107 protein-coding genes and 1 tRNA gene (2 of these 108 only partly in view) are annotated in these 113572 nt (G+C 67.6%); 28 read left to right on the top strand and 80 right to left on the bottom strand.

Annotated features, from left to right (window positions below; genetic code table 11):
* From mltG to hisS, 8 genes are all read right to left on the bottom strand, one after another.
* On the bottom strand, positions 1-771 hold the 5' portion of the coding sequence (mltG, locus tag M3G03_RS08200; RefSeq protein ID WP_259809192.1) for an endolytic transglycosylase MltG. It extends 348 nt beyond the left edge of the window; the window shows 771 of its 1119 coding nt (coding positions 1-771); its start codon is at positions 769-771; its stop codon lies off the left edge, out of view.
* Positions 768-1193 (bottom strand): Holliday junction resolvase RuvX, encoded by a 426-nt coding sequence (gene ruvX / locus M3G03_RS08195; protein WP_259809218.1) that lies wholly within the window; start codon positions 1191-1193, stop codon positions 768-770. Before ruvX ends, mltG begins: the two co-directional genes overlap by 4 nt.
* 41 nt (positions 1194-1234) lie before the next feature.
* Positions 1235-3913 (bottom strand): alanine--tRNA ligase, encoded by a 2679-nt coding sequence (gene alaS, locus M3G03_RS08190; protein WP_259809191.1) that lies wholly within the window; start codon positions 3911-3913, stop codon positions 1235-1237.
* 13 nt (positions 3914-3926) lie between these two features.
* Positions 3927-4154: a hypothetical protein gene (locus M3G03_RS08185; RefSeq protein ID WP_259809190.1), complete on the bottom strand. Its 228-nt coding sequence runs from the start codon at positions 4152-4154 to the stop codon at positions 3927-3929.
* A 1-nt stretch (position 4155) separates the two neighbouring features.
* On the bottom strand, positions 4156-4554 hold the full coding sequence (locus tag M3G03_RS08180) for a DUF948 domain-containing protein (protein WP_259809188.1): 399 nt from the start codon (positions 4552-4554) through the stop codon (positions 4156-4158).
* Between the two features lie 62 nt (positions 4555-4616).
* Positions 4617-5987: a replication-associated recombination protein A gene (locus M3G03_RS08175; RefSeq protein ID WP_396121922.1), complete on the bottom strand. Its 1371-nt coding sequence runs from the start codon at positions 5985-5987 to the stop codon at positions 4617-4619.
* Positions 5988-5992: 5 nt separating this feature from the next.
* The gene (gene aspS / locus M3G03_RS08170; protein WP_259809187.1) at positions 5993-7816 is read right to left on the bottom strand and encodes an aspartate--tRNA ligase; all 1824 of its coding nucleotides are present in this window, start codon (positions 7814-7816) and stop codon (positions 5993-5995) included.
* Between the two features lie 60 nt (positions 7817-7876).
* Complete coding sequence (gene hisS / locus M3G03_RS08165; protein ID WP_259809186.1) at positions 7877-9211, bottom strand: histidine--tRNA ligase; 1335 nt, start codon at positions 9209-9211, stop codon at positions 7877-7879.
* 117 nt (positions 9212-9328) lie between these two features.
* Here hisS and M3G03_RS08160 point away from each other — a divergent pair, with 117 nt between their 5' ends.
* A complete protein-coding gene (locus M3G03_RS08160; RefSeq protein ID WP_259809184.1) occupies positions 9329-10573 on the top strand; it encodes a DUF349 domain-containing protein in 1245 nt (414 codons plus the stop codon).
* Between the two features lie 18 nt (positions 10574-10591).
* Here M3G03_RS08160 and M3G03_RS08155 read toward each other — a convergent pair whose 3' ends face one another.
* From M3G03_RS08155 to hisI, 30 genes are all read right to left on the bottom strand, one after another.
* Complete coding sequence (locus M3G03_RS08155) at positions 10592-12823, bottom strand: bifunctional (p)ppGpp synthetase/guanosine-3',5'-bis(diphosphate) 3'-pyrophosphohydrolase (RefSeq protein ID WP_311197518.1); 2232 nt, start codon at positions 12821-12823, stop codon at positions 10592-10594.
* A 197-nt stretch (positions 12824-13020) separates the two neighbouring features.
* Positions 13021-14124, bottom strand: coding sequence for a TrkA family potassium uptake protein (locus M3G03_RS08150; protein ID WP_259809183.1), 1104 nt, complete (start codon positions 14122-14124; stop codon positions 13021-13023).
* A gap of 14 nt (positions 14125-14138) precedes the next feature.
* Positions 14139-14669: an adenine phosphoribosyltransferase gene (locus M3G03_RS08145; protein WP_259809182.1), complete on the bottom strand. Its 531-nt coding sequence runs from the start codon at positions 14667-14669 to the stop codon at positions 14139-14141.
* 3 nt (positions 14670-14672) lie between these two features.
* Positions 14673-16079, bottom strand: a complete 1407-nt coding sequence (gene secF / locus M3G03_RS08140) for a protein translocase subunit SecF (protein WP_396121921.1) — start codon at positions 16077-16079, stop codon at positions 14673-14675.
* Position 16080: 1 nt separating this feature from the next.
* Complete coding sequence (gene secD, locus M3G03_RS08135) at positions 16081-17664, bottom strand: protein translocase subunit SecD (RefSeq protein ID WP_259809216.1); 1584 nt, start codon at positions 17662-17664, stop codon at positions 16081-16083.
* An 84-nt stretch (positions 17665-17748) separates the two neighbouring features.
* Positions 17749-18132, bottom strand: a complete 384-nt coding sequence (yajC, locus tag M3G03_RS08130) for a preprotein translocase subunit YajC (RefSeq protein ID WP_259809181.1) — start codon at positions 18130-18132, stop codon at positions 17749-17751.
* A 128-nt stretch (positions 18133-18260) separates the two neighbouring features.
* On the bottom strand, positions 18261-19298 hold the full coding sequence (ruvB, locus tag M3G03_RS08125) for a Holliday junction branch migration DNA helicase RuvB (RefSeq protein ID WP_396121920.1): 1038 nt from the start codon (positions 19296-19298) through the stop codon (positions 18261-18263).
* A gap of 10 nt (positions 19299-19308) precedes the next feature.
* Complete coding sequence (gene ruvA / locus M3G03_RS08120; protein ID WP_259809180.1) at positions 19309-19911, bottom strand: Holliday junction branch migration protein RuvA; 603 nt, start codon at positions 19909-19911, stop codon at positions 19309-19311.
* Entirely contained in the window at positions 19908-20435 is a 528-nt protein-coding gene (gene ruvC, locus M3G03_RS08115; RefSeq protein ID WP_259809214.1) for a crossover junction endodeoxyribonuclease RuvC, read from the bottom strand. The genes ruvA and ruvC overlap by 4 nt, the downstream gene beginning before the upstream one ends.
* Positions 20436-20484: 49 nt before the next feature.
* Entirely contained in the window at positions 20485-21255 is a 771-nt protein-coding gene (locus M3G03_RS08110; protein WP_259809179.1) for a YebC/PmpR family DNA-binding transcriptional regulator, read from the bottom strand.
* A 91-nt stretch (positions 21256-21346) separates the two neighbouring features.
* On the bottom strand, positions 21347-22342 hold the full coding sequence (locus M3G03_RS08105) for a GNAT family N-acetyltransferase (RefSeq protein ID WP_259809178.1): 996 nt from the start codon (positions 22340-22342) through the stop codon (positions 21347-21349).
* 108 nt (positions 22343-22450) lie between these two features.
* Positions 22451-24808: an HAD-IB family hydrolase gene (locus tag M3G03_RS08100; protein WP_259809177.1), complete on the bottom strand. Its 2358-nt coding sequence runs from the start codon at positions 24806-24808 to the stop codon at positions 22451-22453.
* A complete protein-coding gene (gene priA, locus M3G03_RS08095) occupies positions 24805-25545 on the bottom strand; it encodes a bifunctional 1-(5-phosphoribosyl)-5-((5-phosphoribosylamino)methylideneamino)imidazole-4-carboxamide isomerase/phosphoribosylanthranilate isomerase PriA (RefSeq protein WP_259809176.1) in 741 nt (246 codons plus the stop codon). The genes M3G03_RS08100 and priA overlap by 4 nt, the downstream gene beginning before the upstream one ends.
* A 17-nt stretch (positions 25546-25562) precedes the next feature.
* Positions 25563-26192 carry an imidazole glycerol phosphate synthase subunit HisH gene (gene hisH / locus M3G03_RS08090; RefSeq protein ID WP_259809213.1) on the bottom strand — a complete coding sequence of 210 codons (630 nt, stop codon included), beginning with the start codon at positions 26190-26192 and terminating at the stop codon, positions 25563-25565.
* A gap of 7 nt (positions 26193-26199) precedes the next feature.
* Positions 26200-26817 carry an imidazoleglycerol-phosphate dehydratase HisB gene (hisB, locus tag M3G03_RS08085; RefSeq protein ID WP_259809175.1) on the bottom strand — a complete coding sequence of 206 codons (618 nt, stop codon included), beginning with the start codon at positions 26815-26817 and terminating at the stop codon, positions 26200-26202.
* Positions 26814-27977 carry a histidinol-phosphate transaminase gene (locus tag M3G03_RS08080; protein ID WP_396121919.1) on the bottom strand — a complete coding sequence of 388 codons (1164 nt, stop codon included), beginning with the start codon at positions 27975-27977 and terminating at the stop codon, positions 26814-26816. Before M3G03_RS08080 ends, hisB begins: the two co-directional genes overlap by 4 nt.
* The gene (hisD, locus tag M3G03_RS08075; protein WP_259809173.1) at positions 27949-29283 is read right to left on the bottom strand and encodes a histidinol dehydrogenase; all 1335 of its coding nucleotides are present in this window, start codon (positions 29281-29283) and stop codon (positions 27949-27951) included. Before hisD ends, M3G03_RS08080 begins: the two co-directional genes overlap by 29 nt.
* Positions 29284-29388: 105 nt before the next feature.
* Positions 29389-29997, bottom strand: a complete 609-nt coding sequence (locus tag M3G03_RS08070; protein ID WP_259809172.1) for a hypothetical protein — start codon at positions 29995-29997, stop codon at positions 29389-29391.
* A 10-nt stretch (positions 29998-30007) separates the two neighbouring features.
* Complete coding sequence (gene dnaE, locus M3G03_RS08065) at positions 30008-33565, bottom strand: DNA polymerase III subunit alpha (protein ID WP_259809171.1); 3558 nt, start codon at positions 33563-33565, stop codon at positions 30008-30010.
* A gap of 181 nt (positions 33566-33746) precedes the next feature.
* The gene (locus M3G03_RS08060) at positions 33747-35210 is read right to left on the bottom strand and encodes a glutamate synthase subunit beta (protein WP_259809170.1); all 1464 of its coding nucleotides are present in this window, start codon (positions 35208-35210) and stop codon (positions 33747-33749) included.
* A complete protein-coding gene (gltB, locus tag M3G03_RS08055; RefSeq protein WP_259809212.1) occupies positions 35203-39699 on the bottom strand; it encodes a glutamate synthase large subunit in 4497 nt (1498 codons plus the stop codon). The genes M3G03_RS08060 and gltB overlap by 8 nt, the downstream gene beginning before the upstream one ends.
* Before the next feature lie 160 nt (positions 39700-39859).
* A complete protein-coding gene (lgt, locus tag M3G03_RS08050) occupies positions 39860-40825 on the bottom strand; it encodes a prolipoprotein diacylglyceryl transferase (RefSeq protein ID WP_311197517.1) in 966 nt (321 codons plus the stop codon).
* An 11-nt stretch (positions 40826-40836) separates the two neighbouring features.
* Positions 40837-41496: an SCO family protein gene (locus tag M3G03_RS08045; protein ID WP_259809168.1), complete on the bottom strand. Its 660-nt coding sequence runs from the start codon at positions 41494-41496 to the stop codon at positions 40837-40839.
* A complete protein-coding gene (trpA, locus tag M3G03_RS08040) occupies positions 41489-42301 on the bottom strand; it encodes a tryptophan synthase subunit alpha (RefSeq protein WP_259809167.1) in 813 nt (270 codons plus the stop codon). The genes M3G03_RS08045 and trpA overlap by 8 nt, the downstream gene beginning before the upstream one ends.
* Positions 42298-43542: a tryptophan synthase subunit beta gene (gene trpB / locus M3G03_RS08035; RefSeq protein ID WP_259809166.1), complete on the bottom strand. Its 1245-nt coding sequence runs from the start codon at positions 43540-43542 to the stop codon at positions 42298-42300. The genes trpA and trpB overlap by 4 nt, the downstream gene beginning before the upstream one ends.
* Positions 43539-44324: an indole-3-glycerol phosphate synthase TrpC gene (trpC, locus tag M3G03_RS08030; RefSeq protein WP_259809165.1), complete on the bottom strand. Its 786-nt coding sequence runs from the start codon at positions 44322-44324 to the stop codon at positions 43539-43541. Before trpC ends, trpB begins: the two co-directional genes overlap by 4 nt.
* Before the next feature lie 2 nt (positions 44325-44326).
* On the bottom strand, positions 44327-44593 hold the full coding sequence (locus M3G03_RS08025) for an HGxxPAAW family protein (protein ID WP_259809164.1): 267 nt from the start codon (positions 44591-44593) through the stop codon (positions 44327-44329).
* A 33-nt stretch (positions 44594-44626) separates the two neighbouring features.
* Positions 44627-45046, bottom strand: coding sequence for a Trp biosynthesis-associated membrane protein (locus M3G03_RS08020; protein ID WP_259809163.1), 420 nt, complete (start codon positions 45044-45046; stop codon positions 44627-44629).
* On the bottom strand, positions 45043-46572 hold the full coding sequence (locus M3G03_RS08015; protein WP_259809162.1) for an anthranilate synthase component I: 1530 nt from the start codon (positions 46570-46572) through the stop codon (positions 45043-45045). The genes M3G03_RS08020 and M3G03_RS08015 overlap by 4 nt, the downstream gene beginning before the upstream one ends.
* A complete protein-coding gene (gene hisI / locus M3G03_RS08010) occupies positions 46569-46934 on the bottom strand; it encodes a phosphoribosyl-AMP cyclohydrolase (protein WP_259809161.1) in 366 nt (121 codons plus the stop codon). The genes M3G03_RS08015 and hisI overlap by 4 nt, the downstream gene beginning before the upstream one ends.
* 145 nt (positions 46935-47079) lie before the next feature.
* Between hisI and M3G03_RS08005 the strand changes: the two genes are divergently transcribed.
* The gene (locus M3G03_RS08005; protein ID WP_259809160.1) at positions 47080-47724 is read left to right on the top strand and encodes a TIGR03085 family metal-binding protein; all 645 of its coding nucleotides are present in this window, start codon (positions 47080-47082) and stop codon (positions 47722-47724) included.
* Here M3G03_RS08005 and gatB read toward each other — a convergent pair.
* From gatB to gatC, 3 genes are read right to left on the bottom strand one after another with little or no spacing between them, the layout of a single operon-like run.
* On the bottom strand, positions 47717-49204 hold the full coding sequence (gene gatB / locus M3G03_RS08000; RefSeq protein ID WP_259809158.1) for an Asp-tRNA(Asn)/Glu-tRNA(Gln) amidotransferase subunit GatB: 1488 nt from the start codon (positions 49202-49204) through the stop codon (positions 47717-47719). The genes M3G03_RS08005 and gatB overlap by 8 nt on opposite strands.
* Before the next feature lie 3 nt (positions 49205-49207).
* Positions 49208-50707, bottom strand: a complete 1500-nt coding sequence (gene gatA / locus M3G03_RS07995) for an Asp-tRNA(Asn)/Glu-tRNA(Gln) amidotransferase subunit GatA (protein WP_259809156.1) — start codon at positions 50705-50707, stop codon at positions 49208-49210.
* A complete protein-coding gene (gene gatC, locus M3G03_RS07990) occupies positions 50707-50997 on the bottom strand; it encodes an Asp-tRNA(Asn)/Glu-tRNA(Gln) amidotransferase subunit GatC (protein WP_311197516.1) in 291 nt (96 codons plus the stop codon). The genes gatA and gatC overlap by 1 nt, the downstream gene beginning before the upstream one ends.
* A 117-nt stretch (positions 50998-51114) precedes the next feature.
* Between gatC and M3G03_RS07985 the strand changes: the two genes are divergently transcribed.
* Positions 51115-51717 carry an amino acid-binding protein gene (locus M3G03_RS07985; RefSeq protein WP_259809154.1) on the top strand — a complete coding sequence of 201 codons (603 nt, stop codon included), beginning with the start codon at positions 51115-51117 and terminating at the stop codon, positions 51715-51717.
* 25 nt (positions 51718-51742) lie between these two features.
* On the top strand, positions 51743-52243 hold the full coding sequence (locus tag M3G03_RS07980; RefSeq protein WP_259809153.1) for a VTT domain-containing protein: 501 nt from the start codon (positions 51743-51745) through the stop codon (positions 52241-52243).
* A 20-nt stretch (positions 52244-52263) separates the two neighbouring features.
* On the opposite strand, the gene M3G03_RS07975 is transcribed toward M3G03_RS07980, so the two are convergent.
* The 6 genes from M3G03_RS07975 to M3G03_RS07950 all read right to left on the bottom strand — a co-directional run bounded on the left by M3G03_RS07975 (position 52264) and on the right by M3G03_RS07950 (position 57791).
* Positions 52264-52467, bottom strand: coding sequence for a hypothetical protein (locus M3G03_RS07975; RefSeq protein WP_259809152.1), 204 nt, complete (start codon positions 52465-52467; stop codon positions 52264-52266).
* Between the two features lie 26 nt (positions 52468-52493).
* Positions 52494-53339 (bottom strand): hypothetical protein, encoded by an 846-nt coding sequence (locus M3G03_RS07970; RefSeq protein ID WP_396121918.1) that lies wholly within the window; start codon positions 53337-53339, stop codon positions 52494-52496.
* Positions 53340-53766: 427 nt separating this feature from the next.
* Positions 53767-54741 (bottom strand): methionine synthase, encoded by a 975-nt coding sequence (locus tag M3G03_RS07965; protein WP_259809151.1) that lies wholly within the window; start codon positions 54739-54741, stop codon positions 53767-53769.
* A 13-nt stretch (positions 54742-54754) separates the two neighbouring features.
* Positions 54755-55816 carry a tRNA 2-thiouridine(34) synthase MnmA gene (gene mnmA / locus M3G03_RS07960; RefSeq protein ID WP_259809150.1) on the bottom strand — a complete coding sequence of 354 codons (1062 nt, stop codon included), beginning with the start codon at positions 55814-55816 and terminating at the stop codon, positions 54755-54757.
* A 38-nt stretch (positions 55817-55854) separates the two neighbouring features.
* Positions 55855-57003, bottom strand: coding sequence for a cysteine desulfurase family protein (locus M3G03_RS07955; protein ID WP_259809149.1), 1149 nt, complete (start codon positions 57001-57003; stop codon positions 55855-55857).
* Positions 57000-57791, bottom strand: a complete 792-nt coding sequence (locus M3G03_RS07950) for an enoyl-CoA hydratase/isomerase family protein (RefSeq protein WP_259809148.1) — start codon at positions 57789-57791, stop codon at positions 57000-57002. Before M3G03_RS07950 ends, M3G03_RS07955 begins: the two co-directional genes overlap by 4 nt.
* A gap of 189 nt (positions 57792-57980) precedes the next feature.
* Here M3G03_RS07950 and glgX point away from each other — a divergent pair, with 189 nt between their 5' ends.
* The 6 genes from glgX to M3G03_RS07920 all read left to right on the top strand — a co-directional run bounded on the left by glgX (position 57981) and on the right by M3G03_RS07920 (position 67968).
* A complete protein-coding gene (gene glgX, locus M3G03_RS07945) occupies positions 57981-60125 on the top strand; it encodes a glycogen debranching protein GlgX (protein ID WP_259809211.1) in 2145 nt (714 codons plus the stop codon).
* A gap of 76 nt (positions 60126-60201) precedes the next feature.
* Positions 60202-62202 carry an alpha-1,4-glucan--maltose-1-phosphate maltosyltransferase gene (locus M3G03_RS07940; RefSeq protein ID WP_259809210.1) on the top strand — a complete coding sequence of 667 codons (2001 nt, stop codon included), beginning with the start codon at positions 60202-60204 and terminating at the stop codon, positions 62200-62202.
* Positions 62203-62209: 7 nt separating this feature from the next.
* The gene (gene treS, locus M3G03_RS07935; RefSeq protein ID WP_259809147.1) at positions 62210-63925 is read left to right on the top strand and encodes a maltose alpha-D-glucosyltransferase; all 1716 of its coding nucleotides are present in this window, start codon (positions 62210-62212) and stop codon (positions 63923-63925) included.
* Positions 63922-65259: a phosphotransferase gene (locus M3G03_RS07930; protein WP_259809146.1), complete on the top strand. Its 1338-nt coding sequence runs from the start codon at positions 63922-63924 to the stop codon at positions 65257-65259. The genes treS and M3G03_RS07930 overlap by 4 nt, the downstream gene beginning before the upstream one ends.
* Position 65260: 1 nt before the next feature.
* Positions 65261-67177, top strand: coding sequence for a 1,4-alpha-glucan branching protein GlgB (gene glgB / locus M3G03_RS07925; protein ID WP_259809145.1), 1917 nt, complete (start codon positions 65261-65263; stop codon positions 67175-67177).
* Positions 67174-67968, top strand: coding sequence for an NUDIX hydrolase (locus tag M3G03_RS07920; protein WP_259809144.1), 795 nt, complete (start codon positions 67174-67176; stop codon positions 67966-67968). Before glgB ends, M3G03_RS07920 begins: the two co-directional genes overlap by 4 nt.
* Before the next feature lie 40 nt (positions 67969-68008).
* Here the strand turns inward: M3G03_RS07920 and M3G03_RS07915 are convergent, their stop codons facing one another.
* Positions 68009-68986, bottom strand: coding sequence for a co-chaperone YbbN (locus M3G03_RS07915; protein ID WP_259809143.1), 978 nt, complete (start codon positions 68984-68986; stop codon positions 68009-68011).
* 80 nt (positions 68987-69066) lie between these two features.
* Here M3G03_RS07915 and pgm point away from each other — a divergent pair, with 80 nt between their 5' ends.
* Both pgm and M3G03_RS07905 read left to right on the top strand, forming a co-directional pair.
* A complete protein-coding gene (gene pgm / locus M3G03_RS07910; RefSeq protein WP_259809142.1) occupies positions 69067-70695 on the top strand; it encodes a phosphoglucomutase (alpha-D-glucose-1,6-bisphosphate-dependent) in 1629 nt (542 codons plus the stop codon).
* Between the two features lie 172 nt (positions 70696-70867).
* Positions 70868-71599, top strand: coding sequence for a hypothetical protein (locus M3G03_RS07905; RefSeq protein ID WP_259809141.1), 732 nt, complete (start codon positions 70868-70870; stop codon positions 71597-71599).
* Between the two features lie 61 nt (positions 71600-71660).
* Here M3G03_RS07905 and M3G03_RS07900 read toward each other — a convergent pair whose 3' ends face one another.
* From M3G03_RS07900 to M3G03_RS07890, 3 genes are read right to left on the bottom strand one after another with little or no spacing between them, the layout of a single operon-like run.
* Positions 71661-72179 (bottom strand): ferritin, encoded by a 519-nt coding sequence (locus tag M3G03_RS07900; RefSeq protein WP_259809140.1) that lies wholly within the window; start codon positions 72177-72179, stop codon positions 71661-71663.
* Positions 72180-72222: 43 nt separating this feature from the next.
* On the bottom strand, positions 72223-72780 hold the full coding sequence (locus M3G03_RS07895; RefSeq protein WP_259809139.1) for a PH domain-containing protein: 558 nt from the start codon (positions 72778-72780) through the stop codon (positions 72223-72225).
* Positions 72781-72788: 8 nt separating this feature from the next.
* Positions 72789-72935: a hypothetical protein gene (locus M3G03_RS07890; RefSeq protein ID WP_259809138.1), complete on the bottom strand. Its 147-nt coding sequence runs from the start codon at positions 72933-72935 to the stop codon at positions 72789-72791.
* Between the two features lie 112 nt (positions 72936-73047).
* Here M3G03_RS07890 and M3G03_RS07885 point away from each other — a divergent pair, with 112 nt between their 5' ends.
* From M3G03_RS07885 to M3G03_RS07875, 3 genes are all read left to right on the top strand, one after another.
* Positions 73048-74283: an amidohydrolase gene (locus M3G03_RS07885; protein ID WP_259809137.1), complete on the top strand. Its 1236-nt coding sequence runs from the start codon at positions 73048-73050 to the stop codon at positions 74281-74283.
* Positions 74284-74374: 91 nt separating this feature from the next.
* Positions 74375-74818, top strand: a complete 444-nt coding sequence (gene mce, locus M3G03_RS07880) for a methylmalonyl-CoA epimerase (RefSeq protein WP_259809136.1) — start codon at positions 74375-74377, stop codon at positions 74816-74818.
* 156 nt (positions 74819-74974) lie between these two features.
* Positions 74975-76159: a DivIVA domain-containing protein gene (locus M3G03_RS07875; protein WP_259809135.1), complete on the top strand. Its 1185-nt coding sequence runs from the start codon at positions 74975-74977 to the stop codon at positions 76157-76159.
* Positions 76160-76177: 18 nt separating this feature from the next.
* On the opposite strand, the gene nucS is transcribed toward M3G03_RS07875, so the two are convergent.
* Positions 76178-76888, bottom strand: coding sequence for an endonuclease NucS (gene nucS, locus M3G03_RS07870; protein ID WP_259809134.1), 711 nt, complete (start codon positions 76886-76888; stop codon positions 76178-76180).
* 60 nt (positions 76889-76948) lie between these two features.
* Between nucS and M3G03_RS07865 the strand changes: the two genes are divergently transcribed.
* Both M3G03_RS07865 and M3G03_RS07860 read left to right on the top strand, forming a co-directional pair.
* A complete protein-coding gene (locus M3G03_RS07865; RefSeq protein ID WP_259809133.1) occupies positions 76949-77239 on the top strand; it encodes a hypothetical protein in 291 nt (96 codons plus the stop codon).
* A complete protein-coding gene (locus tag M3G03_RS07860) occupies positions 77239-78036 on the top strand; it encodes an alpha/beta fold hydrolase (protein WP_259809132.1) in 798 nt (265 codons plus the stop codon). The genes M3G03_RS07865 and M3G03_RS07860 overlap by 1 nt, the downstream gene beginning before the upstream one ends.
* On the opposite strand, the gene M3G03_RS07855 is transcribed toward M3G03_RS07860, so the two are convergent.
* Positions 78014-78700: a peptidylprolyl isomerase gene (locus tag M3G03_RS07855; protein ID WP_259809131.1), complete on the bottom strand. Its 687-nt coding sequence runs from the start codon at positions 78698-78700 to the stop codon at positions 78014-78016. The genes M3G03_RS07860 and M3G03_RS07855 overlap by 23 nt on opposite strands.
* A gap of 44 nt (positions 78701-78744) precedes the next feature.
* Here M3G03_RS07855 and M3G03_RS07850 point away from each other — a divergent pair, with 44 nt between their 5' ends.
* Positions 78745-79377, top strand: a complete 633-nt coding sequence (locus M3G03_RS07850; protein WP_259809130.1) for a cob(I)yrinic acid a,c-diamide adenosyltransferase — start codon at positions 78745-78747, stop codon at positions 79375-79377.
* Here M3G03_RS07850 and M3G03_RS07845 read toward each other — a convergent pair.
* From M3G03_RS07845 to M3G03_RS07745, 21 genes are all read right to left on the bottom strand, one after another.
* On the bottom strand, positions 79356-79811 hold the full coding sequence (locus M3G03_RS07845) for a DUF2550 domain-containing protein (protein ID WP_259809129.1): 456 nt from the start codon (positions 79809-79811) through the stop codon (positions 79356-79358). The genes M3G03_RS07850 and M3G03_RS07845 overlap by 22 nt on opposite strands.
* A gap of 146 nt (positions 79812-79957) precedes the next feature.
* Positions 79958-80374, bottom strand: a complete 417-nt coding sequence (locus tag M3G03_RS07840; RefSeq protein WP_396121917.1) for a F0F1 ATP synthase subunit epsilon — start codon at positions 80372-80374, stop codon at positions 79958-79960.
* A 2-nt stretch (positions 80375-80376) separates the two neighbouring features.
* Positions 80377-81834 (bottom strand): F0F1 ATP synthase subunit beta, encoded by a 1458-nt coding sequence (gene atpD / locus M3G03_RS07835; protein WP_259809128.1) that lies wholly within the window; start codon positions 81832-81834, stop codon positions 80377-80379.
* Positions 81835-81862: 28 nt separating this feature from the next.
* The gene (locus M3G03_RS07830; RefSeq protein ID WP_259809127.1) at positions 81863-82762 is read right to left on the bottom strand and encodes a F0F1 ATP synthase subunit gamma; all 900 of its coding nucleotides are present in this window, start codon (positions 82760-82762) and stop codon (positions 81863-81865) included.
* Positions 82763-82765: 3 nt separating this feature from the next.
* Positions 82766-84400, bottom strand: a complete 1635-nt coding sequence (gene atpA / locus M3G03_RS07825) for a F0F1 ATP synthase subunit alpha (RefSeq protein WP_259809126.1) — start codon at positions 84398-84400, stop codon at positions 82766-82768.
* Between the two features lie 30 nt (positions 84401-84430).
* Positions 84431-85225 (bottom strand): F0F1 ATP synthase subunit delta, encoded by a 795-nt coding sequence (locus tag M3G03_RS07820; protein WP_259809125.1) that lies wholly within the window; start codon positions 85223-85225, stop codon positions 84431-84433.
* Positions 85226-85228: 3 nt separating this feature from the next.
* Positions 85229-85810, bottom strand: coding sequence for a F0F1 ATP synthase subunit B (locus tag M3G03_RS07815; protein ID WP_259809124.1), 582 nt, complete (start codon positions 85808-85810; stop codon positions 85229-85231).
* Complete coding sequence (atpE, locus tag M3G03_RS07810) at positions 85807-86028, bottom strand: ATP synthase F0 subunit C (protein ID WP_259809123.1); 222 nt, start codon at positions 86026-86028, stop codon at positions 85807-85809. Before atpE ends, M3G03_RS07815 begins: the two co-directional genes overlap by 4 nt.
* Before the next feature lie 71 nt (positions 86029-86099).
* A complete protein-coding gene (gene atpB, locus M3G03_RS07805; RefSeq protein ID WP_396121925.1) occupies positions 86100-86900 on the bottom strand; it encodes a F0F1 ATP synthase subunit A in 801 nt (266 codons plus the stop codon).
* A gap of 11 nt (positions 86901-86911) precedes the next feature.
* Positions 86912-87181 carry a hypothetical protein gene (locus M3G03_RS07800; RefSeq protein WP_259809121.1) on the bottom strand — a complete coding sequence of 90 codons (270 nt, stop codon included), beginning with the start codon at positions 87179-87181 and terminating at the stop codon, positions 86912-86914.
* A 35-nt stretch (positions 87182-87216) separates the two neighbouring features.
* Positions 87217-87705, bottom strand: a complete 489-nt coding sequence (locus M3G03_RS07795) for a hypothetical protein (protein ID WP_259809120.1) — start codon at positions 87703-87705, stop codon at positions 87217-87219.
* Positions 87706-87798: 93 nt separating this feature from the next.
* The gene (locus tag M3G03_RS07790) at positions 87799-88902 is read right to left on the bottom strand and encodes an MraY family glycosyltransferase (protein WP_259809119.1); all 1104 of its coding nucleotides are present in this window, start codon (positions 88900-88902) and stop codon (positions 87799-87801) included.
* A 3-nt stretch (positions 88903-88905) separates the two neighbouring features.
* The gene (locus M3G03_RS07785; RefSeq protein WP_396121916.1) at positions 88906-89823 is read right to left on the bottom strand and encodes an L-threonylcarbamoyladenylate synthase; all 918 of its coding nucleotides are present in this window, start codon (positions 89821-89823) and stop codon (positions 88906-88908) included.
* Positions 89820-90695 carry a peptide chain release factor N(5)-glutamine methyltransferase gene (gene prmC, locus M3G03_RS07780; protein WP_259809118.1) on the bottom strand — a complete coding sequence of 292 codons (876 nt, stop codon included), beginning with the start codon at positions 90693-90695 and terminating at the stop codon, positions 89820-89822. Before prmC ends, M3G03_RS07785 begins: the two co-directional genes overlap by 4 nt.
* Positions 90695-91771 carry a peptide chain release factor 1 gene (prfA, locus tag M3G03_RS07775; protein ID WP_259809117.1) on the bottom strand — a complete coding sequence of 359 codons (1077 nt, stop codon included), beginning with the start codon at positions 91769-91771 and terminating at the stop codon, positions 90695-90697. Before prfA ends, prmC begins: the two co-directional genes overlap by 1 nt.
* Positions 91772-91861: 90 nt before the next feature.
* Positions 91862-92071 (bottom strand): 50S ribosomal protein L31, encoded by a 210-nt coding sequence (gene rpmE, locus M3G03_RS07770; protein ID WP_259809116.1) that lies wholly within the window; start codon positions 92069-92071, stop codon positions 91862-91864.
* Between the two features lie 203 nt (positions 92072-92274).
* Positions 92275-94107 (bottom strand): transcription termination factor Rho, encoded by a 1833-nt coding sequence (gene rho, locus M3G03_RS07765; protein WP_396121924.1) that lies wholly within the window; start codon positions 94105-94107, stop codon positions 92275-92277.
* A 254-nt stretch (positions 94108-94361) separates the two neighbouring features.
* Positions 94362-95279, bottom strand: a complete 918-nt coding sequence (thrB, locus tag M3G03_RS07760; RefSeq protein ID WP_259809114.1) for a homoserine kinase — start codon at positions 95277-95279, stop codon at positions 94362-94364.
* Positions 95276-96622 (bottom strand): homoserine dehydrogenase, encoded by a 1347-nt coding sequence (locus M3G03_RS07755; protein ID WP_259809113.1) that lies wholly within the window; start codon positions 96620-96622, stop codon positions 95276-95278. Before M3G03_RS07755 ends, thrB begins: the two co-directional genes overlap by 4 nt.
* Positions 96623-96631: 9 nt before the next feature.
* Positions 96632-98032 carry a diaminopimelate decarboxylase gene (gene lysA / locus M3G03_RS07750; RefSeq protein ID WP_259809112.1) on the bottom strand — a complete coding sequence of 467 codons (1401 nt, stop codon included), beginning with the start codon at positions 98030-98032 and terminating at the stop codon, positions 96632-96634.
* 73 nt (positions 98033-98105) lie between these two features.
* A complete protein-coding gene (locus M3G03_RS07745; RefSeq protein WP_259809111.1) occupies positions 98106-98624 on the bottom strand; it encodes a hypothetical protein in 519 nt (172 codons plus the stop codon).
* Between the two features lie 76 nt (positions 98625-98700).
* Between M3G03_RS07745 and M3G03_RS07740 the strand changes: the two genes are divergently transcribed.
* The 6 genes from M3G03_RS07740 to galK all read left to right on the top strand — a co-directional run bounded on the left by M3G03_RS07740 (position 98701) and on the right by galK (position 106807).
* A tRNA-Arg gene (locus M3G03_RS07740) sits at positions 98701-98772 on the top strand.
* Between the two features lie 48 nt (positions 98773-98820).
* Complete coding sequence (locus M3G03_RS07735; RefSeq protein ID WP_259809110.1) at positions 98821-100134, top strand: glycosyltransferase family 87 protein; 1314 nt, start codon at positions 98821-98823, stop codon at positions 100132-100134.
* Positions 100131-101534 carry a glycosyltransferase 87 family protein gene (locus M3G03_RS07730; protein WP_259809109.1) on the top strand — a complete coding sequence of 468 codons (1404 nt, stop codon included), beginning with the start codon at positions 100131-100133 and terminating at the stop codon, positions 101532-101534. Before M3G03_RS07735 ends, M3G03_RS07730 begins: the two co-directional genes overlap by 4 nt.
* Before the next feature lie 85 nt (positions 101535-101619).
* Entirely contained in the window at positions 101620-105411 is a 3792-nt protein-coding gene (locus M3G03_RS07725; protein ID WP_259809206.1) for a multifunctional oxoglutarate decarboxylase/oxoglutarate dehydrogenase thiamine pyrophosphate-binding subunit/dihydrolipoyllysine-residue succinyltransferase subunit, read from the top strand.
* An 8-nt stretch (positions 105412-105419) separates the two neighbouring features.
* Positions 105420-105599, top strand: a complete 180-nt coding sequence (locus M3G03_RS07720; protein ID WP_259809107.1) for a DUF6104 family protein — start codon at positions 105420-105422, stop codon at positions 105597-105599.
* Positions 105596-106807: a galactokinase gene (gene galK, locus M3G03_RS07715; protein ID WP_259809106.1), complete on the top strand. Its 1212-nt coding sequence runs from the start codon at positions 105596-105598 to the stop codon at positions 106805-106807. The genes M3G03_RS07720 and galK overlap by 4 nt, the downstream gene beginning before the upstream one ends.
* A 9-nt stretch (positions 106808-106816) precedes the next feature.
* On the opposite strand, the gene M3G03_RS07710 is transcribed toward galK, so the two are convergent.
* Positions 106817-107230 (bottom strand): hypothetical protein, encoded by a 414-nt coding sequence (locus M3G03_RS07710; RefSeq protein WP_259809105.1) that lies wholly within the window; start codon positions 107228-107230, stop codon positions 106817-106819.
* Between the two features lie 202 nt (positions 107231-107432).
* Between M3G03_RS07710 and M3G03_RS07705 the strand changes: the two genes are divergently transcribed.
* Positions 107433-107684: a WhiB family transcriptional regulator gene (locus M3G03_RS07705; RefSeq protein WP_259809104.1), complete on the top strand. Its 252-nt coding sequence runs from the start codon at positions 107433-107435 to the stop codon at positions 107682-107684.
* 92 nt (positions 107685-107776) lie between these two features.
* On the opposite strand, the gene M3G03_RS07700 is transcribed toward M3G03_RS07705, so the two are convergent.
* Complete coding sequence (locus M3G03_RS07700; RefSeq protein ID WP_259809103.1) at positions 107777-109240, bottom strand: sensor histidine kinase; 1464 nt, start codon at positions 109238-109240, stop codon at positions 107777-107779.
* Positions 109241-109378: 138 nt separating this feature from the next.
* Between M3G03_RS07700 and M3G03_RS12950 the strand changes: the two genes are divergently transcribed.
* Complete coding sequence (locus tag M3G03_RS12950; protein WP_396121923.1) at positions 109379-109453, top strand: 50S ribosomal protein bL37; 75 nt, start codon at positions 109379-109381, stop codon at positions 109451-109453.
* An 84-nt stretch (positions 109454-109537) separates the two neighbouring features.
* On the opposite strand, the gene M3G03_RS07695 is transcribed toward M3G03_RS12950, so the two are convergent.
* From M3G03_RS07695 to M3G03_RS07680, 4 genes are all read right to left on the bottom strand, one after another.
* Positions 109538-109837, bottom strand: coding sequence for a zf-HC2 domain-containing protein (locus M3G03_RS07695; RefSeq protein WP_259809102.1), 300 nt, complete (start codon positions 109835-109837; stop codon positions 109538-109540).
* Positions 109834-110457 (bottom strand): sigma-70 family RNA polymerase sigma factor, encoded by a 624-nt coding sequence (locus M3G03_RS07690; RefSeq protein ID WP_259809101.1) that lies wholly within the window; start codon positions 110455-110457, stop codon positions 109834-109836. Before M3G03_RS07690 ends, M3G03_RS07695 begins: the two co-directional genes overlap by 4 nt.
* 183 nt (positions 110458-110640) lie before the next feature.
* Positions 110641-111294 (bottom strand): alpha/beta family hydrolase, encoded by a 654-nt coding sequence (locus M3G03_RS07685; protein ID WP_259809100.1) that lies wholly within the window; start codon positions 111292-111294, stop codon positions 110641-110643.
* Positions 111291-112061 (bottom strand): SOS response-associated peptidase, encoded by a 771-nt coding sequence (locus tag M3G03_RS07680; RefSeq protein WP_259809099.1) that lies wholly within the window; start codon positions 112059-112061, stop codon positions 111291-111293. The genes M3G03_RS07685 and M3G03_RS07680 overlap by 4 nt, the downstream gene beginning before the upstream one ends.
* Positions 112062-112117: 56 nt before the next feature.
* Here M3G03_RS07680 and M3G03_RS07675 point away from each other — a divergent pair, with 56 nt between their 5' ends.
* Together M3G03_RS07675 and aroA are read left to right on the top strand one after the other, a co-directional pair.
* Positions 112118-112702, top strand: a complete 585-nt coding sequence (locus tag M3G03_RS07675) for a DoxX family protein (RefSeq protein WP_259809098.1) — start codon at positions 112118-112120, stop codon at positions 112700-112702.
* Positions 112703-112724: 22 nt separating this feature from the next.
* Positions 112725-113572: the 5' portion of a 3-phosphoshikimate 1-carboxyvinyltransferase gene (gene aroA / locus M3G03_RS07670; RefSeq protein WP_259809097.1), read on the top strand. Its footprint extends 478 nt past the window's final position; only the first 848 of its 1326 coding nucleotides appear in the window; it begins with the start codon at positions 112725-112727; the stop codon falls past the right edge of the window.

Raw genomic sequence — 113572 nt, 5'->3', positions numbered from 1 at the left:
CACGGCCGGGAGGTCCTTGCCCTTGACCTCCTTCTCCGCGATGGAGGCGATGATCAGTACCTGCATGGGGGTGAGCTTGAGGGTCTTGGCACGGTCCTCGAAGTTGAGTTCGGTGGTGACTGTGGTGAACTGCTTGACCTGCTGGGCCAGCAGTTCCTGCGCGGTGGGCGTGTCGTCGACCTCGTAGGTTTCGGGGAAGAGGAAGCCCTCGGGCTTGTTGGGGTTGGTCGCCCAGGCGGGCAGGCCGAGCTTGGCGGGCTGCTTCGAGGCCGCCTGCAGGTCCTTCACCTTGATCTGGGGCACCGCCTTGGGGACTCGATCCCACTGCTCGGACATGGTCAGACCCTCGGGGAAGGTCACCCGGACACGGATCATGTTCGCCGGGTCTGCCAGCACCTTGACCGCCTCGGCGGCGGGCATCTGCTTCTTCAGCTTGAACCGGCCCGCTTCGAACTTCGCCTTGTCACCGGCGTTGCGCACAGCCTTGTCCCACGCCTTCTTTGACTTGACGACGTCCTCGTCGATGAGCTGGTAGCCGATCTGGCTGACGCTGGCGCCCTTGGGGATGCTGATGATCACCTCGGCGCCGCCAGCGCCCAGGTAGTCGTCCTCGGCCTTCCAGGAGACGTAGGCCCCATTGACCTTCTGGTAGGCGAACACGCCCATCCCGACCAGCACGGCGATCGACAGCAGCACGGCGAAGGCGCTCTTGCCATGGTAGATGATCTTCTGCCAGTTCGGGCCCGGGTTCTCGATGAACGGTCCGCTCATGCGTTGTTCCCCTTCTGCTGTCGGCGGCGCTCCAACGCCTGCTCAAGGATGCCAACCGCCGCCATCTGGTCGATGATCCCACGCCGGGCGCGGGAGTCCTTGCCCGCTTCAGCCAGCTTACGTGAGGCCTCAGCAGTGCTCATTCGCTCATCCACCAGCACCACGGGGACCGGGTCCAGGGCATCCTCGACCTCGGCCAGGACGCCGCGGAGGTTGTCGACGGCCGGGCCCTCCTTGCCGGCCAGGTTGCGCGGCCAGCCGAACACCACCTCGACCGGTTCGTACTCGGCCACCAGCGCGGAGAGCCTGCCCAGCGGGTTGTTGCGGGCGTCCAATGTCTCGACCGGGTAGGCCAGGACGCCGTCGGGGTCGCAGGCAGCCACACCGACGCGCGCCCGGCCCCAGTCCAGGGCCAGGCGCACGCCGCGTTCAGTGCTCAGCTCGGTGTGCGCCACGGGCGTCCTCAGAGTGCGGCCAGCGCGGACTCGATGGCCCCCAGCGCCGCAGCGGTGCCGGAGCCGTCCGTGCCGCCACCCTGGGCCAGGTCGTCCTTGCCGCCGCCCTTGCCACCCAGGTGCGGGGCGGCGATGCCGACCAGCGCGCCCGCCTTCGCCCCCAGCGCCCGAGCGCCCTCGGTGGTGGCCACGACGATGGCGGGCTTGGCAGAGGTGCCCCCGACCAGCGCCACGACGGCGTCCTCGGACGCGAGTCGACCGCGCAGGTCGGTGGCCAGGTTGCGCAGGTCACCGCCGGACACGTCGGGCAGCTGCTGGGCGAGCACCTTGGTGCGTCCGACCGTCTTGACCTGCTCGAGCATGGACGCGGCACCGGCGGCGAGCTGCTGGGCCCGCATGTCGGCGATCGTCTTCTCGGCCTCCTTGAGCTGGGCGACCAGCTTGCTGACGCGATCGGTGAGCTGGTCCGGCTGCACCTTCAGGACGCTGGACAGCTCGCTGACGAGGGCACGTTCGGCGGCCATGTGGGCGAAGGCGTCCTGGCTGACCAGGGCCTCCACGCGGCGGGTGCCCGAGCCGATCGACTGCTCACCGAGCAGGTTGAGCAGCCCGATCTGCGCGGTCGAGGCGACATGGGTGCCGCCGCAGAGCTCGCGGCTCCAGGGGCCGGCCAGTTCGACCATGCGGACGATGGCGGGGTACTTCTCCCCGAACATCGCCATGGCGCCCATGGCCTTGGCGTCCTCCAGCTTCATCTGTTGGGCGGTGACGGCGAAGTTGTCCCGGATCGCCTCGTTGGCGCGGGCCTCGATCTCGGTCTTCTGCTGCTCCGACAAGCCCTGGGGGGAGCTGAAGTCGAAACGCAGGTAGCCGGGCTTGTTGTAGGAACCGGCCTGGGTGGCATTGCTGCCGACCAGCTCGCGCAGGGCGGCATGCACGATGTGGGTCGCGGTATGGGCCTGGCTGGCCGCCAGGCGGTTGGCTGCGTCGACCTCGGCGCTGACCTCGTCACCGGCTGCCAGGTCACCGGTCACCTGGACCTTGTGCACCACCAGACCCGGCACCGGGCGCTGGACGTCGAGCACCTCCATGTCGAAGCCTCCGGCGCGCAGCACGCCTGCATCGGAATCCTGGCCGCCTGCCTCGGCGTAGAAGGGGGTCTCCTTCAGGACGACCTCGACAACCGAGCCGGCCGGTGCGTGGTCGACGACCTGCCCGTCGTGGATGATCCCGCGCACACGGGTCGGCACGGTCAGTTCGTCGTAGCCCAGGAAGGGGGTCTCCCCCGACTCGCGCAGCTGGCGATAGACCTCGGTGGAGACGGCCTGCCCCTTCTTGGCACGCGCGTCCGCCTTGGCACGGTTGCGCTGCTCGGCCATCAGCTCCATGAAACGGTCGCGATCAACCTGCAGCCCCTGCTCGCCGGCCATTTCCAGGGTCAGGTCGATGGGGAAACCGTAGGTGTCGTGCAACTTGAACGCCTCATCGCCCGACAGGACGCTGCCCGAATCCGCCTTGATCTGCTCGACGGCACCGTCGAAGAGCTGGGTGCCCGAGGTCAGCGTGCGGCGGAAGGCCTCCTCCTCGGCGGCGGCCAGCTGGGAGACCCGCTCCCACATGGTGGTGACCTCGGGGTAGGACTCCTGCATCAGGCCGCGGGAGATGTCGAGCAGCTCGACGAGCACGGGCTGCTGCACGCCCAGCAGGCGCATCGAGCGGATGCTGCGGCGCAACAGCCGGCGCAGGACGTAGCCGCGGGCCTCATTCCCGGGGCGAACGCCGTCGGTCATCAGCATCAGCGCGGAGCGGAGATGGTCACCGACCACCCGCAGGCGTACGTCGTCGTCCTCGTTGTCGCCGTACTTCTTGCCGGCGAGCTCGGCGGCGCGCTCGATGACCGGGTACACCTCGTCGATCTCGTAGAGGTTGTTTCGGCCCTGCAGCAGAAAGGCGATGCGCTCCAGCCCCGCGCCGGTGTCGATGTTCTGGGACGCCAGCGGCCCGCGGATGTCGAAGTCGTCCTTCGAACGCACGGCCGAGAGCTCCTCGGCCTGGAAGACCAGGTTCCAGATCTCCAGGAAGCGGTCCTCGTCCGCGTCGGGGCCGCCGTCGGCACCGAACTCGGGGCCACGGTCAATGTAGATCTCCGAACAGGGACCACCGGGGCCGGGAACACCCATGGACCAGTAGTTGTCCTTGAGGCTGCGACCCTGGATGCGCTCGTCAGGCATGCCCACCTGCCGCCAGTACTCGCGGGCCTCGACGTCTCCCTCGGGGTAGTCGGGGTGGTGGCCGGGGCCGAGCACGGTCACCCAGACCTTCTCGGGGTCGAAGCCGAGTCCTCCGTTCTCGACAGGGCCGGTGACCAGGTCCCAGGCCCAGCGGATGGCGTCCTTCTTGAAATAGTCACCGAAGGAGAAGTTGCCCAGCATCTGGAAGAAGGTGCCGTGGCGGGTGGTTGTGCCGACCTCCTCGATGTCGAGGGTCCGGATGCACTTCTGGGCGTTGACCGCCCGCTTCCAGGGGGCGGGTTCGCGTCCCTCGAAATAGGGCACGAACGGCACCATGCCAGCGATGACGAACAGCAGGTTCGGGTCATTGTGGACCAGCGAGGCAGAGGGCACCACGGCGTGTTCGCGCTCGGCGAAGAAGTCGAGGAAGCGCCGACGGATCTCAGCAGTCTTCATGCGGGTGGTCCTCTCAGGCCTTGTCCATGCCGAGTTCGCGGCGCAGCTCGCCCTCGCGCTCGTCCATGGAGGTCTTGACGGTGGTGATGAAGTCGCTGACCTGGTCCAGCAGCTCATTGGCGCGGGAAGCAGCGGTCTGTTGCAGGTGGGCAGGGGTCGCCTTGCGGGCAAGCTCGCGTCCCTTGACGACGGCGAAGACGGTGGCACCGACGCCCAGACCGAAGAAGAAGAGTCCGCGCATGTCACTGCCCCCGTCGGATCGGCTTGGGCGACTTGCCGCCACCCTTGAGTGCATTGCGCACGCCGTAGCTGAGCGCGGCAGTCTTCACCAGCGGGCCGCCCAGGGTGGCGGCGAAGAGCTGGGACATCTGCGAGGCCTGCTCAGCGACGACGGTGGCATTGGCCGACACCTTGGCGACGTCCTCGGTGACCAGGGAGAGTTTGGAGATCTCGTTGTTGGCCTCGGCGACAGTGCCGCGCAGTTCCTGCAGGATCGGCACCGAGTTGTGGCCGACGTCGCGCACCAGCAGACGGGTCTCCTCGAGAACGCGGCCCAGCTTGAGCAGCGGGACAGCGAGGAAACCGACGAGGGCAACGAGGGCGATCGCAGCGATGAGCGCGGCGATGCTTCCGAGGGACATGGTGACTCCGTTCAGGGGAGCGTGACGGCGACTGACGGGCCCATGCTAGTGCGTTGCCGCCATCAGTGGCCCTCTGGGCGCCCGAGCAGCCTGTCGATCTGCTCCTTCGCGGCGGCCAGGTGGGCCTCGTTCCCGTGCTCGGTGGGCCGGTAGTAGCGAGCATCGCGCAGCTCATCGGGCAGGTACTGCTGGCGGGCCACGCCGTGGGGCTGGTCGTGGGCGTAGAGGTAGCCCTTGCCATGGCCAAGCTTCGTCGCCCCGGCATAGTGCGCGTCGCGCAGGTGTGCCGGCACCTGTCCGACGTGCCCGGCGCGAACGTCGGCCAGGGCGGCATCGATGGCGGTGATGACTGCATTGGACTTGGGTGCCAGGGCGGCGGCGATGGTGGCCTGGGCAAGATTGAGCCGTGCTTCGGGCATGCCGATCAGTTGCACGGCCTGGGCTGCGGCCACACAGGTCTGAAGTACTGACGGGGCGGCCAGGCCGATGTCCTCGCTGGCCAGGATGACCAGGCGTCGCGCGATGAACCGGGGGTCCTCCCCCGCCTCCATCATGCGGGCCAGGTAATGCAGCGCGGCGTCGACATCGGAGCCGCGCACCGACTTGATGAAGGCGCTGATGACGTCATAGTGCTGGTCGCCATCCTTGTCGTAGCGAATGGCGGCGCGGTCAACCGCCTTCTCGACGATGGCCGGGGTGATGGTGGCGGAGTCCATGGCTTCCGCGCCGGCGGCGGCTTCCTCAAGGTAGGTGAGGGAGCGGCGGGCGTCCCCACCGGCCAGGCGGATGATGGTGGCGCGGGCCTCGGGGTCGACGTCGAAGCGTCCGGCCAGGCCCCGGTCGTCGGCGAGCGCGCGCTCGATGAGGAGGCCGATGTCCTGGTCGGTGAGCGGCTTCAGCGTGAGCAGCAGTGAACGCGAGAGCAGCGGGGAGATGACCGAGAACGACGGGTTCTCGGTGGTGGCCGCGATCAGGGTGACCAGTCGGTTCTCGACGGCGGGCAGCAGGACGTCCTGCTGGGCCTTGCTGAAGCGGTGGACCTCGTCGACGAAGAGGACGGTCTGGTTGCCCTTGGCGAGTTCGCGGCGGGCTGTGTCGAGCTCGGCGCGCACCTCCTTGACTCCGGCGGTGACGGCAGAGAGTTCCACGAAACGTCGGTTGGTGGACTGGGAGACGACAGCGGCGATGGTGGTCTTGCCTACTCCTGGGGGGCCCCAGAGGAAGACCGACATGGCGGCCGTCCCGGAGGCGAGGCGGCGCAGCGGAGAACCGGGCCCCAGCAGGTGCTGCTGGCCCACGATCTCGTCCACGGTGCGAGGACGCATCCGCACCGCCAGCGGCAGGTCCTGGTGCGAGGCACCACCCAGGGTGCCCGACAGCGGCGTGGCGCTGCCGGGCCCGGGAGTGTCCTCGTTGCCGAACAGGTCTGTCACGGGGCTCAGCTCTGGTCGGCCGAGAGCGCCTCAGCAGGCGCCTCCTTCTCGTCCTTCTTCTTCTCGGGCTTGACGTCGACCCCGGCCTCCTTGCGCTGCTGCGGGGTGATCGGGGCAGGAGCGGCGGTGAGCGGGTCGATGCCAGCGCCGGTCTTCGGGAAGGCGATGACGTCACGGATGGTGTCGAAGCCACCGAGCAGCATGACCAGCCGGTCCAGACCAAAGGCGATGCCACCATGCGGCGGTGCGCCGAACTGGAAGGCGTCCAGCAGGAAGCCGAACTTCTCCTGGGCCTCCTCCTCCGACAGGCCCATTACGCCGAAGACGCGCTCCTGGACGTCGCGGCGGTGGATACGGATGGAACCGCCCCCGATCTCGTTGCCGTTGACGACGAAGTCGTAGCCATAGGACAACGCCGAGCCGGGATCGGTGTCGAAGGTGTCCATGCTCTCCGGGGTCGGGGAGGTGAAGGCGTGGTGGACTGCGGTCCACTTGCCGGCCCCCACGGCGATGTCGCCCTCAGCGACGGCCTGGGCAGCCGACTTGAACATCGGGGCGTCGACGACCCAGACGAAGCTCCAGGCGTCCTTGTCGATCAGGCCGGTGCGGTGGCCGATCTCGAGTCGGGCGGCGCCCAACAGCTCCTGGGAGGTCTCGCGCTGGCCCGCAGCGAAGAAGATGGCATCGCCGGGGTTGGCACCGGCGGCCTCGGCGATCGCGGACTTCTCGGCGTCCGAGATGTTCTTGGCGACCGGACCGGCGAGCTCGCCATCCTCACCGACGGTGATGTAGGCCAGACCCTTGGCACCACGCTGCTTGGCCCATTCCTGCCAGGCGTCGAACTGGCGACGCGGTAGCGAGGCGCCGCCGGGCATGACCACACAGCCGACGTAGTCGGCCTGGAAGACGCGGAAGGGGGTGTCCTTGAACAGCTCGGTGACCTCGCGGATCTTCAGGTCGAAGCGCAGGTCGGGCTTGTCGGAGCCGTAGTTGTCCATCGCCTCGTGCCAGGTGATGCGCGGCATCGGGCGGGGCATGTCGACGTCGATCAGCTGGAAGCAGGCGGCCATGACCTCTTCGGCGAGGCTGATGACGTCGTCCTGGTCCACGAAGCTCATCTCGATGTCGAGCTGGGTGAACTCGGGCTGGCGGTCGCCACGGAAGTCCTCGTCGCGGTAGCAGCGGGCGATCTGGTAGTAGCGCTCCATGCCCGCGACCATGAGCAGCTGCTTGAACAGCTGGGGACTCTGCGGCAGGGCATACCAGCTGCCCGGCTGCAGGCGGGCTGGCACCAGGAAGTCACGCGCACCCTCAGGGGTCGAGCGGGTCAGCGTCGGGGTCTCGATGTCGTGGAAGTTGCGCCGGGCCAGCACCTCGCGGATGGTGTGGGTGACCTTGCTGCGCAGCACCATCGCTTCGTGCTGGCGGGGGCGGCGCAGGTCGAGGTAGCGGTACTTGAGGCGGGCATCCTCACCGACGGTGGTGTGCTCGTCGATCTGGAAGGGCAGCGGGGCGGCCGGGTTGAGGACCTCCAGCTCGCGGATCGCGACCTCGACCTCACCGGTGGGGATCCTGGGGTTGACGTTCTCGGGGGTGCGGGCGTCGACCACACCGGTCACCGTGATGCAGAACTCGTTGCGCAGGTCGTGGATGCCGGCCTTCTCCAGGTACTCGTCGCGGACGACGATCTGGCAGGTGCCCGAGGCATCCCTCAGGTCGATGAAGGCCACACCGCCGTGGTCGCGCCGCTTGGCGACCCATCCGGCGAGGGTGACAGTGGTTCCGACATCAGCCTTGGACAGGGTCCCGGCCTCATGGGTGCGCAACATGCGATGTTCCTTTCTGGGGCGCGCGCATAGACGGTACGGCGCCGTGGGTACCCGGCCAGCCTATAGGCCTTCGGCCACCACCTGAGGACGCAGGTCCTCGGCCGGGGGCTGCCAGGTGGTCGGGTCGGCCGGCCGCTGGTCACCGGATCGGATGTCCTTGACCTCGTTCGACTCGAACCAGACAAAGGGGATGCCACGGCGGTCGGCGTATCTGATCTGCTTGCCGAACTTGTCCGCCTTCGGCGCCACCTCGCAGGCGATGCCCCGACCTCGCAGGATCGCGGCGGTCTTCATGGCGTGAGGTCGTGACTCCTCCGAATCCACGGCGACCAGTACCACGCTCGGCACCGACCGGGACGCGGTGAGTTGGCCCTTGGTGATCATCGGCGCCAGCAGTCGCGTCACTCCCAGGGAGATTCCCACCCCCGGGAAGGTGACCTTGCCGTCGCTCGCGAGGGCGTCGTAGCGGCCACCGGAGCTGACCGAGCCGAGCTTCTCGTGGCCGACCAGCAGGGTTTCGTAGACGGTACCGGTGTAGTAGTCCAGGCCGCGGGCGATCTTCAGGTCGGCCACGATGCGCCCCGGCACCGCCCCATTGGCTGCGTTGACCACACCCGCCAGGGCGGCCAACCCCTCATCGAGCATCTCGTGCTCGACCCCGAGCGCCCGGACCTGGTCGACGAAGGAGTCGTCCTCGGTGGCGATGCCGGCCAGGGCCACGCACCGGGCAGCGACCTGGTCGGACAAACCGAGCTCGTCGACCAGTAGCGCCGCGACCGCGTCCGGGCCGATCTTGTCGAACTTGTCGACCCGCTGGAGCACGTCGAGGGTGTTCTCGATGCCCAGGCCCCGGTAGAAGCCTTCAGCCAGCTTGCGGTTGTTGACATGCATGCGGGCCTGGGGCAGGCCGAGTTCGCTGTGCATGCGCTCAAGGGCTTCGAGCATCACCAGGGGGGCTTCGACGTCGAAATGCTCGGGCAGGCTGTCCTGACCGACGATGTCGATGTCGGCCTGGCAGAACTCCCGGTAGCGGCCTTCCTGGGGCCGCTCCCCGCGCCACACCTTCTGGATCTGGTAGCGGCGGAAGGGGAAGGCCAGGTGGCCGGCGTTCTCCAGCACGTAGCGCGCGAAGGGAACGGTGAGGTCGAAGTGCAACCCCATCTCCCCGGCCTTCTCGTCGCTCTCCTCGGCGTGCAGGCGACGGACCAGGAAGACCTCCTTGGTGATCTCGCCCTTGCGGGTCAGCACGTCCATCGGCTCGACCGCGCGGGTCTCGATGGACGCGAAGCCGTGCAGTTCGAAGGTCTCGCGCAGGATGTCCAGGACGCGCTGTTCGACGATGCGCCCCGCGGGCAGGAACTCGGGATAGCCGGAGATGGGCCTGGGACGTGCCACGAAAGTCCTCACGGATCAGGGCCGGTGGGCCGGATTGGGTACCCGGCAACTCTATCGCCGCCGCACCGGCGTTGAATCGCGTGTGCCTCATGAGCCGCGATCGGGCAAGATGGACCCATGAGCGAAACTGCAAGTCCCCACGACTTTGGTCGAGTGGACCCCGATGGAACCGTCCACGTCAAGACCCCCGAGGGCGAGCGCGCCGTCGGGCAGGTGCCGGATGTGGAACCCGCTGAGGCGCTGGAGTTCTTCGTTCGGCGTTTCCGGTCCCTCGAAACCGAGGTCGACCTGCTGACCACGCGGCTGGGTTCTGGTGCAGTGTCCGCCGAGGAAGCCCGCAAGTCCATCTCCGCCCTGCGTGGCACCATCGCCGAGGCCAATGCCGTGGGCGACCTGCAGGGTCTGCTGACCCGTCTGGATGCGCTGGAGCCGCAGCTGGCCGCAGCTGCGGAGCAGAAGAGGGCCGATAAGGCTGCGGCGTCCGCCCGTGCCCGTGAGGCCAAGGAGGGTATGGTCGCCGAGGCCGAGAAGCTCGCCCAGGGCAATGACTGGCGGGGCGGGGTCAACCGGTTCCGCGCCCTGTTGGAGGAGTGGAAGGCACTCCCCCGCATCGACAAGACCACCGACGACGAGTTGTGGCACCGCTTCAGCTCGGCGCGCACCACCTACACCCGTCGCCGCAAGGCGCAGTTCGCCGAACAGAACGAGAAGCGCGCCGGCGCCCAGAAGGCCAAGGAGCAGATCATCGAGGAGGCCCGCGAACTGGCCACCTCCACCGAGTGGGGGCCAACCTCGGGCGCTTTCCGCGACCTGATGAGCCGCTGGAAGGCCGCCGGCGCTGCACCGCGTGCCGTCGAGGACAAGCTGTGGACCGAGTTCCGCGCCCTCCAGGACCAGTTCTTCCAGGCCCGCAGCGCCGCCCAGTCGGAGCAGGACGCCGAGTTCCAGGGCAACCTGACCGCCAAGCTGGCGCTGCTGGACGAGGCGGAGAAGGAGATCCTGCCGGTCACCGACCTGAAGACCGCGCGCGAGCAGTTCCGTGACTTCCTCGCCAGGTTCAACGAACACGGCAAGGTGCCGCGCGATGCCATCCGCAGCGTCGATGACCGCGTCCGCAAGATCGAGCGGGCCGTCAAGGACGCCGAGGACGCCGAGTGGAAACGAACTGATCCCGAGGCACGCCAGCGGGCCCAGGACACCGTCGACATGTTCACCGCCCAGATCGCCAAGCTCGAGAAGCAGGCCGCGGAGGCGGAGAAGTCCGGCAACCAGAAGAAGCTGCGCGAGGCGAACAACTCCATCAGTGCCTGCCGCAGCTGGCTGGAGCAGGCCGAGAAGACGCTGGCCGAGTTCAGCGCCTGACCTCGGCCGGCCTTCCCCCTACTGGCCCACGCGATAGACGTCGTAGACCCCCGGAATCCGCTTCAGACCGCTGACCACGTGGTCAAAGTGCCGGGGGTCTGCAGCTTCAAAGGTCAGCTTGATCTTGAAGATGCGGTCGCGGGTGGTCTGCATCGAAACCGAGACGATGTTGATGTGCTGGTCGGCCATCAGGCGGGTCACGTCGGAAAGCATGCCCTGGCGGTCCAGGCCCTCGATCTGGATGGCGACCAGGAAGGAATGGCTCTTGGAGGCCGACCAGGCGACGTCCACGATGCGTTCCGGCTGCTGCAGCAGGTTGGCGACGTTGGTGCAGTCCTTGCGGTGCACCGAGATACCGTCGCCACGCGTGACGAAGCCCACGATGTCGTCCCCTGGCAGCGGGGTGCAGCAGCGGGCGAGCTTCACGTAGACCGTCGGGTCGCCACCGACCTCGATGCCGACATCATTGGAGCGGCGGATGCGACGGCTGCTGATCGGCACCTCCTCCAGCGATTCGGCAGCTGTCTCCTCGGGGCCCCCACCGAGTTCGATGAGGCGCTCCACCACGTTCTGCGCGCCGACCGACCCCTCGCCCACCGCCGCGTAGAGGGCGTTGATGTCAGCCAGCTTGAGGTCGTCGGCAACGGCGGTGAGGTACTCCACCGTGAGCAGGTGCTGGAGCGGCAGGTTGGAGCGGCGCAGGCGTTTCCCGATGAGGTCCTTGCCGTGCTCGATGGACTCATCGCGACGTTCACGGGTGAAGTAGTGGCGGATCTTCGTCTTCGCGCGGGGGCTCTGGACGAAGGCCAGCCAGTCGCGCGAGGGCCCGGCATTGACCGCCTTGGAGGTGAGCACCTCCACGACGTCACCATTCTCGAGTTTGGAGTCCAGGCTGACCAGGCGCTGGTTGACCCGGGCGCCGATGCAGCGGTGCCCCACCTCGGTGTGCACGGCGTAGGCGAAGTCGACCGGGGTCGCACCCACGGGCAGTGCCAGCACGTCGCCCTTGGGGGTGAAGACGTAGACCTCGCTCTGGTTGATCTCGAAACGGAGTGAGTCGAGGAATTCCTCGGGGTCGTCGGCCTCATGGGACCACTGGTTGAGTGAGTGCACCCAGGAGAGGTCGGTCTCCTCGTTGGCCCGCTGGCCCTGCTTGTACTTCCAGTGCGCCGCAACACCGAACTCGGCCCGGCGGTGCATGTCGTGCGTCCTGATCTGCAGCTCGACCGGACGCGAACCCGGCCCCAGCACAGTCGTGTGCAGCGACTGGTACATGTTGAACTTGGGCAGGGCGATGTAGTCCTTGAAGCGGCCGGGAAGCGGGCTCCAGCGCTCGTGCATCACGCCGAGGACCTGGTAGCACTCGGGAGGGGTCTGGACCAGGATTCGTATGCCGACCAGGTCGTAGATGTCCTTGAAGTCGCGGCCGCGCACCACCATCTTCTGGTAGATCGAGTAGTAGTGCTTGGGCCGTCCGTACACGGTTGCCTTGATGCCCGCGGCGGTCAGGTCATTCTGGATCTGCTCGATGACCTCTCGCATCTGCTGGTCGCGCTTGGGGGCATGCTCGGCGACCAGGTGGACGATCTCGTCATACACCTTGGGCTGCATCGCTGCGAAGGAGCGGTCCTCCAGCTCCCACTTCACCGTGTTCATGCCCAGGCGGTGGGCCAGCGGGGCGAAGATCTCCAGGGTTTCGCGGGCGATGCGATTCTGCTTGTCGGGGCGCAGGAAGCCCAGCGTGCGCATGTTGTGCAGACGGTCGGCCAGCTTGATGACCAGGACGCGGATGTCACGGCTCATCGCGATCACCATCTTGCGCATGGTCTCGGCCTTCGCCGAATCCCCATAGGTGACCTTGTCCAGCTTCGTGACCCCATCCACCAGGGCAGCCACCTCGGGGCCAAAGTCGGCGGTGAGCTGCTCCACGGTGTAGCTGGTGTCCTCGACGGTGTCGTGCAGCAGCGCAGCACACAGGGTGGGTTCAGTCATGCCCAGTTCGGCGAGGATGGACGCCACGGCCAGGGGGTGGGTGATGTAGGGATCACCGGACTTGCGCAGCTGGCCGCGGTGGTAGTGCTCCGCCGTCCGGTAGGCGCGCTCGATGAGCTGCAGGTCAGCCTTGGGGTGATTGGACCGGATGGTGTTGAACAGCGGGTCCAGAACAGCAGACTGGGGCGACTTCACCGCCCCCAGACGGGCCAGGCGCTGGCGCATGCGCAGGCGAGGCTGTTCCGGCGAGGCGTTCATCAGCGGGCTGGGGGCGAACGACTCCCCCTGGACCGCCGCCGGGCCACGGGCAGGATTGCGCGTGGTGGGCTGGTGCTCGGGCTCGGGCAGGGCGGTACGGCCACTCTCCGGACTCGTCGTGCTCATCGGACCTCCCCTTCCCACACCACGCCTGCTGGCGTTCTTCCCAGTCTAGGACGCCCGGAGCGTCGCCCTGGTCAGAAGTCATCCTCGCGAGTGATGACGTCATGGGGGTCCTGGTGCTGGGAACGACGAACCACCACGACCCGGTCCCCGGCCTTGAGGGTGGCGACAGTGGAGTCGAAGAAGCGACGCACGGTCTCGTTGCGCACCACCGCCACGATCTTCTCACCCTCGATCTGGTCGACCGAGCGACCCACCTCCTCGGGGGTGACCTGGCGTTCGGCGACCTCCATGCCGACACCGCTGGAGAGCAGGTCCTCCATCACATTGCCGACATGCGGGTTGACGCTCGACAGGCCCATCAGTCGGCCCACCGCGTCCGAGCTGGTGACGACCATGTCTGCCCCCGAGCGGCGCAGGAGACTGGCGTTCTCATGGTCACGGACGGCCACCACCACGTGCGCACGGGGGTTCATCTGTCGCACCGTCAGGACCGCCAGGATCGCTGAGTCATCGCGGTCCAGAGTGATGATGATCTCGCGCGCCTTGGTGATCTCGGCCCGACGCAGAAGGTCGCGACGGGTTGCATCGCCCCTGATGGCGGCCAGGCCGTCATAGTTGGCGTCCGAGATGGCCTGGGCACTCTCGTCGATCACCACGATCTTCTCGCGGGGGATGTCGTGGCGCAGCATGGTGGCGATGGCGCTACGGCCCTTGGTTCCATAGCCGATGACGACGGTGTGGTGGCGCATCCGCTTCCTCCATCCAGTGTCGCGAATGCCCCGGGCACCCTCGTTGGCCAGGACCTCCAGGGTGGTACCGACCAGCAGCACCAGGAAGGCAATGCGCAGCGGGGTGATGACCAGGGCGTTGATCAGCCGTGCATGGGGCGCGGCCGGGGTGAGGTCACCGTAGCCGGTGGTCGTGATGGTGACGGTGGAGTAGTACAGGGCGTCGATGAAGTCGAAGCCGTCCCCGTTGACGTTGTCGGAGTAGGCGCCGCGGTCGAGGTAGACGATCAGGGTGGCGAGCAGCAGGATCGCCAGCGCCATGACCACGCGCCCGGAGAGCTCGCTGATCGCGCTGCGGTACTGACGCTGGGGCAGGCTGACCAGGGTTTCCTGGCGCCACCCCCTGGCGCCCCGCTGGACCGAGCGATCCCGCTTCTCCGCGGTCATTCCTCCTCCTTGGCTCAGACGGTGAGGACTGCCGCGCAGGTGTCGATGCCACCGTCGATGAGCCGCTGTCGTCCGTTGAGGAAGCTGAGTTCGAGCACGACCCCGACGTGCACCAGCTCGGCACCCAGCTGCTTGAGCAGCCCCGCGGTGGCGCCGATGGTGCCCCCGGTGGCCAGCACGTCGTCGACCACCATCACACGCGCGCCGGGGCGGATCGCGTCCCGGTGGACGGTGAGGGTCTCGTGCCCGTACTCGAGTGCGAAGGACTCCTCATAGACCGCGCGTGGCAGCTTGCCCGGCTTGCGCACCGGAACAAACCCCGCGCCCAGGCGCAGGGCAACCGGGGCGGCGAAGATGAAGCCCCGGGCCTCCATGCCGACGACCACGTCGATGGCCTCGGGGGCCTGGTCGACCAGGGCCTGCACGGTGGCCTCGAAGCCCTCCGGGGAGGCGAGCAGCGGGGTGATGTCCTTGAACACGACGCCCGGCTTGGGGAAGTCCGGGACGTCCGCGATGAGGGAGGAGATCAAGTCGATGTCGGCCATCGGTCACTTCCTGCGCGGGGCGCGGGTCGAGCCGCCGCGTCCGGAGCGGCGGCGTTGGGCAGCAGTGTGGCGACCACGGGCGGTCTGGCGATCACGGGGTGCGGGCCTGCTGGCGGCCGCCACCGGCTCCTCGTCGGGATCCTCGGCGAGCAGTTCAGCGTCGCTGAACTCCACCCCCTCCAGCTCCCAGGGCTCCTCGCCCACCGGGTTCACGACGACCTCGCGGCGCCCGGCCGCCTCGATCGCCGGCTCGGCGGAGTCAGCGGGGGTCTTGTCGCTGGACACGCGAGCACCACGGGAATGACGCTCGCTGCGGCGCCCCAGGCGCGCGCTGTGCTCGCGCATCTCGGGCTCGCGCTCGCGCAGCTGGGCATTCAACGGGGCTGCGATGAAGATCGAGGAGTACGCGCCGGCGATCATTCCGACCAGCAGCGCGAGGCCGAGGTCCTCCAGCGGGCCGGGGCCCATGAAGAAGATTGCCGCGATGAGCAGGGCCGCCACCGGTAGCACGCCGATGATGGTCGTGTTCAGGGAACGCACCAGGACCTGGTTGATGGCCAGATTGCTCTGCTCGGAGTAGGTGTGGTCCTGCTTCTCGATGTTGCGGACGTTCTCGCGCACCTTGTCGAAGACGACCACGGTGTCGTAGAGCGAGTAGCCCAGGATGGTCAACACTCCGATCAACGTGGATGGGCTCACGGTGAAGCCGAGGATCGAGTACACGCCCACGGTGATGATCAGGTCATGGAGCAGTGCGACCAGGGCCGCGATCGACATCTTCCAGTTGCGGAAGTAGGCCCAGATCATCAGGCCGACGAGCACCAGGAAGACGACCAGGGCCTGGATGCCCTTCTCGGTGACCTGCTTGCCCCAGGAGGCGCCCACAGTGGAATAGGCGACCTTGTCCGGGGCCACCCCTGCCTCCTTGGCCAGGGCGGTGCGCACGGTGACGACCTCGGCAGGGGTCAGCGAGCGGGTCTGGACACGAGCAGTCTTCGAGCCGACCGTCACCACGCTGGTGCCGTCGAGCTCGGGCAACCCGGTCCGCTCGACCGCCCGACCCATCTCGTTCACAGTGCCACTGCTCACCGTGGTCGGGACGGTGAAGGTCGTGCCCCCCTTGAACTCGATGCCAAGGTTGAGGCCGCGGAAGGCCAGGGACAGCAGGCAGATGGTCAGCAGGACAGCACTGACGATGTACCACTTCTTGCGGTTGCCCATGAAGTCGTACGAGGTCTCACCCAGGTAGAGGCGATGGGCCAGTGCCTTGCGGGCCGAGACCTGGTCATGCTTGCGAAGGGCGCTCTTCGTTGATGAGGACGCCGAGCTGCCGGACTTCGCCCGGGCTCGATCGCGGGCGGCAGCCGCCTTGTCGCTGGGCTTGCGAGCGGGCTTGGTGGTCTGTGCCATCTCAGGCCTCCTTGGTGGCGACGCGGCGACGACGTCCGAGCAGGGACTCGCGGGACACGCCCATGCTGCGGGGCGAGAGCCCGGAACCTGGGCCGCCCTGGCCGAAGTACTTGGTGCGTCCCAGGATCGACATCAGCGGCTTGGTGAAGAAGAAGACGATCGCGATGTCGATCAGGGTGGTGACACCGAGGGTGAAGGCGAAACCCTTCACGGAACCCACCGCGAGAATGAACAGCACGATGGCGGACAGCAGGGACACCATGTCCGCGATGATGATCGTCCCGCGGGCCTTCTGCCAGCCGGTCTCGATGGCCGTGCGCAGTGACCTGCCGTCGCGCACCTCGTCGCGTATTCGTTCGAAGTAGATGATGAAGGAGTCCGCCGTCACGCCGATCGCGATGATGGCGCCGGCGATACCGGGCAGGTTGAGGGCAAACCCGACCGCCTCGCCCAGCAGCACGATCACGGGGTAGGTGATCAGCACCGACATCACCAGCGTCCCGATCACGAGCCAGCCGAGCATGCGGTAGTAGAAGAACGAGTAGACCGCGACCAGCGCCAGGCCGATCAGTCCGGCGATGATGCCGCCGCGCAGCTGCTCGCCGCCAAGGCTGGCCGAGACGTTGTCGACGCTGGAGATCTCGAAGGCCAGCGGCAGCGCGCCGTACTTCAGGATGTTGGCCAGTTCGGCCGCGCTCTGTTCGGTGAAGGAACCGCTGATCTCCGCATTGCCACCGGCGATGGTCTGGCTCACCTGGGGGGCGGAAACCACCTTGCCGTCCAGCACGATGGCGAACTGGTTCATCGGCGACTGCTGGCTGGCCAGGTAGGTGGTGTTCTTGGTGAAGGCATCGGTCCCGGCAGGGTTGAAGTTCAGGGTGACCACGTAGTCGAAGCGGCCCTGCGGGACACCGTAATTGGCGGTCTTCACCTGCTCACCGGGGATGATCTCGGGGCCGAGCAGGTACTTCTGTCCGGCGTCGTCGCAGCTGAAGTAGACCTCGCTGGAGACCAGCGGGAAGGAGTCGGTGCACATCCAGGTGCCGAACTCCTCGGTGTCGCGAGCAGTGGGCTGCCACTTGATGGCCTGGTCCACGCCCAGGCGCTGCGAGGGTTCAGCGGTGGGGCGTTCCGAGGCAGGCGCGGTCGGCAGGCCAGGTGCAGTCGGCTGGGCCATCGTGGGCAGGCCAGGGGCTGGCTTGGCGCTGCTCGAGGCGCTCGGGGACGGGCTGGCACCGGCGGACCCTGAACCCGGGCTGGGCGTCGAGGGCAGTGGACCGCCCTGGCCCACCTGGTAGACATTGCGGAAGGAGAGGCGCGCTGTCTGGCCGACCAGACGGATCAGTTCGTCGCGCTGCATGTTGGGGACGCTGACGACGATGCTCCTGTCGCCCTCAGTGGTGACCTCGGCCTCACCCACGCCCAGCCCGTCGACGCGCTGCTGGATGATGGAGCGGGCCTGCTCCAGGCTGGACGCCGAGACGCCGCCCGATCCTGAGGTATTGCGTGCGGTGAGGGTGACGGTGGTGCCGCCACGCAGATCGAGGCCGAGCTTGGGGGTCCATGCCCTGGCGGCGGCCATCATGCCGTACAAGGAGGCGGTCAGCAGCAGGAAGACGACCAGGGTCAGTCCCGGTCGGTAACGTCGGGGTGAGGGGGTGGCCACTGGTCACAACCCCCGGGTGTCGCGCGGGCTCGCTGCGGCATCAGCATCGTCCAGCGGGGTCTCCAGCTCCACGGGGGACGCCTCCAGCGGCTGCTCGGCCACCTCATCGTCGGTGAACTCGAATTCCTCGTCCTCGGGCTTCACGAGCTGGGCGACGGCACTTTTGGTGAGGGTGACCTCGACCCCGGGCGCGAGCTCGGCGACGACCTGACGCTCCCCCACGTGGTGCAGGGTGGCGTACAGACCGCTGGTCAGGACCACCCGCTGGCCGGGCTCGAGCGAGTTCTGCATGGTCATCTGCGCGGCCATCTTCTTCTGTGCCGGCCTGATGGCCATGAAGTAGAACAGGCCCATCACGACCAGGATGAGGATGAATTCCATAGGCATAGCGCGCAGGCTCCTGAACGAGGCTTGACAAAGCCCCCGGGTGTTTGACGACACGGGACCCGCCAAGACTAGCGAGTGCGGGCGCCAAAACCCGAACCGGAACCGCCGCCCTCGCGCCAAAGTTGCCCTCAGTCGAACAGAGCCGGTCCCGGGGCAGGGGTCGAGGGGGGCGGCGTGAGGCCGAGGTGGCCCCAGGCGGCGGGCGTCGCAACGCGTCCCCGGGGCGTCCGCATCAGGAATCCGAGGCGAACCAGGAAGGGTTCGGCAACCTCCTCCACGGTCTCTGGCTCCTCCCCCACACTGATGGCCAGGGTGGACAGGCCGACAGGCCCACCGCCGAACTTGAGGCAGAGGGATTCCAGGACGCCGCGGTCAAGCCTGTCGAGCCCGAGCTTGTCGACCTCGTAGAGGTCCAGTGCCTTCTCGACGACGTCGAGGGTGACCACACCGTCGCCGCGCACCTGGGCGAAGTCCCGGACGCGCCGCAGCAACCTGTTCGCAATGCGCGGGGTGCCTCGGGACCTCCCCGCGACCTGGGCCGCCGCCCGGGGTTCCAGGGTGATGTCGAGCAGCTGAGCCGAGCGGGTGACGATCTGTTCGAGGGCATCCTGGTCGTAGAAGTCGAGGTTCGCGGTGAACCCGAAGCGGTCACGCAGCGGGCTGGGCAGCAGGCCGGCACGGGTGGTGGCGCCCACGACGGTGAATCGCGGCAGGTCGATGGGGATGGCGGTGGCACCTGGTCCCTTGCCGATCACCACGTCGACCCGGAAGTCCTCCATGGCCAGGTAGAGCATCTCCTCGGCGGGACGCGCCATGCGGTGGATCTCGTCGAGGAAGAAGACCTCCCCCTCCACCAACCCGGACAGGATGGCGGCGAGGTCACCGGCGTGCTGGATCGCCGGCCCGGAAGTCATCCGCAGCGGCGCCCCCATCTCCTGCGCAATGATCATCGCCAGGGTGGTCTTGCCCAGCCCTGGGGGCCCACTGAGCAGCACGTGGTCGGGCACCGCCCCGCGGTGTCTGGCGGCGTCCAGCACCAGCCCCAGTTGGTCACTCACCCGCTGCTGGCCGGCGAAATCTGCCAGCCGCCTGGGGCGCAGGGCCTGTTCGGCCGCACTGTCCTCCGGACCGAGATCCGGGTTCATCAGGTCCTCATGCTCGTCCACGGTCGTCCCCTCAGCGCGCCAGGGTCTGCAGGGCCGCGCGCATCAGCTGGGCCACCCCGAGGTCGGGCTGGTCCTTGGCCAGCGGGGCGACCTTCTCGGCAGCAGCTTCGGCGTCCTTCGCGGACCAGCCCAGTCCCTGCAGGCCGGCGACCACCTGCTCGCGCCAGGGCTCGGTGCGCGTGGGAACCGCGGCGACGACCTCGGACGCGGCCAGGCCGGCCACCTTGTCCTTGAGCTCAATGATCATCTTCTGGGCCCCCTTGGCTCCGATGCCCGGCACCGAGGTGAGGCGCTTGACATCCTCCTGGGCAATGGCCGTGGCGAGGTCACCCGGGCTGAACACCGACACGATGGCCAGGGCAAGCTTGGGCCCCACACCGGAGGCGGTCTGCACCAACTCGAAGGCGTCCCGCTCGTCGCTGCTGCCGAAACCGTAGAGGGTGAGGGAGTCCTCGCGGGGCACGAGCGTGGTGTGCAGCGTGGCCTCGACTCCGGGGCGAAGGCGGGAGGCAGTGGCCGGGGTGCACCAGGCTCTCAGCCCCAGGCCTCCGACGGACACCACGGCCCAGGTGGCGCCGGCGGCCACCACCTGTCCGGTGAGCCGGTCGATCATGCGCGTCCTCGCTTTCGGTGGGCCGCGGCGGCAGCGACCAGTTCGGAATACCTGTTGGTGGCAGCCCCACGCCAGACATGGGTGATGGCCAGGGCCACCGCGTCGGCGGCATCCGCTGGCCTCGGTGGGGCCTCGAGACGGCAGATGCGGGCAACCATGAGGCCCACCTGGGCCTTGTCGGCGCGTCCGGAGCCGGTGACTGCCGCCTTCACCTCACTGGGCGTGTGCAGGACCACGGGAATACCGTGGCGCGCGGCGACGAGCATGGCGATGCCGGCGGCCTGCGCGGTCCCTGCCACCGACTGCAGGTTGTGCTGGGCGAAGACGCGTTCGACCGCGACCGCTTCGGGGCGGACGCGGGTGACCCACTCCTCCAGCCCTTGCTCGATGCGCAGCAATCGCTGGGCATGGTCCAGGTCTGGCGGGGTGCGCACGACCCCGCAGTCGACGAAGGTGGGGGACCGCCCCACCACCCCCTCGACCACACCCACTCCACAGCGGGTCAGGCCGGGGTCGACTCCCAGGACGCGCACACCCCACCCCTCACCAAAACGAACATTCGTTCGGAGGCTATCAGTCCTCGTCGAGCTGAGCTGCGATCTCCTCGGGGATGTCGACGTTCGTATACACGTTCTGTACGTCGTCAGAGTCCTCGAGGGCGTCGATGACCCTGAACAGTTTCTGGGCCTCGTCGAGCGAGGCGACCGGCTGGTCGAAGTCTGCGCGGAACTCGACCTCGGCTGAGTCGTAGTCCAGGCCGGCCTCCTGCACGGCTTGCCGGACGGCCACGACCTGGCTGGGGTCGGAGAGGATCTCGAAGGTCTCGCCGAGGTCGACGACGTCCTCGGGCTCGGCATCCAGGGTCGCCTCGAGCAGGTCGTCCTCGGTGACCTCCTTGCCGTCCTGGGACTTGGGCACGACGACGACGCCCTTGCGGGCGAAGATTCGCTGCACCGAACCGCCGTCGGCCATGGTGGCGCCATTGCGGGTGACCGCCACGCGGACCTCGGAAATGGCGCGGTTGCGGTTGTCGGTGAGGCATTCAATCAGGATCGCCACGCCGGCCGGGCCGTAGGCCTCGTACATGACGGTGTCGTAGTTGGCGCCCTCACCCTCGGCTCCGGCACCGCGCTTGACCGCGCGATCGATGTTGTCGTTGGGCACCGAGCTCTTCTTGGCCTTCTGGATGGCGTCGTAGAGGGTCGGGTTCCCCGCAGGGTCACCCCCACCCACGCGGGCGGCGACTTCGACGTTCTTGATCAGCTTGGCGAAGAGCTTGCCGCGCTTGGCGTCGATGACAGCCTTCTTGTGCTTGGTGGTTGCCCATTTGGAGTGACCGGCCATGAAGCCTCGAATCCCTTCCCTACACGGTCCGCCCGAACACGGACCCGACAGCACATACTAGCCCGCTCGGCGCAGGGGGAATCCCGAGCGCTCAGGGGCGCATGCCGAGCAGGACGAGGCGCTCAGCGGGCTGGTAGCCCAGGTCGGTGAACAGGCGGTAGGCCGCCTCACCGTGGTGGAGGTCGACCCCGACCCCGGCCCCGGCCAGTCCGGCGTCCCGGAAGAGGACCAGGGAGTTGGCGAGCAGGGCTCGGGCGATGCCCTTGCCGCGCCACTCGGGGACGGTGCCGAGGAACTCGGTCCAGCCTTCCGAGTATCCCTGGGACTCCCAGTTCGGCTCGTAGCCGGAGTTCACCGCGTACCCGACGACCCGGTCGTGGTCGTCGAGGGCCACCAGTGACCAATCCAGCCGGACCGTGGTGATGGCGAGGATGTGCTCCCAGACGACGGTGCCCAGCCGATTGGCCCCGGGGACGGTGGAGAAGGCGCAGTTGTGCGCGCGGCGCACCTCCTCGGACAGTTCGGGGCTGAGCGGTGCCAGCCGGACACCATCAGGAAGTGGTGTCTGGATCACATCCGGGTTCACCTGGTCGAGCATGACTTTCATGTCGCAGAACCACTTCTCCGCGACGAAGCCACCGCCCTCCATCTGGCGCAGGCGCAAGGTCAGCTTCTCATCGACGTAGCCACCCAGCCAGAGCGGGTCGGCCAGCCCTTGGGCCCGCTGCTCCTCATACCATTCCAGGCCGCGATCCCGAAGCCAGACGATACAGGCCTCACCGATCCCCCGATACCGCCAGGCCGGGTGCACGGCCCAATCCAGCCAGAATCGGGCCTCCCCCTCCCCCTGGCGCGGATGCCCCCAGGCATAGGCGATCACCGAGCCGTTGCGGTCGCGCCCCACCACGGCGTTGCGCGTCGGATCGGCGTAGGGGGCGTCGAAGAGGTCATGGAGGTTGTTGAGGTCCACGCGCTCGATCGGGTCGTCCAGGTAGTCGGTCGCGTCCCTGAGGTCCTTCAGCTCCGGCAGGTCCTCCTCTCGCAGGAAGGACCAGCTCAGTGTTGACTCGACGTGGGGATCAGCCATCTCTACTCTCAGGGCGGGGTGCCTGATGTTGACCACATTGTCCCAGCAGGTCTCCCTCATACTACGTGGGAGGTGGCGCACCCGGGCCCGGGGACCACCAATTCGGTCTCAGACGGAGAGGCGATGTCGCTTGGGCGCACTGACCGGCCAGTCGACGATGGACCAGCCCCGCTGCTTGGCAGCTCGCAACAGGCCGACATCCGGGCTCACGGCGACCGGGTGACCCACCGCGCGCAACATCGGCAGGTCGACGTGGGAGTCGGCATAGGCATAGCAGTCACGCAGGTCCACCTCGTGCAGCTGGGCGTAGTGCCGCAGCCAGGCCGACCGTGACTCGCCGACCATGGGCGGGCCCTGCAGGAAGCCCGTGCAGACCCCCTGCTCGTCGACCGAGAGTTCGGCGGCGACGATGATGTCGAAGTACTTCTCCAGGGGTCGGGTGAAGGGACGCGCCGCGCCGGTGAGCAGCACCGTCGTGTGCCCCGCGGCGCGATGCTCCTCAAGACGGGCAATCGCGTCGGGGGCGGTGCGGTCGGCGATGAAGTCGGCCAGACGCGTGTCCACGATCTGTTCGAGGTCCTCCATCCGCATGCCCTCGAAGCGGCGGTACACGGCGCGGAGGAAGTCGCTTCGATCGCGACGCTCGGCGCCCAGGTAGCGGGGCAGGCGTCGTAGGACACCGCCGACCTCGAGCACCCTGTCCAGCGGGCTGAGTTCGGGCAGTCGAGCGGCCAAGTAGGTCTCGACCACATTGGTGGCCATCACGGTGCCGTCGAGGTCAAAGGCCGCCAGCACAGGGCGCTCCGCGGGCTTCAGCGCGCGGTAGGTCGTGGCACGCCCCTCACGTCGCTTCCGGGCATTCTCCAACCGCTGGACCGGGTCGAGGATCGCGGGGAAGTGGACCTCGCGCAGGTAGTGATCCCAGGAGAAGTCAGCGGAGTCGAAGCCGAAGACCTCCCTGTCCTCCTCGACCAGCGAGTTGTGCAGGGCCAGGGTGCGATCGTCCACGAAGTGGAGCTGTGACTGGAGGTACTCCCCGTAGAGGGTGATGTACTTCCGGTAGAAGTCCAGCTGGTCGACCTGCTTGTCCATTCGGAGAGCCATCTCGCGGGTCCACTGGGAACGCGGTGCGAGACGCAGTGCCCGGTTGCCCCATCGCGTCCCCCACTCGCCCAGGCGGATGGCGCGTTCGACCGGCGCGTGGCCGGGGAACTTCCACTCGGCGAGCGGGGCGGGCTTACCATCCCTCACGAAGGGCTTCTCGGCCAGGTAGGTGCGCAGCTGGTGGTAGATGTTCTGGAAGGTCAGCGGGTTCCTGGCGCCACTGCTGGCGTGGTAGACCTCGATGTGGCCCACTTCGGGCTGGGTGGCGCAGACAGCGACGATGGTGTTGACGACGTAGTCACAGGGGATGATGTCGAGCACCGAGTCCGGCGAGGCCGGGAACTCGGGGAGTTCTCCGCGGGCGTAGCTGAGGATGATCGGGTCGGCCATCTTGAAGCCTTCGATCCAGCCGGGATGGGGATCGCGCAGGGAGGACTCCACGATGGCTGGCCGCACGATCGAGACCCTCAGGTCGCGGGCGACGTCGGCGACCACGCGCTCCCCCATCGCCTTGGCGAAGGTGTAGACATCGGTCCAGCCCAGGGAGCGGGCGCGCTCGGTGCCGGCCTTCACCAGTTCGCGGCGAACCCATTCCAACCGTCGTCGCTCGGTGTCGGCTGCGGTGGTGAGGAAGCCCGCCTGCTGGTGTTCCAGCTCGGCCTGCTTGCGGAGGATCGCGAGTTGCTCGGCGCTGCGCGAGCGGCGCTGGATGTGGGCGCCCATGTCGATGGCCGCCTGGGTTTCGACCTGGTAGTCAACGTCGTGGATGTGCAAAGCCTCGGGGATGGCCCCCCGGCGGCGTCCGGCGGTGTAGGCAGTGGAGATGTGGACGTAGTGGGGCACTCGCTCGAGGGTGCCGTCCGAGCCGGTGGCAGACTCGATGAATCGCTCCAGCAGGGCCTGGGTCCCGACCACATTGGTCCGAAAAGCATCGTCGATCGGCGGATCGAAGGAGACGTCGCCAGCGCAATGAACAAGCACGTCGATGTCGCGGGGCAGCTGGGGGACATGGGGCAGGTCGCCCTCGATGACCTCGACCCGTTGCTCACAGAGAGCCTGGGGGCTGCCGGCCTCGTCGCGCAGGGAGGCGAAGATGGGCTTCTTGAGCAGGTTGACCACGCGGTCCCGGGCGCTCAACGATCCCTTGCGACGTACCAGGACGGCGACGCGGGTCTCCGGGAGCTCGGTGAGCACCTTCCACAACAGCTGCTCGCCGATGAAGCCTGTGACTCCGGTCAGCGCGATCTTCTGGCCGGAGAGCAGCTCGCGGATCGGGCCGCCGACCAGCGGTGGCGGGTCGGTGAGCCGACCGCTCTGGCCGAACGTTGCTGCCGGACCGACCAGACCCCGTTCCCCGCTCATCGCAACTCCCCCGGCTGCGCGCCGGAAGCCACTCGCAGCGCGTCGGGCAGCGTGATGGTGCCCACATAGAGGGCGGTGCCGACGATGGCACCCTCGACGCCGTCCAGGTCGCGCAGACGGGCAATGTCTCCGAGGCTGGTGACCCCGCCGCTGGCGATCACGGCGGCGTCGGTGTGGGCACAGACGTCGGCGAGCAGATCGAAGTTCGGCCCGGTGAGCATGCCGTCGCTGGGCACGTCGGTCACCACGTAGCGCTGGCAGCCGGCCGCATTGAGCCGCTGGAGGGTCTCGTGCAGATCGCCGCCCTCGCGGGTCCAGCCGCGCGCGGCCAGGCGGGTGCCCCGGACATCGAGCCCGATGGCGATCCGATCGCCGTGCTCGGCGATGATCGACTCGCACCATTCGGGGTTCTCAAGGGCTGCGGTGCCGATGTTGACCCTTCGTGCCCCCGCCGCGAGGGCGCGCCTCAGGGAGGCGTCGTCGCGGATACCCCCGGACAGCTCGACATTGATGCCGAGCTCACCTGTGATGCGCGCGGTGATCTCGGAATTCTCGCCTCGTCCGAAGGCAGCGTCCAGGTCGACCAGGTGCAACCAGTCTGCGCCATCCTCCTGCCAGCGCAGGGCTGCCTGGAGTGGATCACCGAAGGTCTTCTCAGTACCGGCGACGCCCTGGACGAGCTGGACGGCCTGGCCGTTCTGGATGTCGACGGCGGGCAACAGGACGAGTGGGTTCACAGGGCGACCCTAGCCGATCAGCCAAGGCGCCGGGCCACTGTGTCGACCCAGCGCGAGAGCAACCGAGCGCCTGCAACCCCCGACTTCTCGGGGTGGAACTGCACGCTCGTCAGCGGACCGGATTCGACGGCGGCGACGAAGCGGTCGCCGTCGTGCTCCGCCCAGGTGACCACGGCGCCCAGGTCGTCTGGGAGGCTGCGCACGCCATAGGAGTGGACGAAGTAGAACCGCTCGCCGGGTCGGGTGAACAGGACGCTGCCCTCCCCAGGGGCCACGGTGTTCCACCCCATGTGCGGCAGGCGGCGCGATTGGAGACGTTCCACTGAACCGGGAAGGACGCCGACCCCGGCGCGGGTACTACCGCGCTCGGTTCCTTGGGTGAACATCACCTGGTGCCCGACGCAGATGCCCAGCACCGGATGACCTGCCTGCACGCGCTGCCGAATCACCTGCTCGCCTCCGGCGGCGACCAGCGCATCCATGCAGGCGGCGAAGGCACCCACGCCCGGGACGACCAGCCCGTCACAGTCGCAGACCTCTTCCGCACCCCCCAGGACAACCCGTGCACCGGTCGCCTGCAGTGCCGTGAGGGCCGAGTGCAGGTTCCCCGAGCCGTAGTCGAGCAGTCCGATCAGGGGGCTGGACACCCTCGACTCAGGCATTCAGCGTGCCCTTGGTGCTGGGGACTCCGACCATGCGCGGGTCGGGAGCCACCGCGGTGCGCAGCGCTCGAGCCAGCGCCTTGAACTGGGCCTCGACAATGTGGTGGGGGTCTCGTCCGGCGAGCAGACGCAGGTGGATGCACAGGCCACTGTTGAGAGCGAAGGACTCCACCACGTGGCGGGTCATCGAGCCGGCATAGGGAACCCCGGAACCGCCGATCAGGGCGTAGACCTGACCCTCGGGCTCACCCTCGTGGACCACATAGGGGCGTCCGGCCACGTCGACGACGCAGAAGGCGAGGGCTTCGTCCAGCGGCACCGTGGCGTCCCCGTAGCGCGTGATGCCCGACTTGTCGCCCAGCGCCTGGCGGAACGCCTGCCCGAGTGCGATGGCGGTGTCCTCGATGGTGTGGTGGCCATCAACGTGCAGGTCACCAGCGGCTGTGATCTTCATGTCGATGCCGGAGTGGCGGCTCAGCGCAGTGAGCATGTGGTCATAGAAGCCGACACCCGTGCTGATGTCGGAGTCACCGGCGCCGTCCAGGTCGATCCAGACCCTGATGCTGGACTCGCCGGTTTCACGGGTCACCTCGGCGGTGCGGTTGGTCATTGTCCCTCGTCCTTCCTGTCGGCGAGCACCTCGATGAGCGCCTGCCGGAATGCCTGCATTTCCTGGGGAGTCCCGGCGGACACGCGCAGGAAGCCCTCCGGGCCGGTCTCCCGCACGAGGACGCCGCGTTCCAGCAATCCCTGCCAGACGGCGTGGCGATCAGGGAACCTGCCGAAGAGGCAGAAATTGGCCTCGCTTGGGACCACCTCCAGCCCCCGGGAGCGCAGCCAGTCCTGAAGTTCTTGGATCTGGTCGTGCAGGTCCCCGACGCGCTCGAGCATCGACGGCGCGTGCGCGAGCGCCACCCGGGCCACCGCCTGGGTCTGGGCCGAGAGGTGGTACGGGAGTCGGACAATCCTGCACGCGTCCACAATCGCCGGCGCCGCAGCCAGGTACCCCAGACGGCCGCCGGCGAAGGCGAAGGCCTTGCTCATGGTTCGGGTGACGACCAGGCGTCCAAAGCGCGGCAGCAGGGCACAGGCGGAATCCTCGGGGACCTCAGTGAACTCCTGGTAGGCCTCGTCCACGATGACCAGCGCCTCGGTGTTCTCCAGGACCTCCTCCACCACGTGCACCGGGGTCGTGGTGCCGGTGGGATTGTTCGGCGTGGTGATGAGGACGATGTCGGCGCCGGTCAGCTCGATCCCCCGGAGCACAATCTCGGCGTCGAGGGTGTAGTCCTCACGACGTGGCCGCGTGACGTAGTCGGTCAGGGTGTTGCGGGCGTATTCGGGGTACATGGAGTAGGCCGGGGTGAAGGAGAGCACGGTGCGCCCCGGGCCACCGAAGGCGGCGAGCAGGTGGGTCATCACCTCATTCGACCCATTGGCCGCCCAGATATTGTCGGCGGTGAGGCCGAAGCCAAGATAGTGGGCGAGGTCGGCGCGCAGGTCCCAGGCCTCCCGGTCTGGGTAGCGGTTCACCTGGGAGGCTGCGTGGCTGACGGCGCGCGCCATGTCCTGAATGACGTCGCTGGTGGGTGGCCACGGGTTTTCGTTCACGTTGAGACGAACAGGCACGTCGAGCTGGGGAGCGCCATAGGGCTCCTCCCCCACCAGGTCGGGACGCAGCGGCAGGTCTGCCAGGGAGATTGTTGCGTCGGGGATGGCGGGGGTCGGGGCGGGGGTGTAGTCACTCACCGGAGGGGCCCACCTCTCCATCGGCGCCGCTTCGACGGATGGTGATGGCCTGCGCGTGTGCGGGGAGGTTCTCCGCGAGGGCGAAGATCTCGACCCCCTCGGCCACCTCCATCAGCGCCCGCTCGCTGTAGTTGATGACGTGGATCGCCTTCATGAAGCTGCGGGTCGTCAGGCCCGAGCTGTGGCAGGCACATCCTGCCGTGGGCAGGACGTGGGTGGACCCGGCGGAGTAGTCGCCCAGCGAGACCGGCGCCCACGGGCCCACGAAGATGGCACCAGCATTGGTGACCCGGGCCGCCACGGATTCTGGCTGCCGGGTCTGGATCTCCAGGTGCTCTGCGGCATAGGCATTGACAACGGCCAGCCCTTGGTCCAGGTCACGGACGAGCACGAGGGCGGACTGCGGCCCGCCCAGGGCTGTGGTGACCCGTTCCTGGTGGGGGGTGGCGGCCACCTGGGTCTCGAGCTCGGTGGCGACGGCCTCGATGAGTTCGGGCGAGTTGGTGACCAGAACGGAGGCAGCCATCGGGTCGTGCTCGGCCTGGGAGACCATGTCGGCGGCAACATGGCGCGGGTCTGCCGAGTCGTCGGCCAGCACGGCGATCTCGGTGGGGCCGGCCTCGGAGTCGATGCCGATGATGCCGCGCAGGAGACGCTTGGCGGCCACCACATAGATATTGCCCGGACCGGTGACCATCGCCACTGGCTCACACAGGCCCTCGACCCCGTGCGCGAACATCGCGATCGCCTGGGCCCCGCCGACGGCGTAGACCTCCTCGATCCCCAGCATGTGGCAGAGTGCCAGGATGTTGGGGTGCGGCAGGCCGCCGAACTCCTTCTGGGGTGGGGACGCCACCGCGATCCCCGGGACGCCCGCCTCCTGGGCGGGGATGACGTTCATGATCACGCTGGAGGCGAGTGGGGCCAGACCGCCGGGAACGTACAGGCCGACCCGGTCCACCGGCACGATGCGCGTCGTGATCGTCGCACCCTCGGCCACCTGGACTCGGCGTCCGGATTCCTCCGTCTCGCCGAGCCGGCAGACCGAGCGACGGCGTTCGATCGAGGTCTCGAAGGCCTCGCGCAGCGCTGGGTCCAGCTCCTCCACGCAACGGGCCATGACGTCGGAGGGAATCCGGAACTTCTCGGGCACCACGCCGTCGAACTGTTCGCTGAAGCGACGCAGCGCCTCAACCCCCTCTGCAGCGACCGCATCACAGACCGGGCGCACCTCCTCGACAGCATGGTCGACGTTGAAGGCGGCGCGGGGTACCAGCCTCCGGTAGTCCGTGCTGTCGGTGGTGCTCAGGTCCAGGCGTCGAATCACCCCGCCAGTCTAGTGAGGACCCCGCGGGGGGCGCGGCACCGCCACAGGACGGGACTCCCCCGGCACATTGCCCAGGGCGCCGTTCTCCGCTCGGAGCATGTCGGCTCACACGTCCTGGGCGGGCCTTCGACGACGCAGCCGACGCAGAACGCGGTCATCGGGCTCGGGCAGGAAGGCCGAGGCGATCATGATGGGAATGACCGCGCCCAAGGGCCACATCGCCAGCGCTGAGGGGGCTTGCAGCTGGAAGTCCACGGGGATGACGTCGCCGATCCTGGCGGCAGCCAGACGCTGGTCGAAGTCCTGCGGCCCCAGCGCCTCGCCGGTCGCCCAGGCCACCAGCCCGGCGACAGTCGAGCAGAGCACGGCGATCGGCACCACGATCCATCCGCGCACCCCGAACCAGCGCCAGGCCCAGATCCCCTGCAGCACACCGAAGACGGCGCCCAGCACGGCGAACCAGTAGTCCATGGTGAAGACCCCGACCAGCTCGCGCTCCCCCATGGTCGCATTGCCGTTCTCCCCCAGCGTGAAGCCGGGCTGGTCGACGACGCCGTGCCAGATCAGGCCGGCCAGTGCGCCGACCACCAGCGCGGCACCGACCTGGATGATGATGCGCTGCACCAGCGGTGAGACACGACTCACCGGCCGGTCCAGGAGGGTTGCCGGAGCCTGCTCGCTCGAGGTCGCCCGGTCAGAAGAAGTCGAATTCATCGGTCCTCACTCACCCGACACATCGTGGCCCCAGAAGGGCCTTCAGGTCCGCCATGAGCGGCTGGGACGGGGCGACTCGCAACTGTTCATGGAGGCGGAAGGTCGTCTCCCGATTGTTGCTCAACAGCTTGAGTCGGACCTCGGCAGCACCGGGATGCTGGCGCAGGACCCCCTTCAACCGTTCCACCACCGGCGGCGTGCAGCGGGTCACCGGCAGGCTGATGGTCACAGGGCCCAGGGCCCCGTCGTGGCTCACCTCGGGGACGCTCAATTCTGAGCACTGGATGGAGACCGAGTCATCACCACGACTCAGCCTGCCGCGCACCTTCACGATCGTGTCGGTCGCCAACAGTGTGGAGACCTGCTCGTAGGTGCGGGAGTAGACCATCACCTCACAGGAGGCCTCGAGATCCTCCACTGCCAGGATCGCCCAGATCTGCCCGGTCTTGGTCTGCTTGCGCGTCAACTGCGTGACCATGCCGCACACGGTCACCACGGTGCCGTCGGGGGGACCGTCTGGTGAGGCGATGGCCCCCAGCGAGTGGTCACGGTGGTTGGCAAGCACGTGCTGGAGCCCCTGCAGCGGATGGTCGGAGACGTAGAGCCCCAGCATTTCTCGTTCGAAGGCCAGCTTGACCGGCTTGTCCCAGTCGGCGATCTCGGGGACATCAACCGACGTGACGCCGGGCCCGCTGTCCTCCTGGAGCTCACCGAAGCCGGCGAAGAGATCGTCCTGCCCGCGCTCGGCGTTGAGCTTGATGTCCAGCACCTGGTCGATGGCCGGTTCGAAGACCTCCATCAGGCCTCGGCGGGTATGCCCCATGCTGTCGAATGCGCCTGCCTTGATGAGGGACTCGATGGTGCGCTTGTTGCAGGCCATCCGGGAGGCGTGGTCGAGGAACTGGCCGAAGTCCTTGGCCGGCCCGTGTTCCTCTCGGGAGGCGACGATGGACTCCACCACCGACTCACCGACATTCCGCACCGCTGCCAGACCGAAGCGGATGTCCTTGCCGACGGCGGAGAACTCCGCCACCGAGCTGTTCACGTCAGGTGGCAGTACCTGAATGTGCATGGCGCGCATGTCGGCCAGGTAGAGCGCCATCTTGTCCTTGTCATCACCCACCGAGGTCAGCAGTGCAGCGCCGAACTCTGCCGGGTAGTTCGCCTTGAGGTAGGCGGTCCAGTAGGAGACGTAGGCGTAGCCGGCGGCGTGGGACTTGTTGAAGGCGTAGTCGGCGAAGGGGACCATCGTGTCCCACAGGGCCTTGATTGACTGCTCGGAGAAGCCGTTCTCGGCCATGCCTGAGTGGAAGCGGTCCCATTCCTTGTCCAGGATCTCCTTCTTCTTCTTGCCCATGGCGCGACGCAGCAGGTCGGCGCCACCCAGGGTGTAGCCGGCGAGCTGGCGGGCTGCCGCCATGATCTGCTCCTGGTAGACGATCAGGTGGTAGGTCTCGCCAAGGATCGGGTCCAGCGCTTCCTTGAGTTCCGGGTGGATCGGGATGATCTCCTGGCGGTTGTTCTTGCGCTCGGCGTAGTTGATGTGGGCGTTCGCGCCCATCGGACCCGGTCGGTAGAGGGCGATCACGGCGGTGATGTCGTCGAAGCAGGTCGGCTTCATCAGGCGCAGCAAGGAGCGCATCGGGCCACCGTCGAGCTGGAAAACGCCCAGGGTGTCGCCGCGGGAGAGCAGTTCGTAGGTGGCCGGGTCGTCGAAGGGTATCTCGCGCAGGTCCAGGTCGATGCCCCGGTTGGCCTTGACGTTCTTGATGGTGTGGTCGATGACGCCCAGGTTGCGCAGCCCGAGGAAGTCCATCTTCATCAGGCCCATGTCCTCGCACTGCGGGTACGCGAAGCCCGCGATGATCATGCCATCCTTGTCGCGCCGGTGCATCGGGATCACGTCGAGCAGCGGTTCGCGGGAGATGATGAACGCACAGGCGTGCACGCCGGTGCCGCGAATCAACCCCTCCAGGCCCAGGCCGGTGTCGACGACCTTCTTCACGTCGGACTCGGCCTCGTACATCGCCCGGAAGTCCTGGCCCTCGGCATAGCGGGGGTGGTCGGGGTTGAACAGGTCCTTGAGCGGGACGCCCTTGCCCATGACGTCCGGCGGCATGGCCTTGGTGATCTTCTCGCCCAGACCGAAGGGGTAGCCGAGGATGCGGTTGGCATCCTTCACCGCTGCCTTCGCCTTGATGGTGCCGAAGGTGTTGACCTGCGAGGTGTGGCTCTCGCCGTACTTCTTCGTGACGTAGTCGATGATCTTGTCTCGCTGGCGATCGTCGAAGTCGAGGTCGATGTCGGGCGGGCTGACGCGCTCCGGGTTGAGGAATCGCTCGAAGAGCAAACCGTGCGCCATCGGGTTCACCTCGATGATCTGGGTCAGGTAGGAGACCATTGAGCCAGCCGCCGAACCTCGTCCCGGCCCCACCGGCACGCCGTTGTCGCGGGCGTACTGGCAGATGTCGGCCACGATCAGGAAGTAGGAGGCGTAGCCCAGCGGTTCGATGACGCTGAGCTCGGTCTCGACACGCTCCTGCACCCCTTCGGGGATCTGGTCGCCGAAGCGCAGCGTGATGCCCTCGTCGATCTTCTTGCGCAGCCAGGACTCCTGGGACTCACCCGCGGGCACATCAAACTGCGGCATCCGATCGACATGGGCGAAGACCTCGTCATAGGACTCTATGCGCTCGGCGATCTCGAGGGTGTTGTCGCAAGCCTGGGGCAGCTCGGCGAAGAGCCGCCGCATCTCTTCGGCGGACTTGATGTAGTAGCCCGAGCCATTGAAGCGGAAGCGATTGGGGTCGTCCTTGTTGCGTCCCACACCCACGCACAGCAGGGAGTCGTGCGCATCGGCCTGGTCCTCGTGGACGTAGTGGGAGTCGTTGGTGGCCAGCAGCGGGATGTTGAGCTTCTCGGCCAGGCGCAGCAGGTCCTGGCGGACGGTTCGCTCGATCTCGAGGCCATGGTCCATCAGCTCCAGGAAGTAGTTCTCCTTGCCGAAGATGTCCTGGTAGGCAGCGGCCGCCTTCACCGCTTCGTCGAATTGGCCCAGCCGCAGGCGGGTCTGCACCTCGCCCGAGGGGCATCCGGTGGTGGCGATGATGCCCTCGGAGTACTCCGAGATGAGCTCACGGTCCATGCGGGGCTTCATGTAATAGCCCTCGTAGGAGGCCAGTGAACTGAGTCGGAAGAGGTTGCGCAGCCCTTGGGCATTCTGGGCCAGCATCGTCATGTGCGTGTAGCGACCGCCGCCAGAGACATCCTTACCGCCCTCGAAGGAGGCATCCGAGAGGTCGCGGCGACCGGTGGCCCAGAACTCCTGGCTGCGCGAATGGCGCGAGCTCGGGGCGACATAGGCCTCGATGCCGATGATGGGTTTCACCCCGCTGTGTTTCCTGGCGACCTGTTGGAACTCGTAGGCACCGAACATGTTGCCGTGGTCGGTCATCGCGACCGCAGGCATCCCCTGACGTTCCACCTCGGCGAAGAGCAGTGCGTTCTTCGCGGCACCGTCGAGCATCGAGAACTCGGTGTGACAGTGAAGGTGGACGAACGAGTCCATGCGGTGCCTCCTGGGTGCGTGCTGCCGATCAGTCCCCCACCCTAGCCCGCCACCTGAGAGAAGTTGTCGTGGTCGGAGCGTGGGCGGGGGCTCAGTTGAGCCAGACGTCCTGTGCCCCGGCGTGCCCCACTAGAAAACGAAGGGGGCCCGGCCGCAACGGACCGGGCCCCCTTGCGCAGGTTCAGGCGAGCAGCTGGCGCTCCTCGGGCCCGATGGGGCAGGGCAGGGTGGAGCTGCCCATGAGGAACTCGTCGACGCCGCGCGCGGCCGAACGGCCCTCGGCGATCGCCCACACGATCAGCGATTGGCCCCGACCTGCGTCACCGCAGGCGAAGACCTTGTCCACGTTGGTGGCATAGCGGTCGTCGCGCTGGATGTTGCCGCGGCTGTCCAGTTCCAGGCCGAGCTCTTCTGCGGCCTGGGTCTCGGGACCGACGAAGCCCATGGCGAGCAGCACCAGGTCGGCGGGGATCTCGCGCTCGGTTCCCTCGACGTTGACGAAGCGGCCATTGTCCAGGGCGACCTCGGTCAGGCGCAGGGCGCGCACGGCCCCTTCCTCGTTGCCGAGGAATTCGCTGGTGGAGACCGAGTAGAGGCGCTCGCCGCCCTCCTCATGCGCCGAGCTGACGCGGAAGATCATCGGGTAGGTGGGCCAGGGCTGGCCCTCGGGCCGCGTCTGCGAGGGCTGGGGCATGATCTCCAGCTGGGTCACAGAGGCGGCCCCTTGGCGCAGCGATGTGCCGAGGCAGTCAGCGCCGGTGTCGCCGCCACCGATGATCACCACGTGCTTGCCCTCAGCAGTCACCTGGTCCTCGACGGGCTTGCCCACTGCGACGCGATTGGCCTGCGGCAGGAAGTCCATGGCCTGGTGGATGCCGGCCAGGTCCCGTCCGGGGATGGGCAGGTCACGGGGGCGCGTGGAGCCGATGGCCAGGACCACGGCGTCGAAGCGCTCGACGAGTTGCTGCCAGGTGATGTCGACACCGATGGTGGTGTTGGGCTTGAAGACGGTCCCCTCCAGGGTCATCTGCTTCAGGCGACGGTCCAGCACCGACTCCTCCATCTTGAACTCCGGGATGCCGTAGCGCAGCAGGCCGCCGACGGCATCGGCACGTTCGTGGACGACCACCGTGTGACCGACTCGGGTGAGCTGCTGGGCCGCAGCCAGTCCTGCCGGACCGGAGCCGACGACGGCAACGGTCTTCAGCGAGTGCCACTGGGGCACCTGCGGGGTCACGCGACGGTCCTCCCAGGCCTTGTCGATGATGGAGACCTCGACGTTCTTGATGGTGACCGGGTCCCGACTGATGCCTACCACGCAGGCTGTTTCGCAGGGCGCCGGGCAGAGGCGTCCGGTGAACTCGGGGAAGTTGTTGGTGGCATGGAGCCGTTCCTCCGCGCCGACCCACTCATCGCGCCAGACAAGGTCGTTCCACTCCGGGATGAGGTTGCCCAGCGGGCAGCCGGTGTGGCAGAAGGGGATGCCGCAGTCCATGCACCGCCCTGCCTGTTCGGTGATGATCGGGAGCAGGGCCCGGCCCGGGCCCCCGGGGTAGACCTCCTGCCAGTCCTCCAGGCGCTCCTCCACGGGGCGTCGCTCGGCGAGCCGGCGAGGGATGGTGATGAATGCCTTCGGGTCAGCCATTGACGGACTCCTTCTCGTCTCCCGACTCCTGGGGCGCCAATTCGGCGGCGGCCAGGACCTTCGCGTATTCGCGCGGCAGCACCTTGGTGAAGCGTGCGGCCAGTTCCTCGCGTCCTGCCTCCAGCAGTCGGCGAGCTGTTTCCGAGCCGGTGTGCTCGGCATGGCGGGTGAGCAGGTCGGTCACCCGGTCGAGGTCCAGTTCGGTCATGGGCATCGGATCGACCATTTCGGTGTTGAGGCGGTCCTGGCGCAGGTCGAGGACCCAGGCGAGGCCTCCGGACATGCCGGCGGCGAAGTTGCGACCGGTGGGGCCGAGGACGAGGGCCTCCCCGCCGGTCATGTACTCGCAGCCGTGGTCGCCAACACCCTCGACCACCGCCGTGGCACCGGAGTTGCGGACGCAGAAGCGTTCGCCGACGACACCGCCCAGGTAGATCTCGCCAGACGTTGCTCCGTAACCGATGACATTGCCGGCGATGACGTGGTCATGGGCCTCGAACTTTGCACCCTTCGGGGGGGTGACCACCAGGATGCCGCCGCACAGGCCCTTGCCGACGTAGTCATTGGAGTCACCGACCAACGTCATGGTGACGCCGCGAGGCACGAAGGCTCCAAAACTCTGTCCGGCAGTGCCGGTGAACTCGAAGTGGATGGTGTCATCATCGAAGCCCTCGCCGCGGGTGGCCTTGGTGACGGCATGACCGAGCATGGTGCCCACTGTGCGGTCGACATTGCGGACCTCGAAGCTGGCCCTGACTTGCTGGCCCTCCTCGAGGGCGGGTGCAGCGGCCTCGAGCAGGTCAACGTCCAACTTCTTGTCGAGACCGTGGTCCTGACCGGTGGTGTTGCGAAGCTCGGCCCCCTCGGGCAGGTCGACGCGGTGCAGGATGGGCGTCAGGTCGAGCCCGGCGGCCTTCCAGTGCTCCACGCCGCGGCGGACGTCCAGGGCCTCGACGTGCCCGATCGCCTCGTCCATGCTGCGGAAGCCCAGCTCGGCGAGGAGTTCGCGCACCTCTTCGGCGATGAACATGAAGAAGTTGACGACGTGTTCGGCTCGGCCGTGGAAGTGCTCGCGCAGCTTCGGGTTCTGGGTGGCGATGCCGACCGGGCAGGTGTCCTTGTGGCAGACGCGCATCATGATGCACCCGGAGACGACCAGCGGTGCGGTGGCGAAGCCGAACTCCTCGGCGCCCAGCAGCGCAGCCACGACGACATCGCGTCCGGTCTTGAGCTGCCCGTCGCACTGGACGACGATGCGCTCGCGCAGGCCGTTGAGCAGCAGCGTCTGCTGGGTCTCGGCCAAACCGAGCTCCCAGGGGCCACCTGCATGCTTCAGCGAGGTCAGCGGCGCCGCACCGGTGCCGCCGTCATGCCCGGAGATCAGCACCACATCAGCCTTGGCCTTGGAGACACCAGCCGCGACAGTACCGACACCGACCTCGGAGACCAGCTTCACGTGGACTCGGGCCTGGGGGTTGGCGCACTTGAGGTCGTGAATGAGCTGCTTGAGGTCCTCGATGGAGTAGATGTCGTGGTGCGGCGGCGGGGAGATCAGCCCCACCCCCGGGGTCGAGTGGCGGGTTTTGGCAACCCACGGGTACACCTTCTCACCCGGCAGCTGGCCGCCCTCCCCGGGCTTGGCGCCCTGGGCCATCTTGATCTGGATGTCAGTGGCATTGCTGAGGTAGTCGCTGGTGACGCCGAAGCGTCCCGAGGCCACCTGCTTGATCGCCGAGCGCCGCTTCGGGTCGTAGCACCGCTCGCGGTCCTCGCCGCCCTCACCGGTGTTCGACTTGGCGCCGATCATGTTCATCGCGATTGCCAGGGTCTCGTGGGCCTCGGCCGAGATGGAGCCGTAGCTCATCGCACCGGTGCTGAAACGCTTGACGATCTCGGTGGCGGGCTCGACCTCGTCCAGGGGCACGGGAGGGCGCTCGTGACGGAAGTCGAGCAGCGAGCGCAGCGTCATCAGGCGGGCGCTGTTGGCGTTGACCAGACTGGTGTAGCGCTTGAAGACGTCGTAGCGGCCGGTGCTGGTGGCGTGTTGCAGCCGGAAAACGGTCTCGGGGGTGAACAGGTGCTCCTCGCCTTCTCGGCGCCACTGGTACTCACCACCCACGGGCAGGCTGCGGTAGGCCACCGGGACGCCGGTGGGCGGGTAGGCGAACTCGTGACGGCGGCGGACCTCCTCGGCGATCTCGTCCAGCCCGATGCCCTCGATGCGGCTGGTGGTGCCGGTGAAGTAGCGCTCGACAAGGTCGTGGGACAGGCCGATGGCCTCAAACACCTGGGCGCCGGTGTAGCTGGCGATGGTGGAGATGCCCATCTTGCTCATCACCTTGAGCACTCCCTTGCCCAGCGCCTTGCGGACATTGGCGATGGCCTGCTCGGGGGTGACGTCATCGACATAGAGCTCGTGACGTGCCAGGTCCTCGGCGGACTCGAAGAGGAGGTAGGGGTTGACCGCGGTGGCTCCGAAGCCGATCAGGAGTGCCACATGGTGCACCTCACGCACGTCGCCAGCCTCCACGATGAGCCCGACCAGATTGCGTGTCTTCTCACGCACGAGGTGGTGGTGGATGGCGCTGGTGAGCAGCAGCGAGGGGATGGGGGCCAGATCGGCGGTGGCATGGCGGTCAGAGAGGACGATGGTGCGGGCACCGTCCTTGATGGCGGCACTCACCTCGGCCATCAGCTCGTCCAACCGCCGGCGCAGGGCTTCTCCCCCGCCGGCCACCTCGTAGCGACCGTTGACGACGTGGCTCTGGAATTGGGGCAGGTCCCCGTCCTGGTTGATGCGCACGATCCTGGCCAGCCCGTCGCTGTCCAGGATCGGGTGGTTGATGACCAGCTGGCGGCAGGACTCCGGTCCCGCGCTGAGCAGGTTGGCGCGCGGGCCGATGGTGGCCTGGAGGGAGGTCACCAGTTCCTCGCGGATGGCGTCCAGCGGTGGGTTGGTGACCTGGGCAAAGAGCTGGGAGAAGTAGTCGAAAAGCAAGCGCGGCCGCCGGCTGAGGACGGCGAGGGGGGTGTCAGTGCCCATGGAACCGATCTCCTCGGCCCCAGTGCGGGCCATCGGGGCGACCACCAGGCGCAGCTCCTCCTCGGTGTAGCCGAAGATCTGCTGGCGGCGGGTGACCGAGGCGTGGGAGTGCACGATGTGGGTGCGCTCCGGCAACTCCTCCAGACTGATGCGACCCTGCTGCAGCCATTCGGCGTAGGGGTTCGCGGCAGCGAGCTGGCCCTTGATCTCCTCATCAGGGACGATGCGGTGCTGCTCGAGGTCGACCAGGAACATCGTGCCCGGCATCAGGCGGCCCTTGGCGATGATGCGGGAGGGCTCGATGGGCAGGACGCCGGACTCGGAGGCGAAGACGACCAGACCATCCTCGGTCACCCAGTAGCGGGCAGGGCGCAGGCCGTTGCGGTCCAGGACCCCGCCGATCACGGTGCCGTCGGTGAAGGTCATGCAGGCCGGGCCGTCCCAGGGCTCCATGATCGAGGAGTGGAACTCGTAGAAGGCACGCCGGTTGGCGTCCATCTCGGTGTGGTTCTCCCAGGCCTCGGGGATCATCATCAGCACCGCGTGGGGCAGGCTGCGGCCGCCCAGGTGCAGCAGTTCGAGGACTTCGTCGAAGCTGGCGGAGTCCGAGCCCTCCGGGTTGCAGATCGGGAAGAGTCGCTCGAGGTCCCCGGGGATACGGTTCGACTTCAACTGGGCCTCGCGCGAGCGCATCCAGTTGCGGTTGCCGCGCACGGTGTTGATCTCGCCATTGTGGGCGATCATCCGGTAGGGGTGGCTGAGCTCCCAGGCGGGGAAGGTGTTGGTCGAGAAACGTGAGTGCACCAGTGCCAGGGCTGAGGTGAGCCGCCCGTCGTGCAGCTCGGGGTAGACCTCCTCGAGCTGATCGGTGGTGAGCATTCCCTTGTAGACCAGGGTGCGCGCCGACAAGCTGGCGAAATAGGTTCCGACCTCGGCCTGCGCGCGACGACGCAGGGCGAAGGTGATGCGATCCAGGTGCAGTCCGGCAACGCCGGTGGGTGAGCTGACGAACAACTGTTCCATGTGCGGCATGGCCCCCAGACTGATGGGGCTCAGGGTGTCGGTGCGGACCGGGACCTCGCGCCAGCCGAGGACGTCGAGGTTCTCCTCGTGGGCGATGCTCTCGATGGCGGCGCGGGCCTCCCGGCGCTCCTGCTCGTTGGTGGGCAGGAAAGCCATGCCCACCGCGTAGTGGCCCTGGAGCGGGAGGGTGAAATCGACCTCTTCGCGGAGGAAGGCGTCGGGGACCTGCACCAGAATGCCAGCACCATCACCGGCCGCCTCATCGGCTCCGGTGGCACCGCGGTGGTCGAGATTGCGCAGGGCCTCCAAGCCCTGCTCCACGATCGCGTGGGTGGGCTGGCCGTCCATCCGGGCCACGAAGGCGACACCACAGGCGTCGTGCTCATGGGCTGGGTCGTAGAGACCCTGCTTGGGGTGGTGCATCAATCGCTGGGTGTGGGACACGTCAGCCTCCGTCCTCCGGGCAGGGCCCGGGGGTTCCGGACCCCATCATTGCGTCGCGTCAGTCAGAACACCCCATTGGCCAGCACGTGGCAAGTTTGTCCAGATTGCGGGCGCCAGCTTTCCGCGAGTGCACCGGCGGTCACGAGTGTGCTTCAGCGTCCTCGCCAGCGGCATCGCCCTGCCGTTCCCCACCGCCACCAGACTCTGGGTCAAGCACCTCGGCGGGTTCCAACGCGTCCGTGTCCCCCTCGGCCGCGTCGTCCACGGACTGCTCGGCATCCTGGTGAGCAGCGCTGGGGAACGGATCTGCGACCACGCCACGGCGCAGCAGCAGGAAGCCCGCCAGCCCGAGCAGGAAAATCGCGATGGAGACCCATTCGTTCACGCGCATGCCGGCGAGCTGGTTGGCCGGGTCCACGCGCAGGCCCTCGATCCAGAAGCGGCCGAAGGAATACCACATCATGTAGAGCATGAACAGGCGGCCGTGGCCGATGCGGAAGCGCTTCTCCAGTACCACCAGGACTCCGGCACCAGTGAAGTTCCACAGCATCTCGTAGAGGAAGGTGGGGTGGAAGGTGGTGAACTGCCCGTAGCCGTCGGGGCGATGGTCGGGGTCGATCTCCAGGCCCCAGGGCAGCGTGGTGGGACGTCCGAAAAGTTCCTGGTTGAACCAGTTCCCCACGCGTCCGATGCCCTGGGCGACCAACAGGGTGGGCGCGAGCACATCGGCCATGGAGGGGAAGGACCAGCCGCGTCGGCGGCACATCACCAGCATGGCGATGGCCCCGAACAGGACGCCGCCCACGATGCCGAGACCACCTTGCCAGATCCTGAAGGCATCCCAGATGTCGCGGCCGGGGCCGAAGAAGAGCTGGTGATCGGTGATCACGTGGTAGGCGCGCGCCCCAACGATTCCAGCGACCACGGCAACGGTGACCATGGTTTCCAGCTCGGCGGGGTCTCCCCCGCGCGCAGCCAGCCGGCGACGGCCCCAGCCCCAGGCGACGAAGATGCCGGTCAGGATGCACAGCGCATAGATGTGGACCGTCAACGGACCGACGCTGAACTGGGAGACCGATGGGCTGGGCAGGAACTGCGCGGTCAGCAGGTGCTGGCTCACGTGGGCTGCTTCCCGACGAGCGTGGTGAAGTCGGCCTTGTAGTCGGCCACGCTGGTCCCCTGGCTCCAGAGCACCTGAGCCTTGCGGTCCGCGCCGAAGCCGTAGACCTGGGTGCCGTGGGTGATTTCGTAGCCGCCGCTGGGCAGCTTGGTGGTCTGCTCCATGGTGATGCCGAGTTGGGCGCCGGCCTTCGTGATCGTCTCCAGATCGCCGGTGAGCCCGATGAAGGACTCATCAATGCGCTTGAGGTACTCCCTCATGACCTTGGGCGTGTCCCGGGGCGGATCGGTGGAGATCAGCACCACAGTCGTCTTGGCAGGCACTTCACCCCCTGCTCGGCTGCGGGCACTGGCCAGGTCGGCCAGGATGCCCGGGCAGATGTCCGGGCAGTGGGTGTAGCCGAAGAAGACCAGGGTGACCGGGGTCTTCACGTCATGGGCCAACCGGAATGGCTTGCCATCCTGGTCTGTGAGCGTGATGTCCGGAAGGGGCGGTCCATCGGTAAGGGCGGTCCCGGCCACGTAGCCGCCGGCTCGCGAGCCGAGCACGGCGGGCGGGTTGTCCTGGCCATCCGAGCAGGACGCGAGCAGCCCCAGACCGGCCAGGGCCCCTGCGCCGCTACAACGCAGCAGCCCACGACGGTTCAGTTCAGCCACGACGCCGGACACCTTCGGCCAGGTCATCTGCCACTCGCCGCAACTCGGTCAGGTCGCTGCCGCCGGTGCGCTCGTTGTCGATCAGGCGGTTCACCAGGGCGGACCCCACGATGACGCCATCGGCATAGCTGCACACCTGGGCAGCCTGGTCGCCATTGCTGACACCCAGACCCACGCCCATGGGCAGGTCGCTGACCTGCTTGGCGCGGCGTACCAATTCAGGTGCTTGCGAGGAGGCCTCGTCACGGGCACCGGTAACACCCATGATCGAGGTGGCGTAGACCCAGCCGCGGCAGGCGTCGGTGGTCATCGCCAGCCGCTCATCGGTGGACGAGGGGGCGATGAGAAAGATGCGGTCGAGGTCGTACTGGTCGCTGGCCGCCATCCATTCCTCGGCCTCGTCGGGGGTGAGGTCAGGCGTGATGAGGCCGGAGCCTCCCGCACTGGACAGGTCGCGGGCATAGCGCTCGACCCCGTAGGCCTCGACCAGGTTCCAGTAGGTCATCACCACAGCAGGGGTGCCATGGTTGGTGACCGCCTCGACCGCGCGCATGACGTCGCTGGTGCGCACCCGGCGTTCCAGGGCTCGGTTGGCAGCGTGCTGGATGGTGGGACCGTCCATCATCGGGTCACTGTAGGGAGCACCGATCTCGACCAGGTCAACGCCCTGTCCCCGGGTGCCCTCGGTGATCGCCTTCATGGCCTCGATGGACCCGTCGACGGTGGGGTAACCCACGGGCAGGTAGCCGACCAGACAGCCGCGTCCCTCCTCGCGGGCGAGCCGGAATGCCTCGCCGGAGCTCATTCCAGTCCTCCCTTGACCTCGTTGGGGGTGCCATCCAGCCCGGCCCACTTCAGGGCGGTGGGAACGTCCTTGTCACCGCGGCCCGACAGGCAGATCAGGATGGTCGGCTGCTTGCCCTCAGCGGCCAGCTGCAGGGCTCGACGACGGGCGCCCGCCACCGCGTGCGCGGACTCGATGGCGGGCATGATGCCCTCGGACCGGCTGAGGTCCTCCAGAGCCTTCATCGCCTCGGCGTCGCTCACCGGGCGGTAGATCGCACGCCCGGTATCTGCGAGCCAGGCGTGTTCGGGCCCGACGCCGGGGTAGTCCAGCCCGGCCGAGATCGAGTGCGATTCGATGGTCTGGCCGTCCTCGTCCTGCAGGACGTAGGTACGTGCTCCATGCAGGACACCGATGGTGCCTGCCGAGATCGTGGCCGCGTGGCGTCCACTCTCGACACCTTCCCCGCCGGCCTCGAAGCCCCACAGCTCCACCTCGGCATCCGGAATGAAGTCAGCGAACATGCCCATCGCATTGGAACCGCCACCAATGCAGGCCGCCACCGCATCGGGGAGCTGGCCGAAGCGCTCGATCATCTGCCCCCGGGCCTCGGTGGAGATGATGCGCTGGAACTCGCGCACGATCTTCGGGAAGGGGTGCGGTCCACCCACGGTCCCGATGAGGTAGTGGGTGTCCTCCAGGGTCGCCACCCACTCTCGCATGGCCTCGTTCATCGCGTCCTTGAGGGTGCGGCTGCCGGAGGCGACAGCCACGACATCAGCGCCCAGCAGCTGCATGCGAGCGACGTTGAGCGCTTGGCGCTCGGTGTCGACCTGGCCCATGTAGACCTTGCATTCCAGGCCCAGCAGGGCAGCTGCGGTGGCGCTCGCCACGCCGTGCTGGCCGGCGCCCGTCTCGGCGATGACCCGGGTCTTGCCCATGCGCTTGGCCAGCAGCGCCTGGCCGAGGACATTGTTGATCTTGTGGCTGCCGGTGTGGTTGAGGTCCTCACGCTTGAGCAGGATCCTCGCCCCGCCGCACTGCTGACTGAACCGCTTGGCCTCGGTGATCGGGGTGGGACGCCCGGAGTAGTTGCGGCGCAGGTCATCGAGCTCGGCAGCAAAGGACTCGTCACCGCGGGCCTGCTCGAAGGACTCCTCCAGCTCGGTCAGGGCAGCTTGGAGGGCTTCAGGGACATACTTGCCGCCAAACTTCTCGTAGTGCCCGCGGTTGTCGGGGAGCGAGGGGGTATTCGTGGTCACGAGGGAATGCTCCTCAGCAGGGCCTGGACGGCCCCGGTCGGATCGGAATGGCGGACGAGGGTCTCCCCCACCAGCAGCACCTGGGCGCCCTCGCGGTGGAAACGGGCGGCGTCCTCGGGCCCGCTGATGCCGGATTCGGCCACCTTGACGCAGCCTTCGGGCAGGTGTTCGGCGATGCGGGCGAACTGGTCCAGGTCGACCTCGAGGGTCTGCAGGTTGCGGTTGTTGACCCCGATCAGTTCAGCGCCGAGGTCCACGGCACGCCGGGCCTCCTCGACGGTGTGCACCTCGACCAGCGGGGTGAGCCCGAGGTCGATCGCCAGTCCGTGCAGGCGGGCCAGGTCGTCGTCGCCCAGGGCCGCAACGATCAGCAGGGCCAGGTCGGCACCATGGGCGCGGGCCTCGACCAGCTGGTACTCGGTGACGATGAAGTCCTTGCGCAGCACGGGAATCCGCACGCGGGCGCGCACGGCGTCCAGGTCGGTGAGCGAACCGCCAAAACGACGCTCCTCGGTGAGGACGCTGATGGCGGCTGCCCCGCCGGTCTCGTAACAGGCCGCGAGCTGGGCGGGGTCGGGGATGTCGGCGAGCGCCCCCTTGGAGGGGCTCCTGCGCTTCACCTCGGCGATGACGGCAAGCCCCGGCGCCCGGAACGCAGGCATGGGGTCCAGCGGGGACGACACCTGGTCCAGGCGTGCCTCCAGGTCCCCACGGGTCAGCAGGGCCTCACGCGCCTGGACGTCGAGGCGAACGCCGGCGACGATGTCGTCCAGCACTCCCATGCTCAGCCCTGGCCCAGGCCCATGGCCTTGAGGATGTTGCCGACGATCAGCGAGCCCACCACGAGGGCAGCACCGATGTAGATGAGGATCCACATCGGGCCCAGCATGGCTCCGACAGCAGCGAGGAGGAAGCCCAGACCTGCCATGATGACGCCCACCCACGCCGCAGGGCTCTGGGAGTGGTGGTAGTAGCGGATGACGCGACCATTGCGCTTCTCCACGGTCACGTGCGAGTCGAACGACTCCAGGTGAGGATCCTTCTCCTGCATGGGCTTTCCTTCCATCTGGGGCTGGGGTTCAGCCTAGCGCGACTCCCGGGGATGGTCGTCCACCTCGGTGGGGTCGAGACCCGCGTCCATCGCCTTCCACACGTCCAACGGCGCTGCTTCGGCGGGCACCGGCATTGAACCCGTCTCGAAGCGGGACCGGCGGGGCGTCCACCACGTGGCCGTGAGCAGCATCACGCTGGCGCCGACGAAGCCCATCACACTGCCGACCAGCACGGGCGCCTGGACTGGTCGCAGACCTCCGTTGGCGAGCACCGTGCAGGTCAGCATCAGCAGGATGCCCAGACAACGCCTGCCCATGGTGCCGAGCAGGGCGAACAGTCCGGTCCCGGCGACCAGGGCCCAGCCGGAGGGCTGGTCACCCCAGGCCAGCAGGACGACGCCGCCGACCAGGACCAGCACCGGCCCGAGCAGCTTGAGGATGCTGCGGGTCACAGCTGTCCCATTCCCTGGGCTCGAGCGACGGCCGTGAGCACCGCCATGGCCTTGTGCTGGGTCTCCAGGTCCTCGGCAACCGGGTCGGAGTCGGCCACCACCCCGGCACCGGCCTGGACGTGCGCGACGCCGTCCTTGATCAGTGCGGTGCGGATGGCGATGGCGTTCTCCGCGTTCCCGGCGAAGTCGAAGTAGCCGATCGCTCCCCCGTAGACACCCCGTCGGGTGGTCTCGAGACGGTCGATGATCTCCATGGCGCGAAGCTTCGGAGCCCCGGACAGTGTCCCGGCCGGGAAGCAGGCCAGGGTGACGTCCAGCGCCGAGCGCCCGGGTTCGACCTGCCCGGTCACCGCGGCCTCCAGGTGCATGACGTGGGAATAGCGACGCACGTGCATGAACTCGGTCACCTCGACGGTGCCGGGGCTGCACACCCTGCCCAGGTCATTGCGTCCGAGGTCGACGAGCATGACGTGCTCGGCGCGTTCCTTCTCGTCAGCCAGCAACTCCTGCTCCAGGTGCAGGTCCTCGGAAGGGGTGGCGCCACGCGGTCGGGTTCCAGCGATGGGTCGAGTGGTGGCCGCCCCCTCACGTACCGTCACCAGCGCCTCCGGGCTGGCCGAGACCAGCGCGAAACCCGGCAGCCGCATCAGGATGAGGTACTGGCTGGGGTTGGTGACCCGGAGCTCGCGATAGACCTGGAGCGCATCCACCTGACAGGGCAGGTCGAAGCGCTGGCTGGGGACCACCTGGAAGATCTCCCCGGCGCGGATCTCCTCCTTGGCCTCCTCGACGATGGCCTGGAAGTCCTGGCTGCTTCGTTGGCGCTCGACCTGCGCGAGGACGTCCTCGCGCTCCACGGCCGGTCCGCGACGGGCGAGCAGGGGACGCCGCTCAGACAGGACCTGCTCGGCCATCGCACGCACCCGGCGGCAGGCTGCGTCATAGGCCCTCTCGGCACCTTCTGGGCTGGCGTCCAGGTTCAGCGCATTGGCGATCAACCAGAGCTCGCCCTGGTGGTGGTCCAGGACCGCCAGGTCGCTGGCCAGCATCTGCATCATCTCGGGGACCCCGAGATCATCCGTGCAGCTGTCCGGCAGCTTCTCGACGCGGCGGACCACGTCGTAGCCGAGGTAGCCAACCAGGCCAGAGGTGAAGGGCGGCAGGTCCGGATGCGCGGGGGTGGCGAACACGTCCAACATCTGGGCCAGGACGGCCAAGGGCTCGGCGTCGGCGTCGATGCCGTGAGGCACCGGGCCATGCCACCGGGTGCGTCCCTCGTGCTCGTAGAAGGTGGACAGCGAGTTCACCCCGATGAAGGACCACCGTGACCAGACCCCGGCTTGTGCGGACTCGAGGAGCCAGGTCAGCTCACGGTCACCGCACAGCTGGTGGTACAGACCGACCGGAGTCTGGTCGTCGGCCACCAGGCGCGCGTGGACCGGAATGACGCGGCAGGTCGGATCGCCGGCGCGGGCGAGGAACTCCTCCCGCGTGGGAGAGATCGCGAGGTCCAGGTCGTGGCTCATGCGTCCTCCCTCTCGGTCTGCTGCCGCAGCGGCAGCACATCGCGAGTGAAGCAGGTGGCCGCGCCGGTGTGGCATGCCGGGCCCGTCTGATCGACGGCGAGCAGGATGCTGTCGCCGTCGCAGTCCAGACGCACCTCGCGCACCTGCTGGACGTGGCCAGAGGTTTCGCCCTTGACCCACAGCTCGTTGCGGCTGCGGCTCCAATAGGTGGCCCGGCCGGTGGTGAGGGTGAGGTGCAGCGCCTCGTCGTTCATCCAGGCCTGCATGAGGACTGCGCCGGTGGTGGCGTCCTGGGCGATGGCGGCGACCAGCCCGGCGTCATTGCGCTTCAGTCGGGCGGCGATGGAGGGGTCCAGGGGCATGCTGGCGATTGTAGGGGGCGTCGAGCACACCGGGTGACTGAGGTAGCCGGGTGTATCAAGCGGGGACCTTCTCGGTATCAAGGGTTCAGGATGTGATCGCCACTCTTCAGGTCCGTAGCGTTGTCCTCTGCTCTAGTCTTCGATCATGAGCGCCCCAACCCTGGCCCAGAACGAGCGCGCCGCGCTGGCGGACCTGTTTGACACCGTGGGCCCCACTGCCCCGACCCTCTGCGAGGGCTGGCTCACCCAGGACCTCTGCGAGCACCTGGTCGTGCGAGAATCCGATCCGCTCGCGCTGCCCGGGATCTTCGTGCCGGCCCTGTCCGGGATCACTCGTCGGCGCATGGCCCGCGCCGCCCACCGGGGCAGCTGGACCGACCTCGTGGATCGCTTTCGGCGCGGACCGGGGCGGCTCTCACCCCTCGCACTGTCGCCCGTGGACGCCGCAGTCAACGGCATGGAGTTCTTCGTCCACCATGAGGACGTGCGACGCGCCGGCAACGACCCGCTGCCGCCCCGACTCCTGCGCGTGGCCGACGAGCAGACCCTGTGGACGCGGGTCAGCCTGCTCTCCCGGATCGCCTTCTCCCGGGCTCCGGTGGGCGTCGTGGTCGAGAATGCGCTTGACCCGGAGGCCTCCGTGCGTGTCCGCACAGGAGACAGCATCGTGACGATCGCAGGCAAGCCCTCCGAGATCGTGCTGTGGCTGAGCGGGCGCCGCTCGGTCACCGAGGTGGAGTTCATCGGCGAGGACGACGCCATCGCCCAGCTGCAGGACCACCTCAGCTGAGCTTCTCCAGCACCAACTCCCGGACGCGGGCGGCATCTGCCTGGCCCTTCATCTCCTTCATCACAGCACCGATGAGCGCACCAGCAGCCTGCACCTTGCCCGCCCGGACCTTGTCCGCCACACCTGGATTCGCGGCGATGGCGGCCTCGACGGCCGCCGAGAGCGCACCCTCATCCGACACCACGGACAGTCCGCGAGTGGCGACGACCTGCTCCGGGTCCCCCTCCCCTGCCAGCACGCCATCGATGACCTGACGGGCGAGCTTGTCGTTGATGGTCCCACCCTCGACGAGTCGCTGCAGCTCGGCGACCTGGGCAGGGGTCATCCCGACCTCGGCCAATTCCACGCCCGCCTCATTGGCGCGCCGCACGAGCTCGCCCAACCACCACTTGCGTGCGGCCTGGGGCGTGGCCCCGGCGGCCACGGTCTGGTCGATGACCCCGATGGCGCCTGCACCGAGCACGTCGCGCATCTCCAGGTCGGTGAAACCCCACTCCTTCGTCACACGGGCCAGTCGTTCGGCGGGGGGTTCGGGAAGCGTGGCGCGCAGTTCCTCCACCCAGGCGGCGTCCGGGGCGATGGGCACGAGGTCTGGCTCGGGGAAGTAGCGGTAGTCCTCCGCGGTTTCCTTGGACCGCCCGGGGGTGGTGAAACCCTCGGCCTCGTTCCAGTGGCGGGTCTCCTGGCGGACTGTGCCGCCCTCGGACAGTACTGCCCCCTGACGGCACATCTCGTAGCGAACCGCTCCCTCGACCGAGCGCAGAGAATTGACGTTCTTGGTCTCGGTGCGCGTCCCGAAGACGGCGGCACCCCTGGGCATCAGCGAAACATTGGCGTCACAACGCAGGGAGCCCTGCTCCATGCGGACATCGGAGACATCGAGCCCACGCAGGATCTCGCGCAGGGCCGCAACATAGGCGCGGGCCACCTGCGGCGCCTTCTCCCCGGCTCCGGTGATTGGTCGGGTGACGATCTCGATCAGGGGGACGCCGGCGCGGTTGTAGTCGAGCAGGGAGTAGTCGGCGCCCTGGATGCGGCCCGTGGCGCCACCGACGTGCAGGGACTTGCCGGTGTCCTCCTCCATGTGGGCGCGCTCCACGTCGACACGGAAGGTCTCCCCATCCACCTCGACGTCAAGGTACCCATCGAAGGCGATCGGCTCGTCGTACTGGCTGATCTGGTAGTCCTTGGGCATGTCCGGGTAGAAGTAGTTCTTCCGAGCCATTCGACACCAGGACGCGATCTGGCAGTTCAGGGCCAGTCCGATGCGGATCGCCGACTCCACCGCCTTGCCGTTGATCACCGGCAGCGACCCGGGCAGGCCGAGGCAGATCGGGCAGACCTGCGTGTTGGGCTCGGCGCCAAAGGCGGTCGAGCAGCCGCAGAACATCTTGGACACGGTGTTCAGCTCGACGTGCACCTCCAGGCCCATGACGGGCTCATAGGCGGCGAGAACGTCCTCAAAGTCCATGACATCCATGGTTCAGGCCTCCAGGAAGGGGATCTGGCTGGTGAAGGGTGCGCCCCAGGCAGAGGCCTGGGCGCGTTCCAGTGCGGCACCGACGCGGTAGATGCGGTCATCGGCCATCGGCGGGGCCATCACCTGCAGGCCCACCGGCAGCCCGTCCTCGGGCGCGAGGCCGGCGGGGAAGCTGCCCGCCGCGTTCCCGGCGAGGTTGGCGGGGATGGTGCACAGGTCGGCGCGGTACATCGACATGGGGTCGTCGATGCGCTCCCCGATCCTGAACGCGGTGGTGGGCGTCGAGGGCGAGACCAGGACATCCACCGAGGTGAAGGCCTGGTCGAAGTCCTGTCGGATCAGCGTCCTGACCTTCTGCGCCGAGCCGTAGTAGGCGTCGTAGTAGCCACTGGACAGGGCATGGGTGCCGATGATGATGCGGCGCTTGACCTCCGAACCGAAGCCCCGGCCACGGGTCAGGCGCATGACCTCCTCGGTGGAACGCTCCCCATCGTCACCGACGCGCAGGCCGTAGCGCATCGCGTCGTAGCGCGCCAGGTTGGAACTGACCTCGGCGGGCATGATCAGGTAGTAGGTGGCCAGGGCGTGCACGAAGTGGGGGCAGGAGACCTCGACGAGCTCAGCACCGGCGTTCTCGAGGAGCGTGAGGGACTCCTGGAAGCGCTGCTCGACGCCGGGGGCATAGCCGTCACCGGCGAATTCGCGCACGATGCCGATCTTCATCCCGGCGACATCACCGCTGCGGGCGGCCTCGACCACCGGCGGGACCGGCGCCTGGATCGAGGTCGCATCCATGGGGTCATGACCGGCGATCACCGCGTGCAGCAGGGCGGCGTCCTCGGTCGTGCGAGCGCAGGGCCCGGGCTGGTCCAGGGAGCTCGCCATCGCAATGATGCCGTAGCGCGAGGAGCCGCCATAGGTGGGCTTGACACCCACGGTCCCGGTGACGGACGCGGGCTGGCGGATGGAACCGCCGGTGTCGGTGCCGATCGCCAGGGGTGCCTCGAAGGAGGCCACAGCTGCCGACGAGCCGCCGCCGGAGCCGCCGGGGATGCGGTCCAGGTCCCAGGGGTTCCGGGAGGGACCGTAGGCGGAGGTCTCGGTGGAGGATCCCATCGCGAACTCGTCGAGGTTTGTCTTGCCCAGGATCACCATGTCAGCGGCGATGAGGCGGTCGACGACGGTGGCGTTGTAGGGCGGAACCCAGCCTTCGAGCATCCGCGAGCCGGCGGTGGTGGGCAGGCCCTGGTAGCAGAGCAGGTCCTTGACCGCGATCGGGACGCCGGCCAGCGGGCCGAGCTCCTCACCCGCCGAGCGCTTGGCGTCCACCTGTCGTGCGGTGGCAAGCGCTCGCTCGGAGTCGACGGCAAGGAAGGCGTTGACCTTGGGGTCGACCGCCTCGATGCGATCGAGGTGGGCACGGGTGACCTCTTCGGCGCTCTGCTCGCCGGTGGCGATGCGGCGAGCCAGTTCAGCGGCGGTGGCGGTGAGGATCTCGCTCATCAGGCCTCCTCGTCCAGGATGCGGGGGACACTGAAACGGTTGTCCTCGGCGGCGGGGGCACCCGCGAGCGCCTGGGCTGCGGTGAACGAGGGACGCACCTCGTCGGCGCGGAAGACGTTCGTCAGCGGCAGCGCATGGGAGGTGGGTTCGACATCTGCGCCCGCCAGTTCGGCCACGCTGGTCACCGACTCGAGGATGACGTCGAGCTGGGGGGCGAACTGCTCCAGCTCCTGGGGGGTAAGTTCGATCCGCGCGAGGCTCGCCAGTCGGGCTACGTCCGCGCTCGTCAAGGGTGCGCTGCTCACGGCACTCTCCTGTCCGGGTGAATGTTCCCCGCCATCCTAGGGGGTCATCACGGGGGTCGGTTTCGGGCGCCGTGGCACACTTGTGGCGTGTTCCATGTGCGCGTGAGCCTTCCCGACCGACCCGGTTCCCTGGGCGCCGTCGCGACTGCGCTGGGTCGTGTCGGCGCCGACATCGCTGCGGTGGAGATCATCGAGAAGGTCGAGGGCGGATCGGTCATCAACGACTTCGTCCTGGAGCTCCCCGCCGATGTCATGCCGGACAGCGTCATCACCGAGTGTGCCGAACTGGAGGGCGTGCGGGTGATGTGGATGTCACGCGTGCCGGCGAACTGGGGGCTGGAATCCGACCTGATGGCTCTGGAGCGCATGCTCGCCGAACCGTCGGTGGCCCTGCAGCGCCTCACCGAGGACGCGCCGCGGGTCTTCAATGCGCAGTGGGCCCTGGCCCTCGGCGAACAGGGCACCCCGTTGGCGGCCACTGCTCTGGCCCCCGAGTTGGGCCCCGAACAACTCTCCCTCCTGGGCCCCTTCGACCAACCGCATGCCTCGGAACTTGCTTCCGGTTGGATGCCGAGTTGGGCTGACACGGCCGTCGCGGTGGCGCCTGCCTCCCAGCAGCGTGTGATCATCCTGGGGCGTCCGGGCGGTCCGGTGTTCCTGGAATCCGAGGTGCGTCGCCTCCACCATCTGGCCTCTATGGCGTGAGCGGGGACCACATGCTGAGTTGTCGATGCTGACCCTTCGCTTCTGGGCCGAGATGGTGACCTCGGTGGGCTATGGCGTGCTGAGTTCGGTCGTTCCGATCTTCCACACCGAGGCCTTCATCATCGCCGCCCTGGGCGCCGGAGTGCTGGGGGTTCTCCCCCTGACCATCGGTCTCACCATCGGGCAGACGATCGGGAAGCAGCTGATGTTCCTGGCGGTTCGCCGCGGCAAGCAGCTGCCGGTGGTCCAGCAGCGGAAGAGCAAGCCGTTGGATCCCAACTCCTGGCGAGCGAGGTGGAAGTCCTGGTCGGAGCGGACGGCGCACCTGGTGGAGTCGCCCCGGTGGGGCTACCCGCTGCTGTTCATCAGCGGCGCTGTCGGTGTTCCGCCCATCTACCTGGTCACCCTGTTTGCCGGCGCCACCCGAATGAGCTTCGTCGGGTTCAGCGTGGTTGCCTTCCTCGGCTTCTTCGTGCGCACGCTGGGGCTCGCACTGATCACCCTCGGAGCAGTCCAGCTCTGGTGACCCTTCCGCCGGTGCCCCACTCAGCCGCCGCTGAGCGCCTTGTAGAAGTAGTAACCAACTCCGAAAAGCGCCGCGATGCCCGCGAGCAGCACCAGGGACGCCCAGAGCCGCATCCTCTTCTTGGCCGCTGTGCTGGGCACCATCTGGGGCCCCCACTCCCCGACCTTGGGCTGGACGCGGGTGGTCGAGCGCCCATTCAGGTTCAGGTCGGTGAAGATTCGCATGGCGTCCACTGTAGTGGTGGGGCTGATCAGCCACCCTTGGACGGACACGGCTTCCATGTCTTTCCGCCTGGCGCATAGCAACGAGGGCCGGTGTACTTGGTCTTCGGGGCCTGCTCGCTCGTGCGCTTGGGTGTGACCTTGCGCTGAGAGGATTTCGTGTGCGTGGTCCTCGGGGGCGCCGGCGCTGGTCGAGTCGTTGGGGTGGGACGTCGCTGCTGCGTGGTCGGCGGTGTGTTCTTCCATGTGGTCGTCCGCGGGGCCATTTCACGCTGCCGAGCTTCGCGTCGGCGGCTCTCTGATTCACGGGATGCCTTCTCGGCCGCTTCCCGCTCGGCGCGCTTCTTTGTGGCGGCCTCCTCCGCTGCCCTCTTCTTCCGGGCTGCCTCCTCAACCTCCGTCTTCTTCCGTGCCGCGGCTGCAGCCTTTGCACGCTTCGTGCTCTCCTGGCTCAGCTTCTGGTGGCTGCGCTCGGCGCTACGGGACACGGCCGCAACTCGCTTCTCCAGATCCGGAAGCCGGTAAGCCAGGCGCCAGACGCGAGTGGCCTCGCCACCGTCCTTGATGGCGGCGAGCGTTGCGGACAGGGCGTCGGCATCAGCAGCGACGGCGGCCGCCACTCCCAAAGGGATGTCGAGGTCTGCTTCGGCAGCCGGGGTCGTCGGAAGAGTTCCCAGCTGCGCCTCCAGTGCATCGAGCTTCACCGGCAGTGTGCATTCCACGTCATCGGCGAAGAGTCCACGCGCAGCCTTGCGAGCACGGTCCTCACCCTCCTTGACCTGCTGATAGAACCGAGCGTTTGCGCCGACCTTGATCGCGACCCCGTACCCTGCGTCGGCGATGGCGGTCGAGACATCGGACCCGTTCTTGCTCACCGCGGCCAGTGTCCGTCCGTATCCATCGACCCGGTCCACGTCATACGTGAGGCGGACGGTGTCGCCCGGGGATAGCACCCGCCTGAGGAACTCTGGGCCTCAGGACCGAGGCACTGCACAGCCTTGTCCGGGTGCTTGGTTTCGGGAGTGTCAATGTTGAGCAACCGCACGCGTTGGGATTTGCCGTTCGACTCCACGTCAACCGTGTCTCCGTCGATGACGCGTACTACGCGAGCCGTGTCCGACCCGTTCACGCCATGGACGGCCCTGCTGACGGCGTAGCCGCCCCCAACCACCACACCAAACGTCAGCACGCCTACAGCCAGCGCCTTCATCGCCTCTCCTTCGAGCCCCGGTACGCACAGTATGTCGGATGGCTCTGACACGAACGAAAGGACCCCGTCTGTCGGTCCGGCGTCATCACCGATCAGGCCAACAGCTGCTCCGTGGCGAGCTCCGCGATCCGGCGCGCCCGGATGATCGCCCGGCGCGCCGGTGAGGGCGCCCAGCCGGCCAGGCCGCAGGCTGGCGTGATCGCAGACTGGTCCACGACGGTGGCCGGTGCGAGCCCCATGCGGCGGAGGAAGGCCATCAGGCGGTCGAGGTCGGCGTCCACCGTGCCCACCTGGTCAACCGGCCAGGTCGGGACCGCGCCCCACCACACCCCACGCCCGGACTCCAGCCAGGGGGCAAGCAGGTCAACATGTCGGCCGTTCAGCCGGGTCACGTCGACGCTGACCTGCGGGATCGAGGTGCGCTCCAGCACAGCGGTGAGCGGAGCGCCGCAGAAGTGGAGGACGGTCTGGTCGGCAAGTCCTGCGAAGGCATCGAGGGATTCGACGGCTTCTGAAGCGCCCACGGCTCGGTGTCGCTGGTACCCGGAGGCGGTCGCGATCGCGCCCTCCAGCACCGGGCCCAGCATCGGTTCGTCCAGCTGGAGGCACCAGCTCGCGACCGGAAGTCGTCGGCGTAGCTCGCCCAGCAACTCACCCACTCCCTCGACCAGTGAAGCGGTGAGCTCACGTGCCAGCCCGAGGCCAGCCAGCACCTTGTCCCCGCGAGGGCGCTCGACCGTCGCCGCGAGTGTCCAGGGTCCGGCGATCGACAGCTTCACGACGCCGGTGAACTCCTGGGCCTGCTCCTCCATGACGTCCAGGTCCTGCCTGAGCAGGCGGGTCGCCCGACGTTGGTCGGCGCCGTGGTGGTCAGTGATCCGCCAGCCCGCGGGCTGCAGGTCGGCGCCGAGCATCGAGAGGCCGAGGGTGCGGCCAACCATGTCGGCACCGACCCCTCGGGCCGGTAGTTCGGGGATCGCCACCAGGTCTGGCGTCTCCTCAAAGAGGAGCCGCGCGGCGGCAGGCATGTCGGTTCCGGGTAGGGAACCGAGGGTCGTCCACTTCATGGTCACTGCCCCCTCACCGCGATGCCCTGGCGATGGTGGCCGACCCGACGACCCTGTCGCCGTCGTAGGTGACGATGGCCTGACCGGGAGCGATACCGGTGCAGGGCTCGTCCAGCTGGGCGACTAGGTGGTCACCGTTGGTCTCGACCAGGGCGGGCATCGCCTCACCGTGGGCGCGGACCTGGACATGGCCACGCCACTGCCCCTCGCGCTCGGGACCGGCCCAGGTCGGGCGGATGCCCTCGATGCGGGTCACCGACAACCTCTCCTTGGGCCCCACCACCACGGTGTTGGCCACGGGCTCGATCGACAGCACGTAGCGGGGGCGTCCATCGGCGGCGGGACGCCCCAGGTGCAGCCCCTTGCGCTGCCCCACGGTGTAGCGGTGGGTGCCGCCGTGCTCCCCCAGCGGGGTGCCGTCGGCGTCCACGATCTCACCGGGCCGGGCACCGAGGTGGCGGTCGAGGAAGCCGGCGGTGTCGCCGTCGGGGATGAAGCAGATGTCGTGGGAGTCGGGCTTCTTGGCCACCCCGAAGCCGAGCGCAGCAGCCTCCGCGCGGACATCGGTCTTCACCGAATCCCCCAGGGGGAACAGGCAGCGCTGCAGCTGATCGGCATGCAGCGTCCCCAGGACATAGGACTGATCCTTGGCGGGGTCGACGGCACGGTGCAGGCCCTCAGCGTCCAGCTGGGCGTAGTGGCCGGTGGCGACGGCGTCGAAGCCGAGTGCCAGCCCGCGTTCGAGGACTGCGGCGAACTTGATTTTCTCGTTGCAGCGCAGGCACGGGTTCGGAGTGCGCCCGGCCTGGTACTCGGCCAGGAAGTCGTCGACCACGTCGGCACGGAAGCGATCGGAGAAGTCCCAGACGTAGAACGGGATGCCGAGCTTGTCGGCCACCCGGCGGGCGTCGTGGGAGTCCTCCAGCGAGCAGCAGCCGCGCGCACCGGAGCGGAAGCTCTCGGGGTTCTTCGACAGGGCAAGGTGGACGCCCACGACCTGGTGACCGGCGGCCACCATGCGGGCAGCGGCGACGGCGGAATCGACGCCTCCGGACATCGCTGCGAGAACCTTCACCCGGGCATTCTACTGAGCGGTTCTCATGGCCAGCGCATCTACCGAGCAGGATCGTGGGCCCGCCGAGCCTGCTCCACGGCCCCCGGAAGCGTGGCGACAAGGAGGTCCACCTCGGCATCGGTGACCTCGGCCCCGAAGGAGAGCCGCACCGAGCTGGAGGCGTCCTCCACGCTTCGTCCCATCGCGAGTAGGACGTCGCTGGGCTGGTGCAGACCGGCGCGGCAGGCCGACCCTGCCGAGGCGTCGATGCCGGCCTGGTCGAGCAGGAACAGCACGTCGTCGGCCCGCGCACCCGAGAAGGTCAGGTTGAGGATGCCCGGCATCTGGAGTCCGTCCTCTTGAGGACCGTTCACCCGCACGTCCGCCAGCTGGGCCACGGAGCCGAGGATCCGACCGCGCACCTCGCGCAAGCGTCCCAGTTGCTGCTCGCGGGTGGAGGACAGGTGTGCCAGGGCAGCGGCGAAGGCACTGGCCAGGGCTGCTGAGGGGGTGCCCGAGGCCATGCCGCGTTCCTGGCCGGCCCCGGTGCCCAGCGGCTTCAGGGTCAGCTCGCGGCGCACGAGGAGGGCACCGATGCCGATGGGGGCCCCGATCTTGTGGCCGGCGACGGTGGCCATGTCGACCCCGAGCCCGGCGAAGTCCAGACCGGGAGCGACCAGGGCCTGCACCGCATCGGTGTGGGCCAGCGCCCCGCGGGCATGCGCCAGTTCGGCGACCCCCGCCACGGGCTGGATGGTGCCCACCTCGCCGTTCACCAGCTGCACACTGACCAGGCCGACGGTGTCATCGACCAGGTCGGCCAGGGCCGCACGGTCCATCAGCCCCTCGGCGTCCACCGGCGCGATGCGTACGTCGTCGAGGTGGTCAACAGCCTTGGCCACACCCGGGTGCTCGATGGCGCTGATCACCACCCCGGGACGAGCCGGGTCCAGGCGCGAGCCACCCAGCACGGCCAGCGAGTCGGCCTCGGTGGCGGTGAAGGTGAAGACCACCTCGGTGGGGTGGGCGCCGAGGTCAGCTGCCACCGACTCGCGGGCGTCCTCGAGCAAGGACTTCACCCGGCGTGAGGAGGTGTGCAGGCCGCCGGGGTTCCCGGCCCGCTCGGTGGCAGCCAACCAGGCGTCCCGTGCGGCAGGCAGCAGTGGCGCGGTGGCCGCGTGGTCGAAATAGGCCCGCTGGGTGGTCATCGGCCGCGGAAGACGGCCTTGCCCGGTCCCTCTTCCAGGAAGCTCTTCATGCCGGTGCGGCGGTCCTCGGTGCTGAACAGGGCGGCGAAACCGGTGGCCTCGATCATCAAGCCGGTGTCCAGGTCGGTCTCCAGGCCGGTGTCGATGGCCTCCTTGGCCCAGCGGAGGGCCCAGCTGGCGGCGTCCTTGAACTGCAGGGCCCAGGCCATGGCCTGGTCCATCAGCAGCTCCGGCTCGACGACCTCGTCCACCAGCCCGATGGCCAGCGCCTCGTCGGCGTCCACGTGGCGGCCGGTGAAGATCAGGTCCTTGGCGCGGGAGGGGCCGATCAGGCGCGGAAGGCGCTGCGTCCCGCCGATACCGGGCATGATGCCAAGGGTCACCTCGGGAAGACCAAGACGAGCCTTCTGGGAGGCAATGCGGTAGTCGGCGCAGAGCGCCAGCTCAAGTCCGCCTCCCAGGGCATACCCATTGATGGCGGCAACCACGGGCTTGGGCAGCTTGGCGATGGCGGTGAAACACGCCTGCATGGGGTGGACGCGGGCGTGCATGTCGGCCAGCGACATCCCGGCCATTTCGGTGATGTCATTGCCAGCCACGAAGGCGCGGCCCTCACCCGTCACCACGACCGACTTGATGGACTCGGTCCGTGCAATCTCCTTGGCCAGGTCACCGATCCGATCCTGCATGTCCATGGTCAAGGCGTTCACGGGCGGGCGGTTCACCGTCACGACGGCGACGCTCTCGGTGACCTCCATGGTCACCAGATCAGATGCAGGCTGGCTCATGGGGCAAAACTACCCCACTGGCGTGGTGCTCTTGGTCAGTCGGCCTATCCTATGAACGCCCTGCCCATGGGCCCGGACCCGAAGGATGAGATGACCACTCCACTCGTCGACGCCCCGACCGTCGCCGCAGAAGCTGCTGTACCCCCCATCGACGCACCCGAGGACACGATCGAGGGCCCCAGCGCTCCGATGGACTCCAGTATCCTGGGCGCCACCCTGATGGACGGTGGGTGCCGCTTCGCACTGTGGGCTCCCCGAGCCACTCGCGTCGAGCTCGCCCTGGTCAACCCCGACCGCACGCAGCGCAATCACGACATGGTTCGCAACCCCGATGGGGTCTGGGTCGTGCACGTGCCCGGTGTCGAGCCCGAGCAGCTCTACGGATACCGGGTCGAGGGCCCCTGGGACCCGGACCGGGGCATGCGCTTCAACCCGGCCAAGCTCCTGCTCGACCCCTACGCGCGGGCCATCACTGCGGGCGTCGACTACTCCGGCCCGATCCTGGACCACACGGCCGAGTCCAACTACATCCCCGACCCCACTGACTCCTCCGACTCGGTGCCGCTGAGCGTGGTCGTCCGTGACACCCCCGCTCCCACGCCCCTCCTGCGACGTCGTCCGCTGGCGGAGTCGGTGGTCTACGAGATGCACGTGGCCGGCTACACCCGCCTGCATCCCGAGGTCCCCGAGCACCTGCGGGGCACCTATGCCGGGCTGGCCTACCCTGCGGTCATCGACCACCTCGTCAGCCTGGGCGTGACCGCCGTCGAGTTGCTGCCGGTGCACCACTTTGTCTCCGAGCCGTTCATCATCCGCAAGGGCCTGAGCAACTACTGGGGTTACAACACCCTGGGCTTCTTCGCCCCGCATGCTGCCTACTGTTCGGTGGGAACGATGGGCGAGCAGGTGGAAGAGTTCAAGCACATGGTCAGCGCCCTGCACGAGGCGGGCATCGAGGTCATCCTGGACGTGGTCTACAACCACACCGGAGAGGGTGGCCATGAGGGGCCGACCCTGTCCTTCCGGGGCATCGACCACGAGGGCTACTACCGCCTGACCCAGGACCTGCGCAATGACTACGACGTGACCGGCTGCGGGAACTCGGTCGACACCTCACACCCCGGCGTCCTCAACATGGTCATCGACTCGCTGCGGTACTGGGTCACCGAGATGGGCGTCGACGGATTCCGCTTCGACCTGGCCACCACCCTGATCCGCGATGAGAACCACCACGTCGACCAGGAGCACGAGTTCAAGCGGAGGGTGGCCAATGACCCGGTCTTCGACGACATCAAGATGATCGCCGAGCCCTGGGACATGGGTCCCTATGGCTACCAGGTCGGCGCCTGGGGTCGGGGCTGGAGCGAGTGGAACGACCGCTACCGCGGTTTCATGCGCGACTACTGGCGCGGCGCCACCCAGGGCGTGCGTGAGCTGGCCGCCCGTCTGTCCGGCTCTCCAGACATCTTCGACAACGATGGACGCCCCACCTCGGCGTCGATCAACTTCATCACCGCCCACGACGGCTTCACCATGCGTGACCTGGTCACCTATGACATGAAGCACAACGAGGACAACGGCGAGCAGAACCACGACGGGTCCGACGACAATCGCTCCTGGAACCACGGCTGGGAAGGGGAGACCACCGACCCCACCATCAACGCGTTGCGTCGCCGCCAGGTCAGGAACATGATGGCGACCCTGCTGCTCAGCTATGGCGTCCCCATGATCACCGCTGGTGATGAGATGGGACGCACCCAGCGCGGCAACAACAACGCCTACTGTCAGGACTCGCCACTGTCGTGGGTGCACTGGGACACTCGCGAGGAGTGGGCCGACGTTCTGGAGACCACCAAGGACATCCTGGCGCTACGCGCCGAGCACCCGGTCCTGCGACGGACCCACTACCGCTACCACCGCGAGGTGCTGAGCGCGGCTGGCCTGCCCACCGGGCGCATCGACCTGACCTGGATGAGCGGCAATGGCGGCCAGATGGGCGCCGATGACTGGAACGACCCGACACGCCACCACCTGGGCATGTACATGTCCGGGCGCGAACACGCCTTCCTGGTCTGGTTCCACAACGGGCCTGACCCGGTGCGTGTCCAATTGCCCCAGGCCGAGCAGTGGGGACTGGGCTACGAACTCGTGCTTGACACGGCCAGTGGCAGGCCCGAGGAGTCCCTGCGCTACTCACCAGGCGCCTTCGTGGAACTCCCGGAGCGCTCGGTGAGCATCATGCGCGTCCTGCTCAGCGGTACCGACGGGGCCGACGAGCAGACCGGTGAGATTCCCCTCTCGCGTTTGAAGCAGGTGATCGGTCAGCAGCGCTGACAGGCCGGGGCCCAGCTTGTAGGTTGGGAGCGTGACCGAAGGCATCAGCACCCCCTCCAGCGCTGCGAGCGCCTCCGTGGGAGGCTCTCCCTCCCGGAGTCTGCAGCGCAATCCCAGCAAGCACCGACTCGGCCGCATTCCGGTCGCCAACGTGCAACCGATCGTCGAGCACGGCGCCTACCCGGTGAAAGCGGTCGAGGACGAGGAGTTCAAGGTCACCGCGAATGTCTTCCGCGAGGGACACGACTCGGTCAACGCCTCCATCGTGCTGACCGATCCCCAGGGTGTGGAGACCCGTTTCCCGATGCGCCAGATCGAACCCATGGGCCTGGACATCTGGGAGGGCTGGGCTCGGGTCGGCGGGCAGGGTGACTGGACCTACCGCGTCGAGGGCTGGAGTGACCCCTGGCACACGTGGCTGCACCATGCCGAGGCCAAGCTGCCGGTGGGCATGGATGTTCCGCTGCTCTGTCTGGAGGGTGCGGCCCTGTTCCGCCGCTCCGCCGACTGCGCCCGCGAGGAGGGTGACCAGACCACGGCCACCGTGCTGGAGAACTTCGCCAATGTCCTGCTCCCGGATCGTCCGGTCGAGGAGCTGCTGGAGCTGATCCACGCCCGCAGCCTGCGCCGGTCCATGGACGCGTATTCCCCGCGCGACCTGGTCTCCCCCACCGCTGAGGTGCCCGTCCGCGTCGAGCGCCGCCGAGCCGAGTTCAGCAGTTGGTACGAGTTCTTTCCTCGCTCCCAGGGCGCCCACCAGGACGAGAACGGCCACTGGGTCTCGGGCACCCTGGCGCAGAGTCACGAGCGTCTCGAGGCCGCCGCAGCGATGGGCTTCGACATCGTCTACCTGCCACCGATCCATCCCATCGGCAGGGCCTTCCGCAAGGGCAAGAACAATTCCCTGACCCCCTCGGAGGCAGACCCCGGATCACCGTGGGCGATCGGGAGCGAGGCCGGAGGACACGACGCCATCCATCCCGATCTCGGCACCATTGAGGACTTCGACGCCTTCGTCGCCAAGGCGAAGTCGCTGGGGTTGGAGGTCGCCCTGGACTTCGCCCTGCAGGCGTCCCCGGACCACCCGTGGGTGAAGGAGCACCCCGAGTGGTTCACCACCCGCCTCGACGGCACCATCGCGTACGCGGAGAACCCCCCCAAGAAGTACCAGGACATCTACCCGATCAATTTCGACAACGACCCGGAGGGCATCTACCGGGAGTGCGAGCAGATTCTGGACTACTGGATCAGCCACGGAGTGACCGTCTTCCGCGTCGACAACCCGCACACCAAGCCGCTGGACTTCTGGGACTGGCTGCTGGACCGCATGCATGAGAAGCATCCCGAGGTCATCTTCCTGGCCGAGGCCTTCACCCGTCCGGAGATGATGAAGGGCCTGGGCAAGGTCGGCTTCCAGCTGTCCTACTGCTACTTCACCTGGCGCACCACCAAGGAGGAGTTGGAGTCCTATGTGACTGAACTCGCGCAGGAATGGTCGCCCTGTTACCGGCCCAGCTTCTGGGTCAACACCCCCGACATCAACCCCTTCCACCTGCAGTCGGGCAACCACTCGATGTTCGCCATCCGCGCGATCCTGGCCGCCACTCTGGCCCCGTCGTGGGGTGTCTATTCCGGCTTCGAGCTCTTCGAGCACGTCCCCCTGGCCCCGGGGCGGGAGGAGTACCTCGATTCGGAGAAGTATGAGTACCGCCCGCGCGACTTCCACGGCGGACCCAACCTCAATGTGCTGTTGGGACGCCTCAACGAGATTCGCCGTGAGAACCGTGCCCTGCAGCAGCTGCGCCGGGTGACCTTCCACCCGACCTCCCACCCCCAGCTGCTGGCCTTCTCCAAGGTCGATGGCGATTCGCACGTGCTGACCGTGGTGAGCCTGGACGCCGACCAGGCGGTGACCGGAGAGGTCTACGTGGACCTCCAGACCCTGGGGCTGCCGCCGCAGACGATCCTGCAGGTGGAGGACCAGCTCGGTGGGGGCACCTACACCTGGGGGGCGACGAACTTCGTCAACCTCTATCCCGGCCGCAATGCGCACATCTTCACGGTGACGCCTGCCTGATCCGCGTATGAAGCATGGCTCGACCGACTGGTACACCCGGGCGGTCTTCTACCAAGTGATGCCCCGCAGTTTCCGCGACGGGAACGGCGATGGAATCGGAGACCTGGCGGGGTTGTCCATGACGCTCGACTATCTCCAGTGGCTCGGCGTGGACTGCCTGTGGCTGCCGCCCTTCTTCACCTCCCCCCTGCGGGACGGTGGCTACGACATCTCTGATTTCACCGGCATCGCCCCCGAGATCGGCACCATCGAGGAGTTCACCCGGTTCATCGAACGGGCCCGTGACCGGGGGTTGAAAGTGGTCATCGACTTCGTCATGAACCACACCTCCAGCGAGCACCCCTGGTTCCAGGCCTCCCGCAACGACCCCGAGGGACCCTACGGTGACTTCTACGTCTGGCGTGAGCAGCCCGACGCCTACCTGGACGCACGGGTCATCTTCGTCGACACCCATCACTCCAACTGGAGCTTCGACCCGGTACGCAAGCAGTACTACTGGCATCGCTTCTTCGACCACCAGCCCGACCTCAACTGGGACAACCCCCGGGTTGCCGAGGAGATGTTCAACGTCGTCCGTTACTGGCTCGACCTCGGCGTCGACGGCTTCCGTCTGGACGCGGTCCCCTACCTGGTCGAGGAGGACGGCACGACGTGTGAGAACCTGCCGGGGACCCACGCCATCCTCAAGCAGGTGAGGAGAATCGTCGACGAGGAGTACAGCGACCGCGTCCTGTTGTGCGAGGCGAACCAGTGGCCCCGGGATGTCGTCGAGTACTTCGGCGAGGAGGTCAATGGACGAGGGGACGAATGCCACATGGCCTTTCACTTCCCGCTGATGCCACGGCTCTACATGGCCCTCAAGCAGGAACGCCGGGACGCGATCAGCCAGATCCTGGCCGACACCCCCGCCATCCCGGCCGGATGCCAATGGGGCACCTTCCTGCGCAACCACGACGAGCTCACCCTCGAGATGGTCAGCCTCAGCGATCGGGAGTACCTGTGGGCCAACTACGCTCCCGAACCCAGAATGCGCTGCAACATCGGCATTCGTCGTCGGCTGGCTCCACTGCTCGACAATGACCCCTTCCAGATCAAGTTGCTCCACAGCCTCCTCCTGAGCCTGCCCGGCTCACCCGTGCTCTACTACGGCGACGAGATCGGCATGGGTGACAACATCTGGCTGCACGACCGCGATGGGGTCCGCACCCCGATGCAGTGGACAGGCGATGCCAGTGCCGGTTTCTCCGACGCCGCCCCGGAGGACTTCTACCTGCCCGTGGTCGACCACCCCACCTACGGGCCACAGAACATCAACACCGAGCGACAACTCCTCGACCCCTCCTCGCTGCTGATGTGGGTTCGCCATGTCCTGTCGATCCGGCGCCAACACCCGGTCTTCGGCAATGGCCATTTCACCGATCTCGGTGGGGACAACCCGGCTGTCCTGGCCTACCTGCGCCACAACCAGGAGGAGACCATCCTCTGCGTGGCCAACCTGTCGCCCGAGCCCCAGGAGTTCGAGGTGCGCATCCCCGGCTGGGAGGGTGCCGCAGGCACCCGCCTGCTGCGCAGGGTGCCACCGGTCCCAATTGGCACCGACGGCATCCTGAAGTCGCGATTGGGACAGAATGGTTTTGCGTGGCTGCTGCTGACTCCGGCGGAGGCGGCTGCCGAGGAACCCATCGACCCCACACCGCCGCTGGACGAGACGGAGGCACTGTGACCACGAGCTTCCCCGAACAGTTGTGGAAGCACATCAGTCAGGCGCGCTGGTTCGCGGGGAAGGGGCGCGGGGCGCGTCCCCTCGCCCTGCACCACCTGGACTGGTTCGTGCGTCGGGAGGACCTGGCTGTCCGTGCCAGCGTGGCCGAGATCGGCTTCCCCGACGGCAGCAGGGAGCGCTACCAGATCCTGCTCAGCCATCGCGCTGAGCGGGGGGAGGGTTTCCTCCACACCACCGCCCCCGAGGACGACGCGGGCGTGGTTGGTGGAGTGGCCGCCGAGCTCCCCCACGTCCACGACGCGCTGAAGGATCCCGAGGCGCTACGAGCGCTGGTGGTCCGACTCGGTTCCCCGGCCGAGACACCCACCTGGACGACCACGGTGGTGCGTCCGGTGGACCTGTCAGGCGACGTGAAGGTCTTCGGTGGCGAGCAGTCGAACACCTCTGTGATGGTCGGTGACGTGGCGATGGTGAAGTTCTTCCGGCGCCTGGAGCCCGGCGCCAACCTCGACATCGCTGTGCACGACGCCCTCGCCCGCGCCGGTGTGGGGTCCGTGGCCACCCTCTATGGGTGGGCCTCAGGAACCCTCGAGGGTGAGCAGATGGACCTGGCCATGCTGGTGGAGCAGCTTCCCGGTGCGCACGACGGATGGGATGTCGCCACCCGCGCTGCCGCCTCCGGGGAGGACTTCACCAGCGCTGCCGCCGACCTGGGCCGCGCCCTGGCCGAGATCCATCGCGCTCTCTCCGACACCTTCCCGACCACGGTGCTGCCCTCCGAGGAGTTGTCCGGGATCATGGTCAACCGTCTCGAGGCGGCGGCGCGGGAGGCTTCCGCGCTCGAGCCCCTGGTACCCGCCCTCGCCGAGCGCTTCCGGCGGCTGGCCGGTCAGAAGGTGGGCGCCCAGCGCGTCCATGGCGACTTCCACCTGGGACAGACCCTGCTGACGGACGAGGGCTGGCGCATCATCGATTTCGAGGGCGAACCCCTCAAAACGCTGACCGAACGCAGCGAACCCGATTCCCGCTGGCGTGATGTCGCGGGCATGCTGCGCTCCCTGGCCTATGCAACCTCGGCCTGCGATGATCCGCGGGGGGAACAGGCTCGCGCCTGGCAGCAGGCCACCCAGCGGGCCTTCCTCGACGCCTACCTCGGCCAGAGCAGCACTCGCCACCTGGGCCCCGAGGACCGGGCCCTGCTGGATGCCTACGTCGCTGACAAGGCGATCTACGAGGTCGTCTACGAGAACCGCAATCGGCCCACCTGGGTCGACATCCCGCTGCAGGCGCTGCGGTCGCTGGTGGCGGACAACAACGAGGAGAACAGGACCTGACATGGCACACGACTTTTTCGGTGACCTCACCGGTTGGGATCTGGAGGGGTTCCACCAGGGCGGCGACACCGAGCTGTGGAAGCGTCTTGGCTCCCATGCGATCACCATTCGCGATGACGAGCGTGGCAGCGTCGACGGCGTCCGCTTCGCCGTCTGGGCGCCCAACGCCCGCCGCGTGCTCGTGCTCGGGGACTGGAACGGCTGGCACGGCGACGACCTGCAGCTGATCCCGGGATCGGGGGTCTGGGGGCGGTTCATCGAGGGCATCCCCGAGGGTGCGATCTACAAGTTCAAGATCGAGACCGCCGACGGTCGCTGGATCGAGAAGACCGACCCGATGGGCCAGTTCTTCGAATCCGCCCCCGGCAATTCCGCCATCGTGCACACGTCGCGCTACGCCTGGAATGACGAGAAGTGGATGGAACAGCGACGCTCAGCACGCCACCACCAGGAGCCTATGAGCGTCTACGAGGTGCATCTGGGCGGCTGGCGCCGCGGCCTCACCTATCTGGAGCTCGCGGAGCAGCTCGTCGAGTACGTCACCTGGCAGGGCTACACCCACGTCGAGCTGATGCCGGTATCCGAGTTCCCCTTCGAGGGCTCCTGGGGTTACCAGGTCACCGGCTACTTCGCTCCCACGAGCCGCTTCGGGCGCCCTGACGAGTTCCGCCATCTCATCGACCGCCTGCACCAGGCCGGCATTGGCGTCATCCTCGACTGGGTTCCCGGTCATTTTCCCAAGGACGAGTGGGCGCTGGGCCGCTTCGACGGCACCGCTCTCTACGAACACTCCGATCCGCGCCAGGGCGAGCACATGGACTGGGGCACCTACATCTTCAACTACGGTCGCAACGAAGTGAAGAGCTTCCTGGTGTCCAATGCCCTCTACTGGCTCAAGGAGTTCCACATCGACGGCCTGCGCGTGGATGCGGTCGCCTCGATGCTCTACCTGGACTACTCCCGCAAGGAGGGAGAATGGGTCCCCAACCAGTTCGGTGGGCGCGAGAACCTGGAGGCGATCGACTTCCTCCGCTACGTCAACAAGCACGTCTACGAGCGTGAGCCCGGCATCATGATGATCGCCGAGGAGTCCACCAGTTTCCCCGGTGTCACCCGCCCGGTCGACGCGGGAGGTCTGGGCTTCGGCTTCAAGTGGAACATGGGGTGGATGAACGATTCGCTGCGCTACATGGAGCTGGATCCCTTCGCCCGCCAGTGGAACCACCACCTGATGACCTTCGCGATGGTCTATGCCTATTCGGAGAACTACATCCTGCCGATCAGCCACGATGAGGTCGTGCACGGCAAGGGTTCCATGATCAACAAGGTTCAGCAGGACGACTGGCGCAAGTTCGCCACCACCCGCGCCTTCTACGCCTACATGTGGGCCTTCCCGGGCAAGAAACTGCTGTTCATGGGCAATGAGTTCGCCCAGCGCGAGGAGTTCAACGAATCGACCAGCCTGTCCTGGCACTATGCCGACAGCCCCAACCACCGGGGCATGAAGCAGCTCTTCCACGACATGAACCACCTCTACCGCGCCGAACCCCCCCTCTGGCAGCTCGACAGCGACCCGAGTGGCTTCGAGTGGCTGGACGCCGACGACGCAGGCGGCAACACCTTCTCCTGGGTGCGGAAGTCTGCGACCGGCGACCTGGTCGCCTGCCTGGTGAACTTCTCCCCGAACCCGAAGACCGAGCATGTCGTCGGCCTTCCCCGCCCGGGCACCTGGACCGAGATCCTCAACACCGACTCCTACGCCTATGACGGCACCGGCCAGTACGGCAACTACGGTCGGGTCATCGCCACCGAGCACGGGGCGAGCAACTTCCCGGCCCACGCACAGGTCTGCATCCCTCCACTGGGCGCCATCTGGCTGAAGTGGGACCCCGCTGCCACCGCGGCCGAGCTGCAGTGAGCGAGTTCCACATCCAGGTCGAGATCTCCGATGGGGATGTCGGCCTGCTCAGGTGGCAGGAGGATGGCCTCACCCTCGAGGTGCTCAGCGAAGCTGTCTCCCTGGCCGCTGACGACGCGATCCTGGCCCACGACCTGCGGCGCGTGGAGGCCAGGGTCCTCAGCACCGATGCGGTGGCCCGACGCGCCCTGCAGCGCGCCGGCTTCCGCCGCGAGGGCATCGTCCGCCAGGGCCGGGCCCTGGATGATGGATCCTTCGGCGACGTGATGTTGTACGCGCGGCTGGCCAGTGACCAGGTCTATGGTCCCGGTGGTTTCAGCGGGGTGATGAACTCAGTGCTGCCCACCAAGCGGCTCATCTCCCACGTGCTGTTCACCGACGAGCAGGATCGCATCCTCCTACTGGAGACCACGTACAAGACCGACCTTGAACTGCCGGGCGGCGTGGTCGAACCCCTGGAGTCGCCCCGCGACGGTGGCGCTCGCGAAGTCAGCGAGGAGATCGGCCTGCTGGTGAATCTGGGTTCGCCGGCGCTGGTGGACTGGATGCCGCCCTGGCTGGGCTGGGCGGACGCGCTGGAGTTCATCTACGACGGAGGCGTCCTCGACGAGACCGCCCGCGGGATCCTGCGCCTCGATCCGGGTGAGATTCGCGACGCCCACTGGCTGGGCGTCGACGAGCTCGACGGCCGGGTGAGTGAACTGTCCGCTCGTCGGCTGCGACTGATCATGGAGCACAGAGGCTCAGCCGACGGCGTCACCGTGTTCACGGAGAACGGACGCCTGCCGTGAGTCATGCGCGCCTGAGAGCGCGCAGCGCGAACAGCCCGGATCACGTGAACAGGGCTGTGCTCAGGGCCCGACGCGCCTTCGCGACCGTCGGGTCCCCAGCGGGCATCATCGAGAAGAGCTCGAGGAGGCGCAGGCGAACCGGCTCCCGGTCCTCCCCGCGCAGTTCCCGGATCAGGCCCACGAGCCGCTCGTAGGCCGCCGCCGGCTGGCCCCCGATCACCTCGAGGTCCGCGGCAGCCAGCTGGGCCTCGACATCGTCCGGTCTGGCCTGAACGTCGGAGACCACCTGCTCAGGGTTCAGGTCCAGGGAGCGTGCCAGCAGCGCGGACTGGGCGCGTCCTGCGATTGCCTCGGGGTCATTCGGAGTCTGGGCCAGGACCTTGTCGAATTCCTCGACCGCCCCGGCGTAGTCACCTCGCTCCAGAGCCGCATCCGCCGCCTCGAAGCGAGGGTCGGCGGCAGGCTGCTGGTGTTGCTGCCCCGCCTCGGCGGCCCCAGCAGGGTCCTGGGATGCTGGCCCCTGGGAAGGGGCGCGTCCGGTCATGCCGTTGGCGATCGCCACCTGGCTGATCTGGTCGAGCGCCTGCCTGATCTCGGCGGCCGAACGCGTGCCCTGGAAGAGCGGGGCCGCCTGCCCTGCCAGCAGGACGAGCACAAAGGGAACGGCCTGGGCCTGCAGTGCCTGGGCAATCCGGGTCTCGACGTCCACGTTGATGCGACCGAGCAGCCAGCGGCCCTGGGCCTCATTGGTGGCCTCCACGAGGGTGCTCGACACCTCCGCACCCTGCGGGTCGCGTGGCGAGTAGAGCTCAAGCAGGACCGGGTACTGCAGCGACTGCTGGGCCAGCCGGTCGAAGGTGGCCTCAGTGACCTCCACGACCCAGGACCCGCCCGCCTGTCCACCCCCGGCCTGCTGCGCACCCAGTCGGGAGAGGTCCACGGCCCCACGCTGGTTGGGGCCCCCGGCGGGAGAATTCTGCTGGTTGCCGGGCTGGGAGGCGAAGGGGGTCTCAGTCATGTCTCCATTCAATCAAATGTCACAAGGCCGAAGTCGGGTCTTCGGGTGCGTCCGCCACCGGTTCGGACAAGAATGGGGCCATGGCTCACGAACGCGCAGGGCAGCCGGCCCAGGAAACCGACCTCATTGACGTGGACGCAGTGATCTCTGCGTACTACGACCTGACCCCCGACCCCAGCAACCCCGATGAGCAGGTGGTCTTCGGCACCTCGGGGCATCGCGGCTCCAGCCTCGACAGCAAGTTCAACGAGGCCCACATCGCGGCCACCACCCAGGCCATCGTCGAGTACCGCGCCCAGCAGGGCGTCACCGGTCCGCTGATGCTCGCCAAGGACACCCACGCACTCTCCCTCCCCGCCTGGAAGACCGCCACCGAGGTGCTCGTTGCCAACGGCGTGACCACCTTCGCCGAGCGCGAGGACGAGTACACCCCCACACCTTCCCTCTCCCGAGCCATCATCCGCTGGAACCGTTCCAACGAGCACAAGGCCGACGGCATCGTCGTCACCCCGTCGCACAACCCGCCACGTGATGGCGGTTTCAAGTACAACCCTCCGAACGGCGGGCCCGCCGACACCGACGCCACCAGCTGGATCGCCCACCGGGCCAATGAACTGATGGCTGACCCCTCGGGCATCAAGCGCACCCCCTGGGAGCGGGCTGCGTCCCAGGTTGAGGTGCAGGACTACCGCAGCCAGTACTGCGACGAGTTGCACCAGGTCGTCAACATCGTTGCCATCCGCAACTCCGGTGTCAGCATCGGTGCAGACCCCATGGGTGGTGCCTCGCTGCAGTACTGGCAGTACATCGCCGACACGTTCCTGGTGAACATGGACGTGGTGAACGAGAAGGTTGACCCGCGCTGGTCCTTCATGACCCTGGACACCGACGGCAAGATCCGGATGGACTGCTCCTCGCCCAATGCGATGGCCTCCCTGATCCAGAACCGCACCAAGTACGACATCTCCACGGGCAACGATGCGGACGCCGACCGCCATGGCATCGTCACCCCCGACGCGGGCCTGATGAACCCGAATGCCTACCTGGCCGTGGCGATCGAGTACCTGTTCATGAACCGCGACACCTGGGGCAGCGAGCGCGCCGTGGGCAAGACCTTGGTCTCCAGCTCGCTGATCGACAAGGTCGCCGCTGACATTGGTCGCCGCCTCCACGAGGTTCCGGTCGGCTTCAAGTGGTTCGTGCCCGGCCTGATCTCCGGCCAGCTCGGTTTCGGCGGCGAGGAGTCCGCGGGCGCCAGTTTCCTGCAGATGGACGGCCAGACCTGGACCACGGACAAGGACGGCCTGATCATGGACCTGCTGGCGGCCGAGATCCTCGCGATCACCGGCAAGTCGCCCTCGCAGCTGTACGACGAGCTGGAAAACCGCTTCGGCAAGTCCTACTACGCGCGCATCGACGCCGACGCCACCGGGGAGCAGAAGGCCCGCCTCAAGGCCCTCTCGCCCGCCGACATCACCGCCACCGAGCTCGCTGGCGAACCGATCGTCGCGGTCCTCACCGAGGCTCCCGGCAACCAGGCCGCCATCGGTGGCATCAAGGTCGTCACCGAGAACGCCTGGTTCGCGGCGCGTCCCTCGGGCACCGAGGACAAATACAAGATCTACGCCGAGTCGCTGCGCACCGAGCAGCACTTGGCCGAGGTCCAGGAGGAGGCCAAGAAGGTCGTGTCCGCTGGGCTGGCAAGCTGACCCTTTTTGATGCTATCTTGCCAGCCAGCAGGCGCCATGCCGGCTGCGATGAGGACGGGGGACCATCTCGCTCTTCCCCTGGGGCGCCGGCCCCCGTCCTCGGGTGTCCAGCTGCCTGCTTGTACCACGGCGTGCACCGTGCCGCCGGGTGTTCAGGGACGAGGAGCACTTCATGGAAGAATCGCGCCAGCATGTGAGTCGGCGGACGCTGGCTGCTGGGGCAGCCTGGGCCATCCCGGCCGTGGCAGTGGTGGGCTCGGCCCCAGCCCACGCGGCATCCCTGCGCAAGGATCCGGGGATCAACGGTTGGGTACGCAATACTCCAAACAGCCTCGGCCGCTGCGGGTGGTCGCTGGAGGTCGATTCGACTGTGACCCGGGGTGCTACCCCTGATGGTGCGCCCTGGGGCCTCTACATCTACGACGTCGAGGACGGCAACACCTTCACGGAGGCCAAGCTGGTGTACTGGATCATCGGAAACCAGACAGCCAGCTGGAGTACTCTGTCTGGCCACTCGACGTGCTGGAACGGACCTGACCGTGGAACCCCCAGGACCAAGGCCGATGGCTTCCTCTACACCCCGTACACCTGGACCTACACCTGCGGCATCAACGCCGCTGCCCGCGGCGAGGACTCCGACGGCGTCGAGCGGCTCTACTTGGGCAATTTCCACGTGAAAGCCACGTTCACCCAACCCACCCAACCCCGGGATCACTGTAGGGACGTCACCTACTGGACCCAGCGCTTCGTCACGATCGACCCCGACGGGTCGGGGCCCCTGCCAGCCAGCGAGCGAACCTTCGAGCGGCGCAATGGCACCCGCGGGCCCTACACCGCGGGCAACCGCGCCATGGGTGCGCGCTCCACCTCACCCGAGGAATCAGGGCACGAACTGCCAAGCTGACCACTGCTCGCCCCCTGAGCGCTTGGCGTGAGTGCCATCGCTCAGGGGCCGAGGGGTGGCCTCAGGCCTGGGTGTTCTCCGTGGTCTCCACCGGACGCTGCCCGAGTTCGGCATCCAGGCGCAGCAGGCCGGGGCCGTCGTCCTTGATCAGCTCGAGGCGACCGATGATCTCCGAGACCGTCGACTCCTCCTCGATCTGCTCCTCGAGGAACCAGTTGAGCAGCGGGCGGGAATCGAGGTCACCCTCCGCCTCGGCGGTGCGGTAGAGGGTGCGGATCGCCTCGGACACCTTCCGTTCGTGGTCCAGGGCTGCCTGGAAGACGTCGAGGACGTTCTCACAGGTGATCTCGGGCTTGGCGATGGCGCCGATGGCCGGGTGCATGTCGCGATCGACCATGTGGTCGATGAACTTGTTGGCGTGGACGATCTCCTCATCCGCCTGGTGACGCAGCCAGGATGCCATGCCGGGCAGGTCGCGGACATCGACCTCGATGGCGAGCTGGCGGTAGGTCATGGATGCCTCGAACTCCAGCGTGATCTGGTCGTCGAAGGCCTGGGCAAGGGTGTCAGACATCTTCATGCCTCCACGCTATCCCCGTGCGCAGACAGACGGTGCGCAGTGGTCAGTTCCCGTCGCGGGCGTCCCCGTCCTGGCGCTGGAAGGACGCTCGCAGACCGGCCTGCTGGATGACGCGTTGGATGGTCAGGTCGCGCTCATCGGGGCGACCGACGAAGGTGATGTCGCGCAGGCCCTGGTCCTGGGCCGCGGATTCGAAGGTGAAGTGTCCGAACCCGAGCAGGCGGCCGATGAACGGCTGGAAGACTGCGATGTCGAGGATGCGGGACATCGGCATGGTGGCCAGGTGCTGGCTGAAGACCCCGTGGACGCGGAAGACGCGCATGTTGGTGATGACGAAGCGATCCATGTAGGCCACGTGGATGCCCGACATCCCCACGACGAACATGGCCAGTCCCGACACCAGGCCCAGCCACCACAATGGCCCCATCAGCACCATCGCCAAGAACATGGGGATGCAGGCGACCACCAGCAGGATCCAGCCGATGGAGGCGGCCCAGTGCTTGGCGACCTCGTCGATCACGTACTCTCCACGATCGCGCAGCAGGTGGCCGTCGACGTCCGGGTGGAGGAACCGCTCCCAGAAGCCCAGCGGGCGTCCCACGGCAGCCGTCAGCTGGCCAGCGCCCGGAAGAGACGCCCGATGCCGCTGAAGAAGGTCTTGACGGCGTCGGCCGACTGCTCGGGCTGGGTGAACAGGTAGTAGAGCAGGAAGGCGGCGAGCAGGACGAAGAAGATCTTCTTGAGCCAGTCGACCATGGTTTCTCCTCGGTGGGGGCTCGCGGGGGCGAGGGGGAAGTGAGCCCAATCCAGACCATTGTGGCTGATGGATGGGCCCTGTCCACGCCAACGCGCCGACTATTGTTGCGGCATGACCACTGACCGCTCCCCCATCGATGCCACCGCCATTTCCGCCCTCATCGACGAGAATCGCACCGAGCTCGAAGATCTCTACCGCCACCTGCACGCCCATCCGGAACTCTCCAACCAGGAGGTCGCGACGGCCCGCCGGATGGCGGAGGAGCTGCGCGCTATCGACGGTGTCGAGGTGCACGAGCAGGTCGGTCGCAGCACGGGCGTGGTCGGCATCCTGAACAATGGCGAGGGACCGGTGGTGCTGCTTCGCGCCGACATGGACGGGCTGCCGGTGCGGGAACGCGAGCAGGTTGACTACCGCTCCGAGGCCACCGGGACGTGGGAGGGCGAGGAATCGCCCGTCATGCACGCCTGCGGCCACGACACGCACATGACCGGGCTGGTCGGCGCCATGCGCGTCCTCGCCGCGCTGCGGCACCAGTGGTCAGGGACGGTCGTCGCGGTCTTCCAGCCCGCCGAGGAGATCGTCGACGGCGCCCGCGGCATGGTGGACGCCCTGCGCGAGCTGGTCCCCCACATCGACATCGCGCTCGGCCAGCACGTGTGGCCCGGCGCCGCCGGTACCGTCCACCTGGCCTCCGGTCCCGTAATGGCCAGCACTGATGGCCTGCGTCTGGTCATCCATGGCCGTGGTGGCCACGGCTCGCAGCCGGAGATGACCATCGACCCGGTCGTGCTTGCCAGCCACATCGTGGTCCGCCTGCAGACGATCGTGAGTCGCGAGGTCGCTCCCCAGGGCATGGCGGTGATCACGGTGGGCGCCTTCCACGCCGGCTCCAAGGGCAACATCATCCCGCCGAAGGCGGAGCTGGACATCAACATCCGCTCCTACAGCGAGCAGGTCCGCGAGCACCTGAAGACCTCCATCGAGCGGGTCGTCAACGCCGAGTGCGCGGCAGCCGGAGAGGGCGCACGCGCAGAGTTCGAGTGGCTCACCCCTGCACCGGTGACCGTCAACGACGAGGACGCGACAGTGCGTGTGGCCCGGGCGTTCGACGCTGCCTTCGGGGACCGCCACGTGGTGCTCGACCCAGTCTCTGCCTCCGAGGACTTCACGATCCTGCCGGCCGCCTATGGCGCCCCGTCGGTGTTCTGGATGTTCGGTGGCTTCGGGGACCAGCCCTGGCCCAGCAACCACTCCCCCGAGTTCATCCCGCTCCTCCAGCCCACCCTCGACACCGGCGTGCAGGCACTGGTGGCCGCCGCCCTGGAATGGCTGTCGAGGGACTGACCGAAAGCCGACCCCAGTCGCCCCTGCGCAGGGCGCGAGTGGTTGGATGGACCTTGACCACGAACTGACATTCGACGCTCGAGAGGGAGCCATGGAAGACCTGTTCATCTGCATTGACCACGTCGGGCACGCCGTGCCGAACCTGGACGAGGCCATCGACTACTACACCAACGTGATGGGCTTTCGCGTCCTGCACCGCGAGACCAACGAGGAGCAGGGCGTGGAGGAGGCCATGCTCGGCACCGGCACCCAGGAGCCCGAAAGCGCCCAGATCCAGCTCCTCGCCCCGCTGAACGAGGACTCCACCATCGCCAAGTGGCTGGGCCGCAACGGTGGCCCGGGCATGCAGCAGCTCTGCTTCCGCGTGAAGGACATCGATGCGGTCTGCGCCACACTGCGCGAGCGTGGCCTGCGCCTGCTCTACGACGAGCCCAAGACCGGCACCGGTGGCGCCCGCATCAACTTCGTCCATCCCAAGGATGCCCGCGGCATCCTGCTGGAGCTCACTGAGCCCCCGGCTGAGGCAGCTCACTGAGCCCCTCCCCACCACTGATGCATGGCCCCGGTTGCGACCGGGGCCATGCTCGTGGCAGCGCCGCGTCCCTCCCTCACTGCCGCGGCGAGTGCTGATAGCCTCAAAGCCGAGATCCGCCCCCATCCACGGGGCCCGCTCGATGCCAGAGGAGTGCTGATGAGCAGCGATGCCCACACCAACGTCGACGAGATGATTGAGGAAACCGGCCTCAACCTGTTCGATGACCGGGCCAGTGCTGCTGGAGCCTTCCCGCAGGCGATGCTCGGCTATGACAAGCAGGAGGTCGACCGCTACGTCCGCAGCATCGAGACCGAACTCAGCACCCTGAAGCAGCTGGCCCGCCACCTCCGCCGCGAGGTCATCAACAGCCAGGGCGAGGGTGGGGGGAGCACGGACTTTGCCCGTCTCGGCGCCCACGCCACCGGCATCATCACCGCCGCCGAGGGGCAGGCCACCGACCTGGTCACCCGGGCGGGGCTCGAGGCCGAGCGGATCAAGGAGGAGGGACGCCGGGTCGCCGCCGACCTGCGGGCCAATGCCCAGGCCGAGGCCGACGACATCCGGGTGGCCGGATTGGCCAACCTCCGCAAGCTGCGCGCTGACCTGGATGCTGATGCCGCCGCCATGCTGGAACGTACCCGCACCGAGGCAGACGCCCTGCTGGAGGCCGCCCGCCGCCAGGGCGAGCAGATCACCGCGGAGAAGACCACCACCGCTGCCAACCTCGTCGAGCAGGCCACCCTGAGCGGCACGCGCGCCCGGGAGGTCGCCGAGCGTGAGGCTGCGGAGATCCTGGCGGCTGCCCGCCTTCAGGCGTCCGAGATCACGCTGAAGGCGCGGCAGGAGGCCGAGACCGTCCTCGCTCGTTCGGCCCAGGAGCACGACCAGGCCCGGCAGAAGGTGGAGGCACTTCTCGCCGATGCCACACGCCAGCAGGAGGCAGCCGCCCGGCAGGTGGCCGACGAGGGAGATCGTGCCCGCGAGATCCGTTCCGCAGCACTGGCCGATGCCGAGCAGATCAAGCTCACGGCGTCGCGCGATGCCGAGAACCAGATGTCCTCAGCCCACCGGCAGGTGGCCATGATGAAGGACCGCCTGGAGGAGCAGTACGCCTGGCGCAAGGAGCAGTTGGAACGCGAGGTGGCGGCCCTGGTGCAGCGCAAGCATTCGGTCATGGCCCAGCTGTCGAACCTGCGAGCACTGGCCGGCCAGTCGTCGCTGGACTTCCCCGACGCCGACCCCTTCGACAAGGCCGATGACGAGTCCACGCTGGTGGTGAGCCGCGAAGACATGGCAGCCGAGGAACCCGAGACCAGCAGGAACGACCGTAGGGCCGATTAGTGCACAGCGGAGGGCAGGCTAAAACAGCCTGTCCTCGGCATTGTCCATGCCGCGCAGGGCGTCGTAGTCCACGGTGACGCACGCGATCCCTCGATCGGTCGCCAGCGTGCGCGCCTGGGGCTTGATCTGCTGGGCCGCGAACACGCCCACGACCGGGCGCATGAGCGGGTCGCGGTTCATCAGGTCCAGGTAGCGGGTGAGTTGCTCGACACCGTCGATCTCCCCGCGACGCTTGACCTCGACAGCCACGTAGCCGCCCTCAGGGTTGCGCAGCAGCAGGTCCACCGGGCCAATGGGGGTGAGGTACTCACGCTGGACGAGGTGGTAGCCCGCGCCAAAGGTGGTGGGATGCTCAGCCAGCAGCTCCTGGAGGTGCGCCTCGACGCCGTCCTTCTGCAGGCCGGGGTCGATTCCCAGCTCGTGGCTGGAGTCGTGGAAGACCTCGCCCAGCGTGATCTGCAGGGTGTCCCCCTGCGGGCCGGTGACCGTCCACACCTCACTGATGCGAGGGTCAAGATCGGCGGTGGTCGCAGCCTCGTCGGGCTGGGGCGCTCGGACCTCAATGGTGCAGGGCGGGCTCATCCAGTTCAGCGGCTTGTAGGCCCGGTCGTCGGCGTGGATCGACACCGAGCTGTCCGCCTTCACCAGGATCAGCCGCTTGGCCATCGGGAGGTGGGCGGTCAACCGACCGGCATAGTCGACCTGGCATTCGGCAATCACGACGCGCACCCGCACAGGCTACCGGCTCCCACCTCGGCGGTGTCTGCCGCCACGTAGAGTGGGGGCATCATGGCACGACGAGGCAACAAGCACCTGCGCATCGGGAAGCGCTACGAGCAGCCGCGCCCGCTGTCAGGGGCCCATGCGACCTCTGCCCACAAGTTGGGCGAGCGCTGGGTCGTGCGCACCGTCCCGGGTGCTTCGGCGACGAAGCCCTACACCTGCCCGGCCTGCGGGCGTCCCATTGGTGTGGGCGTGGCCCATGTCGTGGCCTGGCCGGAGACCCCCGCCTGGGGGCTCGAGCGGGCGGTCGAGGGGCGCCGACACTGGCACACCGGCTGCTGGAACAGGCTGACATGATGTTGCACCTGCACGAGGTGGGCCCCGGTGAGCGGCCAGTGGTCTTCGTCCACGGACTGCTCGGTCAGGGACGCAATTTCCACACGATCGCGAAGACCTTGGTCACGCGCGACCCCTCCCTGCGGATCGCGATGGTGGACCTGCCCAACCACGGTCGCTCCCCCTGGACCGGGTCCATCGACTACGTCGACATGGCGGCCGAGGTCGCCGACACCGTGCGCCAGTGGAGCCCCGACCGTCCCGTTGCGCTGGTCGGCCATTCCATGGGCGGCCGCACCGTGATGCAGCTTGCCCTGCGCCATCCGGAGCTGGTCGAACGACTGGTGGTCAGCGACATATCACCGGTCGAGGGCGACCGTTCCAGCTCGGTCTTCGAGCGCTTCGTGTACTCCCTGCAGCGTCTCGACCTTGCCACGCTGGAATCCCGCAGCCAGGCCGACGACCTCTTGAAGCCGCTGGTCCCCAACGACACCATTCGTGGCTTCCTGCTGCAGAACCTGCGTCGGGACACCTCGGGCTGGCACTGGCAGGCGAACCTGGACCTGCTCGAACGAGACCTCGACCTGGTGGCCAGCTGGCCCGACCCGGAGGGCCACAGCTACCCCGGCCCCGTTCTCTGGGTTCGAGGCGCACTGTCCGGTTACGTCCAGGACGCCCACAGGCCGGCGATGGAGGCCCTCTTCCCGAACACCCGACTGGTGACGATCAAGAATGCGGGCCACTGGGTGCACAGCGAGCAGCCGCAGGTCTTCACCGAGGTACTGGTCAACTTCCTCAGCCAAGCGCCATCGTCGTGATGCTCGCGTCTGCGATGGGGGTCGACTGGTTGGGGTCCGTGCCGTCCACGCCCTGGGAGGCAATGGACTGGATGACCTTGAGGGACTTCTCGTCGACCTTCCCGATCACCGTGTAGTGGGGTTCGAGCGGGCTGTCAGCCCAGACGATGAAGAACTGGGAGCCATTGGCATCCTTGCCCGGGTTGGCCATGGCCACGGTTCCCCTCGGGTAGTTCTCCGTGCCGGTGAGCTCGTCGTCATAGCTGTAGCCCGGTCCTCCCGCGCCGCTGCCGGTGGGGTCGCCGCACTGGAGGATGAAGATGCCCTGGTCGACCAGACGGTGGCAACGGGTGCCGTCGTAGAACTTCTGTCTCACCAGGCTCTCCATCGAGTTCACGGCACACGGGGCATGGGATCGGTCCAGGCTGAGGGTCACCGTGCCAGCTGCCATCCGCATGGTCACCTGGGCCTCACCCGTGGTCGGTGCGTTCGCAGAAGGTGGGTCGACCGGACGCGCCGGGTTGCCGCCCACGCGGTACTCGCACGTCGTGCTCTCCCCCTGCACGGTTCCTTCGCCCTGCCCGGCGTCCTTGGCACAGGCGGAAAGCCCAGCTCCCAAGGCCAGAGCCAGGGCCATGCCTGCCACCCGTCGTGTCGCCATGAGTGGGCGCCGCTGTTCGCGCATCGCTCGTCCTTCCGTCAGTTCGTGGGTCGGGATAGGCTCCCCACATGGTCCATCTCACGCGCATCTACACCCGCACCGGCGACAAGGGCGAGACCCGCCTCAGTGACAATTCGCTCGCTCGCAAGACCGACCTTCGGGTCCAGGCCTATGGCGCGGTGGACGAGGCCAATTCTGCCGTGGGTGTGGTGTTGGCCAGTGGCGACATGCCCGCCGAGGTCACCGAGGTGCTCCATGTCATCCAGCATGAGCTGTTCGACCTGGGCGCGGACCTGTCCACTCCCCTGGTTGCTGACCCGGAGTGGGAGCCGCTGCGCATCCTGCAGTCCTCGGTGGACCGGCTCGAGCGCTGGTGCGACGAGTTCGGCGATCCACTCCCGAACCTGCGTTCGTTCATCCTGCCCGGTGGGCCCACCGTGGGCGCTGCCCAGCTGCATGTTGCTCGCACCACCGTGCGTCGGGCGGAACGCATCGCCTGGCAGGCCGCCGAGCAGTACGGCCTGGACGAGACGGGGACGAAGGAGCAGCCCGGCGGGATCAGCTCGGTCGCCATCACCTACCTCAACCGCCTCTCGGACCTGTTGTTCATCCTGGGTCGCTTCGTCACCACCCACGGCGGGACGCAGGAGGACGCGGAAACCCTCTGGGTGCCCGGCGGTCAGCGGCCGATGACCTCGTAGCCGCCCCCGGGCGGGGAGGCCTCCAGCCAACTCATCAGGCCGGTCACGGAGGCCGGGGTCATCGCCAGCTCCCACGTGGTGGGGGTGCCGTGGCGGTCGCGGCCCCGCAACTCCACCACCTGGTGGTCGGTGAACAGTAGCATCTGCTCGGCGGCCTCCGGGATCCGTTGGGAGCCCCAGCTCGTCTCTGCCCGCTTGAGCACGACGCGGGGGCGGAAGGAGGCGGAGAAGATCCGGAACCACTGCAGCTCGTCGCCGTGGTAGCGCGCCATGCCCAGGGCCCAACCCGACGGCGTGCGTCCGAGCTTGAGGGCACAGTCGAAGACCCCGCCCTGGCTGGACAACCACCGTCGGCGGCCCCACAGGATCGCGAGAAAGCCCATCAGGAGCAGCATGATCAGGGCGGCAGCCTCAAGCCCGATCGTCCACTCCATGACGCGAGGGTACTAGATGGGGCCAGCGCACCACACTCCGGTCCGCAGAACGTCACCCCGTCCGACCGCGCCTGACAGCCCTCTGGACGCACGGACGGCTGCCACCCCAGAGGGGTGACAGCCGTCGCATGGCTCGTGAAGTTCGCTCAGTGGGCCCTGATGCCGTTCTCCTTGGCAATGAGCTTCATCTGGGCGGTGGCCAAGTGGTACCGGTGGAGGTCGTCCTCGGTCATCTCACCGGCCTCCTTCAGCCGCTCGAATCTGTCCAGCTCACGCTGGGCCTGCTCGGGGGTGACCTCCTCGGAGAGGGACGCGAACTGGGTCATGATGGAGACCCGGTTCTCGTTCACGGCCAGGAAGCCACCATCGATCGCGACGACCTGACGGGAGCCGTCCGTGGTCACGATCTCGCAGGCGCTGGGGACCAGGCCGGCGAGCAGTGCCTCGTGACGGGGGAGGATGCCGATGTCACCCTCCGTGGTCCGAACGATGACATTGGTGGCCTCGCCCTCCCAGACCAGACGGTCGGCAGCGACGACCTCGACCTGCAGGGGATCGGCCATGATCACTGCTCCTTCTGCAGCTTGTGCCAGGCCTCCATGACCATGTCCATGTTGCCGACGTTGAAGAACGCCTGCTCGGGAACCTGGTCGACCTCACCGTCGCAGATCATGCGGAAGCCCTCGATGGCGTCCTGGACGGACACGGTGGAGCCCACCACGCCGGTGAACTTCTCAGCGGTGTAGGTGTTCTGGGAGAGGAACTGCTGGATGCGACGGGCACGGTTGACGAGGATCTTGTCCTCCTCGCTGAGCTCGTCGACGCCGAGGATGGCGATGATGTCCTGCAGCTCCTTGTTGCGCTGGAGGATCTGCTTGACCCGGGTGGCCACGTCGTAGTGCTCCTGACCCACGTATTGCGGGTCGAGGATGCGCGAGGTGGAGGTCAGCGGGTCCACAGCCGGGTAGAGGCCACGCGAGGCGATCGAGCGGGAGAGCTCCGTGGTCGCGTCCAGGTGGGCGAAGGTGGTCGCCGGAGCCGGGTCGGTGTAGTCGTCGGCGGGCACGTAGATGGCCTGCATCGAGGTGATGGAGTGGCCACGGGTCGAGGTGATGCGCTCCTGCAGCTGGCCCATCTCGTCAGCCAGGTTGGGCTGGTAGCCCACGGCCGAGGGCATGCGACCCAGCAGGGTCGAGACCTCGGAACCGGCCTGGGTGAAACGGAAGATGTTGTCGATGAACAACAACACGTCCTGGTTCTGCACATCCCGGAAGTACTCAGCCATGGTCAGCGCCGAGAGGGCCACGCGCAGACGGGTGCCCGGGGGCTCGTCCATCTGGCCGAAGACCAGGGCGGTGTCCTTGAACACACCGGCCTCGTCCATCTCGTTGATCAGGTCGTTGCCCTCACGGGTGCGCTCTCCCACGCCGGCGAACACCGAGGTGCCGGAGTGGTTGTGGGCGATACGGAAGATCATCTCCTGGATCAGCACGGTCTTGCCCACACCGGCGCCACCGAACAGGCCGATCTTTCCACCCTTGACGTAAGGGGTGAGCAGGTCGAGCACCTTGATGCCGGTCTCCAGCATCTCGGTCTTGGGCTCGAGGCTGTCGAAGGCCGGCGGATCGCGGTGGATCGGCCAACGCTCGGTCACGGTGAACTCGGAGGCGTCCTGGTTGAGGCAGTCGCCGGTGACGTTCCACACGCGGCCCTTGGTGACGTCACCCACGGGGACGCTGATGGGGGCGCCGGTGTCCTTGACCTCTGCCCCACGGCGCATGCCGTCGGTGGGCTTGAGGGCGATCGCGCGGACCATGTTGTCACCCACGTGCAGGGCGACCTCCATGGTCATGGTGCGCTGCTCGCCCATGACTTCGGTCTGGACGGTCAACGCGTTCATGATGTTGGGCATCTGGTCGGCGGGAAACTCCACGTCGACGACGGGGCCGATGACGCGGGCGACGCGGCCTACGCCAAGCGGCTGCTCCGCAGCCTGGTCCTGGTGGGACTGGGTGGCAGTCATGGTGTCAACTCTCTCTGTGTCGCTGCGCTCAGGCAGATTGGTTCAAGGCGTCGGCGCCACCGACGATCTCGGAGATTTCCTGGGTGATCTGAGCCTGGCGGGCCTGGTTCTCATCGCGGGTGAGACCCTCGATCAGCTGCTGGGCGTTGTCCGTGGCCGCCTTCATCGCGCGCTGGCGGCTGGCCACCTCGGAGGCAGCCGACTGCAACAGCATGAAGTGGACGCGGTTGGCCACGTAGAGGGGCAGCAGCTGGTCCAGGACGGTCTGGGGGTCGGGCTCGAAGGTGTAGTGGGGCACGATCTCACCGGGCTCCAGGGCATGGACACCCTGCACGATCTCGATCGGCAGCAGGCGCAGGACGCTGGGCTGCTGCACGAGCATCGACTTGAAGCGGGTACCAACGATGTGGAGCTCGTCGACTCCCCCCTCCTCGGTGGGCTGGAGGAACTTCGCCAGCAGGGCGTCGGCGATCTCCCGTGCGTTCGCGTAGCTCGGCGACTCGGAGAAGCCATCCCAGGCCTGGGCGATGGCGCGCTTGCGGAAGGTGAAGTAGCCGATGCCCTTGCGGCCGGCCAGGTACAGCTCCACCTCCACGCCCCGCTCACGCAGGCGGGTGATCAGCTGCTCGGCGGTCTTGATTGCCGAGGCCGAGTAGGCCCCCGCCAGGCCGCGGTCGCTGGTGATCACCAGGACCGCGGCTCGGGTGGGGTTGTCCACGGAGGTCGTCAGCGGATGCTCCGCGTCGGAGTACGTGGCCACTGCCGACAGCGCTCGCGTCAGTTCCCGTGTGTAGGGAACGGCAGCGTTCGCAGCGGCCTGCGCCTTCACGATCCGCGACGAGGCGATGAGCTCCATCGCCCGGGTGATCTTCTTCGTCGCCTGGACCGAACGCCTCCGTTCCCGGATCTCACGCAGACTGGAAGCCATCGATCAGCCTCGCTTCTGCTTGACGATGCGGCTCTGGTCGATCTCGTCCTCGTCGATGGCCTCGTGCTTCTCCTCGCCGACCAACAACTTGCCTTCGGAGGTGCGGAAGCCCTGCTTGAAGCTGGCGATCTCCTGCGTGAGCGCGGCGATGGTGTCATCGTCGATCTTCTTGGTCTCGCGCAGGGTGGTGAGGATCGGGGTGTTGCTCCTCAGGTGGTCGAGCAGCTCACGCTCGAAGCGCAGCACGTCGCTGACGGGGACGTCGTCGAACTCGCCGTTGGTACCGGCCCAGATGCTGACCACCTGGTCCTCGACCGGGTACGGGGAGAACTGGGGCTGCTTGAGCAGCTCGGTCAGGCGAGCGCCACGCTCCAGCTGGCGGCGCGTGACCGGGTCCAGGTCAGAGGCGAACATGGCGAAGGCCTGCATGTCGCGGTACTGGGCCAGGGTGATCTTCAGCGAACCCGAAACCGACTTCATCGACTTGACCTGGGCAGCGCCACCCACTCGCGAGACCGAGATGCCGACGTCCACAGCGGGACGCTGGTTGGCGTTGAACAGGTCGGACTGGAGGAAGATCTGGCCGTCGGTGATCGAGATCACGTTGGTCGGGATGTACGCCGAGACGTCGTTGGCCTTGGTCTCGATGATCGGCAGGCCGGTCATCGAACCCGCGCCGAGCTCGTCGCTCAGCTTGGCGCAACGCTCCAGCAGGCGGGAGTGCAAGTAGAAGACGTCACCGGGGTAGGCCTCGCGGCCCGGGGGACGACGCAGCAGCAGGGACATGGCGCGGTAGGCCTCGGCCTGCTTGGTCAGGTCGTCGAAGATGATCAGGACGTGCTTGCCCTGGTACATCCAGTGCTGGCCGATGGCCGAGCCCGAGTAGGGGGCAATGTACTTGAAGCCTGCGGGGGCCGAGGCGGGGGCGTGCACGATGGTCGTGTACTCCAGCGCACCGGCGGCCTCGAGCTGGCCGCGCACCTCGGCGACGGTCGAACCCTTCTGGCCGATGGCGACGTAGATGCAGCGCACCTGCTGCGTGGGGTCGCCGGACTCCCAGTTGGCCTTCTGGTTGATGATGGTGTCGATCGCGATCGCGGTCTTTCCGGTCTTGCGGTCACCGATGATCAGCTGGCGCTGGCCACGGCCGATCGGGATCATCGCGTCGATGGCCTTCAGACCGGTCTGCATCGGCTCGCGGACCTCCTGGCGGTCCATGACTCCGGCAGCCTGCAGCTCGAGGGCGCGGCGGCCCTCGGTCTGGATCTCGCCGAGACCGTCGATCGGGTTGCCCATGGCGTCCACGACGCGGCCCAGATAGCCGTCGCCGACCGGCACGGAGAGGACCTCGCCGGTGCGCTTGACGACCGAGCCCTCCTCGATGCCCTCGGAGTCGCCGAGCACGACGACGCCGATCTCGCGGACGTCGAGGTTCAGGGCGATGCCCAGGGTGCCGTTCTCGAACTGCAGCAGCTCCTGCGCCAGGGCCGAGGGCAGGCCCTCGACGCGGGCGATGCCGTCGCCGGAGGTGACCACGTGGCCGACCTCTTCGCTGCTGGCTGCCTCAGGGGTGTAGTTCTGGACGAAGTCGTCCAGTGCGTCGCGGATCTCCTCCGGACGAATAGTCAGTTCCGCCATTGCGCGTCCCTACTCTTTCTGGTGTCTTGGTCAGGCGATCTGTCGCCGAGCGTCCTCGAGTCGACCGGCCACGGTCCCCTCGATGATCTGGTCACCGATCTGCACACGCAGTCCGCCGAGCACCTCCGGGTCGACCTCGACCTGCATCTCGACCGCGCGCCCCGCAAGGCGGGACAGGGCGGCCTGCAGGCGAGTGGCCTGGTCGGCATCCAGCGGCTTGGCCGCGGTGATCTTGGCGATGGTGCGGTTGGCAAGTTCGGCCCCGAGCTCCCCGTAGGAGTCCAGGGTCATGGCCACGGTGCGCTCGCGCGCACGCAGGGCTCGCTTGGCCAGCCTGACCGTGCCCTCCCCCACTTTGCCGCGCAGAAGCTGGTCAACCAGCCGCTCGCGCAGTTCCAGGGGGGCATTCCGATTCTCGATGGCGTCCCGTAGTCCGCGATCGGAGGCGATGGTGCGGCCGAACCGGAACAACTCCTCATTGACCCCTGCCAGACCACCGGACTGCTCGGCGAGCCGCAGCTCGGCACGAACGGCCTGGCGCTCCAGGGCGGAGACCAAGTCCTGGGGGGTGGACCAGTGCAGCGCGGACGCCTTGGTGATGACGCCGACTGCCTCGGGGCTGACCCGCGGTCCGAAGACGCGGTTGGCCAGCCCAGCCTTGGCCTCCGCTGCGGCGGCCGGGTCGCTGAGAGCCCGACGCAGGGCTGAGGAAGACTCGAGCGCATCCACCACCGCGAACAGTTCCCCGCCGAGCGAGTGGCTCACCGGTGCCTGGTCGAGGTCACGGTCCAGCTCGTCACGACGAGCTTGTGCACTGGCACTCATGGGTCAGCTCCCCACCGGCGCGTCCGACTGATGGTCGGCCTGGGCCTCGAGGTCGGCGATGAAACGGTCCACGGTGTTGCGGGTGCGAGCATCGTCGGCGAGGGACTCGCCCACGATCTTGCCGGCGAGGGTCGTGGCCAGGCCACCGATCTCGCCGCGCAGCTCCTTGAGGACCGAGGCCTTCTCGGCGTCCAGCTGCTGGCGCGCCTGGGCCATGATGCGCGCCGCATCGTTGGTGGCCTGGGTGCGCATCTCCGAGACGATCTGCGCGCCCTGGTTCTTGGCATCCTCGCGGATGCGGGCGGCCTCCTCGCGAGCTTCCGAGAGCTGCTGGCGGTACTGGGCGAGCGCCTGCTCGGCCTCCACCTGTGCCTTCTCAGCCCTTTCCATGCCGCCCTGGATGGCGTCGGCACGCTCGGCGTACATCTTCTCGAAGGTCGGGACGACCTTCTTGGCGATCACGATCCAGACCAGGACGGCCAGGATGATGCCAACGATGAACTCCGAGATGTGGCTGGGAAGGAGCGGTCCCAGGGTGCTTCCTTCGAGGGGCGCCCAGATCTGGGCAACCACGGCAGAGCTCACTTGATGACCATCGCCAGGGCGATGGCGATGATCGCGAGGGCCTCGACAACGGCCATGCCGATGAAGGCGGTGCCCATCATGGCGCTGCGGGCCTCAGGCTGGCGAGCGGTTCCGTTGATGACCGACGCGAAGATCCAGGACACGCCGAGGGCCGGGCCCAGGGTGGCGAGGGCGTAGCCGATCATGTTGATGGAGCCGCCGATTTCCATGGGGGTCATGTTGTTTCCTTCTCTGTGGTTTCCCTCTGGCGTTTTGCCAGATGTTTGGTGGGGGAAAATGTGGGGGGGACTCAGTGCGCGTCCGCGATGGACGAGGAGATGTACTGCGCGGACAGGACGGTGAAGATGTAGGCCTGCAGGGCCCCGATGAACAGCTCCAGGAAGAGCACCGCAAAGCTGAAGACGATGGAGACGACGCCTGAGATGTTGTAGAGCAGATTGCCCTGGGTACGCAGCAGGATCTCGCCGCCCACGACGAACACCATGACCACCAGGTGTCCGGCGAACATGTTGGCAAAGAGTCGGAGGGCCAGGGTGATCGGTCGCACGATGAAGTTCGACAGGAACTCCAGCGGAATGATCATCGGGTATAGGTACCACGGCACACCCTCGGGGATGAGCTGCAGCTTGAGGTAGTGCAGGCCGTGGCGCTGGAAGCCGGCGCCCACGTAGACGACCCAGGCCAACACGGCCAGCGCATAGGCGTATCCGATCTTGGAGAAGGTCGGCAGCATGAAGACGAAGAGTTCACCGAACCAGTTGTTGACCAGCGTCCAGGTGAAGATCATCAGGAGGAAGGGAAGGAACTTCTTGTAGTCGCGGCCCAGCAGGTCACGAGCGATGCCGTTGCGGACGAAGTCGTAGATGTACTCCACGGCGAACTGGCCCTTCGAGGGCAGGATGTTGACCTTGCGACTGGCCGCCAACCAGAACACGATCAGCAGGAGCGCAGCGATCACAGCCTGGAGCAGCGGCTTGTTGATCCAGGTGGTGCCGAAGAGCCCGGGGTACTCGAAGCTGTGGGGGCCAGGGGGCCACGCATCGTGGGACTCGCCCTCGAGGGGAAGCAGCCCCTGGAGTGGTACCAACATGGACAGCTGCATTACTGCTCCTTCTCCGTGGTCTGCGCGACCGAAGCTGTCGTGGGCGAATAACGCCGGATCACCAGAAACATGCTGGCGGCCATTCCCGCGATGAGCCCGGCGGCAAGCATCCAGATCTGGTCCAGGTACTGCCATCCGGCCCACCCGAGGCCACCGTAGAACACGATCCCCGAGAGGATGTAACTCAGAGCCACGAGACCGTCGTCAGTCGAAGCCCGGTCAGGCACAACGGCCTGTGCAGGCGTCCCCGTCGAGGTCTGCGCGTCCATGTCGGAAGTGACTCTAGCAGTCATCGCGGCGCTACTCATGTCCTGCTCCGGCGGTGGGCGCGGGGCCGCGGACGCGGGTCCCAGTGCTGGTCGTAGACCGGGACTCGCGTATTGCGCCACGCGAGGAACATTCCCCCCAGCCAGCCGGCCAGGACCAGCATCACGGCTGTGAAGAATTCCACAGGTCGAAAGATGTCCTCGATGGCGGGGTGGCGATTCGCGGCCAGGAGCAGGAGGCCCAGCAGGGCCGCGCGGGTCATGAATGAGGTCACGGTGAGGCCCATGGCCGCCTGCGCCTCCATCTCACTGGCGAGCATCTGGATGCCCTGGCCGGCAGCGTAGAAGGCGATCACGAGGCCGCCACCCACGGCGGCATTGACGACCCCCACGACACCCGACAACCACCAGGACAGCGCGAAGGCGATCACCCAGCAGGCGTGCGCGACGAGGAGCGAGGCCCTGATCATCCGCATCATCATGGCGACGGCGGGCCGGGCAGCAGGACCAGAGGTCGTCTCAGCCATGGCCGGCACAGTCGCGAGCATCATGGGGAGAGCGGTCCTCACTGGTGGTCGGGGCGGCATTGACGCCGCTTGTGAAAGCTAACACAATGCCCATCACCGTGTCGATTTGCCTCGCAGGCGTGGGCCGAAGGTGAGCACAAGAAGCGCCAGGATTCCCGCCAGCAGGGACCCGAGCGACCAGCTCCCCCAGCGCAGTCCCACCAGGATCACCCCGAAGCTCAGCAGTCCGGTCCACAGGTAGAGCAGCAGCACCGCGCGGACCTGACTGTGTCCCAACTCCAACAGGCGGTGGTGCAGATGTTGCTTGTCCGCCACGAACCACCAGCGTCCATCGATCGTGCGCCGAATGTAGGCCAGCACGAGGTCGAGCAGGGGCAGCGCCAGGGTGGCCAGGGGCAGCAGGATCGGCAGGTAGCTCGGCACCAGACCTCCCCCATCAGCCGTGAGCTGGGAAGGGTCAATCTGTCCGGTCAGCGAGATCGTGGAGGTCGCCAGCAACAACCCCAGGAGGAGGGAACCGGAGTCGCCCATGAACATCCGCGCGGGGAAGAAGTTGTGGGGCAGGAAGCCCAGGCAGATGCCCGTGGCGACCACCGTCACCAGGGACGCGGTCGTCGCCCTGGCCAGTTCCTGTTCCCAGGCCAGCAGGTAGGTGTAGCTGAAAAAGGCGCCGGCGCCGATGGCGACCACGCCCGCGGCAAGCCCGTCGAGGCCGTCGACGAAGTTCACTGCATTGGCGCAGAGGACAATGAACAGCACCGTCACCAGGATGGAGGTGGCGTTGTCCAGCGCGATGATCGAGTTGGGCAGCGGGATCCAGTACATCCGCACGCCCTGCAGCACGACGATGCCGGCAGCCAGCATCTGCCCAGCAAACTTCACCACCGCCGACAGGTCCAGCAGGTCGTCCAGAACGCCCACGACGCAGATGACCAGACTCGCGGCCAGCACCGCCAGCGCGTCGTGTTTCACGATGTCCAGACGGCCCAGGAAGGGTAGTTGGCTGGCCAACAGGAAGGCGACCGCCAGGCCCAGGAACATCGCCACCCCCCCGAAGTAGGGAATGGGAACCGCGTGCACGTCCCGATCGCGCACCTTGGCCACGGCGCCCACCTGAAGGGCTGTGCGCCGACAGACCCCTGCCGTGAGGTAGGTGGTCAGGGCTGCCGTGAGCAGCACCAGCAGGTACTCACGCATGGATCAGGGAGTGGGGTCCTCGCGGGGAGTCTCCTCCGCAGCCACCTGGTCATGGGAGTTCGGGGTGTAAGCGGCGTCGTGGGCGTCATCGGGCCCCAGGGCTTCCGCGGGGTCCCCATCGTTCCCGGGCTCCTGGGGGGCCGGCTCCAGCTCGCGCACCTCCGGCTCGGAGATGAAGCCCGCCACCTCCTTGAGCTGTTCGACACCCAGGGCGCCCTGGCGGACGATGGTGCCCAGGGTGCTGGTGGTGAAGTCGACGATGGTACTGGGGACAGTCCCCGGGGTGTCACCCGCGTCGAGGTAGACCGCGACGGTGTCTCCCAGCTGTTCGCGGGCATCAGCGATGGTGGTCGAAGCGGGTTGGCCGGACAGATTGGCGCTGGACACAGCCAGCGGCCCGGTGCGCCGCAACAGGGCACGGGTAAACTCATGGTCGGGCACGCGCACGGCGATGGTGCCGCGGGTCTCCCCCAGATCCATCGTGAGGCCTTCCTGGGCCCGCAGGATGAGGGTGAGCGGGCCGGGCCAGAACGCGTCCGCCAGCGCCTGGGCGTCCTCGTCGATGAACTGCACCAGGGCGCCCAGGGACGCCCCGTCGGCGATCAATACGGGCGGCGGCATGTCGCGGCCGCGTCGCTTGGCATCGAGCAGTCCCTGGACGGCAGCCGCGTCGAGGGCATTCGCGCCGATGCCGTAGACGGTGTCGGTCGGAAGGACGATGCACTCGCCCGAGCGGATCGCACGGGCCGCGGCCTTCAAAGCCTCCTCACGCTGGCTGGAGACGTCGTAGTACTCGGCGGAGGGGCGCGCGGGCTCGACCGCAGCCTCTTCGACTGGCGCGATCTCCTCGGGCTCGATCTCCTCGACCGGCTGGAACTCCTCAGCCGGTTCCACCTGCTCGTTCACTGGCTCCTCGCTCACCCGGCCAATCCTGCCACGTGGGAGCGGATGGCCGACACGAAGCGCGGGCGACCCGCGAGGTCACCATGGTCGCGCACGCGACCGAAGACGCCGGCGTCCACGAAGACCTGGGGAGCCGACTCCGCCTGCACCTCCGCGTGCTCGGCGCAGACCACTCCCCCAGGCCGCAACAAGCGGGCCGCCACGGCAGCCACCACGCGCATGGCGTCCAGACCGTCCTCTCCGGAGAACAGGGCCAGGTCAGGATCGTGGTCACGAACCTGGGCCTCGACCGATTCCCAGGCTTCCAGGGGGATGTAGGGCGGGTTGCTGATCACCAGGTCGACGGTGCCGTCCAGCTCGGGGAACGCCTCAGCCATGTCCCCGACGCGCAGCTCGACCCCCGTTCCGGCCAGGTTCCGCTCGGCCCACTCGGCAGCAACGGGGTCCAGTTCAATGGTGTGGACGCGTGCGCCCGGGTGCTCGGCCGCGATGGCCCTGGCGATGGCACCCGAGCCCGTGCACAGCTCCACCACCACGGGCTGCTCAGTGTCGGCGATCTGATCGAGAGCCCAGCCCGTCATCACCTCGGTCTCGGGCCGGGGGATGAAGACCCCCGGCCCCACCTGCAGCTCCACGGTGCGGAAGTGGGCTCGACCAGTGAGGTGCTGGACGGGGACGCCGGTCGCGCGCGCCTCCACCAGTTCGGCAAACCGGGCAGCCGGAACCTCGTCCACCGAGGTCACCAGGGCGAGCTGGGTACGTTCGGTGCCCAGGGAATGGGCCAACAAGGTCCGCGCTTCAGCGAGGGGCGAGGACGACCCGGCGGCCTCGAGGTGGCCCTTGGCCCAGGCGAGGGCGAGGGCTGTGGGAATGGGTCCGGCCGGGCGCATCAGGCGTCCTGGCCCAGTCGCTCGGCCAGGTCAGCAGCCTGCAGGGCTTCAAGAAGCGGCCCCATCTCCCCGCCGAGCACTGCGTCCAGGTTGTGCGCCTTGAAGCCGATGCGATGGTCCGCGATGCGGTTCTCGGGGAAGTTGTAGGTGCGGATGCGCTCGCTGCGGTCAACAGTGCGCACCTGCGACTTGCGGGCGGCCGAGGCGGCGGAGGCGGCTTCCTCCTCGGCAAGCGCGGTGAGGCGGGCTCGCAGCATCCGCAGGGCTGATTCCTTGTTCTGCAACTGGGAGCGCTCGTTCTGGCAGCTCACCACGATGCCGCTGGGCAGGTGGGTGATCCGGACCGCCGAGTCGGTGGTGTTCACGCCCTGGCCACCCGGGCCCGAGCTGCGAAAGACATCGACGCGCAGGTCGTCCTCGTTGACCTCGACCTCGTCGGCTTCGACATCGGGCATCACCAGCACGCCGGCGGCGGAGGTGTGGATCCGCCCCTGAGACTCTGTCACCGGTACACGCTGGACGCGGTGCACCCCGCCCTCGAATTTCAGCAGCCCGTAGGGCATCAGGTCGCCAGGAGTCGGTGCCTTCACCGCGAAGGTGATGGACTTGTACCCTCCGAGATCGGTGGTCTGCTCGTCGAGCACCTCGACCTTCCAGCCGCGGGTCTCCACGTGGTGGGAGTACATCGAGAACAGGTCACGGGCGAACAGCGCCGACTCCTCCCCGCCCTCACCGGACTTGATCTCGACCAGCGCGTCGGCTGAATCGTTGGGATCGCGGGGAGCCAGCAGGGCTGCCAGCCTCTGGGTGTTCTCCTCGAGGCGGAGCGCCAGGTCCTCGGCCTCGATCGCGAAGGCGGCATCATCGCCGGCCAGTTCGCGGGCGGCCGCGAGGTCCTCGGAAAGGGACTCCTGCTCACGGATCGCGCGCACCACCCCCCCGAGTTCGGCATACCGACGCCCCACCTTGCGGCTGCGCGCCATGTCAGCGTGGATCGTGGGATCGGCGAGCTGGGTCTCCAGGTCGGCGTACTCCTCCAGGACCGCGCGGGCGGTGGGGAAACGGTCCAGCTCCATCCAGGATTCCTGCACTTTCGGTGGCGGCAAACAGCAGACACAACACAAGGGACGCCCAGAGCTGAACTCCGGGCGTCCCTGTGCGAGAACTTACTTCTTCTTGGCGTAACGACGCTCGAAGCGGGCAACGCGGCCGCCCGAGTCGAGGATCTTCTGCTTGCCGGTGTAGAAGGGGTGGCACTCGGCGCAGACGTCAGCGGTCAGCGCTCCGCCCTGGGCGGTGCTGCGGGTGGTGAACGTGTTGCCACAGGTGCACGTGACCGTGGTCTCGTTGTACTCGGGGTGAATACCCTGCTTCATGGATGCTCCTTGGGTGAGGTGTTCCGGGTCGCCGGGCGCAATTCTTCAGGATTGATCGACCCTGTCGGCCATGGTGGCCGACGTGGCGTGAACCGGGACTGCCGATCCATTCTGCCGCGTCGATCCGCCTGACACAAACTGGGCCCGACACAGCAAACTGGGCCCGACGCAGCAAACTGGGCCCGACGCAGACTGGGGGAGGCTCAGCGACCGTCGTCGGCATTCGGGGTGGTCTTGGAGATGACCACCAGGAACTCGTTGTTGGTCTGGGTCTTGCGCAGTCGGCTGAGCAGCATCTCCAGGGCCTGCTGGTCCTCCAGCCCCGACAGGACGCGGCGCAGCTTCCACATGATCGCCAGTTCCTCGCGGCCGAGCAGGAGCTCCTCGCGGCGGGTGCCGGAGGCGTCCACATTGATGGCCGGGAAGATGCGCTTGTCGGCGAGTTGGCGCTGCAGGCGCAGTTCCATGTTGCCGGTGCCCTTGAACTCCTCGAAGATGACCTCGTCCATGCGTGACCCGGTCTCGATGAGGGCAGTCGCCAGAATGGTCAGCGAGCCTCCATTCTCGATGTTGCGGGCGGCTCCGAAGAACTTCTTGGGCGGGTACAGGGCAGCGGAATCGACACCACCGGAGAGGATGCGGCCCGACGCCGGGGCGGCCAGGTTGTAGGCGCGACCCAGGCGGGTGATGCCGTCGAGCAGGATGACCACGTCGTGGCCGAGCTCCACCAGTCGCTTGGCTCGCTCGATGGCCAACTCGGAGATGCGGGTGTGGTCCTCAGCCGGGCGGTCGAAGGTCGAGGCGATGACCTCACCGGAGACGGTCCGCTGGAAATCGGTGACCTCCTCGGGACGCTCGTCCACCAGCACCACCATGAGGTGGACCTCGGGGTTGTTGGCCGCGATCGCGTTGGCGATGTTCTGCATGATCATCGTCTTGCCGGCCTTGGGCGGGGACACGATCAGGCCACGCTGACCCTTGCCGACAGGGCTGACCAGGTCGATGATGCGACCGGTCATGTTGGTCGGCGTGGTCTCCAGGCGGAGACGCTCTTGAGGGTAGAGCGGGGTCAGCTTGCTGAACTCGGGGCGCTGGCGCATCTGCTCGGGATCGACGCCGTTGATGGTGTCGACGCGGACCAACGGGGAGTACTTCTCCTTGCGTCCCTCGCCCTCGCGCTGGGCACGCTGGGCACCGGTGACGACGTCACCCTTGCGCAGACCGTACTTGCGGACCTGGGAGAGCGAGAGGTAGGCGTCGTTGGGCCCGGGCAGGTAGCCGGAGGTGCGCACCATGGCGTAGTTGTCGCCGACGTCGAGGATGCCCGAGACGTTGATGAGGACATCGTCCTCACTGACGGTGGGCTCGGTTTCCATCCGCTCGTTGCCACTGCGGTTGCCGCGGCGGTTCTGGCGATCACGCTGGCGGCGACGACGATTGCGACGACCACCGAACTCGTCATCGTCACGGGGACCGTTGTCCTCGGAATCGTTCTGGTGGCGATCGTTCTGCTGGCGGCCACCCTGCTGACGATCGGTGTGCTGGCGACCACCCTGCTGTCGGTCGTTCTGCTGTCGGTCGTTCTGGTTGCGTTCAGGCTGCTGGCGATCGGCCTGCTGGGGACGCCCGCCGCCGGCCTCTGCCTCGCCCTGGCTGCGATCCTCACCACCGGCCAGCGCCGCCAGACGCGCAGCCACCTCCTCGGTGGTGGAGGGGTCAGCCTGGTGCTGGATGCGGTCCTCACGGCGACGACGGCCACGTCGTTCCCGGTTGCCGCCGGACTCGGACTGGGAATCCTGCCCAGGCGCCTGCTCGCCGGCCTGTTCCTGTCGGGGAGGCCGCTCCTGCTCCTGCGGGGAGGGAGCCTGCGTGGGTGTCTCGGCAACCTGTTGGTCTGCCGCAGCGCCGCTGCGGCGGGGGCTGCGAGCCGTCTCGGGCGCCGCGGCTGCGGAGGACTGGCCCCCGGCACGGATCGCGGCGACCAGGTCTGCCTTGCGCATCCCGCTGGTGCCCTTGATGCCCATGGATGCCGCCATGGCCTTGAGCTCAGGGAGGAGCTTCTTGTCCAGGCCGCCAGTCGATGACGCCTGCTGGGGGGTTTCGCTCACTGATGTCCTTCCGGGACGTTATTCACTCGCGTCAGGGACTCCCAGCAGACCAGCGAACAGATCACAGGGGAGTCACCGCGAGGTGGGCCGCGAAGAGCGGGTGGGGATTGAAGCGCGGCGGGGAGCGGCTGTGCCAGCCCAGCGCATGCGCGCACTCCCAGCGTAGCACCCCCATGCGCCCATCAGCCAAGCGGCTCCACTCCCCCGGCGATCGCCAGATCTCGCGCGGTGAAGCCTGCATGTGCCATCGAGTCCGTCGCAGCCAGTTGGTCCTCGGTGCCCAGCGCCATTACGGTCGGTCCGGCACCGGAGACCACCGCCGCCACCCCGGCACCGCGGAGTCGCTCCATCAGCGCCAGCGAGTCGGGCATCAGCGCCCCGCGCTGCTGCTGGTGCAACCAGTCCTGGGTTCCGGCCCACAACTGCTCGGGGGCGGTGGCAAGGGCATGGATCAGCAGGGCGGAACGACTGGCCTGGGCAATCACCTGCTCGCGTCCGAGTACATCGGGGAGGACCTGTCTGGCCTGCGCGGTCCGCAACTCCCCCGCCGGGATCCACACCCTGGCCCGGATGCGCGGATCGACTTCCAGTTGCACCAGCCCGGTCGCCTCCACATCGCTGCGACGCCAGGCCAGGATTGCCCCGCCGAAAACGGCGGCCCCGGCATTGTCCGGGTGCCCCTCGTCCTGGGTCGACAGCTCCAGCAGCTGCCCACGATCCAGGGGCTCCCCGGGGCGCGCCAACAACCACGCCAGCGCATAACCGGCCACGATCGCTGCCGCCGAGGAACCCAGCCCACGCGAGTGCGGGATCGCGTTGTGCGCCTGCAGCAGCAATGGCATGTCCGGGGTCGGGTGGCCGAAATGCCGCAGGCCGGCACGCAGGGTCGACACCACCAGGTGGCGCTCGTCACGCGGGACGTGCTCTGCCCCCTCCCCCGCCACCTCGATGGCCAAGCGGTCGCTGGGCCGCACCCACAACTCGTCCCACAGGTCCAGGCCGAGCCCCAGGGCGTCGAAGCCGGGGCCGAGGTTGGCGCTGGTCGCCGGGACCCGAACGCCGACTCCCTCGCCGGGGACCCTCGCCGCTGGCGTGGTCACGAACTGGCCTCCACGCGCAGCAGCCTGACCTTGCCAGCACCGTCCTCACGATCTCCAATGAAGTCCTGGGCCGTCAGCTCCGCCACGCAGGCCTGCACAGTCGACTCCCGGGTCAGGTGGGTCAGCACCTCCAACTCGGCGTAAGGGGTCCCGTTCTCCGAGGAGGTGGCGGCCTGGTGCACCGTGGCGATGGAGACGGCATGCCGTGCGAAGACGTCAGCTGCCCGCGCCAGCACTCCCGGCTCGTCCAGGACGACGAAACGCAGGTGATAGCGCGACTCGGTGCCTCCCGGGTCGGCGACGGAACGTCGCGTGTAGGCGGTCGGTGCTGCACCGGCGACGCCGCGCACCCGGTTGCGAGCGGCGGTGACCAGATCGCCCATCACGGCCGAGGCGGTCGGGGCACCCCCGGCTCCCGGACCCATGAACATCAGGCGACCGGCCTCGCGGGATTCCACGAACACCGCGTTGTAGGCGCCCTTGATGCTGGCCAGCGGGTGGGCGGTGGGCAACATCACCGGATTGACCCGGACACTGACCTGGTCGGCGGGGGTGAGCTCGGCCACGGCGAGCAGCTTGATGACCATGTTCAGGCCGGCCGCCGAGCTGATGTCTCGGGAGGTCAACTGCGAGATGCCCTGGCTTGCGACCTGGTCGGAGGTGATGTCGGTGTGGAAGGCCAGCGAGGCCAGAATGGCCGCCTTGGCGGCCGCGTCATGTCCCTCGACGTCGGCGGTGGGGTCGGCCTCGGCATAGCCCAGGTCCTGCGCCTCGCCCAGGGCGTCGGCGAACTCGGCACCGGTGGTGGTCATCTGGTCGAGGATGTAGTTGGTGGTGCCGTTCACGATGCCCATCACGCGCGTGATCTCATCGCCCACCAGCGACTCGCGCAGCGGACGGATGATGGGGATGGCCCCCGCAACGGCCGCCTCGTAGTACAGGTCGACGCCGCGGAGGCGCGCGATCTCGGTCAGCTCGGCGCCATGGGCAGCAATCAGCGCCTTGTTCGCCGTGATCACGCTGGCACCACCCTCCAGTGCGGTGGCGACCCAGTCGCGCACCGGGTCGATACCACCGACCACCTCGATGACGATGTCGAGGTCGTCACGCGAGACAAGGGCCTCGGCGTCCCCGAAGAACAGGGCGGGGTCGAGCCCCGGACGCTCGCGAGTGGGGTTGCCGACAGCGATTCCCACCAGCTCCAATCGAGCGCCGATCCGGGAGGCCAGGTCATCGGCCTGTTCGATGATGAGACGGGCCACCTGTGACCCGACGACGCCGCAGCCAAGCATCGCCACGCGCAATGCGCGGGGTTCCTCCACTGAATCCACCTTGTGCTCCATCAGCCTTCCTCAGCTCACGTCCAACGAGAACACGTCCTGCAGGGTCTCACGCCGCATCAGCGTCGAGGTCTTCCCGTCGCGCACCGAGACCACTGGGGGCCTGGCGGCATGGTTGTAGTTGCTGGCCAGGGACCGGGAGTAGGCGCCCATCGCCGCCACCGCCACCACGTCGCCGGGAGCGATGTCGGCGGGCAGGAAGACGTCATGGACCAGGATGTCCCCGCTCTCGCAGTGCTTGCCCACCACGCGACACAGCACGGGCTCGCTCTCGACGGCACGATTGGCCACTACGGCGGAATAGTTCGCGGCGTAGAGGGCGGGGCGGATGTTGTCGCTCATGCCACCATCAACCGAGACGTAGACCCGCTGGCCACCACCGTCGAGGTCGACCACCTTGACGGTGCCCACCGTGTACAGGGCCATCACCGAGGGGCCGACGATCGCCCGGCCGGGTTCGATGGACATGCGCGGTACCTGCATCTGGTGGGCGCGGGCCTCGTGCTCGATGATCTCGCGCAGGTTGGTGGCCAGGTCGTCGGGGGTGGCCGGGGAGTCCTGGGCGGTATAGCGGATGCCGAAACCCCCGCCCAGGTCCAACTCGGGCAGCTCGGCGCCGGTGGCATCGGTGAACTGCTTGAGCAGCTTCATGGTCCGCCGGGCCGCGACCTCGAAGCCATGGGTGGCGAAGATCTGGGAGCCGATGTGGGAGTGGATGCCCAGTAGCTGGAGGTGCGGGCTGACATGGCAGCGGACCATCGCCACCATCGCCTGGCCATTGGCGATGGAGAAGCCGAACTTCTGGTCCTCATGGGCGGTGGCGATGTACTCGTGGGTGTGGGCCTCCACGCCGGCGGTGACACGCACCAGCACGTTGGCAGTCACGCCCAGGCGCTCGCAGATCTCCTCGAGCCGGCTGACCTCCTGCAGGGAATCGACCACGATGCGTCCCACGCCTGAGCTGACCGAGAGCTCGAGCTCCTCCACGGTCTTGTTGTTGCCGTGGTGGCCGATGCGCTTCGGGTCAACACCGGCCTCCAGGGCCAGCATCAACTCCCCCAGGGAGCAGACATCAAGTCCCAGTCCCTCCTCGACCACCCAGCGTGCGACCGCACGGCAGAGGAAGGCTTTGGCCGCGTAGTAGACGTCCCATCCCTCGAAGGCGGAGCGGAAGGCCGCTGCGCGCTGGCGCAGGTCAGCCTCGTCCAGGACGTAGAGGGGCGACCCGAACTCCTCCAGCAGGTCGGCGACGGGGACCCCACCGACGACGAGCCCCCCGGCGTCCCCGCGCGTGACGGTGGAACTCCACAGCACCGGATCGAGGCCGTTCAGGTCGGTGGGACGATGCAGCCACTGTGGGCCGGGCGAAGCGACGTCGGCATGGATGGCGCCTGCGACGTGGGTGTGGGTCATGGGGTCCGATTCTTTCATGGGCGGCAGGGCCGCCCCGCTGGTCGATGTCAGGTGGGACGAGTGAAGGGACGCGTCAGCGAGTGCGGGCCTGCACGTCGATCTTGCGGGCACCGCGCATGACGAGCTGGTCCCAGGGCGGGGACTGCTCGCGTCCGTCGACGAGGACCGTCACCCCTCCGCAGGCCGCCCCCAGGCACTTCTCGGTGAAGCGCACTCCCCAGACGGTGAAGAACTGGGCCAGGGTGACGGTGCGATTGCCCTCCCCCTCCAGCCAGACCTGCCCGGTGTTGTCGTGGGTGTGGACCGCCGCTTGAATTGCGCGGGGGCGGTCCATGCCGATGTGGCGAACCACTTCGACGGGCTTGCCGTCGATCGCGATGGTCAGGTGCACGATCCAGGGATCAGTGCGGTCATTGAGTGGTAGTTCGGCCAGTCCGGCCTTCTGGATCGCACTGATCCCATCGCGTGGAGCCGGCCAGGGAGGGGCACCGTCGCGCTCCTCGTAGGGGGCCGGTGCTGCCTGCTGGAGGCAGCCCGAACCGGCCACCAGGGTCGCCAGGGCGACCGTCGCAATCCCGCGACGACGTGTCACTACAGCTGACTTCCGCACGCCGTGAGTCTAGCCAGTTGGGCGCAAGGCCCAGCAGGTTGCTACTGTGGGTCGCCGAGCCCCCGTAGCTCAGGGGATAGAGCACCGCCCTCCGGAGGCGGGAGCGCAGGTTCGAATCCTGCCGGGGGCGCACCGTGGGTCCACCATGGGACACCCAGCGAGTGGACGGAGCCGACGTTTGCAGAACTCCCGATGGCGTCGGTTCCGCTACCGCATCACCAACTTTCCCGGATCGGTGTGGGCCCAGTCCCCGCGCAACCTGCTGATCGCCTGGCTGGGCGCCCGACTCCTGGTCTTCACCTTGTGGCTCGCTGTCGCCCCCTCCACCCAGGGCGACGTCATCTACTACTGGAACCGCATCGACCAGCTCCCTGAGATGGGACCGGAGCAGACCCTCACCGAGTACCCCACTCCGGTGATCTGGCTCCTCCAGGTGCCCTACCTGCTGGGCGGCGGCTCCCGCATCGGCTATGTCATCGCCTTCGTGGCCTGCATGGTCCTGCTGGACATCGGCTTCTCCTGGTCCATGTGGCGCAATGGTGGGCGACTTCGTTCCCACGCCCTCCTCTTCTGGACCGCCTTCCTGGCACTGGTGGGGCCGACCGCCTACCTGCGATTCGACCTGATCCCCTCGGTACTGGCCGGCTGGGCCCTGCTCTCCCTTCTGAAGGGACGCGCCGGGCGCGCAGGGATGCTGATCGGCGCCGGGGCTGCGGCCAAGCTGTGGCCGGCACTGATGTGGCCGGCCCTGACGGGTTTCCGCAAGCGGGACGCCTTCCGGGCCACCCTCGGGGTCTTCGGCTTCGGCGGTCTGCTGGCGCTGGTCTCCCTGCTGTGGGCCGGCTGGGACCGGCTGCTCTCCCCGCTCACCTGGCAGTCAGGACGCGCCCTCCAGGTCGAGTCGATCTGGGCCACCCCCCTGATGCTGGCTCGCATCGTCGCCGGCAGCCACTACTGGGTCGGGATCAGTTCCTTCCAGGCCTTCGAGATCCATGGGCCGGGTGGCAGAGCCATGCTCGCCCTGGCCAGCGCCTCCAGCGTGATCGGCTACCTCGGGATCCTGGTGCTCTACGGCCTGTGGCTACGCCGCCCGCGTCGTCGGATGGTCGAGGCTGCCGCCCTCATGCTCCTGGTCGTCCTGGTGATCATCGTCACGAACAAGACGTTCTCCCCCCAGTACATCATGTGGCTCGGCGGGCCCCTGGCAGCCGGTTTCGCCGTGGTCAGCTTCGACGCCACGGGACGCGAACACCTGCGCGTCCATGCCACTGACCAGCGTCGGTTGACCCGTATGGGGTGGATGGTCCTGGTCCTGACGGCCCTGACCCAGGTCGTGTACCCGATCGGCTACGGACCCCTGGTCCAGGGGACCTTCGGCATGAGCACGGTCACTGTGGTGCTTGCCGTCCGCAATGTGGGGGTGGTGGCCCTGCTGGCGTGGACACTGCGCTGGATCTGGGGTTTCGTCCGCCCCGGGGAGAGGGAGGAATGAGCGAGGCAGCATCGACGGCCGGCTGGGGACGTCACGGCATCCCGCCACGCCCGCTCATCCCCCCTGGCGAAGTCCCGCGTCAGGAGGCGGGCCACGGTGCCTCTCCTCCTGCCTGGTGGCAGCACGTCAGACACCACCTGGGAGCCGCGTGGGTCTGGATCCTGGCCTGGGTGGCCAGCCGTGCCTGGGTCCTGCACCTCTACCTGGAGAAGTACCAGTTCATCAACTCCGATGTGAACTACTACCTGTGGTGGCTCACCCGGGGCAACGGGATCCGGAATACCCTGGTGGAGTACCCACAGCCCGTGGTCTGGTTCCTGGAGGCCCTGACCTGGTTCGGCCGGGAGCAGTCCAGCTACCTGCTCGCCTTCGGACTCTCTATGGCAGCGCTGGACGCAGGTTTCACGGCCATGCTGTGGCGCCGGCGCGCCCTGCAGGCCCTGACCTTCTGGATCGCCTTCGTCCTGGTCTTCGGCTCCTTGATCTGGTTCCGCTACGACATGCTGCCTGCCTTCGTGGTGGGGGCCGCGGCGCTGGTCGTCGCACGACATCCCGCCGTGAGCGGAGCCCTGGTGGCGTTGGGTGCAGGGCTAAAGCTGTGGCCTGCGATGTTGATCGCGCCCCTGGCCGGCCGGTCACGTCCTGCGGTGCGCCGCACCATCGCCTTCCTCCTCACCGGTGCCGCCCTCGCACTGGCGGCGTGGTGGCAGGGCGGTTGGAAGCGGCTGACCTCCCCGCTCACCTGGCAGGCCGACCGCGGCCTGCAGGTTGAATCGGTCCCCGCGAGCTGGCTGATGTGGCAGCGGGCCACCTCCGACGGCACCCAGTGGCGGGTCGAGATGAGCAAGTACAACGCCTTCGAGATCTTCGGCCCCGGCATCGAGCGCTGGATGCACGTCTCCGACATGGTGATGCTCGGCGCGGTGCTCTCCGCAGCGGGCATGGCCCTGGTCATGGTCCTGCGCCGCCAGCTGCCGGCCGACCTGCTGGTGCTGTGCATGGTCTCGATCGTGTTGTCGATGCTGGTGGCCAACAAGACCCTCTCCCCCCAGTACCTGCTCTGGCTGGGGACTCCCGTAGCCGCGCTGCTGGCACTGGCCCACACCCCCACGATGCGTCGCAGGGCCCAGGCCCTGGCGGCCACCACCCTGCTCGCCGCCCTGCTCACCCAGCAGGTCTACCCCGCCTACTACGGGCACATCATCGGCGCCGACCCGCAGGTCACCGCCACGGGGATGATGGTCACCCGCAACCTGCTCCTGGTGGTGATGATGGTGGTCTCGGCGATCTGGGCCTGGGCCGACCTGACCGACGTGCCCGACCGCACCGCCAGCCTGGCCGAGGAGGATTTCGCCGAGGACGAAGTGTCGTCCGAAATGCGGTCGACATGGCGTGACTGATTGGGGCGGGGGTCCCCCAACCGATAGAGTCGCCCTTGCGGGCAGAGGCGCCCGGAAGCTCAGACACCAGTGGAAGAAGGCAATGGTGGTCTCGTCCACCAGGAACGACATGTCGCAGACTGACTCCCTCGATTACGGTGCCAACGATTGGCTGATCGACGAAATGCGCGAGCAGTACCTCGCGGACCCCACCTCGGTGGACGAGACCTGGCGGGACTTCTTCGCCAAGGAGGGCCTGAAGCCGGCCTCGCCCGCCACCACCAGGGCCCCCGAGACTCCCGCCCCCGCCAAGACCGCTGAGAAGCCCGCTCCCGCGCCCGCCCCGGCAGCGCCGAAGCCTGCCGAGGCCACGACCTCAACCCCTGCTGCCAAGCCCACCGTCAAGGCCGAGCCCGCGCCCGCTCCCTCTTCACCCAAGGCGACCTCACCGCAGGCGGAGGCCAGCGGCACCAGGGAGGCCGTGATCTCGGCCGACCGCCCGGACCCGATGCGACGCCCGACCGCCTCGACCACGGGCCCCACCCATGTCGTGCTCAAAGGCGCCCCGATGCGCACCGCCAAGAACATGGACGCCTCGCTGACCATGCCCACGGCGACCTCGGTGCGGTCGATTCCGATGAAGCTCGTCATCGACCAGCGCACCATGGTCAACAACTTCCTGCGCCGTTCCAAGGGCGGCAAGGTCTCCTTCACCCACATCATCGGCTACGCGATGGTTCAGGCCCTCAAGGCCATCCCCGCGATGAACAACGGCTATGCGGTGGTCGACGGCAAGCCGAACATGGTGGTCAACGAGGCCATCAACCTGGGCCTGGCCATTGACCTGCCCAAGCCTGACGGCACCCGACAGCTGCTGGTTCCCAACATCAAGGACGCCGGCAGCCTCGACTTCGCCCAGTTCGTCGCCTCCTACGAGGACATGGTTCGTCGCGCCCGCAAGGGCGAGCTCGGTGTCGACGACTTCGCCGGTACCACCGCTTCGCTGACCAACCCCGGTGGTATCGGCACCAACCACTCGGTGCCGCGCCTCATGAACGGCCAGGGCCTGATCCTGGGCGTCGGCTCGATCGACTTCCCACCGGAGTTCCAGGGCAACTCCATCTCTCGCCTCAACGAGATGGGCGTGGCCAAGGTCACCACCCTGACCAGCACCTACGACCACCGTGTCATCCAGGGTGCCCAGTCCGGTGAGTTCCTGAAGTTCATGCACGAGCTGCTGCTCGGCGAGCACGGCTTCTACGACGACATCTTCACCAGCCTGCGCATCCCCTACACGCCGCTGCGCTGGGCCAACGACGTCTCGGGTCACCGCACCAACCAGGTGCCCAAGGCAGCCCGCGTGGTCGAACTGATCCAGGCCTACCGAACCCTCGGCCACCTGGCCGCCGATGTGGACCCCCTGGAGTACAAGGCCCGCACCCATCCCGACCTCGAGCTCGAGGCCCATGGCCTGACCATCTGGGACCTGGACCGGGAGTTCGCCGTGGGCCACTTCGGTGGGCAGCGCCGCGCCTACATGACGCTGCGCGAGATCCTCGACATCCTGCGTGACTCCTACTGCCACACCATCGGTGTGGAGTACATGTACATCTCGGATCTGGAGGAGCGCGAGTGGTTCCAGGAGCGGTTCGAGAAGCCGCACGCCCCGCTGCCGCGTGAGGAGCACCTGCGCATCCTCGACAAGCTCAACGAGGCCGAGATCTTCGAGACCTTCCTCCAGACCAAGTTCGTGGGCCAGAAGCGCTTCTCCCTCGAGGGTGGCGAGTCGGCCATCGTGGTCCTGGACGAGATCTGCGACCGCGCCGCCGACAACGGACTCGAGGAGGTCGCCATCGGCATGCCGCACCGCGGCCGCCTGAACGTCCTGGCCAACATCGTTGGCAAGAGCTACGGGCAGATCTTCCGCGAGTTCGAGGGCAACATGGACCCGCGCAACCTGCAGGGCACCGGTGACGTGAAGTACCACCTGGGCGCGGAGGGTACCTTCACCGCCCTGTCCGGGCGCACTGTGCGCTCCTCGGTCGCGGCGAACCCCTCCCACCTGGAGGCGGTAGACCCGGTTCTGGAGGGTATCGCCCGCGCCAAGCAGGATGCCCTGGGCGATGGCGAGTTCAGCGTCCTGCCCATCCTCATGCACGGTGACGCCTCCTTCGCCGGTCAGGGTGTGGTCTACGAAACCCTGCAGATGAGCCAGCTGCGCGGCTACACCACCGGTGGCACCATCCACCTGGTGGTGAACAACCAGGTCGGCTTCACCACCTCCCCCTCGCAGTCGCGGTCCTCGACCTACTGCACCGACGTTGCCAAGGTGGTCCAGGCTCCGGTCTTCCATGTCAACGGGGACGACCCGGACGCCTGCGTCGTCGCCGCCCGCCTCGCCTTCCAGTACCGTGAGCGCTTCCACAAGGACGTCGTCATCGACCTCATCTGCTACCGCCGACGCGGCCACAACGAGGGCGACGACCCGAGCTTCACCCAGCCCAAGATGTACGACCTGATCGAGCAGAAGCGGTCCACGCGCAAGCTCTACACCGAGTCGCTCATCGGTCGTGGCGACATCTCGATCGAGGATGCCGAGCAGGTCATGGACCGGTTCCGCTCGCGCCTGGAGGACGTGTTCAAGGAGGCGCGGCAGTCCGAGAGCATGGACGACGACTACCGCAAGGTGCCGTTCTACCCGTCCAAGTCCAGCCGCACCGGCGGCACCGCGATCACCTCGGAGATGATGCACGAGATCTCCAATGCCTACACCACCTTCCCCGAGGGCTTCACGGTCCACCCGAAGGTGCTCCCGCAGATGGAGCGTCGTGCCAAGCAGATCCTGGAGGGCCCGATCGACTGGGCAACCGGCGAGATCCTCGCCTTCGGTTCGCTGCTGCTCGAGGGACGCCCCGTGCGACTGACCGGACAGGACTCCCGTCGAGGCACCTTCAGCCAGCGCTTCGCCGGCGTCGTGGACCGGGTCACCAACGAGGAGTACCTGCCCCTGCGGCACATGACCGAGGACCAGGCCCAGTTCGACGTCTACGACTCGCTGCTCAGCGAGTACGCCGTGATGGGCTTTGAGTACGGCTACTCGGTGGCGCGTCCCGATGCCCTGGTCTGCTGGGAGGCCCAGTTCGGCGACTTTGCCAATGGAGCCCAGACGATCGCCGATGAGTTCATCAGCTCGGGCAATGCCAAGTGGACGCAGAAGTCGGGCGTCGTGCTGCTTCTCCCCCACGGCTACGAGGGGCAGGGGCCGGACCACTCCTCGGCACGCATCGAGCGCTGGCTCCAGCTGTGCTCTGAAGACGCCCTGGCGGTCTGCCAGCCCTCGACTGCTGCCAGCTACTTCCACTTGTTGCGCCAGCATGCCTATGTGAACTGGCACCGTCCGCTGGTCATTGCCACCCCGAAGTCGATGTTGCGCAACAAGCTGGCTGCCTCCCAGCCCGGTGAATTCACCAGCGGCAAGTGGGAACCCGCCCTGGACGACCCGACCATTGAGGATGCCTCGAAGGTCGAAAGGGTGTTGATCTGCTCCGGCAAGATCCGTTGGGAGCTGGTGACCGAGCGCAAGAAGCGCGGGCTGGACGGCAAGGTGGCGATCATCGCCCTGGAGCGTCTCTACCCGCTGCCGGGGGAGGCGATGGCACGCATCATGGACCGCTACCGCCATGTCTCCGACGTCCGCTTCGTGCAGGACGAGCCGCAGAACCAAGGCGCCTGGCAGTTCATGCAGCTGCACCTGGCCGACGCAATCCGAGAGCACAGTGACTACCAGCTCACGATGACCGGGATCACTCGTGCCCCGGCTTCGGCACCCTCGGTGGGCCTGCTCAAGACGCACAAGGCGCAGGAGGTCGAGCTCCTCGAACGCGCCTTCGCGAACTGAGGCCGCTGGTGTATTTCACCGATCGTGGTCTGGAGGAGCTGGCCTCCCGTCGTGGGGACGAGGAGGTCAGCTTCGACTGGTTGGCCGAGCAGATGCGTACCTTCGTGGACCTCAACCCGGAGTTCGAGGTCCCGGTGGAGCGGCTGGCCACGTGGCTGGCCCGGCTGGATGATGAGGATGACGAATGAGCCCAGTGGTCGCCGAGCAGCCCCATGAGGAGCGAGTCAAGGCGGTGCTCGACGGGTTTCGGTCGGCCACCGGCCGGGACCCTGACGGGGTGTGGGAGGCTGCCGGCAGGGTGAACCTGATCGGCGAGCACACCGACTACAACGACGGGTTCGTGATGCCCTTCGCCCTCACGCGTTCAGCACTGGTGGCGGCCTCCCGCCGGCAGGACGACCGGGTGCAGGTGACCTCGCTGGACCTGGGCGAGAGAACCTCCACCGGCCTCGATGAGTTCTCGCCCTTCGACTCTCCCGGGGCGCCCGCCCGGGTGTGGTCGGACTACCTCGTCGGCTGTCTGTGGGCGCTGCAGGAGGCCGGCCACCAGATCGGCGGGCTTGACCTGGTGATGGCTTCCAGCGTGCCGGTCGGGGCTGGCCTGTCCAGCTCGGCCGCCATCGAGTGCGCGACGGTAGCCGCCGCGTGCGACCTCTTCGAGCTCGACATCAGCCCCATCGACCGGGCGAAGATTGCTCGGCACGCCGAGAACGCGTACGTGGGTGCCCCCACGGGACTCCTCGACCAGGCCGCGTCGACACTGTGCACCGAGGGGCACGCCCTCTTCATGGACTGCCGCAGCCTCGAGACCCGCCAGGTTCCCCTGGACCTCCCTGCCGCCGGTCTGGAAATCCTGGTCCTTGACACCCGTACACCTCACTCGCATGTCGACGGGGAGTATGCCGCCCGTCGCGCCGCCTGCGACCGGGCCTCCGAGCTGCTGGGCGTGGAGGCCCTGCGCGATGTCACCGATCTGGAAGGGGCGCTGGCCGCTGTGGGTGCGGGGGTCTCCGGGCAGGAGGGGGAGGAGCTCATCCGTCGGGTCCGTCACGTCGTCACCGAGGACGAGCGCGTCCTGCAGGTCGTCTCGCTCGCCGAGCAGGGGCGCTTTCGGGACCTGGCCCCGCTCCTCGACGCGTCGCACGCCTCCATGCGTGATGACTTCGAGATCACTGTGCCCACCGTCGACCTGGCGGTGGAGACCGCCCGTCAGGCAGGCGCCCTCGGCGCCCGGATGACCGGCGGCGGGTTCGGCGGCTGCGTCATCGCCCTCTGCGAGGCGGGCGAGGGCGAGCGGATCGGCGCGTCAGTCGCTGAGGCCTTCGCGGAGGCGAGCTTCGGTGAGCCGACCTGGTTCACCGTGGTGCCCGCGGCGGGAGCTCGTCGGGTCCGCTGAGCTGGGTGATCACTCCTCCGTGCGGGGCAGCCGTCCCAGGGCCCGCAGGCTTGAGGGCATCAGCAGGCAGACCAGGGTGACCACGAGTGGGATCTCCAACCACCACAGCCAGGTGGCACGACTCCCCTGTGCGGTCGAGGCGATCACGGCGATGTGCAGCAGGGTGGCCGACATCATCGCCCCGAAGGCAAGCAGATGGCGCTTGTGCCCGAGCCACGCCGCTGCCATGACGCCGAGCCCGTAGAGCACGAGCATCAGGCCCACGCCCAGGCTGAAGCGCCCGTGGAACTGCAGCATGGCCGCGAGCCCCACGGCGGCGAGTCCAGCGCCGGCGAGGCCCACCAGCAGGACCGCGAGTTGAAGCGGTCGTTCGGCGGGGTCACTGGACGAGGTGGTCGAAACTTCGGACAGGTCGGCGGGCACCCGACTACTGTAGTCGGCAGGCGCCCGGAGCGTCGTTCCGGCCACCGGGCTTGGAACACCCAAGGAACCACGCCTTGACAACCCTTGATCCGCAGGGGTGATGAGAACTAAACTACTTTGGTTGCCCTGAGAACAGCGCGAAGGGCATGCTGGGGCGCGTGGCGCCCTGAGAACCCACATCGAATGATTGGAGTGTCCATCCATGGACTGGCGCCACAAGGCCGCCTGCCTGACGGAAGACCCCGAACTGTTCTTCCCCATCGGCAACACCGGGCCTGCCCTCCTGCAGATCGAGGAGGCCAAGAAGGTCTGCCAGCGCTGCGAAGTGCGTGAAGCCTGCCTCTCCTGGGCCCTCGAGGCCGGGCAGGACCATGGCGTCTGGGGCGGTCTCAGCGAGGACGAGCGCCGCGCCATGAAGCGCCGTCAGGCCCGTAGTCGGCTGCGCAACTCCTGAGCGTCCCACCTCCACGCTCCCCCTCTCGCCCCCGCCCATCGAACACCGAGCCGGGTTCGGGGGCGCTGTGCTGCTCGGGTCCCGTAGCTGGCTCAAGTCAGCGGGATGGTGACGACCGCACGGGCCCCTGATGTCCCCTCGTTGTTGCGCAGCTCGAAGTTCCCACCCATGTCATCCACCAGGGTGCGGACGATCGACAGCCCCAGGCTCTTCGAGCCAACGGCCTGCGGATCGACCAGGCCACGGCCATGGTCAACCACGGCCACCTCAAGCACTTCCCCTGACTCCCCCATCCGCCGCGTCGGCACCACCGTGATCAGGCCCGCCTTGCGCTCCAAACCATGCTCGACGGCGTTCTGGCACAGCTCAGTCATCACCACTGCCAGCGAGGTTGCCCGTGAGGCCGGGATCAGTCCGAAGGAGCCCTGACGCCGGGCTTGCACGCCGACGTCGGCGGCGGCCAGGTCTCCCACCATCCGCAGGATCCGGTCGGCGACATCGTCGAAGGGGACGTCCTCGTCAAAGGTCCGCGCAAGTGTCTCGTGGACGACGGCGATCGCCTGGACGCGGCCCATCGCATCCTTGAGGGCATTGCGCGCCTCCTCGGACTCGATGCGCCGGGCCTGTAGGCGCAGCAGGGCCGCCACTGTCTGGAGGTTGTTCTTCACCCGGTGGTGGATCTCGCGGATCGTCGCATCCTTGGTGACCAGGGCCCGGTCGCGGTGGCGAAGTTCGGTGGAGTCGCGACAGAGCACCATCGTGCCGATCGGGCCCTCCATGCCGGCCAGCGGAATGACGCGTACCCGCATCGAGGCATCGCGGGTCTCGACCTCGAACTCCTGGACGTGGTGGCCGGTCATGTCGCTGACCACCGTCTGCCCGATCTGGGGGTGGGTGGCCTGGATCTCCAGCATCACCTGTCGCAGGTCCTCGCCCTCCATGTCCCCTCCCCAGCCCATGCGACGGAAGGCGGAGATGGCATTGGGTGTCGCATAGGAGATGGTTCCTGACTGGGTGACCAGCACCATCCCGTCCCCAACCTGGGGGGAGGTGGAGGGGTCCGAGGGCGGAGAGACGGGGTAGGTGGCATTCCAGGCCATCACCGAGAGGATGTCGGCGGTCTCCAGGTAGGCGTCCTCCAGGGCGCCGGGGGCACGCACGCCCATGCGGTTGGTGTGCCGCTCGACCACGGCGATGACGCGCTCGCGGCGGATGATCGGGATGGCCCAGACGTCAACCGGGATACCGGACCGCAGCTGGTTGTCGCTGGTCTCGCAGATGCTTTCGGACAGGTAGGCCTCGGTGACCAGGTGTTCGGCGTCATAACTGATGTTGTCACCCACCACGTCCTCCTCCAGGGCGGTGGGGCCGGTGGAGGGTCGGGTCTGGGCGGCGGCCCAGAAGATGGAGTCGTCAGCATCCACCACCCACAGGATCAGGTCGGAGAAGGAGGTGTCGGCCAGCATCTGCCATTCGTTGACAAATCCACGCAGCCACTGCTCATCCGAAGGGTCCAGTGTGGTGTGGTCAAGCATGGCCTGGGACAGCATAGACATGCAGGCCAGTCTAGGGTCGCCCGCGGACGCGACGCGGTTCGCCGGTGATGGGTTTCGCGCACGGCAAGCCCGTCTGGCAGAATGGAGCGTCGTGTCGCAGTCGCGGCACCTCCATCACCGGACACCTGGGAGGCTCCCATGAGCAAGCGTGGACGCAAGCGCAAGGCGCGCAGGAAGAACGGTGCGAACCACGGCAAGCGTCCCAACGCCTGAGCCGTCTCGCCCGAGAACCTGACAGGCCCATTCCCTTCGCGGAATGGGCCTGTTGCTGTTCTCGACGGCGGACGGGTCCTGGGGTCAGGACTCGAAGCGGATGTGGGTCACCTGCACGTGCATGCTGCTGATCTTCGCGCGCAGGTCGCCGGGGCAGGGCGGTGAGGGATTGCAGCGACGGATGAGGCCAGCGATCGCGTTCTCCACTTCGAAGATGTCCAGACAGGACTCGCAGGCAGCCAGGTGCTCGCGGATGACGTCGGCGGTGGTGTCGTCGAGCTCGTGGTGCAGGAACTCCTGGATGCGCGAGAGCGCGTCGAGACAGGCGTGGTGCAGTTCGGGTTCTTCTCCACCGTGGTGGCTGTGAACGTTGTGCAGGGTCATCGCGAAGCCCCCACACTCGCGGCCCCCACACCTGCTGCGGGACCGATGCCCATGCTGGCGGCATGGTCCACCAGCATCTCGCGAAGCTGCTTGCGTCCTCGGTTGATGCGGCTCATCACGGTGCCCATGGGTGTGCCCATGATCTCGGCGATCTCCTTGTAACTGAAACCGTCGACATCAGCCAGGTACACCGCCTCCCGGAAGTCGGGGGAGAGTCGGTTGAGCGCGTCCACGACGACCTGGTCGGGCATCGCGTCAAGGGCCTCGACCTCGGCGGAGCGCAGACCCGTCGAGGAGTGCTCCGCCGCCGAGGCGAGCTGCCAGTCCTCCAGCTCCCCGTCCCCGCCGATCTTGGGCTGGCGCTGGGCCTTGCGGTAGCTGTTGATGTAGGTATTGGTGAGGATGCGGTAGAGCCAGGCCTTGAGGTTGGTGCCCGGCGTGAACTGTTCGAAGGAGGCGTAGGCCTTCGCGTAGGTCTCCTGCACGATGTCCTCGGCATCGGCCGGGTTGCGCGTCATGCGCAGGGCAGCGCCGTACAGCTGGTCGAGGTATTCCATTGCGTCACGCTCGAACCGGGCGGCACGTGCCGCCGGGCTCTCGGTCGCCGGATCGATCTCCACAAGGAGCGAGCCTACCGAATCGTGCAAGGGGTCATCGTTCCGGACCGCGAATCCACCCCGGCGGAGGGGAACGTCCGGCGGTGCACAACAGGTGGTCATGTCGGGGTCAACACCATGGGACGGGGGAGTATTCCCGCCAACCCGCTTCCGGATGCCCTGAACCCATGCCCTGGGCCCATGCCCTCAGCCCAGCGCGAGCACCTCCAGGACCAGGTCGGCGAGCAACTGCCGATGTTCGGCAGCCGAACGTACACGGGCTGCGACCTTCAGGTCATGCGCTGCGGCGTCGACTTCGGTGACGGTGATGCTCTGGCCAGCAGCCGCGCGCACCTCCTCCGGCGTACCGAAGGGGTCACGGGCCCCCTGGATGACATGCACCGGCACGGTGGGCAGGAGCAATTCATCGACACGTGACTTCGACGGCTCACCCGGTGGGTGCAGCGGGAAGGACAGGCAGAGGACCTGGTCGGCGCCCAGTTCGGTGGCCGTACGGCAGGCGACCCTCGCGCCCGCGGAATGGCCACCCAGCACCAGCGGGACCCCCTCCCCCAGGTCCACCTGCTCGCGCAATGCCCGGACGCCTGCCAGCCAGGCCTCGTCCAGCGCGGCGGGCCGGCTGGCGACCTTCTTGCCGGCGACGTGCCAGGGCTGGTCGAAGCGGGCGACGGTGATGCCGTGGGCGGGCAGGAGCTCGGCGCAGGCGACCAGGTCGATACCGTCAATCCCTCCCCCGGCGCCATGACCGAGCAGCAGCACCGCTCTGGGCGTCCTCACAGTGGGTGACATCAGCCAGTGGCCCGGGCCCTGCGGGGTGTCGACCGTCACGAGGGTGTTCATGGACGCTCCTCCTCGAAGGCCAGCGGCTGGATGAGTTCGGGCCCGTCATTGCGGACATTGCTGACCAGACGACTCACTGGGTAGGCGGTCATTTGGCCCGGTGTGGGCACATGTGCCAGCGCCAGCGCGGCCTCGGCGTCGGTGATCGCCGGGTCGAGCCAGGCATCCCAGTGGGCGGATTCCACCTGGACCGGCATCCGATCGTGGATGCGGCCGAGGTCGTCGGTGGCCCCAGTGGTGATGATGGCGCAGCTGCTGAGCCACTCCCCCTGCGGGGACTTCCAGAACTCGTAGATACCGGCCATCGCCATCAGGTCGGTGCCGGTGGGATGGATGAAGAAGGGTTGCTTGGGCGTGCGCCCCCTCGGGCTGTCGCTGCTGGCGCCTCTGCCCTGGTCGGGCGAGGAGTACCACTCGTAGTAGCCATCCGCGGGGATCAGGCATCGCCGCGATCGAAAGGCCTTGCGAAAGCTGGGCTTCTCGGCGACGGTCTCGAGGCGGGCATTGATCATGCGCGCCGAACCGCTCGAGTCCTTCGACCAGCTCGGGACCAACCCCCAGTGCAGGCCGACCAGCTTGCGGACCGGCTTGGCGTCCTCATGGGCACGCTCGACAATGGCTGCCACCTCGTCGGTGGGCGCGATGTTCCACCGCGGCTGGTCCCAGCCGGTGCGCCCGGCAGCAGGGTCGGCCTCGACGACCTCATCCACCTCGAAGACCTCCACCAGCTGGTCCCGGTGGCGGGAGGCCGCATAGCGTCCGCACATGTGACCAATTGTCGCCGACGGCTGCGGATGACGCGCGCACGCGGTAGGAATGGAGCATGAGTCTCATCCGATTTGCCGGCAGGGCCATGCTGGCCAGCTACTTCGTCACCGAGGGCATCAAGGCCGTCACCAAGCCCGACGAGCAGGTCGAGGCCGCCGAACCGATCGCCCGTCGCGTCGTCCCCCTCGCACAAAAGGCCGCGCCTGCGCAGTATGCCGCCTATGTTCCCCAGGAGACCCGCACCCTGGTGCAGGCCACCGGGGTCGCCCAGGTCCTGGGTGGTCTCGCCTTCGCCTTCGGCTTCGGCCGTCGTGCGGGCGCCACTGCCCTGGCCGCGAGCATGCTCCCGCACGTGGGTGCCTCGGTGACCTCCAAGGCCACCAACTCCGAGGAGCGTCGCGCCAACCGGGCCAAGCTGATGCGCAATGTCGCCCTGCTGGGTGCGACGCTGCTCGCCGCCAACGACACCGAGGGCCAGCCCAGCCTCGGCTGGCGTGCCTCGAACGCCTCCCGGCGACTCGCCCGCTCGGCTGACAAGCAGGGCAAGGCCATCTCCAAGGACGCCGAGAAGCTGAACCGCAAGGCCAAGAAGGAACTCAAGAAGGCTCGAAAGCAGATCGGGTCCGCTGTCTCCCACTGATTCCTCGCTAGGGTCTTCTTCCATGAGGACTTTGTCGCAACAGCCATGGTCGGCCCCCTGCGTGGGGGCCGACTTCGTCTGTGATGCCGTCGTCAACGTGCCGGGCTCCAAGTCCGAGACCAACCGGGCTCTGGTGCTCGCCGCCCTGGCAGCGGGTCCGACCAGGATCATGGGCGGGCTGGTCAGCCGGGACTCCGACCTGATGCTGGGGGCTCTGCGGCAGCTGGGCGTGGTCATCGACGACGAGGGGCTCGCGGGGGACGAGAGTGTCTGGCGTGTGACGCCCCCGTCGGAGTTCTGCGTGCCGGCGGCCGCGATCGATTGCGGCCTGGCTGGCACAGTGATGCGTTTCGTGCCTCCGGTGGCTGCGCTCAATGGTGGACGCACGAGCTTCGTCGGCGACCGGCATGCCTCCCAGCGTCCGATGGAGCCGCTGCTGGACGGCCTGGCCCAGCTGGGCGTTGCGCTCGAGGGCGGCGCCACGGGCATCCCGTTCACCCAGGACGCGACCGCAGGCCTGTCCGGGCGTTCGGTGCGCATCGACTCGTCCGGTTCGAGCCAGTTCGTCTCCGCCCTGCTGTTGGTGGCGGCGAGACTTCCCGAAGGGGTGGAACTGACGCACGTTCCTGCTGAGGCCGGGGCAAGCATCCCTTCCCGTCCGCATCTGGACATGACCGTCAGCATGTTGCGGGCACGCGGTGTCGACGTCCAGACCCCCGATGAGAACACCTGGGTCGTGGCACCGGGGCCGATCGCTGCCGTGGACGCGCGGGTGGAGCCTGACCTGACCAGCGCGGCTGTCTTCCTGGCGGCTGCCACCGTCACCCGCGGGACTGTGCGTGTCCCCGGATGGCCGGAGCAGACCACCCA

The organism is Aestuariimicrobium sp. p3-SID1156 (assembly GCF_025144225.1).
In the GTDB taxonomy this organism is placed as follows: domain Bacteria; phylum Actinomycetota; class Actinomycetes; order Propionibacteriales; family Propionibacteriaceae; genus Aestuariimicrobium.
The sequence above is the reverse complement of the archived record's forward strand: the minus strand, read 5'-3'. Positions and strand labels throughout refer to the sequence as shown.

What these genes read in the sequence shown, in the direction of transcription:
- alaS (WP_259809191.1), bottom strand. Translation starts at nt 3,913, where the DNA reads ATGAAGACTGCTGAGATCCGTCGGCGCTTCCTCGACTTCTTCGCCGAG.
- M3G03_RS08185 (WP_259809190.1), bottom strand. Translation starts at nt 4,154, where the DNA reads ATGCGCGGACTCTTCTTCTTCGGTCTGGGCGTCGGTGCCACCGTCTTC.
- M3G03_RS08180 (WP_259809188.1), bottom strand. Translation starts at nt 4,554, where the DNA reads ATGTCCCTCGGAAGCATCGCCGCGCTCATCGCTGCGATCGCCCTCGTT.
- aspS (WP_259809187.1), bottom strand. Translation starts at nt 7,816, where the DNA reads ATGTTGCGCACCCATGAGGCCGGGACCCTGTCCAAGGCTGATGTCGGA.
- M3G03_RS08160 (WP_259809184.1), top strand. Translation starts at nt 9,329, where the DNA reads ATGAGCGAAACTGCAAGTCCCCACGACTTTGGTCGAGTGGACCCCGAT.
- M3G03_RS08155 (WP_311197518.1), bottom strand. Translation starts at nt 12,823, where the DNA reads ATGAACGCCTCGCCGGAACAGCCTCGCCTGCGCATGCGCCAGCGCCTG.
- M3G03_RS08150 (WP_259809183.1), bottom strand. Translation starts at nt 14,124, where the DNA reads ATGACCGCGGAGAAGCGGGATCGCTCGGTCCAGCGGGGCGCCAGGGGG.
- M3G03_RS08145 (WP_259809182.1), bottom strand. Translation starts at nt 14,669, where the DNA reads ATGGCCGACATCGACTTGATCTCCTCCCTCATCGCGGACGTCCCGGAC.
- secF (WP_396121921.1), bottom strand. Translation starts at nt 16,079, where the DNA reads ATGGCACAGACCACCAAGCCCGCTCGCAAGCCCAGCGACAAGGCGGCT.
- secD (WP_259809216.1), bottom strand. Translation starts at nt 17,664, where the DNA reads ATGATGGCCGCCGCCAGGGCATGGACCCCCAAGCTCGGCCTCGATCTG.
- yajC (WP_259809181.1), bottom strand. Translation starts at nt 18,132, where the DNA reads ATGCCTATGGAATTCATCCTCATCCTGGTCGTGATGGGCCTGTTCTAC.
- ruvA (WP_259809180.1), bottom strand. Translation starts at nt 19,911, where the DNA reads ATGATCGACCGGCTCACCGGACAGGTGGTGGCCGCCGGCGCCACCTGG.
- M3G03_RS08110 (WP_259809179.1), bottom strand. Translation starts at nt 21,255, where the DNA reads ATGGCCGGTCACTCCAAATGGGCAACCACCAAGCACAAGAAGGCTGTC.
- M3G03_RS08105 (WP_259809178.1), bottom strand. Translation starts at nt 22,342, where the DNA reads ATGGCTGATCCCCACGTCGAGTCAACACTGAGCTGGTCCTTCCTGCGA.
- M3G03_RS08100 (WP_259809177.1), bottom strand. Translation starts at nt 24,808, where the DNA reads ATGAGCGGGGAACGGGGTCTGGTCGGTCCGGCAGCAACGTTCGGCCAG.
- hisB (WP_259809175.1), bottom strand. Translation starts at nt 26,817, where the DNA reads ATGACCAACCGCACCGCCGAGGTGACCCGTGAAACCGGCGAGTCCAGC.
- M3G03_RS08080 (WP_396121919.1), bottom strand. Translation starts at nt 27,977, where the DNA reads ATGGAGAGGTGGGCCCCTCCGGTGAGTGACTACACCCCCGCCCCGACC.
- M3G03_RS08070 (WP_259809172.1), bottom strand. Translation starts at nt 29,997, where the DNA reads ATGAATTCGACTTCTTCTGACCGGGCGACCTCGAGCGAGCAGGCTCCG.
- dnaE (WP_259809171.1), bottom strand. Translation starts at nt 33,565, where the DNA reads ATGGACTCGTTCGTCCACCTTCACTGTCACACCGAGTTCTCGATGCTC.
- M3G03_RS08060 (WP_259809170.1), bottom strand. Translation starts at nt 35,210, where the DNA reads ATGGCTGACCCGAAGGCATTCATCACCATCCCTCGCCGGCTCGCCGAG.
- gltB (WP_259809212.1), bottom strand. Translation starts at nt 39,699, where the DNA reads ATGCACCACCCCAAGCAGGGTCTCTACGACCCAGCCCATGAGCACGAC.
- trpA (WP_259809167.1), bottom strand. Translation starts at nt 42,301, where the DNA reads ATGAGCTCCGGCGAGGCATTCCGGCTCGCCCGCGAGGAGGGACGCGGC.
- trpC (WP_259809165.1), bottom strand. Translation starts at nt 44,324, where the DNA reads ATGGGAGTGCTGGACGACATCGTCGCCGGCGTTCGCCTCGACGTCCAG.
- M3G03_RS08025 (WP_259809164.1), bottom strand. Translation starts at nt 44,593, where the DNA reads ATGCAGGAGAAGGATCCTCACCTGGAGTCGTTCGACTCGCACGTGACC.
- M3G03_RS08015 (WP_259809162.1), bottom strand. Translation starts at nt 46,572, where the DNA reads ATGAGCCACGACCTGGACCTCGCGATCTCTCCCACGCGGGAGGAGTTC.
- hisI (WP_259809161.1), bottom strand. Translation starts at nt 46,934, where the DNA reads ATGCCCCTGGACCCCTCCATCGCCGCCCGACTGAAGCGCAATGACGCC.
- M3G03_RS08005 (WP_259809160.1), top strand. Translation starts at nt 47,080, where the DNA reads ATGAGCGCCCCAACCCTGGCCCAGAACGAGCGCGCCGCGCTGGCGGAC.
- gatB (WP_259809158.1), bottom strand. Translation starts at nt 49,204, where the DNA reads ATGGATGTCATGGACTTTGAGGACGTTCTCGCCGCCTATGAGCCCGTC.
- gatA (WP_259809156.1), bottom strand. Translation starts at nt 50,707, where the DNA reads ATGAGCGAGATCCTCACCGCCACCGCCGCTGAACTGGCTCGCCGCATC.
- M3G03_RS07980 (WP_259809153.1), top strand. Translation starts at nt 51,743, where the DNA reads ATGCTGACCCTTCGCTTCTGGGCCGAGATGGTGACCTCGGTGGGCTAT.
- M3G03_RS07975 (WP_259809152.1), bottom strand. Translation starts at nt 52,467, where the DNA reads ATGCGAATCTTCACCGACCTGAACCTGAATGGGCGCTCGACCACCCGC.
- M3G03_RS07965 (WP_259809151.1), bottom strand. Translation starts at nt 54,741, where the DNA reads ATGAAGTGGACGACCCTCGGTTCCCTACCCGGAACCGACATGCCTGCC.
- M3G03_RS07955 (WP_259809149.1), bottom strand. Translation starts at nt 57,003, where the DNA reads ATGACCACCCAGCGGGCCTATTTCGACCACGCGGCCACCGCGCCACTG.
- M3G03_RS07950 (WP_259809148.1), bottom strand. Translation starts at nt 57,791, where the DNA reads ATGAGCCAGCCTGCATCTGATCTGGTGACCATGGAGGTCACCGAGAGC.
- glgX (WP_259809211.1), top strand. Translation starts at nt 57,981, where the DNA reads ATGGACTCCAGTATCCTGGGCGCCACCCTGATGGACGGTGGGTGCCGC.
- treS (WP_259809147.1), top strand. Translation starts at nt 62,210, where the DNA reads ATGAAGCATGGCTCGACCGACTGGTACACCCGGGCGGTCTTCTACCAA.
- glgB (WP_259809145.1), top strand. Translation starts at nt 65,261, where the DNA reads ATGGCACACGACTTTTTCGGTGACCTCACCGGTTGGGATCTGGAGGGG.
- M3G03_RS07915 (WP_259809143.1), bottom strand. Translation starts at nt 68,986, where the DNA reads ATGACTGAGACCCCCTTCGCCTCCCAGCCCGGCAACCAGCAGAATTCT.
- pgm (WP_259809142.1), top strand. Translation starts at nt 69,067, where the DNA reads ATGGCTCACGAACGCGCAGGGCAGCCGGCCCAGGAAACCGACCTCATT.
- M3G03_RS07905 (WP_259809141.1), top strand. Translation starts at nt 70,868, where the DNA reads ATGGAAGAATCGCGCCAGCATGTGAGTCGGCGGACGCTGGCTGCTGGG.
- M3G03_RS07900 (WP_259809140.1), bottom strand. Translation starts at nt 72,179, where the DNA reads ATGAAGATGTCTGACACCCTTGCCCAGGCCTTCGACGACCAGATCACG.
- M3G03_RS07890 (WP_259809138.1), bottom strand. Translation starts at nt 72,935, where the DNA reads ATGGTCGACTGGCTCAAGAAGATCTTCTTCGTCCTGCTCGCCGCCTTC.
- M3G03_RS07885 (WP_259809137.1), top strand. Translation starts at nt 73,048, where the DNA reads ATGACCACTGACCGCTCCCCCATCGATGCCACCGCCATTTCCGCCCTC.
- mce (WP_259809136.1), top strand. Translation starts at nt 74,375, where the DNA reads ATGGAAGACCTGTTCATCTGCATTGACCACGTCGGGCACGCCGTGCCG.
- M3G03_RS07875 (WP_259809135.1), top strand. Translation starts at nt 74,975, where the DNA reads ATGAGCAGCGATGCCCACACCAACGTCGACGAGATGATTGAGGAAACC.
- M3G03_RS07865 (WP_259809133.1), top strand. Translation starts at nt 76,949, where the DNA reads ATGGCACGACGAGGCAACAAGCACCTGCGCATCGGGAAGCGCTACGAG.
- M3G03_RS07860 (WP_259809132.1), top strand. Translation starts at nt 77,239, where the DNA reads ATGTTGCACCTGCACGAGGTGGGCCCCGGTGAGCGGCCAGTGGTCTTC.
- M3G03_RS07855 (WP_259809131.1), bottom strand. Translation starts at nt 78,700, where the DNA reads ATGCGCGAACAGCGGCGCCCACTCATGGCGACACGACGGGTGGCAGGC.
- M3G03_RS07850 (WP_259809130.1), top strand. Translation starts at nt 78,745, where the DNA reads ATGGTCCATCTCACGCGCATCTACACCCGCACCGGCGACAAGGGCGAG.
- M3G03_RS07845 (WP_259809129.1), bottom strand. Translation starts at nt 79,811, where the DNA reads ATGGAGTGGACGATCGGGCTTGAGGCTGCCGCCCTGATCATGCTGCTC.
- M3G03_RS07840 (WP_396121917.1), bottom strand. Translation starts at nt 80,374, where the DNA reads ATGGCCGATCCCCTGCAGGTCGAGGTCGTCGCTGCCGACCGTCTGGTC.
- atpD (WP_259809128.1), bottom strand. Translation starts at nt 81,834, where the DNA reads ATGACTGCCACCCAGTCCCACCAGGACCAGGCTGCGGAGCAGCCGCTT.
- M3G03_RS07830 (WP_259809127.1), bottom strand. Translation starts at nt 82,762, where the DNA reads ATGGCTTCCAGTCTGCGTGAGATCCGGGAACGGAGGCGTTCGGTCCAG.
- atpA (WP_259809126.1), bottom strand. Translation starts at nt 84,400, where the DNA reads ATGGCGGAACTGACTATTCGTCCGGAGGAGATCCGCGACGCACTGGAC.
- M3G03_RS07820 (WP_259809125.1), bottom strand. Translation starts at nt 85,225, where the DNA reads ATGAGTGCCAGTGCACAAGCTCGTCGTGACGAGCTGGACCGTGACCTC.
- atpE (WP_259809123.1), bottom strand. Translation starts at nt 86,028, where the DNA reads ATGACCCCCATGGAAATCGGCGGCTCCATCAACATGATCGGCTACGCC.
- atpB (WP_396121925.1), bottom strand. Translation starts at nt 86,900, where the DNA reads ATGTTGGTACCACTCCAGGGGCTGCTTCCCCTCGAGGGCGAGTCCCAC.
- M3G03_RS07800 (WP_259809121.1), bottom strand. Translation starts at nt 87,181, where the DNA reads ATGGACGCGCAGACCTCGACGGGGACGCCTGCACAGGCCGTTGTGCCT.
- M3G03_RS07795 (WP_259809120.1), bottom strand. Translation starts at nt 87,705, where the DNA reads ATGGCTGAGACGACCTCTGGTCCTGCTGCCCGGCCCGCCGTCGCCATG.
- M3G03_RS07790 (WP_259809119.1), bottom strand. Translation starts at nt 88,902, where the DNA reads ATGCGTGAGTACCTGCTGGTGCTGCTCACGGCAGCCCTGACCACCTAC.
- prmC (WP_259809118.1), bottom strand. Translation starts at nt 90,695, where the DNA reads ATGCGCCCGGCCGGACCCATTCCCACAGCCCTCGCCCTCGCCTGGGCC.
- prfA (WP_259809117.1), bottom strand. Translation starts at nt 91,771, where the DNA reads ATGGAGCTGGACCGTTTCCCCACCGCCCGCGCGGTCCTGGAGGAGTAC.
- rpmE (WP_259809116.1), bottom strand. Translation starts at nt 92,071, where the DNA reads ATGAAGCAGGGTATTCACCCCGAGTACAACGAGACCACGGTCACGTGC.
- rho (WP_396121924.1), bottom strand. Translation starts at nt 94,107, where the DNA reads ATGGCGGCATCCATGGGCATCAAGGGCACCAGCGGGATGCGCAAGGCA.
- M3G03_RS07755 (WP_259809113.1), bottom strand. Translation starts at nt 96,622, where the DNA reads ATGGAGCACAAGGTGGATTCAGTGGAGGAACCCCGCGCATTGCGCGTG.
- lysA (WP_259809112.1), bottom strand. Translation starts at nt 98,032, where the DNA reads ATGACCCACACCCACGTCGCAGGCGCCATCCATGCCGACGTCGCTTCG.
- M3G03_RS07730 (WP_259809109.1), top strand. Translation starts at nt 100,131, where the DNA reads ATGAGCGAGGCAGCATCGACGGCCGGCTGGGGACGTCACGGCATCCCG.
- galK (WP_259809106.1), top strand. Translation starts at nt 105,596, where the DNA reads ATGAGCCCAGTGGTCGCCGAGCAGCCCCATGAGGAGCGAGTCAAGGCG.
- M3G03_RS07705 (WP_259809104.1), top strand. Translation starts at nt 107,433, where the DNA reads ATGGACTGGCGCCACAAGGCCGCCTGCCTGACGGAAGACCCCGAACTG.
- M3G03_RS07700 (WP_259809103.1), bottom strand. Translation starts at nt 109,240, where the DNA reads ATGTCTATGCTGTCCCAGGCCATGCTTGACCACACCACACTGGACCCT.
- M3G03_RS07695 (WP_259809102.1), bottom strand. Translation starts at nt 109,837, where the DNA reads ATGACCCTGCACAACGTTCACAGCCACCACGGTGGAGAAGAACCCGAA.
- M3G03_RS07685 (WP_259809100.1), bottom strand. Translation starts at nt 111,294, where the DNA reads ATGAACACCCTCGTGACGGTCGACACCCCGCAGGGCCCGGGCCACTGG.
- M3G03_RS07680 (WP_259809099.1), bottom strand. Translation starts at nt 112,061, where the DNA reads ATGTGCGGACGCTATGCGGCCTCCCGCCACCGGGACCAGCTGGTGGAG.
- M3G03_RS07675 (WP_259809098.1), top strand. Translation starts at nt 112,118, where the DNA reads ATGAGTCTCATCCGATTTGCCGGCAGGGCCATGCTGGCCAGCTACTTC.